The sequence below is a fragment of the Corallococcus sp. CA054B genome (genome assembly GCF_003611625.1).
GTDB lineage: Bacteria > Myxococcota > Myxococcia > Myxococcales > Myxococcaceae > Corallococcus > Corallococcus coralloides.
In genome coordinates, this window is record NZ_RAVY01000001.1 from 1 (window position 1) to 115,343 (window position 115,343).

Annotated in this window: 92 protein-coding genes and 2 tRNA genes (1 of these 94 running past the window's edge); 37 read left to right on the forward strand and 57 right to left on the reverse strand. The window is 70.1% G+C overall.

Annotated features, from left to right (window positions below):
- The coding region (locus D7V80_RS00005; protein ID WP_120586213.1) for an AAA family ATPase at positions 1–1,293 on the forward strand (1,293 nt) is incomplete at its 5' end.
- Positions 1,294–1,313: 20 nt separating this feature from the next.
- Here the strand turns inward: D7V80_RS00005 and D7V80_RS00010 are convergent.
- A complete protein-coding gene (locus tag D7V80_RS00010; protein ID WP_120586214.1) occupies positions 1,314–1,682 on the reverse strand; it encodes a hypothetical protein in 369 nt (122 codons plus the stop codon).
- A gap of 242 nt (positions 1,683–1,924) precedes the next feature.
- Here D7V80_RS00010 and D7V80_RS00015 point away from each other — a divergent pair, with 242 nt between their 5' ends.
- Positions 1,925–2,719: an alpha/beta fold hydrolase gene (locus D7V80_RS00015; RefSeq protein ID WP_014394926.1), complete on the forward strand. Its 795-nt coding sequence runs from the start codon at positions 1,925–1,927 to the stop codon at positions 2,717–2,719.
- A gap of 102 nt (positions 2,720–2,821) precedes the next feature.
- Positions 2,822–3,721, forward strand: a complete 900-nt coding sequence (locus tag D7V80_RS00020) for a DUF459 domain-containing protein (RefSeq protein WP_120586215.1) — start codon at positions 2,822–2,824, stop codon at positions 3,719–3,721.
- A gap of 13 nt (positions 3,722–3,734) precedes the next feature.
- Here the strand turns inward: D7V80_RS00020 and D7V80_RS00025 are convergent, their stop codons facing one another.
- Both D7V80_RS00025 and D7V80_RS00030 read right to left on the reverse strand, forming a co-directional pair.
- On the reverse strand, positions 3,735–4,592 hold the full coding sequence (locus D7V80_RS00025; protein WP_120586216.1) for a general secretion pathway protein GspE: 858 nt from the start codon (positions 4,590–4,592) through the stop codon (positions 3,735–3,737).
- A gap of 70 nt (positions 4,593–4,662) precedes the next feature.
- The gene (locus D7V80_RS00030) at positions 4,663–5,034 is read right to left on the reverse strand and encodes a Spx/MgsR family RNA polymerase-binding regulatory protein (RefSeq protein ID WP_120586217.1); all 372 of its coding nucleotides are present in this window, start codon (positions 5,032–5,034) and stop codon (positions 4,663–4,665) included.
- Between the two features lie 39 nt (positions 5,035–5,073).
- Between D7V80_RS00030 and D7V80_RS00035 the strand changes: the two genes are divergently transcribed.
- The 5 genes from D7V80_RS00035 to D7V80_RS00055 all read left to right on the forward strand — a co-directional run bounded on the left by D7V80_RS00035 (position 5,074) and on the right by D7V80_RS00055 (position 11,355).
- Positions 5,074–6,444: a right-handed parallel beta-helix repeat-containing protein gene (locus D7V80_RS00035; RefSeq protein ID WP_120586218.1), complete on the forward strand. Its 1,371-nt coding sequence runs from the start codon at positions 5,074–5,076 to the stop codon at positions 6,442–6,444.
- Between the two features lie 144 nt (positions 6,445–6,588).
- A complete protein-coding gene (locus D7V80_RS00040) occupies positions 6,589–7,626 on the forward strand; it encodes a lysylphosphatidylglycerol synthase transmembrane domain-containing protein (protein WP_120586219.1) in 1,038 nt (345 codons plus the stop codon).
- An 81-nt stretch (positions 7,627–7,707) separates the two neighbouring features.
- On the forward strand, positions 7,708–8,151 hold the full coding sequence (locus D7V80_RS00045) for an SET domain-containing protein-lysine N-methyltransferase (protein ID WP_233585039.1): 444 nt from the start codon (positions 7,708–7,710) through the stop codon (positions 8,149–8,151).
- A gap of 195 nt (positions 8,152–8,346) precedes the next feature.
- Positions 8,347–9,969, forward strand: coding sequence for a DUF1592 domain-containing protein (locus D7V80_RS00050; protein WP_233585040.1), 1,623 nt, complete (start codon positions 8,347–8,349; stop codon positions 9,967–9,969).
- Positions 9,970–9,981: 12 nt separating this feature from the next.
- A complete protein-coding gene (locus D7V80_RS00055) occupies positions 9,982–11,355 on the forward strand; it encodes a DUF1552 domain-containing protein (protein WP_120586222.1) in 1,374 nt (457 codons plus the stop codon).
- Positions 11,356–11,453: 98 nt separating this feature from the next.
- On the opposite strand, the gene D7V80_RS00060 is transcribed toward D7V80_RS00055, so the two are convergent.
- Complete coding sequence (locus D7V80_RS00060) at positions 11,454–12,740, reverse strand: pectin acetylesterase-family hydrolase (protein ID WP_304986792.1); 1,287 nt, start codon at positions 12,738–12,740, stop codon at positions 11,454–11,456.
- A gap of 302 nt (positions 12,741–13,042) precedes the next feature.
- On the opposite strand from D7V80_RS00060, the gene D7V80_RS00065 reads away from it, so the two are divergent.
- Positions 13,043–13,720, forward strand: a complete 678-nt coding sequence (locus tag D7V80_RS00065; RefSeq protein WP_120586224.1) for a hypothetical protein — start codon at positions 13,043–13,045, stop codon at positions 13,718–13,720.
- On the opposite strand, the gene D7V80_RS00070 is transcribed toward D7V80_RS00065, so the two are convergent.
- Positions 13,711–15,846 (reverse strand): ATP-binding domain-containing protein, encoded by a 2,136-nt coding sequence (locus D7V80_RS00070; RefSeq protein WP_120586225.1) that lies wholly within the window; start codon positions 15,844–15,846, stop codon positions 13,711–13,713. The genes D7V80_RS00065 and D7V80_RS00070 overlap by 10 nt on opposite strands.
- A 328-nt stretch (positions 15,847–16,174) precedes the next feature.
- Between D7V80_RS00070 and D7V80_RS00075 the strand changes: the two genes are divergently transcribed.
- The 3 genes from D7V80_RS00075 to D7V80_RS00085 all read left to right on the forward strand — a co-directional run bounded on the left by D7V80_RS00075 (position 16,175) and on the right by D7V80_RS00085 (position 21,215).
- A complete protein-coding gene (locus D7V80_RS00075; protein ID WP_120586226.1) occupies positions 16,175–17,023 on the forward strand; it encodes a hypothetical protein in 849 nt (282 codons plus the stop codon).
- Between the two features lie 95 nt (positions 17,024–17,118).
- Entirely contained in the window at positions 17,119–20,019 is a 2,901-nt protein-coding gene (locus D7V80_RS00080) for a carboxypeptidase regulatory-like domain-containing protein (RefSeq protein ID WP_120586227.1), read from the forward strand.
- Positions 20,020–20,069: 50 nt separating this feature from the next.
- On the forward strand, positions 20,070–21,215 hold the full coding sequence (locus D7V80_RS00085; protein WP_120586228.1) for an acyl-CoA dehydrogenase family protein: 1,146 nt from the start codon (positions 20,070–20,072) through the stop codon (positions 21,213–21,215).
- A 2-nt stretch (positions 21,216–21,217) separates the two neighbouring features.
- Here D7V80_RS00085 and D7V80_RS00090 read toward each other — a convergent pair whose 3' ends face one another.
- The 5 genes from D7V80_RS00090 to D7V80_RS00110 form a co-directional block, all read right to left on the reverse strand.
- Positions 21,218–22,789 (reverse strand): hypothetical protein, encoded by a 1,572-nt coding sequence (locus D7V80_RS00090; protein ID WP_120586229.1) that lies wholly within the window; start codon positions 22,787–22,789, stop codon positions 21,218–21,220.
- Between the two features lie 134 nt (positions 22,790–22,923).
- Positions 22,924–23,445 carry a DUF2780 domain-containing protein gene (locus tag D7V80_RS00095; RefSeq protein WP_120586230.1) on the reverse strand — a complete coding sequence of 174 codons (522 nt, stop codon included), beginning with the start codon at positions 23,443–23,445 and terminating at the stop codon, positions 22,924–22,926.
- Positions 23,446–23,561: 116 nt separating this feature from the next.
- The gene (locus tag D7V80_RS00100; RefSeq protein WP_120586231.1) at positions 23,562–24,050 is read right to left on the reverse strand and encodes an 8-oxo-dGTP diphosphatase; all 489 of its coding nucleotides are present in this window, start codon (positions 24,048–24,050) and stop codon (positions 23,562–23,564) included.
- A 53-nt stretch (positions 24,051–24,103) separates the two neighbouring features.
- A complete protein-coding gene (locus tag D7V80_RS00105) occupies positions 24,104–25,630 on the reverse strand; it encodes a pectate lyase (protein WP_120586232.1) in 1,527 nt (508 codons plus the stop codon).
- A 43-nt stretch (positions 25,631–25,673) separates the two neighbouring features.
- Positions 25,674–26,447, reverse strand: a complete 774-nt coding sequence (locus tag D7V80_RS00110; protein WP_120586233.1) for a hypothetical protein — start codon at positions 26,445–26,447, stop codon at positions 25,674–25,676.
- A gap of 228 nt (positions 26,448–26,675) precedes the next feature.
- Between D7V80_RS00110 and D7V80_RS43555 the strand changes: the two genes are divergently transcribed.
- Positions 26,676–29,903, forward strand: coding sequence for a serine/threonine-protein kinase (locus tag D7V80_RS43555; protein ID WP_120586234.1), 3,228 nt, complete (start codon positions 26,676–26,678; stop codon positions 29,901–29,903).
- 25 nt (positions 29,904–29,928) lie between these two features.
- Here D7V80_RS43555 and D7V80_RS00120 read toward each other — a convergent pair whose 3' ends face one another.
- Positions 29,929–31,026 (reverse strand): ADYC domain-containing protein, encoded by a 1,098-nt coding sequence (locus tag D7V80_RS00120; protein ID WP_147446944.1) that lies wholly within the window; start codon positions 31,024–31,026, stop codon positions 29,929–29,931.
- A 198-nt stretch (positions 31,027–31,224) separates the two neighbouring features.
- On the opposite strand from D7V80_RS00120, the gene D7V80_RS00125 reads away from it, so the two are divergent.
- Positions 31,225–32,577, forward strand: a complete 1,353-nt coding sequence (locus tag D7V80_RS00125; RefSeq protein WP_120586236.1) for a sigma 54-interacting transcriptional regulator — start codon at positions 31,225–31,227, stop codon at positions 32,575–32,577.
- A 44-nt stretch (positions 32,578–32,621) separates the two neighbouring features.
- On the opposite strand, the gene D7V80_RS00130 is transcribed toward D7V80_RS00125, so the two are convergent.
- The 12 genes from D7V80_RS00130 to D7V80_RS00185 all read right to left on the reverse strand — a co-directional run bounded on the left by D7V80_RS00130 (position 32,622) and on the right by D7V80_RS00185 (position 49,019).
- Complete coding sequence (locus D7V80_RS00130) at positions 32,622–32,831, reverse strand: hypothetical protein (protein ID WP_120586237.1); 210 nt, start codon at positions 32,829–32,831, stop codon at positions 32,622–32,624.
- Positions 32,832–32,883: 52 nt separating this feature from the next.
- Positions 32,884–34,194, reverse strand: coding sequence for a PQQ-dependent sugar dehydrogenase (locus tag D7V80_RS00135; RefSeq protein ID WP_120586238.1), 1,311 nt, complete (start codon positions 34,192–34,194; stop codon positions 32,884–32,886).
- Positions 34,195–34,225: 31 nt separating this feature from the next.
- Complete coding sequence (locus D7V80_RS00140) at positions 34,226–35,398, reverse strand: triacylglycerol lipase (RefSeq protein ID WP_120586239.1); 1,173 nt, start codon at positions 35,396–35,398, stop codon at positions 34,226–34,228.
- A gap of 89 nt (positions 35,399–35,487) precedes the next feature.
- A complete protein-coding gene (locus D7V80_RS00145; RefSeq protein WP_120586240.1) occupies positions 35,488–36,156 on the reverse strand; it encodes a DUF4476 domain-containing protein in 669 nt (222 codons plus the stop codon).
- A 219-nt stretch (positions 36,157–36,375) separates the two neighbouring features.
- Positions 36,376–37,074: a carbonic anhydrase gene (locus tag D7V80_RS00150; protein WP_120586241.1), complete on the reverse strand. Its 699-nt coding sequence runs from the start codon at positions 37,072–37,074 to the stop codon at positions 36,376–36,378.
- Positions 37,071–38,642 carry a SulP family inorganic anion transporter gene (locus D7V80_RS00155; RefSeq protein WP_120586242.1) on the reverse strand — a complete coding sequence of 524 codons (1,572 nt, stop codon included), beginning with the start codon at positions 38,640–38,642 and terminating at the stop codon, positions 37,071–37,073. Before D7V80_RS00155 ends, D7V80_RS00150 begins: the two co-directional genes overlap by 4 nt.
- Positions 38,643–38,822: 180 nt before the next feature.
- A complete protein-coding gene (locus D7V80_RS00160; RefSeq protein WP_120586243.1) occupies positions 38,823–40,175 on the reverse strand; it encodes a sigma-54 dependent transcriptional regulator in 1,353 nt (450 codons plus the stop codon).
- Positions 40,172–41,839, reverse strand: coding sequence for a sensor histidine kinase (locus tag D7V80_RS00165; RefSeq protein ID WP_120586244.1), 1,668 nt, complete (start codon positions 41,837–41,839; stop codon positions 40,172–40,174). The genes D7V80_RS00160 and D7V80_RS00165 overlap by 4 nt, the downstream gene beginning before the upstream one ends.
- Positions 41,840–41,968: 129 nt before the next feature.
- Positions 41,969–44,827 (reverse strand): FG-GAP-like repeat-containing protein, encoded by a 2,859-nt coding sequence (locus tag D7V80_RS00170; RefSeq protein ID WP_120586245.1) that lies wholly within the window; start codon positions 44,825–44,827, stop codon positions 41,969–41,971.
- Between the two features lie 163 nt (positions 44,828–44,990).
- Positions 44,991–45,563, reverse strand: a complete 573-nt coding sequence (locus tag D7V80_RS43560) for a cytochrome P450 (RefSeq protein ID WP_304986798.1) — start codon at positions 45,561–45,563, stop codon at positions 44,991–44,993.
- A gap of 111 nt (positions 45,564–45,674) precedes the next feature.
- A complete protein-coding gene (locus D7V80_RS00180; protein WP_120586246.1) occupies positions 45,675–48,110 on the reverse strand; it encodes a DNRLRE domain-containing protein in 2,436 nt (811 codons plus the stop codon).
- Between the two features lie 204 nt (positions 48,111–48,314).
- The gene (locus D7V80_RS00185; RefSeq protein WP_147446945.1) at positions 48,315–49,019 is read right to left on the reverse strand and encodes a hypothetical protein; all 705 of its coding nucleotides are present in this window, start codon (positions 49,017–49,019) and stop codon (positions 48,315–48,317) included.
- 113 nt (positions 49,020–49,132) lie between these two features.
- On the opposite strand from D7V80_RS00185, the gene D7V80_RS00190 reads away from it, so the two are divergent.
- A complete protein-coding gene (locus D7V80_RS00190) occupies positions 49,133–49,615 on the forward strand; it encodes a hypothetical protein (protein ID WP_120586248.1) in 483 nt (160 codons plus the stop codon).
- Here D7V80_RS00190 and D7V80_RS00195 read toward each other — a convergent pair.
- On the reverse strand, positions 49,602–50,468 hold the full coding sequence (locus D7V80_RS00195) for a sugar phosphate isomerase/epimerase (protein WP_158616519.1): 867 nt from the start codon (positions 50,466–50,468) through the stop codon (positions 49,602–49,604). The two genes, D7V80_RS00190 and D7V80_RS00195, sit on opposite strands and share 14 nt — an antisense overlap.
- Positions 50,469–50,636: 168 nt before the next feature.
- On the opposite strand from D7V80_RS00195, the gene D7V80_RS00200 reads away from it, so the two are divergent.
- Together D7V80_RS00200 and D7V80_RS00205 are read left to right on the forward strand one after the other, a co-directional pair.
- Positions 50,637–51,416, forward strand: coding sequence for a hypothetical protein (locus D7V80_RS00200; RefSeq protein WP_120586250.1), 780 nt, complete (start codon positions 50,637–50,639; stop codon positions 51,414–51,416).
- A 142-nt stretch (positions 51,417–51,558) separates the two neighbouring features.
- A complete protein-coding gene (locus D7V80_RS00205) occupies positions 51,559–53,604 on the forward strand; it encodes a zinc-dependent metalloprotease family protein (protein WP_120586251.1) in 2,046 nt (681 codons plus the stop codon).
- 57 nt (positions 53,605–53,661) lie between these two features.
- Here the strand turns inward: D7V80_RS00205 and D7V80_RS00210 are convergent, their stop codons facing one another.
- The 4 genes from D7V80_RS00210 to D7V80_RS00225 all read right to left on the reverse strand — a co-directional run bounded on the left by D7V80_RS00210 (position 53,662) and on the right by D7V80_RS00225 (position 56,653).
- Positions 53,662–54,420: a hypothetical protein gene (locus tag D7V80_RS00210; protein WP_120586252.1), complete on the reverse strand. Its 759-nt coding sequence runs from the start codon at positions 54,418–54,420 to the stop codon at positions 53,662–53,664.
- A 25-nt stretch (positions 54,421–54,445) separates the two neighbouring features.
- Positions 54,446–55,210, reverse strand: a complete 765-nt coding sequence (locus D7V80_RS00215; protein ID WP_233585041.1) for a hypothetical protein — start codon at positions 55,208–55,210, stop codon at positions 54,446–54,448.
- A gap of 280 nt (positions 55,211–55,490) precedes the next feature.
- On the reverse strand, positions 55,491–55,883 hold the full coding sequence (locus D7V80_RS00220; RefSeq protein ID WP_120586254.1) for a RidA family protein: 393 nt from the start codon (positions 55,881–55,883) through the stop codon (positions 55,491–55,493).
- A 44-nt stretch (positions 55,884–55,927) separates the two neighbouring features.
- Entirely contained in the window at positions 55,928–56,653 is a 726-nt protein-coding gene (locus D7V80_RS00225; protein ID WP_120586255.1) for a S9 family peptidase, read from the reverse strand.
- A 32-nt stretch (positions 56,654–56,685) separates the two neighbouring features.
- Between D7V80_RS00225 and D7V80_RS00230 the strand changes: the two genes are divergently transcribed.
- The 3 genes from D7V80_RS00230 to D7V80_RS00240 all read left to right on the forward strand — a co-directional run bounded on the left by D7V80_RS00230 (position 56,686) and on the right by D7V80_RS00240 (position 61,474).
- The gene (locus D7V80_RS00230; protein ID WP_014394965.1) at positions 56,686–57,282 is read left to right on the forward strand and encodes a macro domain-containing protein; all 597 of its coding nucleotides are present in this window, start codon (positions 56,686–56,688) and stop codon (positions 57,280–57,282) included.
- A 391-nt stretch (positions 57,283–57,673) separates the two neighbouring features.
- A complete protein-coding gene (locus D7V80_RS00235; protein WP_120586256.1) occupies positions 57,674–60,364 on the forward strand; it encodes a hypothetical protein in 2,691 nt (896 codons plus the stop codon).
- A gap of 204 nt (positions 60,365–60,568) precedes the next feature.
- A complete protein-coding gene (locus D7V80_RS00240) occupies positions 60,569–61,474 on the forward strand; it encodes a bile acid:sodium symporter family protein (RefSeq protein ID WP_120586257.1) in 906 nt (301 codons plus the stop codon).
- Between the two features lie 127 nt (positions 61,475–61,601).
- Here D7V80_RS00240 and D7V80_RS00245 read toward each other — a convergent pair whose 3' ends face one another.
- Together D7V80_RS00245 and D7V80_RS00250 are read right to left on the reverse strand one after the other, a co-directional pair.
- Entirely contained in the window at positions 61,602–61,979 is a 378-nt protein-coding gene (locus D7V80_RS00245; RefSeq protein ID WP_014394969.1) for a hypothetical protein, read from the reverse strand.
- Between the two features lie 210 nt (positions 61,980–62,189).
- Positions 62,190–63,080 (reverse strand): hypothetical protein, encoded by an 891-nt coding sequence (locus tag D7V80_RS00250; protein ID WP_147446946.1) that lies wholly within the window; start codon positions 63,078–63,080, stop codon positions 62,190–62,192.
- A 378-nt stretch (positions 63,081–63,458) separates the two neighbouring features.
- On the opposite strand from D7V80_RS00250, the gene D7V80_RS00255 reads away from it, so the two are divergent.
- Positions 63,459–65,624, forward strand: coding sequence for a DUF4082 domain-containing protein (locus D7V80_RS00255; protein WP_233585042.1), 2,166 nt, complete (start codon positions 63,459–63,461; stop codon positions 65,622–65,624).
- 14 nt (positions 65,625–65,638) lie between these two features.
- Here D7V80_RS00255 and D7V80_RS00260 read toward each other — a convergent pair whose 3' ends face one another.
- Positions 65,639–66,115: a YciI family protein gene (locus D7V80_RS00260; RefSeq protein WP_233585043.1), complete on the reverse strand. Its 477-nt coding sequence runs from the start codon at positions 66,113–66,115 to the stop codon at positions 65,639–65,641.
- 32 nt (positions 66,116–66,147) lie between these two features.
- Positions 66,148–67,908 carry a SulP family inorganic anion transporter gene (locus D7V80_RS00265; protein ID WP_120586260.1) on the reverse strand — a complete coding sequence of 587 codons (1,761 nt, stop codon included), beginning with the start codon at positions 67,906–67,908 and terminating at the stop codon, positions 66,148–66,150.
- Between the two features lie 173 nt (positions 67,909–68,081).
- On the opposite strand from D7V80_RS00265, the gene D7V80_RS00270 reads away from it, so the two are divergent.
- Positions 68,082–69,578 carry a HAMP domain-containing sensor histidine kinase gene (locus tag D7V80_RS00270; RefSeq protein ID WP_120586261.1) on the forward strand — a complete coding sequence of 499 codons (1,497 nt, stop codon included), beginning with the start codon at positions 68,082–68,084 and terminating at the stop codon, positions 69,576–69,578.
- The gene (locus D7V80_RS00275) at positions 69,568–71,013 is read left to right on the forward strand and encodes a sigma-54 dependent transcriptional regulator (RefSeq protein WP_120586309.1); all 1,446 of its coding nucleotides are present in this window, start codon (positions 69,568–69,570) and stop codon (positions 71,011–71,013) included. The genes D7V80_RS00270 and D7V80_RS00275 overlap by 11 nt, the downstream gene beginning before the upstream one ends.
- A 115-nt stretch (positions 71,014–71,128) precedes the next feature.
- Here the strand turns inward: D7V80_RS00275 and D7V80_RS00280 are convergent, their stop codons facing one another.
- A complete protein-coding gene (locus tag D7V80_RS00280; RefSeq protein WP_120586262.1) occupies positions 71,129–72,475 on the reverse strand; it encodes an amidohydrolase family protein in 1,347 nt (448 codons plus the stop codon).
- Positions 72,476–72,593: 118 nt separating this feature from the next.
- Here D7V80_RS00280 and D7V80_RS00285 point away from each other — a divergent pair, with 118 nt between their 5' ends.
- Complete coding sequence (locus D7V80_RS00285) at positions 72,594–73,655, forward strand: hypothetical protein (protein WP_120586263.1); 1,062 nt, start codon at positions 72,594–72,596, stop codon at positions 73,653–73,655.
- A gap of 34 nt (positions 73,656–73,689) precedes the next feature.
- Entirely contained in the window at positions 73,690–74,394 is a 705-nt protein-coding gene (locus D7V80_RS00290; protein ID WP_120586264.1) for a hypothetical protein, read from the forward strand.
- An 8-nt stretch (positions 74,395–74,402) separates the two neighbouring features.
- Here D7V80_RS00290 and D7V80_RS00295 read toward each other — a convergent pair whose 3' ends face one another.
- Positions 74,403–75,206, reverse strand: coding sequence for a response regulator transcription factor (locus D7V80_RS00295; protein WP_120586265.1), 804 nt, complete (start codon positions 75,204–75,206; stop codon positions 74,403–74,405).
- A 111-nt stretch (positions 75,207–75,317) separates the two neighbouring features.
- Here D7V80_RS00295 and D7V80_RS00300 point away from each other — a divergent pair, with 111 nt between their 5' ends.
- The 3 genes from D7V80_RS00300 to D7V80_RS00310 all read left to right on the forward strand — a co-directional run bounded on the left by D7V80_RS00300 (position 75,318) and on the right by D7V80_RS00310 (position 76,799).
- Complete coding sequence (locus D7V80_RS00300; protein ID WP_147446947.1) at positions 75,318–75,764, forward strand: hypothetical protein; 447 nt, start codon at positions 75,318–75,320, stop codon at positions 75,762–75,764.
- A 111-nt stretch (positions 75,765–75,875) separates the two neighbouring features.
- A complete protein-coding gene (locus D7V80_RS00305; protein ID WP_120586267.1) occupies positions 75,876–76,514 on the forward strand; it encodes a hypothetical protein in 639 nt (212 codons plus the stop codon).
- Positions 76,515–76,553: 39 nt separating this feature from the next.
- Positions 76,554–76,799 carry a helix-turn-helix domain-containing protein gene (locus tag D7V80_RS00310; RefSeq protein WP_233585044.1) on the forward strand — a complete coding sequence of 82 codons (246 nt, stop codon included), beginning with the start codon at positions 76,554–76,556 and terminating at the stop codon, positions 76,797–76,799.
- 381 nt (positions 76,800–77,180) lie between these two features.
- On the opposite strand, the gene D7V80_RS00320 is transcribed toward D7V80_RS00310, so the two are convergent.
- Positions 77,181–78,779 carry a cellulase family glycosylhydrolase gene (locus tag D7V80_RS00320; protein ID WP_120586269.1) on the reverse strand — a complete coding sequence of 533 codons (1,599 nt, stop codon included), beginning with the start codon at positions 78,777–78,779 and terminating at the stop codon, positions 77,181–77,183.
- Between the two features lie 181 nt (positions 78,780–78,960).
- On the opposite strand from D7V80_RS00320, the gene D7V80_RS00325 reads away from it, so the two are divergent.
- Entirely contained in the window at positions 78,961–80,871 is a 1,911-nt protein-coding gene (locus D7V80_RS00325) for a PA14 domain-containing protein (RefSeq protein ID WP_158616520.1), read from the forward strand.
- Here D7V80_RS00325 and D7V80_RS00330 read toward each other — a convergent pair.
- From D7V80_RS00330 to D7V80_RS00370, 10 genes are all read right to left on the reverse strand, one after another.
- Positions 80,843–81,274, reverse strand: a complete 432-nt coding sequence (locus tag D7V80_RS00330) for a hypothetical protein (RefSeq protein ID WP_120586271.1) — start codon at positions 81,272–81,274, stop codon at positions 80,843–80,845. The genes D7V80_RS00325 and D7V80_RS00330 overlap by 29 nt on opposite strands.
- 409 nt (positions 81,275–81,683) lie before the next feature.
- Positions 81,684–81,760: transfer RNA gene (locus D7V80_RS00335), tRNA-Asp, on the reverse strand.
- A 13-nt stretch (positions 81,761–81,773) separates the two neighbouring features.
- A tRNA-Val gene (locus D7V80_RS00340) sits at positions 81,774–81,845 on the reverse strand.
- 138 nt (positions 81,846–81,983) lie between these two features.
- Complete coding sequence (locus tag D7V80_RS43385; RefSeq protein WP_014394984.1) at positions 81,984–82,115, reverse strand: hypothetical protein; 132 nt, start codon at positions 82,113–82,115, stop codon at positions 81,984–81,986.
- 114 nt (positions 82,116–82,229) lie between these two features.
- A complete protein-coding gene (locus D7V80_RS00345) occupies positions 82,230–82,505 on the reverse strand; it encodes a hypothetical protein (protein WP_147446948.1) in 276 nt (91 codons plus the stop codon).
- 59 nt (positions 82,506–82,564) lie between these two features.
- Positions 82,565–86,041 (reverse strand): PD40 domain-containing protein, encoded by a 3,477-nt coding sequence (locus D7V80_RS00350; protein WP_120586273.1) that lies wholly within the window; start codon positions 86,039–86,041, stop codon positions 82,565–82,567.
- On the reverse strand, positions 86,035–86,574 hold the full coding sequence (locus D7V80_RS00355; RefSeq protein WP_120586274.1) for a DUF1318 domain-containing protein: 540 nt from the start codon (positions 86,572–86,574) through the stop codon (positions 86,035–86,037). Before D7V80_RS00355 ends, D7V80_RS00350 begins: the two co-directional genes overlap by 7 nt.
- Positions 86,571–90,242 (reverse strand): hypothetical protein, encoded by a 3,672-nt coding sequence (locus D7V80_RS00360; RefSeq protein WP_120586275.1) that lies wholly within the window; start codon positions 90,240–90,242, stop codon positions 86,571–86,573. The genes D7V80_RS00355 and D7V80_RS00360 overlap by 4 nt, the downstream gene beginning before the upstream one ends.
- A 112-nt stretch (positions 90,243–90,354) precedes the next feature.
- A complete protein-coding gene (locus D7V80_RS00365) occupies positions 90,355–91,131 on the reverse strand; it encodes a hypothetical protein (RefSeq protein ID WP_120586276.1) in 777 nt (258 codons plus the stop codon).
- A gap of 4 nt (positions 91,132–91,135) precedes the next feature.
- Positions 91,136–91,396, reverse strand: a complete 261-nt coding sequence (locus D7V80_RS00370) for a hypothetical protein (RefSeq protein WP_120586277.1) — start codon at positions 91,394–91,396, stop codon at positions 91,136–91,138.
- A 54-nt stretch (positions 91,397–91,450) separates the two neighbouring features.
- On the opposite strand from D7V80_RS00370, the gene D7V80_RS41285 reads away from it, so the two are divergent.
- Positions 91,451–92,242, forward strand: a complete 792-nt coding sequence (locus D7V80_RS41285; RefSeq protein WP_147446949.1) for a hypothetical protein — start codon at positions 91,451–91,453, stop codon at positions 92,240–92,242.
- A 20-nt stretch (positions 92,243–92,262) separates the two neighbouring features.
- Positions 92,263–93,579: an ankyrin repeat domain-containing protein gene (locus D7V80_RS00380; protein ID WP_158616521.1), complete on the forward strand. Its 1,317-nt coding sequence runs from the start codon at positions 92,263–92,265 to the stop codon at positions 93,577–93,579.
- On the opposite strand, the gene D7V80_RS00385 is transcribed toward D7V80_RS00380, so the two are convergent.
- Entirely contained in the window at positions 93,558–95,408 is a 1,851-nt protein-coding gene (locus D7V80_RS00385; protein WP_233585045.1) for a glycoside hydrolase domain-containing protein, read from the reverse strand. The genes D7V80_RS00380 and D7V80_RS00385 overlap by 22 nt on opposite strands.
- Before the next feature lie 348 nt (positions 95,409–95,756).
- Here D7V80_RS00385 and D7V80_RS43390 point away from each other — a divergent pair, with 348 nt between their 5' ends.
- A complete protein-coding gene (locus tag D7V80_RS43390) occupies positions 95,757–97,781 on the forward strand; it encodes a BTAD domain-containing putative transcriptional regulator (protein ID WP_255417603.1) in 2,025 nt (674 codons plus the stop codon).
- A 14-nt stretch (positions 97,782–97,795) separates the two neighbouring features.
- On the opposite strand, the gene D7V80_RS00395 is transcribed toward D7V80_RS43390, so the two are convergent.
- Positions 97,796–98,719, reverse strand: coding sequence for a diiron oxygenase (locus D7V80_RS00395; RefSeq protein WP_120586281.1), 924 nt, complete (start codon positions 98,717–98,719; stop codon positions 97,796–97,798).
- A 49-nt stretch (positions 98,720–98,768) separates the two neighbouring features.
- Entirely contained in the window at positions 98,769–99,116 is a 348-nt protein-coding gene (locus tag D7V80_RS00400; RefSeq protein ID WP_233585047.1) for a LytTR family DNA-binding domain-containing protein, read from the reverse strand.
- Between D7V80_RS00400 and D7V80_RS00405 the strand changes: the two genes are divergently transcribed.
- The 3 genes from D7V80_RS00405 (at position 99,115) to D7V80_RS00415 (ending at position 102,479) form a co-directional block, all read left to right on the forward strand.
- Complete coding sequence (locus D7V80_RS00405) at positions 99,115–99,570, forward strand: hypothetical protein (RefSeq protein ID WP_147446950.1); 456 nt, start codon at positions 99,115–99,117, stop codon at positions 99,568–99,570. The genes D7V80_RS00400 and D7V80_RS00405 overlap by 2 nt on opposite strands.
- Before the next feature lie 119 nt (positions 99,571–99,689).
- Complete coding sequence (locus D7V80_RS00410) at positions 99,690–100,295, forward strand: hypothetical protein (protein ID WP_147446951.1); 606 nt, start codon at positions 99,690–99,692, stop codon at positions 100,293–100,295.
- Positions 100,296–100,565: 270 nt separating this feature from the next.
- On the forward strand, positions 100,566–102,479 hold the full coding sequence (locus D7V80_RS00415; protein ID WP_304986816.1) for a hypothetical protein: 1,914 nt from the start codon (positions 100,566–100,568) through the stop codon (positions 102,477–102,479).
- A 45-nt stretch (positions 102,480–102,524) separates the two neighbouring features.
- Here the strand turns inward: D7V80_RS00415 and D7V80_RS00420 are convergent, their stop codons facing one another.
- Genes D7V80_RS00420 through D7V80_RS00460 form a run of 9 tightly spaced genes read right to left on the reverse strand, consistent with a single transcriptional unit; the run spans position 102,525 to position 113,946 of the window.
- Entirely contained in the window at positions 102,525–103,907 is a 1,383-nt protein-coding gene (locus D7V80_RS00420; RefSeq protein WP_120586286.1) for an aldehyde dehydrogenase family protein, read from the reverse strand.
- Between the two features lie 27 nt (positions 103,908–103,934).
- Complete coding sequence (locus D7V80_RS00425) at positions 103,935–106,112, reverse strand: 3-hydroxyacyl-CoA dehydrogenase NAD-binding domain-containing protein (RefSeq protein ID WP_120586287.1); 2,178 nt, start codon at positions 106,110–106,112, stop codon at positions 103,935–103,937.
- A 38-nt stretch (positions 106,113–106,150) separates the two neighbouring features.
- Entirely contained in the window at positions 106,151–107,362 is a 1,212-nt protein-coding gene (locus D7V80_RS00430) for an acetyl-CoA C-acetyltransferase (RefSeq protein ID WP_120586288.1), read from the reverse strand.
- Positions 107,363–107,390: 28 nt separating this feature from the next.
- Complete coding sequence (locus tag D7V80_RS00435) at positions 107,391–108,539, reverse strand: acyl-CoA dehydrogenase family protein (protein ID WP_120586289.1); 1,149 nt, start codon at positions 108,537–108,539, stop codon at positions 107,391–107,393.
- Between the two features lie 12 nt (positions 108,540–108,551).
- Complete coding sequence (locus tag D7V80_RS00440) at positions 108,552–109,691, reverse strand: acyl-CoA dehydrogenase family protein (protein WP_120586290.1); 1,140 nt, start codon at positions 109,689–109,691, stop codon at positions 108,552–108,554.
- Between the two features lie 20 nt (positions 109,692–109,711).
- Positions 109,712–111,550: a long-chain fatty acid--CoA ligase gene (locus D7V80_RS00445; RefSeq protein ID WP_120586291.1), complete on the reverse strand. Its 1,839-nt coding sequence runs from the start codon at positions 111,548–111,550 to the stop codon at positions 109,712–109,714.
- A 55-nt stretch (positions 111,551–111,605) separates the two neighbouring features.
- Positions 111,606–112,436, reverse strand: a complete 831-nt coding sequence (locus D7V80_RS00450) for an NAD(P)-dependent oxidoreductase (protein ID WP_120586310.1) — start codon at positions 112,434–112,436, stop codon at positions 111,606–111,608.
- Between the two features lie 8 nt (positions 112,437–112,444).
- Positions 112,445–113,107, reverse strand: coding sequence for a TetR/AcrR family transcriptional regulator (locus tag D7V80_RS00455; protein WP_120586292.1), 663 nt, complete (start codon positions 113,105–113,107; stop codon positions 112,445–112,447).
- Positions 113,104–113,946, reverse strand: a complete 843-nt coding sequence (locus tag D7V80_RS00460; RefSeq protein WP_120586293.1) for an enoyl-CoA hydratase-related protein — start codon at positions 113,944–113,946, stop codon at positions 113,104–113,106. The genes D7V80_RS00455 and D7V80_RS00460 overlap by 4 nt, the downstream gene beginning before the upstream one ends.
- Before the next feature lie 133 nt (positions 113,947–114,079).
- On the opposite strand from D7V80_RS00460, the gene D7V80_RS00465 reads away from it, so the two are divergent.
- Positions 114,080–114,853, forward strand: a complete 774-nt coding sequence (locus D7V80_RS00465) for an SDR family NAD(P)-dependent oxidoreductase (RefSeq protein WP_120586294.1) — start codon at positions 114,080–114,082, stop codon at positions 114,851–114,853.
- Between the two features lie 16 nt (positions 114,854–114,869).
- Positions 114,870–115,343, forward strand: partial view of an acyl-CoA dehydrogenase family protein gene (locus D7V80_RS00470; protein WP_120586295.1) — the 5' end (the start) only. The gene runs 729 nt beyond the window's last position; only the first 474 of its 1,203 coding nucleotides appear in the window; its start codon is at positions 114,870–114,872; the stop codon falls past the right edge of the window.

A 115,343-nucleotide genomic window follows, 5' to 3' on the forward strand; every position in this document is an offset into this window, starting at 1 on the left:
CCGCTGGTGCCCGTGGGCCTGGGCGGCGAAATCGCGGGCGGCAAGGACACCGGCCCCCTCTTCACGCAGGAGCAGGTGTCCCTCTTCGAGCGCCGCTTCGACGACGGCCACCACCTGGTGCGCGGCGTGGCCGGCAGCGGCAAGACGTACGTGCTGGCGCACTGGGCCGCGCGCTACCTGCTGGAGAACCCGCGCGCCCGGGTGCTGGTGTCCTTCTACAACCGCTCGCTCGCGCCGCTCGTGGACAAGCTGCTCATGGAGGCGCTCACCGTGCGCGCGGGCCCGGAGCAGGTGCGCCCGCTCAGGGCCCAGGTGACGGTGAAGCACGTGGGCGCGCTCCGGCGCCTGGAGCCCCACGCCTTCGACGCCGTCTTCGTGGACGAGGCGCAGGACATGGACGCCAAGGGCCTGGCGGCCCTGCACGCGCTGGTGCGCCCCATCGTGGGCGAGGACGGTCGCGAGTCCCGCTGCTTCCAGCTGTTCATGGACGACTCGCAGAACGTCTATGGCCAGGTGCCCATCGACAGCTTGAAGGAGCAGCTCCCCGAAGGGCTGTCCTTCCGCGGCCGCACCCGCGTGCTCAAGGAGACCTTCCGCGCCACGCGCGACATCCTCGACGTGGCCTTCAACGTCGTGCTGGATCCGCTGCGCCAGCACCGCGTCACCGACCCCGGCATGCGCGAATACATGAAGGCCGGAGAGCTGGCCCGCGAGCGGCTCCTGTGGCTGCCGGAGGAGACGCTGGAAGGCCTCTACCGCGTGCAGTCCACCGAGCGCGGCGGCGTGCTGCCCCAGGTGAAGGACTTCGCCTCCAGCACCAGCGAGGCGCGCTGGGTGGCGAAGGAGATCGCCCGGCTCGTGGGCGAGGAGGGCGTCCACCCCGGCGACATCCTGGTGGTGGCGCCGGTGATGCCCGCGTCGTTCACGGACGCCCTGCGCAAGGCGGGCGTGCCCGCGGAGGCCTACGGCGGCAAGGGCGGACGGGACGTGACGGACTTCCGGGTGAGCGGCGTGGACCACGTGCGCGCCACCACGGTGTTCTCCTGCAAGGGCCACGAGTGCCCCATCGTCTTCTTCGCGGGACTGGAGGCCCTGGACTCCATCGAGGCGTGGATGGCGGGCGCCCGCCAGCGCAACGACCGCGAGAACGAACGCATCCGCCGCGCGATGTTCTACGTGGGGGCCACCCGCGCGATGAAGCGCCAGTACCTCACCGGCGTGCGTGGGGGCCGCTTCCTCCGGGTGGCCGCGTCCTACGTGGAGACGCTGTCCGGCCACCGCCCGGCGCCCTGAAACACAGGGCGCGGGACTTGTTACATCCGCCAGCCGCCAGGGACGCCCGCGCTCTTGCCGAACGCCGGCTGCGCGTACACCTCACGGAAACGCGCACGCAGCAGGTCGAACGTCTGCTGGAGGTCCGGCGCCGCGGCGCGCGTGTCCGGCAGCTGTCCGCCCATCCGCGCGAAGCAGCGGCTCATGGCGCCATCCAGCCACTGCGCCACGGCGGCGGTGTCCTGGTCCTGAAGCCGCTCGAACACGGACAGGGCGCGCTCCAGCGTCTCGCCTACCAGCTCCGTGGAGTCGACCGCACTCCCAGCGCAAAGCTTCGCGGCCCGAACCTCCAGGGCCGGACGATGCTTGCGAACAAACTCCCCGAAGGCATGCAGATTCACGGTGACCATTCTTAACCCCTCGCCCCCTCGATGTCAGAACGCCGGACGCGAAAATCCTTGGCTTCCGGACACTGCGAATCGTGTCGGTGGAAAAGGGTGGTGGGATGAATCATGTATCACTCTCCGTCATGGCAAGCGAGGGACCGGGAGCACTTCCCTCGGGCCGTGGGTCGTGCGGGCCACCCGGTGGGAGCGGGCGGACCCAGGGGGCCAGCGTTGTTCTTTGGCGCGTTTCAAGGAAAGCGAGAGACATGCGGCGCACGGTGGAGCTGACGGACATGGCAGGGAATGACGAGGGACCTCGCGTCCTCTTGTTGCCCGGGCTGGGTGCGCGTGGATCGGGCTTTCGTGAACTGGCCCTGCGGCTGACGGACGTGGCGCGTCCCGTCATGGTCGAGTACCCGGAAGGCGAGCATGCCGCGTGCGGCGCGAGGGCCCTGGCGGAGCAGGTGCTGCGCGTCACGGGGAAGGTGGACGCGGTGGTGGCCAGCTCCTTTGGCGGCATGGTGGCGGCGCACCTGGCCGCGGGCGGCGCGACGCGCGGCGTGGCGTTTCTGGGGGCCTTCACCCGCACCGAGCACGTGGGGCCTCGCGGAAGGCTCATCGCGATGATGGGCCCCATCGCGGTGCTGGGGCGTCCCGGGCGCGTCGCGGCGTCGCTGGCGGCGTGGCGCCCGGTGGCCTCCCATCAGGTGGCGGACGTGGTGCCCACCACGATGCTGGAGCGGCTGACGACGCTGCGGCGCGCGTTCTCCATCCACGCGGAGCCGCCGCCGCCGGATCTGCGCCCGCTGAACGTGTCATGTCTTTGCATCCAGGGTGACCGCGATGTGCTGGTGCCGCCGTCCTCGCTGGAGCGATTGGCCGCGTCGCTGCCGGAGGGCACGCCCCGGCACCTGCTGCGCGGCGCGGGACACGTTCCCTATTTCTCACACCCGGAGGAGTGCGCGCGGCTGCTCACGCCGTGGCTCCAGGCGCTCGCGCCCGCGGGGCTCGCGGTGCTGACGGCCCGGGGGCTCGGCGCGGACGTGGGCAGCGCGGCCTGACGCCGCACGCGGCCTTGACAAGCCGCGCCCGGTACAACGGATTTACCCGCCCGGCGGGGGGGTGTACGGATGCGGGCGCGGGAAGTAGTTTCGCCTCCGCCGATGTCGACCCGTCCTCTTCGCGCGCTCCTCTTCCTGGCGTTCCTGTCCACCTCGGCACAGGCCGCCGCGGACTCCGTCCCCGGGCTGAACGCCTCGCCCGTACTGCCCACCGCTCCGGCCCAGGCCGCCGCTCCGGCGCCCGCGCCCCGCCGCACCGTGCTGTTGTTGGGTGACAGCCTCATCGCCACGGGCTTCGGCGAGTACCTCCAGAACCAGCTCTCCGCGCACCCTCGCATCCGCTGTGAGCGCCGCGCGAAGTCGTCCACGGGCCTCGCGCGCCCGGACTTCTTCGACTGGCTGGAGGTGGGCCAGCAGGAGGTGCAGCAGCACCAGCCGGACGTCGTGGTGGTCATCCTGGGCGGCAACGACGGGCAGGCCCTGCACACGCGGCAGGGGCGCGCCACCGTGGCCTGGGGCAAGCCGGACTGGCAGGGCGAATACCGCCAGCGGCTGTCGGACTTCGTCACGGCCATCTCCGCGCCGGGCCGCAAGATCGTCTGGCTGGAGCTGCCCGCCACGGGCCGCCAGCGCTTCGAGCAGAAGCTCGCGGTGATCCGCGACCTGCAGCGGGAGGTCATCGCCGCGCGCGGGGACGCCGTGCACCTGGACACGCGGCCCTACTTCACCGACGCGCGCGGCAAGGCGCTGAAGCAGGCCCGCGTGGAGGGCTTCCGCAAGCCCATGCGCCTGCGCATGACGGACGGCGTGCACTTCACCGTGGCCGGCGGGCGCTACTTCGCGAACAAGGTGTACCCGGAGGTGCTGGGCGTGCTGGGCCTGGAGCACCCGGAGCCGGAGGAGCAGCACACCACGCGCCCCGCTGGCGCTCCGGTGAAGCCGGCGATGCAGGCCCTGGCTCCGGTAGCCCCGGCGGCTCCGGAAGCTCCCACGAAGCCGTAGCGGCCCTCCCGCGTCAGGAGTGGCGCGGCCAGGAACTCTCGCTGCCCGAGTCGGGACGCAGCCTGCGCACGGCGCGCAGGAGCAGCTCCTCGTCGCGCGGGTTGGCCAGGAAGCCGCGCGCCCCCAGCTTGCGCGCCCTTTCGAAGCCCTCGTCGTCCGACGTCCCGTGGACGATGAGCGCGCCCTCGATGTGGACCTCGCCCGCGAGCAGCCCCTCCATGGCCTGGAGGGGGGCGAGCACCACGTCGTTGTCGCGCGTGTGCAGCACTTCCAGCGGCGTGGCGACGCGCGACGGGATGCCGTTGCGCGCCAGCGTGCGGGAGATGAGCACCGCGGTCACGGGCGGCCAGCCGTAGAGCATCAGCGGCGGGCTGGGCACGGCGGGGCGGGGCGGCTCCTGCGCGGCCCCGGCCGTCTCGCGGATGCCATAGAGGGCGCTGAGCGCGCGGGACAGGGCGCCGTCGGAGGCCAGGTGCGGCTCCACGCGTGCCTTGCCGGACACGGCCCGCACGTCATCCACCGCGTCCAGCGACAGGGGCGCGGGAACGGCCAGGTGCAGGACCTCCTTGTCCTCGCGCGTCTCCAGCCGCAGCGGCACGACGCCGTACTGCCGGGCGATGCGCGCGGGCACCAGTCTGGTCAGGGCGCGGTCGAGCGGATGCCGGTCCAGGTCCACGGCCTCCACGTCGAACTGGATGGCCAGCCCGCGCAGGACGTCCGCCTCCGTGCACACGCCCTCGCTCACCAGGGCGCGGCCCAGCGGGACATGGACCTCGTGGTGGTGCACCAGCCCCAGGCGGAGCTGGCCTTTGTCGACCACTCCCAGCTCCAGGAGGATCTCCCCCAACGGGCGTCTGGTTCCGATTTCCATGCCCACTCAAGGTGGCAACCGGCCCCGCACGCGACGACGGTCGGACGGGGGCTCGTCCGCCCGCCCGCCCTCAGGACCCGTGAAGGGGGAAGAGCGCCTCGTAGGCCTCCGGCTTGAATCCCACGGTGACGGCCTTCTTCGTGACGAGCACGGGCCGCTTCACCAGCTTCCCGTCCTTCGCCAGCCACTCCACCAGCTCCGTGTCGGAGGCTGCGTCTATCTTCTCCTTGCCGAGCGCGCGGTAGCTCTGCCCGCTGGTGTTGAGCCACTTGCGCACGGACAGGCCGCTTTGGGGAATCCACTGGCGCAGCTCCGCCACGGTGGGCGGCTGGTCCACGATGGGGCGCGTCGTGTAGGAGACGCCTCGCGCCTCCAGCCACTTCAGCGCCTTCTTGCAGGTGTCACATCCGGAGTACGCCAGCACGAGGATGTCATCGGACATGCGCGGGCTTCTACCAGACCGCTTCCGGGAAGAGAGACCATGAACCGCCCCGCCACGCTCCACACCGTCCTGTCCATCCTCTGCCTGCTGGGAGGCGGGGTGGGGTGCTCCGGCGAAGTCGAACCGGTTGCAGAGGTGCCGTCGGGCATCGTGCCCGACAGCGGCACCCCGGACCGCGACGCAGGCACGTCCGATGCGGGCACGGCTGACGCGGGAACAGCCGACTCGGGGACTCCGGACCGCGACGCGGGCACGGCTGACGCGGGGGCGTCCGATGCCGGTACCCCGGACGCGGGCACCGCCGACGGAGGCGTGGTCATCCCAGCGGACGGCGGCACGCAGGTGACGGGCACGCTTCCCGCGCGCCTGACGCTGGCCGGTTCTCCGTACCGCGTCGTGGGCAACGTCCAGTACGTCGTCACCATCCCCAAGGGGCAGACGACGACGGTGGAGCCGGGCGTGGTCATCGACTTCAAGGGCAACCCCGCCGTGACGGAGGCGGACGTGCGCGACGGCGCGCAGGACGTGATGAACCACCAGAACGGCCGCGTGGAGCTGCGCGTGTACGGCCGCATCCTGGTGCAGGGCACCGCCAGCGCTCCGGTGACGTTTACCTCCACCAATCCCCACGGCTGGTGGGGCATGAACTTCTTCGGAGACCAGTCCAAGGGAGACGGCGACCCCGTCTTCCGGCACATGGTCTTCGAGAAGGTGCGCAAGAACGACTACAACGGCGACCGGGACCGCACGCGCGGCGCGCTGTGGGCCTACTACCCGGGGCCGGTCACCATCGAGCACTCGCTCTTCCGTGACAACGAATCCTCCGGCAAGTGCGGCGCGCTGGACCTGATGTTCACCGACGGCTCGGTGGTGACGGACACCGTCTTCGAGAACAACCGCACCCGCGACATCGACCGGTTCGCCACCGGCGACGGGGCCACGTCCGGCGGCGGCGCGATGTGCGTCACCCACGGGCGCAACTCCATCGTGCGCGGCAACACCTTCCGGAACAACACGCTGTCCGCCTTCCGGGGCAGCCGGTCCAACGCGCTCCAGCCGCGCACCTACGAGGTGTGGCCCAACGGCACGAACCACTACGACCTGGGCGGCGGAGGAGCGCTGCACTACTTCCAGTCCGACCACGACCTCATCGAGAACAACGTCTTCGAGAACAACGCCGCCGTGCGAGGGCCCGGCGCGGCGCTCTACCTGGAGGACGTGCCCAACGCGGGCGTCACCCTGCGCGGCAACACCTTCACCGGCAACCAGGCTGGCGCCGGGGGCGTCATCGTCTGCAACCGGGGCAGCGGCGACGCCACCGAGCTCGTGCTGGGCGCCGGTAACACCTTCAGCGGCAACACCGTCAATGGCGCGGCGGCCCCGCAGGTGACGGGCGACTGCGCCCGCTGAAGAGGGCCCTCTGGAAGTCGCCGGGGCCTGGAGCCCCTGCCCGCCCGCATGGAGGGCAGGCAGGCCGCCATGCTTCAGGACCTGCCCCACGGGGCCGCGAAGCGCATCCTTCCGGAAGCCAGCCCATTCCCCGGAAGGAGACGCATGGAGGGCACTCGCGCCGGACCCATCCCCACCCTGGAAGAGCCGCTGGAGGTGCCAGCGAAGCGACGGCGGGGCTGGTGGATTCCAGGGGTGCTGGTGCTCGTCGCGCTCCTGGCGTTCATCCTCTCGCGGCACAACGAGGAGAAGCAGTTCCTGGAGCTGTTGAGGCAGGCCCGGCCCGCGTGGCTGCTGGTGGCCGCCGCGTGCCAGGTGGGCACGTACCTGTGCGTGGCGGGCATCTGGTGGATGGTCCTGCACCGGGCGCGCATCAAGACCTCGCTCTGGTCGCTGGCGCGGCTGTCGCTGATGAAGCTCGCGTTCGACCAGGTGATTCCCACCGGCGGCGTGGGCGGGTCGCTGCTCGTGGGCCGCGGGCTGCGCCGCCAGGGTGCGAACCCCGGCATCGCCGCGGGCGCGGTGCTGCTCACGGTGCTGTGCTTCTACGTCGCGCAGGCGCTGGGTGTGGGCGTGAGCCTCTACCTCCTCTGGCGCAGGTCCGAGCTGAACGATTGGATCCAATGGCTCGTCACCGGCTTCGGCGTGGTGGCGTTGATCATCCCGCTGGGCATCCTCTGGGCCACGCGGCACCGCGAGTGGAGGCCGGGCCGCTTCGCCCGGCGCATCCCGTCCCTGGGCACCCTGCTCAAGGCCATCGCGGAGGTGCCGCCCGGCATGCTGCTCAACCCCGGCCTGCTCGCGCGCGGCGTCCTCCTTCAGCTGGGCGTCTACGTGCTGGACGCGGCCACGCTGGGCGCCATGCTCCAGGCCCTGGGGCAGGAGGTGCCCCTGAGCACCGTGTTCGTCAGCTTCATGGTGGCCTCCATGGCGGAGACGGTGTCCATCATCCCCGGGGGGGTGGGCACCTATGAGGCCGCGTCCGTGGGCATGCTCAACCTCTTCGGCGTCCCGGTGGAGGCGGCGCTCGCGGGCACGCTGCTCCTGCGCGGCTTCACGCTCTGGCTGCCCCTGCTCCCCGGCCTGTACCTGCTGCGCCACACCTTCCGCCGCAGCCCCGTGGCCGGTGGGCAGGCAGGCTGACTTCTCCGGAAGTCGCGGAAGGCTCCGTGCCCTCGCCGCCGCTTCCCGTGGCTGCCCGTCTTGCGCGATGGTTCGCCTTGCGTGGACGACACTGGAAGCGAGAGCGAAGCACTCATGAACCTGGGCCCGGCGCTGTTCCTCCATCCCGGCGTGAAGGTCCGGCCGTGTGAGTGGGGCATGGGCGTCTTCACCGACACCTTCATCGCCGCGGGCGAACTCATCGAGGAGTGCCACTACCTCAAGGTCCCGCAGCGGCTGTGCCGGGGCGAACCGCTCGACGATTATGTTTTCGAGATTAGTTGGCACCGCCACGAGCAGCACCGCCATGGGAACTGGGTCGCGCTCGTGATGGGCTACGGGATGATCTACAATCACGCGAGCGATCCCAACGCGGAGTACGGCCGCGCGGAGGACCGCGATGTGTTCCGTTATCACGCACTGCGGGACATCCACCCTGGTGAGCAGATCTTCATCAGCTACGGAGACAACTGGTGGAAGGCGCGAGGTGAGGAAGTCCCTCCCTGAGTCGCTTCGCACCGTGTGCGCACCTGACCGTTGCGTTCGCACTTCCTGCTCCGTGAGCGCGGCTTCTTCGTTGGGGAAGCGTGGAAACGCGCGGAAATGAATTCGCCCCTGTCCGCGTGGGGGGCAACCAGTACAATGCAGGTCGCCTGTGCGCCGGTGCTTCAGGCCGCGCGGATGCGAGGAATGCCAGACATCATGCCATTGCGTCGTTTCTACCTGTCCTCCGCTCTCGTGCTGTCCGCCTCCGCCTGCACCGGCAACATCGGTGGGCAGGACGCGGAGCTTGAAAGCGCGGCGGCCCCCGCTCGGGTGCGCCGGCTGACGCGCGACGAGTACAACAAGTCCGCCTCCGCGGTGCTGGGCACCGAGGTGGACATCGCCCAGGGCTTCGCGGCCGAGGACACCATCCTCGGCTTCTCCACCCACGAGCGGCTCCAGGTGACGTCGCTGCTGGCGGATCAGCTCGACACCGCCGCGGTGACGCTGGCGGAGCAGGGCAAGTCACAACTCAGTGACCTCTACGCGTGCCCCAAGGGCAAGACGCAGGACGAGTGCGCGCGGTCCTTCATCCAGCGCGTGGGTGAGCGCGCCTTCCGCCGGCCGGTGACGGCGGAGGAGGAGACGGACCTGCTGGCCCTCTTCAACGAGGGCAAGAAGGGCGGCACCATGGCGACGGGCGCGGAGCTGGTGCTCCAGGCGCTCTTCTCCTCCTCGTCCTTCCTGTACCGCACGGAGCTGGGGCCGGAGACCGCCCGCAAGGGCCAGGTGGTGGAGCTGACCGCCTACGAGCTCGCCTCCGAGCTGTCCTTCATGGTGACCGGTGGTCCGCCGGACGCCACGCTGCTCGCCTCCGCCAAGGCCGGCACGCTGTCCTCGCCCGACGAGCGCGAGGCCCAGGCGCGCCGCCTGCTCAAGACGGAGGCCGCGCAGGTGAAGCTGCGCCAGTTCTTCGTGGAGTGGCTGGGGCTGGGCGGCCTGGCCAAGGTCAACAAGAACAACCTGGTGTACCCGGACTACAGCGTGGACTTCCGCGACTCCATGGTCCGCGAGCGCGACGCCTTCCTCGACTTCATCGTGAAGGAGCACTCGGGCTCCGTGGCGGAGCTTCTGGGCGCCAACTACTCGTTCGTGGACGAGACGCTGGCGAACTTCTACGGCGAGCTGGAGCGCACCAACGTGGATGACACCACGGGCCTGGGCCGCGTGACGCTGCCGCCGGAGCGCCTGGGCATCCTCACGCAGGCGGGCGTGATGTCCACGTACGCCCACTTCGACTCGTCCTCGCCCATCAAGCGCGGCAAGTTCGTGCTCACGCGCCTGCTGTGCCGCACGGTGCCCGCGCCGCCGGCCAACGTGTCCACCATTCCCCCGGCCCTGTCGGAGGACGCCACCACCCGCGAGCGCTTCGCGGCGCACACCGACAACCCCGCGTGCGCCAGCTGCCACAAGGTCATCGACCCCATGGGCTTCGGCCTGGAGGACTTCGACGGCCTGGGCCAGCACCGCACGGAGGAGAACGGCAAGAGGGTGGACGCCAGCGGCGCCGTGATTGACAGGGACGGCACCACCAACCTGGGCAACTTCACCGGTGGCGCGCAGCTGGCGCGCTACCTGACGACGAGCGAGGAACTGGCCAACTGCGTACCGCTGCAGTTCGTGCGCTACGCCATGGGGCGTGACGAGCACGCCTCGGACGCGGAGCTGCTCGCCGCCATGCGCACGGGCCCCTACCGCACGGATGGCCTGAAAATCACCGAAGCGCTGGTCAGCCTGGTGCGTTCGTCTTCCTTCACCCAGCGGCGTCTGCCCACCCGTTGAGCTTTGACTTCCATGCCCCGCGACTTCTCCCGACGCAGCATCCTGAAGCTCCTGTCCGGCACGGCCATGGCGGCGCCCTTCGCGCACCTGCTCACCAGCTCCGTCGCCGAAGCGGCGGACGCCGCGCCCCTGCGCTTCATCGCCCTGTTCACCCCCCACGGCCTCCTGCCGGAGTACTGGGTGCCCAAGGGCAATGACACGAATTTCAACATCGACTTCGAGAACTCCGTCCTCCAGCCGCTCCAGCGCCACCGGGACAAGCTCCTGGTGCTGGACGGCCTGGACTACCGCGTCCTCTACGAGCACGGCCGCACCGGCCACGAGGGCGGCCCCGTCACCTTCCTCACCGGCAGCCAGGTGGAGGTGTCCAGCGGTGACGAGCTGCCCTCCAACGCGTCCCTGGACCAGGTGATTGGCAACGCGGTGGGCGGCTCCACCCAGTTCCGCTCGCTGCAGCTGCACGCCTTCGAGCAGTTCGGCGCCCAGCACGTCTACAACAGCATCTCCTTCACGGAGAACGGCTCGCGCGTGCCGTTCGAGCTGAACCCCGCCAACGTCTACAAGCGGCTCTTCGCCAGCATGGGCGGCTCCGAGGCGGAGGCGCAGGCCATCCTGTCCAAGCGCAAGAGCCTGCTGGACTACCTCATCAAGGACGCCACCCGGCTGAAGTCGCGGCTGGCGGCCGCGGAGGGTACCAAGCTGGACACGCACCTGGCGGCGCTGCGCGACATCGAGCGGCGGCTCACCAACTCCGGCGCGCTCAGCTGCTCCGCGCCGGCGAAGCCCGCCAACACCGACCTGGGCGACATCGACAACATGCCCGCCCTCACCGAGCTGCACATGGACCTCATCGCCCGTGCGTTCGCGTGTGACTTGACGCGCGTGGTGACCATGACCATCCCCGGCCCGTCCATGCCGTGGATTGGCATCGACGAGGACATCCACAACGACATCGCCCACCGCACGGACACCCAGTCCGAGCCGGCGCGCACCGAAATCCGCCTGCGCATGGTGGCGGTGCAGCGGTGGTACTCCGAACAGGTGGCGCGGCTGATGGACACGCTCAAGTCCATCCCGGAGGGCAGCGGCACGGTGCTCGACAACACCGTCATCCTGTGGGGGAACGAGCTGGGCGACGCGGCCGGCCACATGAACGTGTCCATCCCCACGGTGCTGGCGGGCGGCGCGGGCGGGAAGTTCCGCATGGGCCGCATGCTGTCCCTGCGCGCCGGGAAGGACCCGCTGGGCTCGTGGAAGGGCCCGGGCACGCCGCTGGAGGGCGCGGTGCCGCACAACAAGCTGCTCACCTCTATTGCCCAGGCCTTCGGCGTGAACGTGGACCGCTTCGGCCACGACGACTACGCGGGCACGCTCGACCTCAGCTGAAGCCTCCTGGGCGGCCTGAAGCGGCCCTTGGAAAAGACAACGGGAGCGGACCCCTGGGGCCCGCTCCCGTTTTCATTTCAGCGAAACGACGGTGGGGACTACCCGCCGAGCGCGCCGTTGATGAGGGGCGCGAGGATGCTCATGCCCGCGTCCTCGTTGTTGTAGTTGTTGGCCGGCTCGTAGATGCGGACGCGCTGGTTGCCGTTGATGAAGCGCGACAGGAAGACGTCCATGGGGACCATCTCGCTGTGGCAGGCCCAGGACTGCCACGGGCTGTCGATGTACTCGTACCAGTACTTCTTCTCCATCCGCTGGCAGGCGTGCGCACCCACGAAGGTGATGATGGTGCTGCAGTGGCTGGCGTTGATGGCGCGGTGGTGCGGGATGAAATAGCTGAAGTTGTTGTACTTGTTCAGCTCGTTCACGAACGCATCCTGGTCCTGCTTCCAGTACGCGTGGATGGACGCCTGGTCGTTGGGCGTCTTGAAGCGCTCATACGAATAGCGCGAGTAGTTGTAGTCCAGCGTGTAGCCCGTGTACGCGAGCTGATCGTTCGGGAACTCCGTGGCCACCATCTTGTTGATGGAGCCCATGTCGTTGGTGGTGAAGCTGGCCGGCAGCTGGCTGAACACCGAGTCCAGGTTCCACGACGAGCGGATCTGGTTGTGCAGCGGGCGCGACAGGGAGTTCGCGTTCGGCGCCATGAAGATGGGGCCGGAGTCGTTGATCATGTACCCCTTGGCCGGGTTGATGGCCTTGCGGATGAAGTAGTACCCGGCGGAGGTGGACGTGCCGCCCGCGCTGTAGCCCGTCACCAGCAGCTTCTGCACGCTGGGGAAGTTCTGCTTGGCGTAGTTCGCCGCGGCCAGCGTGTTGTTGTAGCCGTTGTGGTACCAGGTCAGCGGCGCCTGGCCGCCGGTGGTGTCCACGTACGTCTTGGCGTTGTTGCCAATGTGCACGTCGCCCGTGCAGTAGGGCAGGTAGACGATGTTCCAGCCCTTGGTGACGATGTCCTTGCGGTCGCGGAAGGGCAGGCCCGGGTCCGCCCCGTTGACGATGGGGGACACGTACTTGGCCGTGAACTGCGTCATGTAGTCGTCGGCGATGCCGTTGGGGTTCGCCGCGCCCAGGATGCCCAGGCGGCCGCTACAGGAATCGTAGTCCCAGCACGCGCCACCGCCCTCCATCATGAACAGCAGGTTGGGCGAGTTCGTCTTGTGCACGAAGAACTTGTACTGCGAGCCGTTGCCACACTTCAGGCCGGGCAGCGCCACCTTCTGCCAGGGGTAGGTATTGCCGCCGTCCACCAGCACGTCGACGATGCCTTCCACCAGCACTTCGGCATGCGCGGCGCCCACGGGGGCGGAGAGGGCCAGAAGGCTCATCCAGAGAAAACTTCTCATGCGGCTTCCTCCAAAAGGGGGAGTAGTGAGTGGGGTTGCGGCCGGGGATGATACGTTTTTGTTTATCAGCCGTAAGCGGGGAAACTTCGCTTGCGGTGAAAATGGTGAATTCCATGTCGGGTGCAGCATTCCATCCGAAACGATTGGGAATGTCGTCGCGCGTCAGCTGGGATTTGAGAATTGACGCATCAGGCTATGTTTTAAATGTATCAATTGTGCGCTGCGTCGCTGGCGGGCCCTGACACGGGTTGCGGCGGATGCGGGGCGCGGGGTATGGCCTTGGCATGAGCACGCACGCGCGTTGGAAGCTGCCCCTGGGCACGGCGGGAGTCCTGGTCCTGGCGGTGGGGGCGTGGCTTGTCTTTGGCGGGCAGGCTCCGGAGGACGCCGCGCCGGCTCCGGCGCCCGCGCCCGTGACGCAGGCTCCCGCGCCGCCGCCCGTGTTCGCGTCCACGCCGGCGGTGCCCCGCGCGAAGGACGGCGGGCTGGACCTGGTGGGCGCGGCGACGGCCCAGGTGCAGGCGGCGCCGCCCGAGGAGCCCGGCCCCTATCCGGTGGACCTGGAGGCGCTGCGCGCGAAGCTGCCGGGCAACCTGTACTTCGAACTGGACGCGCCCACGAAGGACCCGGAGGAGCTGCGCCGCCGTGAGGGCGTGAAGGCGAAGTGGAACGCGCTCTACGGCAAGGTGCTGTCCAACGAGGCCTCGGAGGAGGAGGTGCACCAGTACTACGAGCACCGCCGCCAGGTGTCCGAGGACGCCATCGCCTTCGCCACCACGATGCTGCAGGACTACGGCGACAAGCTGCCGTCGGAGCACCGGGGCCTGCTGGAGCTGAGCGTGAACATGCACCGCACGCGCCTGGCGGAGATTCCCCGCCAGGAGTCGGAGGCGCTGTCTCGCCGCGAGGCCCACGCCCAGCGGCAGAAGGAGTGGCGCGCGGGCGGCGGCCGTCAGCCCTGAAGCAACGCGTCCGCGCCGGGGAAGGTGCGGATGAGCGGGGAGCGCACGGCGGAGGAGGCCACCCACAGCTGGTGGGAGGAGCGCGTGACGGCCACGTGCAGCCTGCGGCGGGCCTCGTCGTCCGCGGGGTAGGCGCGCGCGGTGACGTCCGGCAGGACGACGTAGTCGAACTCCAGGCCCTTCACGTTGTCCACGTCCGTCACGTCCACGCCGGGCTCGAAGGAGAAGTCGCCCTCCAGCACCAGCCTCGCCCAGGGCATCTCCCGGATGACGCGGTGGAAGGACTGGGCGGCCTCGCGGCTGCTGGCGATGACGCCCACCGACGCGTGCGGCTCGCGCAGCACCAGGTCGCGCAGGGCGTCTCCCAGGAAGAGCCACGCCTGGGCCTCGTCGGGGAAGTGGTGGAAGCCCACGGGGGCGCCCTCGCGGCCGGCCTTCGCGGCGGTGGCCGGGGACTGGGTGCCCAGGACGTGCTGCGCCAGTTCCACCACCGGGCGCGGGCAGCGGTAGGACACCTGGAGCCGGCAGGTGGCGGCGTCGCGGATGCCCAGCTCGTCCAGGGCGGCGTCCCAGCCGGCGAAGCCCGCCGTCGTCTGTTGCACCTCGTCCCCGGCGAGCGTGCAGCTGCGGCTGTCTCCGAGCAGCTGGCTGACGACGAAGAGCTCGAAGAGGGAGAAGTCCTCCGCCTCGTCCAGCACCACGTGGGCCAGCCGCTCCGCGCCCAGGGCGCCTCGCTGCGCCTTGAGGAACATGAGGACGGGCAGGTCGTCCGCGTCCACGGTGCCCGCGAGCGCGTCCGGCGTGTCCGCTTCAATCGCGCGCCCGTCCACGGTGACGAGCCGGTCCTCGTCGAAGCCCTTGTACTGGCGCGACAGCGGCGTGGCGGTCTGCTGCCGGGTGTGCTCCAGCACCTCCGCCACCACGGTGCGCGGCAGCTCTCCCTTCGCGTCCGCCACCACGGCCTCCAGGAAGGCGCGGTCCATGTACGCGTCCGCCAGCTTGATGCGCAGCCGGTCCAGCGTGGGGGGCAGGGCCTTGCCCTTGAAGACGGGCAGGCGGCCGGCGAGCGCGCGGCGCAGGGCGGGGTGGCGCTTGAAGCGCGAGACGAGCGCGGGCGTGTCCGGGGACAGCTTGATGCCCGGCACGCTGAAGGTGCTTCTCGCGGTGGCCAGCGACCAGGCCTCCAGCGTCTCCACGGACACCTTGCCCAGGCCCAGCGGCGCGAGCAGCCGGCGCGTGAGCCGGGCCAGGCCCTCCTCCGGGACGACGACCTTGGTGCGCGCCTGCGGGTATGTCTTCGCGTCGTCGAAGATGACCTTGGCCAGCCGGTGCAGCGCCACCGTCGTCTTGCCGCTGCCCGCGCTGCCCAGCACCAGCAGCGGCTGCTCCGGGCCGGTGCTGACGGCGGCGTACTGCTCCGCGTCCAGGAGCGCCGTCACGCCGAAGGCGTCCTCCACGTGGGTCTCGCCCCGGCCCACGCCCAGGAAGCCCGGACGCGCGGCGGTGCCGCTGCCGCCCGCGAGCACGGAGGCCGCGTCACGGCCGCGCGCGTGCCAGCGGCCCTGGGCATCGCGCTGGAGCAGGTGCGGGCCGGTGCTGATGCGGGTGAGGACGCCCTTCTCGATGATGACCAGCCGGCGCGCCTCCACTTCGCCTTCGGAGAGCCGGTCGCCGAAGTACTCCTCGAACGCGTCGCCCTCCTCGTAGTTGTAGAAGACGCGGGCGACGGGGGCGAACCTCCAGTCGATGACGCGCACGCCGGCGGAGAGGTTGGCGAAGCTGGTGCGGCCGAGCAGGTAGTCGCGCGCGCCCGTGGGCCCGGACAGGCGCAGGTGCGCGAAGTAGGGGGCGTGCGCGTCCGGCAGCGCGACGACCTCCTGCCGCTCCAGCATGGAGCGCACCTCGTTCATCTGGGTGAAGACGTGCGGCAGGTCCGCGGCGTGCGCCGTGGTGGCGTCGTCGCGCAAGACCTGGAGCTGGGCCATCAGCCCCTGCGTGTCCAGCGTGCGTTCCGCGGCCTGACGGCGCGCCTCCGCCAGCGCCTGCTGGACGCGTGACAGCAGGGCCTCTTCCTCGGCGATGAGCGCGAGCGCCTCGGGCGACAGCTCCTGCTCCTGGCCGGCCATGATGTCTTTCCTTTCCGCCCGTGGGCGTTCGTGGAGCGGGCAAGGTGAACGCTGGCCACCGCCGGGTCAACCCGTTGGATTTTCGGGCCGACTTGCTAGATTGAGGATCGCGGTGAAGGCGCCCATCCAGCGTCCCGGGTCCTCCCGCACGTGCGCTTCCCATCCACCCCGCCAGGTTGCCTCCCCGTGGGGTGGGGTGGTTGTCCGCGACTGATCGCTGAAGGGGTCTGTCTGTCGAATGGCGGCGCGCGCCGGAGGCGGGTGGCTTCTAACGGCACGCGCGGCTTGCTTCCGTCCGCATCCATCCCGAACACGGAGGATGCACCGGATGACCTCGATGAATGCGCCGTTCCGCTGGACGCTGTCACTCGCAGCCGCGCTGGGTATCGCCACGTCGGCGGGGGCGCAGGAGCCGGAGCCGCAAACGGAGACGGAGACGTCCACGTCGACCGCGACCACCACGATGAGTTCGGAGGAGATGCAGAAGTCGGGGGGACACCACCCCGAGGGGCGCGTCGGGCCGCAGTTCGCGGTGAGCGGCAACATCGGCGCCGGCCTGGGCTACGTCTACACGAACGGCCAGGCCCCGGGCGGCGGCCTGGAGGACCTGAAGATCACCGCGTCCGCGAAGGTCTCCTTCCCCATCATCGCGGAGCTGGGCTTCCGGGTGACGCCGCGGTTCTACCTGGGCGTGTGGGGCAGCTGGGAGCCGGTGCTGACCAAGAGGAACGAGCTGTCGTGCCCGGAGGGCTTCAGCTGCGACACCTTCCAGTGGCGCGTGGGGCCGGAGGTCCGCTACCACATCCGGCCGGGCTCAGGCTTTGATCCGTGGATCGGCCTGGGCGTGGGCCTGGAGATTCTCAAGAGCCACGTGGAGGGGGACACGCAGCTGCAGGTCGCGCCGAACGTGTTCGTCCCCACGCACGTGGACACGCACGTCACGGACCGGGGGCCCACCATCGCGCGCCTCACGCTGGGCGGTGACGTGCGCGTGGCGCGGTCCCTGTCGGTGGGGCCCATCATCACCGCGTCCGTGGGCCAGTACACGGTGCGCACCGGGACGCAGACGCTGGACATCACCGGCGTGGGCACCCGCGACCAGGGACTCGCCCCGGTGGATGACGGCTTCCACGCGCTGTTCACCGCGGGCATCCGAATCGCGTTCCTGCCCCTGTAGCACCGCGTGACGGTGGAAAACGAGACGCCCCCTTGGAACCTGGGGGCTGGGTGAGGTGTCTTGGGGCGCGGCTCCCCACCTCCCCCGGAGGGTGCATGTCGTCTCGCAAGGTGTTCGTCGTGGTGGCCGGGCTGGCGCTCCTGCTGGCCGGCGTCTTTGTCTGGATGCGCGCCTCCGCGCCTGCTGCGGCGGTGCGCGCTGAAGCGGTGGCGACCCCTGAGCGGCCCGCGTCCGGCCCGACGCGGGCCCCTGTGCGCAATGGGGGCGGGGCGACCGCGCCCGTGGAACAGCCCATGCGGGGCGCGGACGGGGCGTTGCGCGTGGAGACCGTCACGGCCACGGGTCCGCTCGCGGGCGCGGAGGTGACGCTGTACCTGCGAGGGCCCGCGTCCCCCGGCTCACGGCTGCCGTCGTGGCGCGTGGCGGGGCAGGGCCGGACGGATGCGGCGGGGGCGCTGGTGCTGCCCGCGCGTCCCGGGCCTTATCTCGTCACCGCGCATGCGGAAGGGCTGGCGCTGGCGCGCGCGGAGGTGACGCGTCCCCATGGAGAAGCGCTGTCCTCGGTCCGGCTCCTGCTGGAGTCCGGTGGGTCGCTGACCGGCCTGACGGTGGAGCGCGTGGGCGGAGCGCCCGTGCCGATGACGGAGCTGACGCTCACGCCGCACACCGGCTTCGAGGACGCGCTCCCCGTGTTCCTCCAGGCGGGCGCGTCGGTGCCGGACGAGGCGCGGCATGAGGCGCTCAGCGACGCACGGGGCGCGTTCGGCTTCCACGGGCTGGCGCGCGGTGAGTATCAACTGGAGGCGCGAGCCCCGGGCCACGCGCCCCGCCGCATCGCGCGTGTGCACGTGCCGGGGACGGACGTGCGCGTGGAGATGGATGGCTCCGCGTTCATCGAGGGCTTCGTCACCCGCGCGGATGGAACGCCCGCGCCGGGAGCCCGCGTGAGCGCCTGGGGCGAGGACGGCGCGGTGGAGGTGGAGGCCGGAGACACGGGGAGCTTCTCGCTGGACGTGCCGCCCGGGTCGTTCCAGGTGACGGCCCGTCACGGAGAGGCGACGGGCGCGGCCGGAGGCGCGGTCGTCGAGAGACCGGGCATGACGGTGAAGGAGGAGAGCGGCGCGGCCGAGGGGCCGATCGTCGTGGGGCCGGGCATGACGGTGAAGGGCGTGCGGATCCGCCTGGGCGGCGCGGCCTCGCTCACGGGCGTGGTGCGGCGTAGGGACTCGGGCGAGGCCATCGCGGGAGCCACGGTGGGCGTGCGCGCGCACGGCGACCGGGCGGACCTGCTCCAGGCGCGCTCGGAGGCGGATGGACGCTTCGAGGTGGGCGGACTCGCGCCGGGCGCCTACGACGTACAGGTGCGCGCTCCGGGCTTCCAGCCGCTCACGCGCACGGGGCTGGGCGTGCTCGCGGGACAGCGCTTCGAGCTGGTGCTGGAGCTCGCGGCTCCAGGGCGCATCGAGGGCACGGTGGTGGATGGCTCGGAGGCGCCGCTCCCCGGCGTGTCGGTGGTGGCGCAGCTCCGGTGGCGCCCGTTGCCGGACGCGCTGCCCTCGGTGACGGACGCGCAGGGGCGCTTCACGCTGGAGGACGTGCCGGAGGGCACCGTGTACGTCGCGGCTCGCCGCGTGGACAGCGAGGACGAAGTGCGCCAGCCCGTGCGCGTGGAGGCGGGGAAGACGGCGACAGCGCGGCTGACGCTGGTGGGCGAAGGCGTGCTGGAGGGCACCGTGCGCAAGGAGGACGGCGCACGGCCGTCCGGCGCGGTGACGGTCACCGCGCACCGGGTGGGGGCCGCGGCCTCCGAGTCCGTCGACGTGCCCGCGAAGCCGGATGGAACGTGGTCGATGCGCGTGGGCGCGGGGCGCTACCAGCTGAGCGCGTGGCTGTCCGCGCTGCGCTTCCAGAACGGCGACCAGCAGCAGGTGGTGGAGCTGGAGGCGGGCGGCCGGCGCCACGTGGACCTGGTGGTGGGTGAACCCAGGAAGCCGCTCCGCGTGACGGTGCTGGAGCCCAACGGCGCGCCGAGCGTCCACGCGACGGTGATGGCCACGGAGGCGGGTCACACGGACATCCAGGCGGAGGAGATGACGGACGCAGCCGGGCAGGCGGTGCTGGCCCTGGACGGCCTGGGCTCGGACGCGTGGCGCGTCTGGTCCACGAATGGCGGACGGCAGGGCGAAGCCGCGAGCGTGTCCGCGTCCCAGAAGGAGCTCACGCTCCAGCTGAAGCCCGCGGCCCGGCTGAGGGGCACCGTGCGTTCGGCGGGAGGCCGCGAGGTGCGGGGCTTCGCGCTGACCGTCACCGCCGCGCGCGGCGAGGACGACTTCCTCTCCTCCGTGGAGCGTCAGTTCTCCGGGGACTCGTTCCAGGTGGACGACGTCTTCCCCACGCGCGTCACCGTGACGGCCACGCTGGCGGACGGGCGCGCGGGCAAGGTGGACGTGACGCTCGCGTCCGGCGCGGAGGCCCGCGTGGAGGTGGTGGTGGACGCGGGCGGCGGCGTGTCCGGACGGCTGGTGGATGCGCGCACGAACGAACCGCTGGCGGGCGCGTACGTGGACGCGGACGGCATCGCGTCTCCCACCACGGGCGCGGACGGACGCTTCGAGCTGAAGGACCTGGCCCCGGGCGCGCACCGGCTCACCGCGTGGAGCCGGGGGCGGGAGCTGGTGGACCGGCGGGTGACGCTCGCCGCGGGGAAGACGCAGGCGTTGGGGGACTGGCGCCTGGGGCTTCAGCGCGTGGAGCCGGGGCGGCTGGGCCTGAGCTTCGGCATGACGGGGAGGGACGTCGTCATCAGCGGCATCGCGGAAGGCGCGGACGTGGCGGGCCTCCAGGTGGGGGACGTGGTGCGCTCCATCGACGGAGCGGTGGTGCTGGACACGGGTGAGGCGCGACGGCGTGAGCTGGGCGCGCCAGGCAGCCCCGCGGTGCTCGCGCTCCAGCGGAGCGGCCAGGCGCTGTCCTTCACGTTCATCCGCGCACGCTGAAGGAGGCGCGGCTTGAAAGCGCGGGGCGGGCCCTGACAGCATCCCGCGCCATGGATGAGCGCTTCACCCCGGAGCACGACGCGTTCCGCCGCACCGTGCGTCAGTTCGTCGAGAAGGAGCTGGCCCCGCACGCGCTGGAGTGGGACCAGGCCGGCGAGTTCCCCCGCGACGTGTTCCGCCGCTGCGGCGAGCTGGGCTTCTTCGGCATCAGCCATGATCCGGCCTACGGCGGCAGCGGGCTGGATTACTGGTACGTGGCCGCCTTCGCGGAGGAGCTGGCGCGAGCGCGCAACGGGGGCGTGGCGATGTCGCTCCTGGTGCAGGGGCAGATGGCCACGCCGGTCATCAACGAACTGGGCACCGACGAGCAGAAGCGCGAGTTCCTGGCCCCCGCGCTCACCGGCGAGCGCATCGCGGCGCTGGCGATGAGCGAACCGGACGCGGGCTCGGACCTGGCCCGGCTGCGCACCACCGCGCGCAAGGACGGCGACGACTACGTCATCCAGGGCGCGAAGACGTGGATCTCCAACGGCGCCCGCGCGGACTTCCTGGTGCTGGCGGTGCGCACGGGAGGGGAGGGCGCGCCGGGCATCTCGCTGGTGACGCTGCCCACGGACGTGAAGGGCTTCTCCGTGTCGAAGAAGCTCCAGAAGGTGGGCCACCGCTCGTCGGACATGGCCATCCTCTACTTCGAGGACTGCCGCATCCCCGCCCGCTACGTGCTGGGCCGGGAGAACGACGGCTTCTTCCACATCATGAACAGCTTCCACGCGGAGCGCCTGGTGACGGCGCTCTACACGGTGGCGGTGATGGACGACCTGCTCCGTGAAGCCATCCGCTACGGCCGCGAGCGTCAGGCGTTTGGAAAGCGGCTCCTGGACTTCCAGGTGTGGCGCCACACCTTCGTGGACCACGCCACCCGCGTGGAGGCGGCAAGGCAGCTCACCTATCAGGCGGTGCAGCTCTTCAATCGCAAACGCAAGCAGAAGCCGGTGAAGGAGATTGCGATGGCCAAGCTCCTCACCACGGACCTGGCCCAGCGCGTGGCCTATGACTGCCAGCAGTTCTACGGCGGCATGGGCTACGTGGAGGAGTCGCACGTCGCGCGGGCGTGGCGCGACGTGCGCATGCTCACCATTGGCGGCGGCACGTCCGAGGTGATGAAGGAGATCATCGCCGGGACGATGGCGCTGTAGCCTCAGGCGGCCTTCTGGCCCTGGGTGCCTTCCAGCCAGCGGGCCGCATCCGCGCCGTTGCCCTTCCACACCGTCGGCGTGCCGTCCACCGTGCGCCGTGCCACTTCCAGCTCCCAGCCCACCTTCACGGGGCCGACCTTGAAGCCGGGCGCCAGGGAGACGCCCCGCTGCGTATAGGACGTCTCCTTGTACTCCACGGTCGCGTCCTTCCCGGCCTTCTCGAACGCCCCCGGCACGTCGCCTTCCAGGAGCTTGCCGAACGCGCCGTTCTTCACGAGCGTGCCGGGGTTGCCCTCGATGCTGACCTCGTAGGACGTGCCCTTGCCGTTGCCCTGGACCAGGCCGGCGCCCTCCACCGTCAGCGTGACCTTGCTGCGCGAGTTCGCCGCCATGTCCTTGAGCGCGGGGCCGAGCGCGGCCTTCGGATCCTTGAGGACTTCGCCTGTCTTTGACCCGGCGGGCAGCGGGATGCGCGTCTCCACCTCCAGCTTGCCGCTGCCCTTGAGCGACGTGCCCACCTTCACGCCCGCCTTGATGGGCAGCTTCATCCGGTCCTGCCCGACGATGGACTTGTCCACCTCCAGGTTCCGGTTCGGGCCGCCGCCCACCTCCACCTGGACGGCGTCCTTGATGACGACCTCGGGCGGCTTGCCCTCCGGGAACTCGATGCGGACCGTGCGGTCCGAGCGCGCCTTGCCCCCCACGTCGAGGTTGTTCACCAGCGGGCCGCCCGGGACGGGGATGTCCGCGGCGAACTGCGCGGCGCCCGTGCCACGCAGCTCCACGGCGGCCATCTTGCTTTGCAGCCACTCGATGTCCTCCGGGGGAGGCATGTCGGCCGCGCCCGCGATGTTGGCCTGCATGCCGGTCTTCATGCGGTCCATGATGCGATTGGCGCGGGCCACCTCGGCGGGCGTCTCGAACTTGAACTCCACCTTGCCGCCACCGCCGGCGAGCAGCTTCGCGTCGAGCTTGCTGTTCTCGAAGCCCACGCCGCCCAGGACCTCCGAGTCGATGCTCAGCCGGTAGTTCGGCCCCGGCTCGCGCGCGCCCGTGGTCGGATTGGTGCGCATGCCCTCCTCGCAGCTGACTTCAATCTGCGAGCGCGTCTGGAGGCGGCCAATCTTGTAGCCGCCGTCAAAGCCGCCGGACGTGGAGAACTTGTCCCCCGGCTTCATGGATTCGAGGTCCACCTGCGAGCCCGTCACGTCGGTGCCGGCCCCCAGCACCTTGAGGGCCCCGTCCACCTTGGACTCCAGCCAGGTGAAGCCGGGCACGTTGTCGCGAGCGCTCTGCAACAGCATCTCCATCGCGCCCTGCGGCTGCGCGGTGCCGCCCACGCCGCCCGCGGCCAGGCCCTCCGGCTGCACCTGTCCCGCGACGCCGCCCGCCGCGATGCCTCCCGGACCTCCGGCCGGACCCGCGCGCCCACCGCGCACCTCGAATCCGTCTCCCGGACGTCCGACTGCGGGCCGCTGCGCCGGACGGGTCGCGGGGCCCTGCGACGGGGCCTCCGGAAGCCGGCGGGGGGCGATGGGAGCGGGGGAAGGCTGCATGCGGGACAGGAAGGTCATGACCGGGGCTCCAGGGCGGGTGGAAGCCCGCCGTTCCCCTTCAAGCCACCGCGAGCGGAATTGTTTTGCATTTCCGCCCGGTGTTTCCCGGAAGCCCCCTGGAATGACAGGGCCTTGCAGGGGCCCTGGCGCTCCTATTTCCCCAGGATGCCGCCGAGCATTCCGCCCAGTCCGCCGCCGCCCTGGGGGCCACCGCCGCCACCGGAGCCGCCCGCGAGCAGGGGCATCACGGCGAGGATCTTCCCCACCAGGCCCGGGTCCAGGCGGGACTTGAGGAAGTTGAGGAGCAGGGGAGCCACCAGGGTGGCCTTGCTCGTGTCCAGGTTGAAGCGCTGGAGGATGGCCACCACGCCGGCCACCTCTCCCGCGTGGGCCGCCGCGCCGCCCAGGGCGCCCATGAGGCCGCCACCGCCACCGCCACCACCGAGCATGCCGCCCAGGGCGCCCATGAGGCCGCCACCGTCGCCCGCCGGGGCCTGCGCCTGCTGCTGCCAGCCCTGCATCTCCGGGATGGCCTGGTCCATCTGCCGGGCCGCGTCCGGACCGACCTTCTCCTGCACCGTGCCCTGCACCAGCTTCAGGAGCGAACCCGCGAGCCCCTGTGCCTGCGTGCCATCCACTCCAAGCTGCTGCGAGAGCTGTCCGATGAGGTCCATGCGCCGCGCTCCTTCACGTGAGTCCCAATGGGGAGGCGGCGGTTGTAGCGGTCCGGGCCGGGGAACTGGCCGGAAAACCGGCGCGAGCGTTGGTCGGAGGACGCCCGGAGGGGGCCCTACAGTCGGGTGAAGGACCAGCTCAGCGCGCGGCCCCCCTCGTAGGGCATGACGCCGTGGAAGGGGCGCGGGTCCGCGTCGAACACGAGCGGCAGGAAGTGCCGGTCTCCGTCCCACAGCGACAGGGACAGGATGGAGGACACGGGGACCCAGGACAGGGAGCCCTCGGCGTTCTTCTCCAGGGGTGTGCCCTCGAAGGCGTCGATGCGGAAGATGAAGCCCAGCCAGTCCTCGCCGTGCTTGCCGAAGCCGGGCCAGGACAGGGTGCCGCGCAGGACCATGCGCGTGCACTCGATGCCGGCCTCCTCGCGAATCTCGCGGCGCATGCACGCCGCGATGTCCTCGTCGCGCTCCATCTTGCCGCCCAGGCCGTTGTACTTGCCGTAGTGGGCGTCCTCCGGCCGGGCGTTCCGGTGGATGAGCAGCACCTGCTGGCCGTCCGGCGACATCACGTAGCCCAGCGTGGCGACGATGGGAGTGTAGGGCATGGCCCCGGTTCGTCGCCTGATTCGGGCAGGGCGTCAAGCGGCGCGGAACCGCTTCAATAATTCCAGGCGGCGCAGTCGGTCGTCGTGCGTGTGACGAACTCCGCCAGCGTGCGCAGGTTCCGCGCGAACGTGCTCGTGTCCAGGTAGTCGCCCGGCGTGGCACCACTGCGCGGGCCGCCCGGGTTGTACGTGGTGATCCACCGCTCGTTGTTCACGGCGGTGTCCACGGCCTGGGCGGTGTCGGCGCGCAGTTGCTGGCACGAGCGCTTCATCACGGTCGTGTCGGTCGCCAGCCGGTCGTACTCCGCGCGGATGGCGGCGAGCTGCGACGGAACCTCCCAGGCGTAGTTCTGGTACGTCGGCGGCGCGGTGGAGAACCGGACCGGGTAGCCGCCAGCCTTCACCGTGTAGAAGCCGATGTTCGACGGTGCGGTGTCGTCGAGCTCGATGTAGCGGGAGAGCAGGGTGTCATTGGCGTAGTCAACGCTCTCCAGGTACGCGAGCGCGGTGCCGACCGCGGCGCGGTTCGCCGGGACGCCCGGGTCGAGCTGGTAGAGGCGTAAGAGCGCCCACATGACGTCCTGGCTCTCCTGGCCGGCAATCGCAGGCGCCTCCCAGCTGCGCGCCCAGCGCGGCTGCATCTGGAGGTCATATTGCTGCGCCCAGGCGGGCTGGGGCTGCGGCATCTGCGCACGGCGGAGGAAGTCACCGAACGCGGTGCGCATGGACTGATACGTCGCGGCCTGCGCGGGATAGATGTCCTTGGCCCAGGACAGCATCTCCACGAAGGACGTCGCCAGGTTGTCGTTCAGCGTCGGGTCGTCCCAGTACTCGTTCGTGTAGGAATTCGCGTAGCAATTCGCCAGACCGCACGCGGTGCCAATCGAGGGCGGATAGCTCGCAAGGAGCGCGGGTCGCGCGGCGACGGGGCCGGCGAACCCCTGGGGGAAGCCGCCGTTCGTGGGGAACTGCGAGGCCTCCACCCGCGCGCGGGCGTACGCGGAGGAACCGGAGATGTCCGCGTTCGCGAACCCGAGGAGCTGGTCGGTGCGCATCATCGCGATGAGCGCGTTCTGCGTGACCTGGTCGTCATAGGCCGTCACCGTGCAGCCGCCACAGCCACAGCTCGCGGTGGTGTTGAGGTAGCAGGCCCGGATGGTCGGAGTCGGCTTGAAGTCCGCGTAGAGGCGCCAGCCCCCGGACTTCACCTGCCCGTGGCGCAGCGCCATCGCCGCGTCCAGTGCATAGGTCTTGAGCGCCGGGGTGGCCGGGTCCGCGAGCGCCGCTTCGACGAACGCGATGGTCACGTCCGACGTCCCGGGCGACTGGATCATGATCTGATCCGCGTCGAGCTGGATGTCGCCCCAGCGCTCGTTCAGGTTGCTGGCGTTGTGGTGCCACGCATAGCCGCCATGGCGCGCGACGTTGTCATGGAAGTACTTCGCCGCGTTCCGCATGCGGCCCAGCGCCTTCTGCCTCAGCGGCGTCGTGGCCGCCTGTTCGGACTCACCGGGTTCGGTGTCCGGTGAAGCACAAGCCAACGCGGAGAGGACGAGGACGAGTGCGAGACGGTCTGGCATGGAGGTGAGACGTAACACATCCATGCCAGACCCTCGGTGGAGGCTAGAAGCAGCGCGCCCGGCCGGACACATCGACCTGGCCGGAGGCGCCGCCCAGGTACCAGTAGCCGTTGCTCTGGAAGGTGCGGACGTACTCACCGCCACCCTCGAACTTGCCCCGCACGTACGTCAGGGCGCAGGCGCGGCCCGCCACGGGGTCCATCAGCTTCGCGGCCCCGCCCTGTCCCCAGCCGAACTCGTCGGTGTAGTTCGTGGACGCGACGCAGCGCGCGCGCACCCGTACGCCGCTCTGGCTGGAGTTGCCGTTCAGGTACCAGTAGCCGTTCTCGACATAGGCGCGGACCCACTCGCCGCTGCCGTGGAACTTGCCGGCGATGCCGGTGATGAAGCACACGCGGCCCGCCGCCGTGCCCATGGACACCGGGTACGCCATCGACTGCGTCCACTCGTATTGCTGGGAGGCGGTCGCGTCCACGCAGCGCGCCGCGCCCCGGATGCCGGACTGGTTGGAGGCCCCTCCGAGGTACCAGGAGCCGCCGCTCTCCGTGATGTCGATGCGCTCACCGGCGCCCTCGAAGTCTCCGCCCACGCGGGTGAGGAAACACGCCCGGCCCGCGCTGGCGCCCAGCGGCGTGAGGGCCTGGCCCTGCGTCCAGGTGAACTCGCCGCTCGCCGCGAGCTCCCCCTCCTGCGTGGCCAGCAGCGGCGTCTCAGGGGCGGCCGGATTCGCGGTGCCGGACGGCAGGTCCTCGGGACCGCAGCCCCACAGCAGGGCGGGGAGCGACAGGGCGACCAGGGCGTGACGGAGCTTCGACATGATGGGGATGTCCTCGGTGATGGGATGGATGACGTGGGACGCCCCAGCCTCGTGCCGGGGCGCCGCCGCGCCGTGCTCCTGCCTTGAGCAATGCGTGTGCCGAGGGCCTCGCGGGGCCCTCCCACTCGGGAGGACCGGCTCGCGCGCGTCCGGGAGGCACGGTCCGCGGCGTGCCACTGGCACGAGGGCTCCGTGCCAGTGTGCCAGGGCATTTGATAGTCTTTGGCCATGTCATCCTCCGGCGGCGACGCGCCCGCCCTCCCGCCGGCCAGCGACCCGGCGACGCCCGGACCCGCGCCGGTGGACGCGCCCACGGAGGACGGCGAGCGGCTGGTCCCCACGCAGACGGCGCCCGTGTCCGGCCAGGGCCGCTACGCCTTGCTGGCGCTGCTGGGCCGCGGTGGCATGGGCGAGGTCCACCGGGCGCGCGACCTCCGGCTGGGCCGCGAGGTCGCGCTCAAGTTCCTCCGGGGCGCGTCCCCCGAGCGCGCCATGCGCCTGCTCCAGGAAGCCCGCGCCCAGGCACGCCTGGACCATCCGAACATCTGCCGGGTGCTCGAAGCCGGGGAGCTGGAAGGCCGGCCCTACATCGCGATGCAGTTGGTGGAGGGCGAGCCGCTGGACCGGGCCGCCGCGGCCCTCTCCGTGCCGGAGAAGGTCCGGGTGATGAAGGTGGCGGCGGAGGCCGTGCACGAAGCCCACCGGCTGGGCGTCATCCACCGCGACCTCAAGCCCTCCAACCTGCTGCTCTCCCGGGATGGGCAGGGCCGCCCCGTGCCCGTCGTCGTGGACTTCGGGCTGGCGTACGACACCGGCCTGGGCCACGGCCTCACCGCCACGGGCGAGGTCATGGGCACGCCCGCGTACATGGCGCCGGAGCAGGCGCGGGGGGAGCTGCGCGCCATCGACCGGCGCAGCGACGTCTACGGGCTGGGGGCCACGCTGTACGAGCTGCTCGCCGGCGTCCCGCCGTTTCGAGGGGCCACCCCGCTGGAGACGCTCCAGGCGGTGCTCCATGACGAACCCCGTCCCCTGCGCGCGACGGTGCCGCACCTGGACGCGGAGCTGGAGACGCTCTGCCTCAAGTGCCTGAACAAGGACCCGGCGCAGCGCTACGCCTCCGCCCGCGCGCTGGCCGAGGACCTGGGGCGCTACCTGGACGGAGAGCCCATCCTCGGGCGGCGGCCCGGCCCCGCCTCCCGGCTGCGGCGGCTGGCGCGCAGGCACCGGGCGCTGGTGGCCGTGTCGGGCGCGTCGCTCGCGGGCATGCTCCTGCTCTCGGGGCTCGCGGCGCGGTCGTGGTGGGCGCGGCGGGAGCTCCAGGCGGTGAGCGCGGCGCGCGAGCGGCTGGCGGAGCAGCTGGGCCAGCAGGTGCGGGAGTCCGAGTGGTTCGTGCGCGCCTACCAGGCGCTGCCCCTGCACGACACCCGGCCCGAGCAGGCCCGGGTGCGTGAACGGCTGGCCGCCATCGCCGCCCTCCCGCACGGCTTGGGCGCCCGGGGGGACGGGCTCGTGCAGCTGGCGCTCGGACGCGGGCACCTGGCGCTGCGCGAGTTCGAGCCCGCGCACCGCGCCCTGGAGCGGGCGCGCGAGCTGGGCGTCGACACGCCGGAGCTGCACTCCGCGATGGGCCAGGTGCTGGGGGAGCGCTACCGCCTGGCCCTGGAGGATGCGCGGCGGCGCGGCGGCGCGGCGTGGGTGGAGCACCAGCGCCGGGAGCTGGAGGCGCGCTTCCTCGCGCCCGCGCTGCGCTCGCTGGAGCAGGCAAGGGGGCCGGCGCTGGAGTCGCCGCGCTACCTGGAGGGGCTCATCGCCTTCCATCGCCAGGACCTGGCCGGCGCGGAGCTGGCGGCGCGCGAGGCCGTGGCGCGCACGCCCTGGCTCCCCGAGCCCCGGAAGCTGCTGGCGGACGTCACCGCCGCGCGGGCCCTGGCGCTGTTGGAGCGGGGCGACTACGCCGGGGCGCGCGCCGGCTTCGAGGCCGCGACCGGACGCTATGGCGAGGTCCTGGAGGTGGCGCGCAGCGACGCGGCGTCCCACGAGGCGCTCGCGGACGCCTGGTTGCAGGTGTCGGAGCTGGACCGGCGGGAGGGCCGCTCGCGGCTGGCGGCGCTGGAGCGGGCCGAGGCCTCGGCGGACAAGAGCCTCCTGGCGGATCCGGACCGGGCCTCGGGGCACACCCGGAAGGCCCAGGTGCTGATGAACCAGTACCGGCGGGTGACGTTCCAGGGCGAGGCCGACAGGCGCGGCGCGCCCGCGCTGCTGGACGCGTGGCTTCAGGCCGCGGCCCGGGCCGTGGCGCTGGCGCCGGAGGACGTGCTCGCGCACGACTCGCTGGGGTATGGCCACTTCATGCGAGGCCTGGGACAGGCCCGCGCCGGTGAGTCGCCGGACGCGTCCTTCGCGGAGGCCATCACGTGGCTGTCGCGTGCCATCGCGCTGCAGCCACGCTACCCCTGGGCCCTCAACGACCTGGGGCTCGTGCACCGCTGGCGCGGCAACCACCAGCGGGAACAGGGCGTGGACCCTTCCGGGGCCTACGCGGAGGCGGAGCGGTGCTTCCAGCGGGCGGCGGAGGCGGACCCCTCCTATCTCTTCGCCCTCTCCAACCTGGCGGAGCTGCACGCGGAGCAGGCCACCTGGCGGCGGTCGCGAGGCGAGGACCCCGGGGCGGAGGTCCAGCGGGCGAGGGACGCGGCGGCGAAGGCGCTGGCGGTGGACGGCCGCTTCGCCGCCGCGCGCAACCACCTGGCGGTGGCGGAGCTGGCGCGGGCGTCCTTCCTCGTCGGCACCGGAGGGGACGCGCGCCCCGCGCTCGCGAGCGCGCTGGAGCACGCGGCGCGCGCCCAGGAACTCAACCCCGCGTCGGACCGCGCGTGGCTCCACACGGCCAGTGCGCACGTGCTGGAGGCCCGGCTGGCGCTACGGGAGGGCCGCACCCCGGAGCCGGCGCTCGTCAGGGCGGGCCAGGCGCTGGCGGAGGCCCTCCGGCGGGCTCCGGTCTGCGCCGACTGCCGCGTCCAGGGCGCGGAGGTGGAGCGCCTTCGGGCGGAGCACGCGCGGCGCCAGGGCCGGGATTCCCTCCCCGCGCTGCGCCGGGCGCTGGATGAGGCGCGGCGGGCGACGGACGCCCATCCCTACGCGGAAGCGCGGCTGGAGCGCGCGCGGGTGTGCGGACAGCTCGCGTGGGCGCTGGCTCCCCGCGCGTCACGGGCAGTGGTGCGCGAGGGGCTCGACCAGGTGGAGGCGGCGTTGCGGCTTGCCCCGGGGCACGCGGAGGCCCAGGCCGTGCGGGGCGTGCTGTTGCTCGCGGGAGCCCGTGGCAGGGAGGACGGGGCCGCGGAGCGGGGCGAGGCCCGCTCCGCGCTCGCGCGCGCCGTCGCGCAGGCGCCCTGGCTGCGCGAGGAATACGCCGCGTGGCTCCAGGACGCGGCTCCATCGCCCGGCGGCTCATAGCCCCACGGCCCAAGCCGCCCCTGGCTCAGCGTTTCAGCGGCTGGGGCACGCCCGTCGCCATCACGGCGGGCGCGCTCCACTGGGGCGTGGCGCCACAGGGCGGCAGCCGGAGTCCCGGGGGCAGGGGCAGGTCGGTCCTGCGGTTCGCGGGGTTGAGGCACACGGCACCCTGGGGACTCCAGAGCGCCTCGACGTACTCGAGCTCCTCCAGCCGGTCGCTGGAGCGCACGCCGAAGCCATGGGCATCCCGCCGCAGGAAGTCCGTGCCGCTCACCGTGAAGGTCCGCGCGTCCCCGAGCCCCACGAAATACGCGGCGCGCTTGGCCTGGAGGCATGCCCCGTAGGCCGCCGCCCGGTCCGGGTCGTCCTGGAGCGACGCGGGATCCCACGGCGGATAACCCCAGTCCAGGCACACGCCGATGGCGCCCGTCTCGCAAGCGAGCGTGACCGCGTTGGCATCCGGTCGGATGGCGGCGTTCAGGCCATCCACGTGCCGTCCCGGCAGCAGCAGTGAGGGGACCGTCTCCCTCTCCGGCGCCGCGCACTGCGGCCTCCATGCCGGTGTCCCCACCTGGCGGTAGCGCACCTGGAAGCGGCTGGCGCCGAGCGGCGTCCACGTCATCTCATAGCGCGCGTGGCGCGGGTCTCCATCCGCTGGCGTCACCGGCAGCGTGAACGTGAAGGTCTGCCTCGCCAGCTCCGTTCCCCGGAGCTTCCGGAGGTCACCGTCCGGGCCGGCCACCGCGAGGAAGAGATCCGTGGGCGAGGCGTGGATGCCGTGCAGGCGAGGCGCCGCGCCAGGCGCTCCGTCCAGCTCCACCGGGACATCGAGCACCGCGCGCCGCCCCTCCCGGGAACGGACCTTCATGATCACGCCCTCGGGCGTGTTGACGAAGCCCTCCGGACACAGCGGGGCGGTCCGCTCGAACACGAAGCAATGGCTCTGCCCCTCCGCGATGTAGATACCCAGGCCGTTTGGATCCGGGTCGCACTGTCCCGTGGGGCAGCCCCCGTTGGGGTCGGCCCTCGCCTCGCCAGGCGGGATTCGCGCGGGGGCGGTCAGCCGGCAGCCGCTCCCCATCATCAATGCCAGACATCCAAGCCACGCGGGATGAAGCTTCACCAGGGGTCTCCTCGATGGGGCTCTTGCTGGGAGCCGTCCGTGCACCTTGTGCGAGTCCCATGCCAGCACCTCCCAGGGACGGGTGGGAACGCGCTCCCCTCGGGTGCGTCGCGGGCGTGAGGCTCCGGGCGGCCCTGGCTGGCACGGCGGCTGGCACACGGGCCCGTGCCACCGGTGGCACGGCTATGCTGGCGCGGCATGGAACACGACCCGTCCACCCTGCAACCGAGCGGCGCCCCCGGGCAGCCCGCATCCGCGGACGGCGCGCCGGTGCCGGGGCTCCTGCGCCTGCTGTGCGCGGGGACGCCCATGGCGGTGGCGGTGCCGCTGCCGGGGGCACTGACGCTGGGGCGCGCGAGCCCCGCGCTGGGGCCGCTCCAGGACCCGCGGATGTCGCGCAGCCACGCCCGGGTGTCCTTCGACGGCCGCCGGTTCTGGGTGACGGACCTGGGCAGCCAGAACGGGACCTCCGTGGATGGCGAGCCGTTGCCCGCGAACGCGCCGCGCGAGGCGCAGCGGCTCATCCGGCTGGGGGATTCGCTCTTCGTCCCCAGCGCGGACGTGGGGCCCCTGGTCCGCCACGGGGTCCGCGAGGTGGAGGGTTTCGTGCGCGGCCCCGCCTTCCAGCAGCTGCTGGAGGAGGTGGCGCGCTCCGCCCAGCACGGCTTCACGCTGCACATCCACGGCGAGAGCGGCACGGGCAAGGAGCAGGTGGCGCGCACCTTCCATTCGCGGAGCCACCGGAGCCGGGGCCCCTTCGTGGCGGTCAACTGCGCGGCCATCCCCGCCGCGCTCGCGGAGCGCCTGTTCTTCGGCGCCCGCCGCGGCGCCTTCTCCGGGGCCGACGACGCGGAGGGCTACCTGCAAGCCGCTGACGGGGGAACCCTGTTCCTCGACGAGGTGGCGGAGCTGGACATGGGGGTCCAGGCGAAGCTCCTGCGGGCGCTGGAGACGCGGGAGGTGCTCCCGCTGGGCGGCTCGAAGCCCCGGAAGGTCGACGTGCAGGTCTGCTCCGCGGGCAACCGGGACCTGCGCACGCAGGTGGCCCAGGGACGGCTGCGCGAGGACCTGTACTTCCGCATCGGGAGGCCGGAGGTGTCGCTGCCCCCGCTGCGGCGGCGTCCGGAGGAGCTCCCCTTCCTGGTGGCGAAGGCCGTGGAGGAACTGGCGCCGGGCCTGCCTCCGCACGTCTCGCTCTTCGAGGCCTGTCTCTTGAGGCCCTGGCCCGGCAATGTCCGGGAGCTGCGTGTCGAAGCGCGCGCGGCCGCGCAGCAGGCCCTCCTCAAGGGGGCGGCCCGGGTCGAGTCCGTCCACCTGGGCCCCAGTGCCGGGACCGCGTTTGGCGCGGCCCCCGCGCCCCTGGAGCCCCCGCCCGCCGGGCCGTCTGCCTCTCGCCTCCGCCCGCTGGACGAAGACGAGCGGGCCCGTGTCGAGCAGGCCCTGCGGCAGCACGGCGGCAACGTGTCCGCCGCCGCGCGCACGCTCGGGATGCACCGGACGCAGCTCCGGCGCCTGCTGGAGCGGCACGGGCTGTCCCCAGGCGGCTCCTGACGGCCGCTGGGGCTACCCGGGGACAATCTCGTGGGGATGGCTTGTCAGAAGCAGGTGCAGGCGGCCTTGTAACACTTGCCCAGCCGGAAGCCCTTCGCCACACAGCTGGCGTTGCACTCCTCGGCGTAACACTCCACCTGCGACGCTTGCGCGGTCGCGGGCGTGGACAGCGCCAGCGTGGCGCCAAAGGAAACGAACGCCCCTGCGCCCATCGCGAACAGCACCCGGCCCGCCTTCTTCAACGACGTCATCATGTGTGTCTCCCGGTGAGGATGTTTCGGCTTGAAGCATACCTCACCCGGGAATTCATGGAGTCCCTGGCGTGAGCTTCCACAAGCGGCCGTTTGAATCGTCCGTGAGCAGATAGAGCGCGCCGTCAGGCCCCTGGACCACCTCGCGGATCCGCGCGTTGCGCTCCGTGAGCAGGCGCTCCTCGCCGACCACGCGGTCGTCCTTCAGGACCAGCCGCACCAGCGCCTGGCTGGACAGACCGCCGATGAAGAAGTTCCCCTTCCACTCCGGAAAGAGCGCCCCCGAGTAGATGGTGAGCCCCGAGGGCGAGATGACCGGATCCCAATAATAGACAGGCTGCTCCATGCCCGCGGCCTGCGTCGTCTTGTGGATGGGCGCGCCCGAGTACTCCTCGCCATAGCCAATCGTGGGCCAGCCGTAGTCCTTGCCGGCCTCCGGGCGGTTGAGCTCATCGCCTCCGCGCGGCCCCATCTCCACAATCCAGAGGCGCTGCTGGGCGTCCAGGGCCGCGGAGAGGATGTTGCGGTGTCCGGAGGACCAGATCTCCGGCCGGGCGTCCTTCCTGCCCACGAAGGGATTGTCCTGGGGGATGGAGCCATCCGGGTTGATGCGGACGACCTTCCCGAAGTCGCTCTTGAGGTCCTGCGCCTGGACGCGGCCAGGGAGGATGGAGCGCTCGCCGAGCGTGACGAAGAGCTTGCCGTCCGGGGTGAAGACGAGCCGTCCGCCCGCGTGCATCGTGGACTCGAGCGTGGGCTGCATGCGGAAGATGACCTGGAGGCCCTCGATGCGCGGCTTCGGGCCATCCACCAGTTTCGCGCGAGCCACCGCGAGCCCGTTGCCGCCCTCGCGCGGCTCGTAATAGGTCCAGTAGATGAGCCCGCTCTTCGCGTAGTCGGGCCCCACCTCCACGTCGAGCAGCCCGCCCTGTCCCCGGCCGTCCACCTTGGGGAGGCCCGCCACCGGGGGCGACTTCTTGCCCGCGGCGGTGACGATGAAGAGCTTGCCCGTGGGCTTCTCCGTGACGAGGAAGCGGCCATCCGGCAGGAACGCGATGGCCCACGGCTTGTTGAAGCCCGAGGCGATCTCCGTCACCACGATGGGCGTGCGCGTCTTCACCGCCGGGGCGCGCGTCTGCTGCGGGAACGCGGGCTTGAACTCCGGGACGTTCGGGGGCGCGGTCTCCACGGGTGCTCCCGAAGGGATGTCTCCCTGTCGCGGCACGGACTGCTGGCTGTCACCCCCGCGCCCCGGTGCGAGGTTTCCTTCCTGTCGCGAGGGCGGCCGGGGCGTCTGGGCCCCTGCTTCCGGAATGGCGCTCAGCAGGAGGGAGGCGAGGAACGAGGTCACGAGTCCATGGCTCATGGGCCGACTCTCCGCCGGGACGGGCGGGACGTCACCCGTCGATGGACATGCGTCGCGCCTCTTCGTTGCCTGGGTGAACAGTCGCGGCGCCGCCCACCGTGAAATCAATCACCCGGTCCCACATCGCCTGGAACTGCGGCTCCTGGAAGTGGGAGCCCGACTTCAGCCAGCTGATGTAATCCGGAGGCTGGTCGAAGTGGCCCATGACGTCCAGGTGGTCCCCCTTCGCGACGTGGAGGACCTCTCCCCAGACCTGGGCGCGGCTCGGGACGATGCCGTCGCTCCTGGATTCGAACCTCCTGCCGAGGACATCCTGGAGGGCCTGGGTCTGGGCCGGCGTGCGCTCGGGAACCTGGAGCTCCCGGGACAGGGGCGCGCTCTTCGCATACAGGAAGGCGAAGAGTCCGTTCAGGAGCGCGTCCGGGGTGAGCAGCAGGTGCAGGGACAGCCTGGGCGGCGGCGCGCCCGTGACGACGCAGCCGTAGCGCACGCCCTCCCGGTCCGCAGTGTCCGCGTTGAAGCCCCGCATGCGGACCGGCATGAGGTCCTGGATGAGCGCCTGGTTCTCGCCCACCTGGCCGAAGAACCGGATGAGGTCCTCGCGCTCGGCCTCGGAGAGGTCCGCCGTCAGCCGGACGATTTGATTGAAGAGGTTGGGCGGCAGCTTCGCCTCTTCGCTCCGCAGGACGAGCCAGTAGCACGCCTGCAGCGCGGCGGTCCGCAAGGGCATGGCCTTGCGGTGCAGGGTGAGGAAGGTGAAGAGCCACAGGTAGCGCAGCAGCGTCTTCCCCACGCCGCCCTGGTCGAAGTAGCTGGCCAGCGGGGTGCCGTGATGTGGCGTGGCGATGGTCACGACCGAGCGCACGCGCTTCACGAAGTCCGGAGCCTCCCGCGCCATGCGCGGTGAGACGACGCTGCGCGCATCCAGCCCGCCCGTGGAGTGGCCGACGAGGTGGAGCTGCGCGTCGTCCTCGTTCGCGGTCCGTGCCATCTCCCGGAACACGTCGCGGGCCCGCGCCTCCAGCCCGGCGGTGGGGGCGGAGGCGATGGCGTGCACCCGCGCATCGATGCCGCGCTCCTGGAAGCGCTGCTCGAGCAGACGGGGGACGTTCTGGAAGTAGGCGATGCGCTCCGTTTCCTTGTCACCCATCTGCGTGAAGCCAAAGAAGCCGGGGACCAGATAGACGCGGTGCCGGTGGGTCATGGAGGCAATCCTAACGTGAGGACCGCCCCAGACGCCGGGGAGGGGTCAATGTGAAATCCCGAACCCCTGGCCCGGAATGTCTGTCTGGACTACTGGGTGATGATGTCCGTGTACTCGCTGCCGCTGATGGAGTTGTGCCACTTGGAGGAGAAGCCCAGCGCGTGCTGCGGATTCACCACGTGCGGCGCGGCCACGCGCGCCACGTCCAGGCGGACAATCTCATTCTTGAACAGGTCCAACACCATGCCGAACTGCGCGGCGGTCAGGTAGACGCGCTTGAGCATCTTGTCCGCCTTCTCCTGGCGGACGATCTCGTTGTTCTCGCTCTTGAGCGACTGGTAGAAGCCGCTCCAGGTGGAGGCGTCCATCGGGAACTGCCCATCCCGCCGCATCATGCAGCCCTCGTCCGAACGCGTGCCACAGTCGCGGTGAGAGGGCTCGGCGGCCATCTCCGGCCGCGAGTCCATCCGGGGCTCCCGCCGCGTCTCGGTCGTCCGGGTCTCGCGGTGCTCGCTGTGGCTCTCCGACTCCGTCGTTCCACCCGTCATCCGCACGTCCATCCGGGCGCCGCCGCCGCGCACCTTCACGGTGGTCGTCTCCTCGCCATCCACGTTCGTCGTGGTCTTCATCTTGATGCGCGCGTTGGGCATGTCCTGATCATCGATGTCCACCTGCATGTTGAACTCCGCGTCCTGCGCGAAGCTTGCGGACGAAACGAACAGGGACGAAACGAGCGCGGCACGGACGATGCGATTCATGTGAAGACTTGGTGGGAAACGGGTTCGGTGCGGTCGGTACGCTCAAGCGTTCCCGCCGCCGTGCCATCTCCACGCACTGTCCGCGTATTTATTCACAGGAAACGCACGGCGCGGCCGACCAGGCCCAGACTCATTGTCTGAGAAATGCAGAGCCCCGGCGATCCACGCTGAACGCGGGATCGCCGAGGCTCGGTGCTGCCTTGAAGGCTCGGTGCTGCCTTACTGGACGGCGCGGAGCGCGGGCGGCTCTTCCGCCAGCGACGTCAGGAGCCGATCACCCTCGGCCTCATCGATGGGCACGAAGCGGCCAAGGTCATCCCGGTAGGCGTGGACCTGCGCCGCCCCGATGTCGAACCACCAGCCGTGCAGCCGCAGCGTTCCCGCCGCGAGCCGGTCGCGCACGATGGGGTAGGTCTTCAGGTGCTCCAGCTGCTCGAGGACGTTCAGCTGGGAGAGGCGGTCCGCGTCCGGCAGCCCTTGGCCCACCAGGGAGTTGTTCTCACGCAGCTTCTTGATCGAAGGCGTTCCGTGCGCGAGCCACTGCTCAAGGTTCGGGGCGCCGTCCACGGTGCCTCCGGCCAGGATGGCCTTCATCGCGCCGCAGCTCGAGTGTCCGCAGACCACGACGTCTTCAATGGGCAGGAAGCCCAGGGAGAACTCGATGGCCGCCGCCTCCCCGCGGTCCGCCGAGGGCTGTCCGCCCGGCCTGGCCGGCGGAACGAGGTTGCCCACGTTGCGCACGGTGAAGAGGTCGCCGGGGTCCGTGGAGACGAGCAGGTTCGGCACCACGCGGCTGTCCGAGCAGCTGATGAAGAGGCAGTCAGGGGACTGACCCTTCGCGAGCCGCGCGAAGGTCGCCCGGTACGAGGGCAGGGTGTGGCGCTGGAAATCGAGCAGGCCTCGGATGAGCTTCTTCACTGCACACCTCCGGGAGAGAGAGTCGAAACGTGATGAACGGGGGAGGAAGAGGATGAGGCGGCAGGCTCCGTGGCGAGCGCCGCACGCGCGCTGCGCCGGGTCCAGACGTCCTCGAGCGGCTCCATCCTCACGGTGCCACCCGTCTTGCGATGCGTGTCAGCCCAGCTCTCGAGTGCCTCGAAGCCGGAGTGGTCGAGCGTGCTCACCGCCACGTCCACCTCAACGTTGGAGCCCGACGGAATCTTCGCGAGCGCCGTCGACAGCTTCGGCACCCCGACGAACGTCAGCGCTCCGCTGATGCAGACCTGGTGGACGCCCCTGTCGGCGTGGATCTCCACGCGCACCTGGCCCAGCTGCCACAGGAGCCGGAGGATGGCCGCGCCGAGTCCCAGCCCGATGCCCGCGAGCAGGTTGATGCCCACCACGCCGGCCACGGTGATGAGGTAGACGGGCAGCTCACCGCGGTGCCGCAGCTCCCGGATGTGGGCGAGGTTCACGAGCTTCAGGCCCACGTGCACGAGCAGGCCCGCGAGCACCGTCAGGGGCACGTAGGCCGCGAGGCTCCCCAGCAGGGTGATGAAGGCCAGCATCCACACCGCGTGCATGATCGCCGACCAGCGCGTCTTCGCGCCGGCGTTGATGTTCGCCGCGCTGCGCACGATGACGCCCGTGATGGGCAGACCGCCGAGCAGACCGGAGAAGGTGTTCGCCACACCCTGCGCGAGCAGCTCGCGATCCAGGTTCGCCCGCGGGCCGGTGTGGAGCTTGTCGGTCGCCACCGCGCTCAAGAGCGACTCGGCGCTCGCCACGAGCGCGAGGGAGAACACGGCCACGGCGAAGGCGCCCCACATGGAGCTTTCCGGAAGGGACGGCAGCTTGATGGCGGACAGCGCATCCGCCGCCAGCTGCACCCGGGCCACGTCCGCGTTCATCACCGCCGCGATCACGGTTCCGCTCATGACCGCCACCAGCGGCCCCGGGACCTTCTTCAGCCGGCCGTTCGGCAGGAAGCCCCACGCGATGAGGATTCCCAGCGTCAGCAGGCCCAGCAGCGTGGCCGCGCCATGGAGGTTGAGGATCTGTCCGGGCAGCTCCCGGATGTTGTTCCAGGCATTGCTCTGAGGAGAGCCACCCAGAACGATGTGGACCTGCCCCAGCACGATGAGAATGCCGATGCCCGCGAGCATGCCGTGGATCACGGCAGGGGAGATGGCCAGCGCGGAACGCGCGACCTTCAGCCCGCCGAGCGCCACCTGCACGAGTCCCGCCGCGGCCACCGCCGCGCACGTCACGGCGAAGCCCAGCTGCTGGATGAAACCAAAGACCATCACCGCGAGGCCCGCCGCGGGGCCGCTCACCAGAAGCGGCACGCCACCCAGGAAGCCCACCACGAGGCCTCCCACGACGCCGGCAATGAGGCCCGCCATGATGGGCGCTCCAGAGGCGAGCGCGATGCCCATACAGAGGGGCAGGGCCACCAGGAACACCACCAGCGAAGCTGGCAAATCCGAAGCGAGGATCGCCTTCAACGAAGGCCTCGCCTCTGCTGCCTTTACATCCGAAGTCATTGCTTGAGCTCCCCTGTCAGCTGTCACGCCACACCAGGGATTGGCGTGACAGGGGGGGCTACGCAATCGTTGTGCCAGCCAGTTCCAGACACCTCCCGTCGAGGGCGGGAGGCCTCAAGACGGGGCGATGAAAGAATCTTGAAGCCCGCGGTCCGAGCGATGAACGAATTTTAAAGTCCCTCACTCGGAGGGCGGATTCTCTTCCAGGCGGCGGAGGAAGGTCGGATAGGACAGGCCCAGTGCGCGTGCCGCCTCCATGCGCCTGCCTCCAAGCTGCTCGAGCACGTGCCGGACATAGAGCCGCTCCACTTCATCGAGCGGGCGGGGGGGGCCTGACACGGAGAAGGCATTGGGGTCGACCGCGGCCGGCGCGCCGCCTCCCTTGGCGAGCGACTGGAGTTCGAGCGCGGGGCCGACCTCGAGCACGAGCGCCCGTTCGAGCACGTTGCGCAGCTCCCGGACATTGCCGGGGAACGGATAGCTCACCAGGCGCTCCTCCGCGGCGGGGGAGAAGGGGACCGGGCGCCGTCCGAGTTCCGAGCAGAGCTCCTGCACGAGCGTGCGCGCGAGCGGCAGCACGTCCTCGCGACGCTCGCGCAAGGGGGGCACGTCCACCCGGAACACGCTGAGCCGGAAGAGGAGGTCCTCGCGAAAGCGCCCGGCGGCGACCTCCGCTTCCAGGTCCTTGTTGGTGGCGGCGACAATCCGGGCGGTGCTCGTGAGCTCCGTCATGCCACCGAGTCGCCGGAAGGCCCCCTTGTCTAGAAAGGTGAGCAGCTTGGCCTGGAGCGCGAGCGGCAGCTCCCCCACCTCGTCGAGGAAGAGGAGCCCGTCGCTCGCGAGCTCCACGAGCCCGCGCCTGGCCGTCTTCGCATCCGTGAAGGCGCCGCGCTCGTGACCGAAGAGCTCGCTCTCCATCATCGTGTCCGGGAGCGCGGCGCAGTTGATCTGCACGAAGGCCCCCTGCTTCTGGCGCAAGGCGTGGAGATGGCGGGCGAGCACCGCCTTCCCCGTTCCGGTCTCCCCGAGCAGCAGGACGGGACTTCGCGGCGTGGTGGCGATCCGCTCCAGCATCTGGAGGGTTCGCTGCATCGCTGGCGAGCGGGACTCCGCCAGCCGATGCCGTCCTTCGAGGACGCTCTCGGCCTGGCGCAGCCGTTCCTGGAGCTGGAGGTCGCTGGCCGCGCGGCGCGCGCGCATCACCAGGTCGTCGATCTCGACCGGCTTGCTCAGGTAGTCGCGAGCCCCCGCGCGGATGGCTTCGACGGCGCTCTCGATATCGCCGTGCGCGGTCACCATCAGCACGACGGTCGTTGGAAGCTGGGCCCGCAGCTCGGGCAGGAAGACGAGCCCGTCTCCGTCCGGCAGCCTCCGGTCCAGCACGACGAGGTCGGGGGCCTCGGCGGCGAGCGCGACGCGGGTCTCATGCAGCGAGCGCGCGACCCGGACGCGGAATCCCTCCTGGCTCAGCATGGAGGCCGCGAGCGAGGAGAAGGTCCTGTCGTCATCGACGAGCAGCAGGGAGGTGCTCATGAAGCCATTTTCTCAAGCGGAAGGCGAACCGTGAAGCGGCTGCCTCCGGGCACGCGTGTATAGGAAACGCTTCCACCATCATGCGCACGGATGGCCGTGCGCACCATCGGAAGCCCAAGCCCGATTCCCCTCGACCGGCCCACCGCGAAGGGCTCCCAGAGCCTGGGCTCGAAGGCCAGGGGCACTCCTCCCGCGTTGTCCTCCACGACGAGCACCACCTCCGCGCCTTCGCGAAGCAGCTGGACCTGGACGCGAGGTGTGGGCTGCAGCCCTGTGTCATGGGCCACGGCGCCGGCTTCGACGGCGTTGCGGATGAGGTTGTCGACAGCGGAGACCAGCAGCGTCGGGTCCCCCTTCACGAAGAGCCCCTCCTGCAGTGTGGTCTCGATGGTGACATCCGCTGCTTCCGGCAGGAGCCTCACGGCTTGAAGCGCGTCCTGGACGAGCAGGTGCATCTCGCAGCTGCGCCGCTGCGTGGACTGGGGGGAGGCAAAGCTCAGCAAGGAGCGGGCGAGGTGGCCGAGCCGGTCCGCCTGGGAACGCAGCGCCTGGACGGGCAGGGTCGTTTCGCCTCCCTTCGCGCGAATCATGCTCAGCGCGGCCTGCATGCTGTTGAGCGCGTTCTTCACCTCGTGGGCGATGAGCGAGGAGGCCGTGCCGAGCGCCGCCATCGTCTCCTGGCGCCGCAGCTGTTCCTCGGCGGCCATCAGCGAACGGTAGGAGCGGCGCAGGAGCACCGTGAAGAGCAGGAGCACGCCGCCGAGCAGCGCGGTGTGGAAGCCGAGCTGCCCGAGGTAGCGGCGCTTGAGTTGCTCGCGGTCCCTCGCCTCGTCCTCGAGCACGGCGAGCAGCATCTCGGTTCCGGGAACGAGCGCCGCCGCGCCGAGCAGCCGCGTGCCTCCGAGCGTGATGGCCCCGGGCGCTTCCACCAGCGGGCGAAGGCGCGCGGCGAGCTCCGGCTGGCGCAAGAGTGGCGGAGGCATTGCCGGAAGGAGGAGCCGGCCGCGCTCGCCGAGCAGGGCGACCAGGGACTCGTTCGCCCCGCGATGGGGCGGTAGCAGCTCGCTCGCCGTCGCGAGCTCGCCCACGAGCAGGCCCACGACACGCTCGTCGCGCACGACGGGGACCGCGACCGCGACGAGCCCTCCGCCTTCCTCGTCCAGCAGTCCGACCGAAGCGGCCCGCCGCTCCATCATCCGCCGGAACCACGGGCGCGTGGGGAGCGGTGTGCGCCCCAGCGGCATGTCCACCGGGTCGCTCCAGATGCGCTCGCCGTCCGCTGCCAGCAGCGCGACGCCCGCCGAGAAGAGGGACGTGTGGCCGAAGGCATTCTCGAGGAGCGCCACCTCGGGGGCCGCCGCACCATCCTCGGGTCTGAGCGCCGGGTGTTCCGCCAGCCGTTGCAGCTCCGCGCGCAGCAGTCCCAGGTGCGCGCCCAGTGCCTGGGCCTGGAGGCCCGCGCGGTCCGACAGGTGGACGAGGAGCTCGCCCTCCGCGGCCTTCACGTCCGCCTGGTAGGTCACGAAGGGGCTCACGAAGGCGGCGCCCCAGAGGAGCATCAGGCCGACCACGGCGGACCGGCCCGCTTTTCTCTGCGTGCGAAGCAGCTCGCCCGGTGGGGGCACGAGTGAGGTCAGTGACGGATGGGCCGGGGGCGGCGACATGCGCCCATCTTCAACACATTTCGACGCGCACGGCATTCGCTCGTGAAGGCCGCGTGGAAAAGCGCCTCGCTGAAACACGTCCGCGAGTCTCGCCCTCCCACCAGGAGGGCGAGACCCGGTTGTCCGGGACTACTGGACGAGCACCTGGATGACCTGCTCCGAGGTGTTGCCCGCGGCGTCCGTGGCCTGAAGGAGCACGGCGTTGTAGCCGGGGCTCGAGAAGGCCACCGTGTGCGCGGCAATGTTCGTCCCCGCGCCGACGTCCGCCGTGTGGATCCAGTTGGCGGTCACCCGCACCGGGGTCAGGTCCGTGACCTCCGTGAGGATGTCCACCACCCAGGGCTGGGGGACATCGAGCGCGGGGGCGAGGACCCGGAGGACTGGCGCGGTGCGGTCCACCGTCACCTCCATGCTCCGGGTCGCGGTGCCGCCGGCGGTATCAATGACGGTGAGGGTAATGGTGTGCTCGCCCTCGGGCAGCTCCAGCCAGCTCACGACGTGGCCGCCGCTGAGGTCCGGCGTGAGGCGCAGGGGAGCGCCCCCGTCGATGGTGAGCAGGACCGCGCTGATGGCCGCGCCACTGGAGCCGGGCGTGGCCCAGCCACACGCCTTGATCAATTCCGCGGACGTGTAGCGCGGCATGTTGCACATGGTGAGGTCAGGGGGCGCCGAGTCGTGGTTCACCACGTGGATGGCGGTGGTGCAGGAAGCGCTGAGGCCCGTTGCGTCCGTGGCGGTGTACGTCACCTCCGTGGTCCCCAGGGGATGGATTCCAGCGGAAGGGCCGCTGATCGTCGCGCCACACGCGTCTGAAGCGGTGGCCTCCCCGGGAATGACGAAGGCTCCCTCCGGGCCCGTGGCTTCCACGATGCGCTCGGCCGGACAGGTGATGACGGGGGCCGTGGTGTCGACGACGGTGACCGTGGCCGTGCAGGAGTCGCTCGACTGCCCATCGGAAACCGTCAACGAGACGGAGTGGCTCCCCAGGCCGAACGGACCCGAGGGGGATTGGGTGAGGGTGAGGGGGGAGGGCTGCTGATCCGGATCATGGCTTCCGTCATCCACGCTGACCTGCGCGTTACAGGTGATGGCGCTGACGGTGACGTCCTTGCAGACAGCGACAGGCGGGACGTTGGTGGAGCACTCCAGACTGACGGGTGCGCTGCCGCTGTTGTTGGTCTCCACGCATTCGGTTTCCCGGCCGACGCCCGTGCCATCGTTGTCCGCCACGGCCCAGATCTCCGCGGTCCCGCCCGGGGCGGAGGCGAGCAAGAGGGTTGCGACCGCGCCATGGCCGGCGGTGAGCACGGAGGGGAGGGTGGCCACGCCCAGCAGCGTGCCGCCCGCGGTGGGATTGCCCTGGTAGAAGGCCACGGGCAGCCCGGCGGAGACGGCGGCATCCCCCTGATTGTAGACATGCGCGTTGAGACTGAGGGCTCCGGTCGTCCGGTCGCACCCGGCGCTGACCTCCGTCACCGTGACATCCGCGGCGGCAAAGGGGTTGGTGGAGCCGGTGCCCTGGCTGTTGGAGCGGAAGGTATTGAGCCCGGGGGTCCGCCAGTTATCGATGGGGTGCGTGGGGACGGTGCCATCGTCGTTGATGTGGGTGACGGAATACGCGTGCTGGTTCCAGATGCGGCGGGTGTTCACCCAACCATCCGAGCGGTCGCGGAACACGCGGATGCCCGTGGCACCAGGGAAGCCGTAGTTGTTCGAGGCGACGACGATCTCCGCGTTGTCGTCACCATCCACGTCGACGATGAGCGGGTTCTCGTAGGTCGTCCCGGAGGCATGCTCCACGCTGAAGCGCACCGCGCCAGTCGCACCGTCATAGATGCGCAGGCGGACCTCGTCGGCGTAGACCACCTCCGCCTTCCCATCCCCTTCGAAGTCGAACGTGGACGACCCCGTCATGTTCGAGCTGCTGTCCTGGACGGGGCTGGACCACTTGACGGTGCCATTCGTCTCGAAGACGGTGTACCGCGTGGCGCCAGCCACACCGATCTCCGGCAGGCCGTCCGCGTCGAAGTCGGCGATGTTGGGCGCGCCACCGTTGCCGCCGCCGGGGAGGACCTGGGTCCAGAGCAGGGTGCAGTCGTCATCCATCAGCGAGACTCGACCGGCGGACACCACCACGACCTCTCCGTGGGGATCGCTGTCGAAGTTGGCCACGCCGGCCAGTCCATGCCCGATGTTCGTGTTCCTGCACTTGAGCGTGCCGTCATGGCGGTAGATGGCCCTGCCATTGACCACTTCCCGCAGGCCGTCACCGTCAATGTCCGCCGCGAACGAGATGGGGCCCGTGGACTGGCCACCCATGCCATCCATCCCTGACCACTTCAGCACGCCCGTATTGCTGAAGACCTGGTTGCCGTTGATGATTTCCACGGTGCCATCGCCGTCCAGGTCCGAGAACGAGACGCCTCCCCAGTTGTTCAGCGTTCCCTCCGTCCGGAACTTGAACGCGCCGGTGTTCTCGAAGCAGAGGATGCCGCCGCCGCTCGATGGCATGGCGCACAGCTCCACCAGGCCGTCACCGTCGATGTCCGCGCCAGCCACGCTCGCGGCTCCCCGCACGCGCAGGGCCGGGTCCGTCACGGTCCACAGTTCGCTGCCGTCCGCGCCGCTGATGGCACGCAAGACGCCATCCGTCGTGTAGTTGGCGCCCGCGAAGGAGCTGAAGACGACGTCTGGGATGCCATCGCCGTTCACCTCCACGACGATGGGCGTCATCATGACCTGCTTGTGCTGTGGCAGGATGGTGCTTCCACTCCAAGCCCACTCCAGTTCCGGCTCGAAGTTGGGATTGAAGGGCGGTTGGACCACGCACTCGCCATTGGCCGCTGCTTCGGCCTGTCCCAGCGGAGGCTGTGGCTGTCCCTCCTCCCGGGTCTCGCCACAGGCGGTCATCAAGAACAGAGAGACGGCTGACAGCCGGATGTCAGCCGTCAAGATGAGGGATTTCCTTCGCTGCTTCACGGGGGCCATGCTTCCTCGTTTCACGCTGCATGGGCTGGCAGCGCCAAGAGTCGGCCGGTGTATATTGAAAGCCCATAAATTCCAGCAACTGGGTCAAACCGAACGCGGTGGGTCTTGAATGGCCACGCCACGGTTTGTATGTCGTTGGAACTCGGAGGGAAGCCGCCTGGCTTCAGGCCGGGAGGAGCTCCACCGGGAGCGTCCGGGGCCCGTGGATGGTGAGCCCCGGGAGCCACTCGATGGCCGGGGAGCGGAGCCGCAGGGCGCGGATGCGCGGGACGAGCGCCTCCAGCGCGAGCCGGGCCTCCATGCGCGCGAGCTGCGCGCCCAGGCAGAAGTGGATGCCGTGGCCGAAGGAGAGGTGCTGGCTTGCCTTCTCCCGGCCGGGAGCGAAGACGTCCGGCTGCTCGAAGATGCGCTCGTCGGCCTCCAGCCGCGCCATGCCGGTGGGACCGAAGGCGCGGTTGATCATGGCGCGAAGCTGCGTGTGGCGCGGCGGATCCCGCGTGACGAGCGATTGCGCCACCGGGTTGGGCCCCAGCCAGGGCGGCTCCGCCGTCGTCGCGAGCGCTTCGGAGGAGAAGCGCTGCGCGTTCTTCTGGACGGTGCGCACGTCCTCGTACCGGGCGGCGGCATAGGCGCCGAAGGGCGCGATCCGGCAGAGCCCGGACTCCGCGCGCATGCGCGCATACAGGGCGTGGCGCTCCGACTCGGTGGTGGGAGCGAACAGGTCGTACGTCTGCAACGGCGTCTCCGTGGCGATGCCCCGGTGGCCTGGAAGGGCAGGGGCTCCACGAAGAGATACGGATGCTGCCCCCGGGACTGGCTGCGCCCAGGCCCGGGGGCAGCGCCTGCGTCAAGGCCGCAGCCGGAGGAAGAGCGCGTCGTCCGTGACGGTCGTGCCGTGCCAGGCGAAGGGCACGTAGCTCACGCCGTCCACCTGGGTCGTGTCCTGGAGGGTCGTGCCCAACAGGAGCTCCCCCGTCGTGAGCGCGGTGGGAAACCCGGTGAGTGGCAGGTGGCGTGACCAGCGGTGCGTGCCGGCCGTCGAGTAGCCCGCGTAGATGGGGCCTCCACGCAACGTGCCGCCTCCGAAGCTCACCGGGCCGCTCGTCCGCGCCCACAGCACCACCGTGCCGGTGCGGGTGACCTCGAGCCCCTGGGCGCTCTCGCCATACGGCGCGCCCACGTGCTTCAACCACACGTCGGCGCCATCCCCCGTCAACCGCCCCAGGAACAGGTCATCCGGCAAGCCGCTGTAATCCGTGGGCACCTGCGTGTACGTCGTGCCCGCGAAGCTGAAGGCGCCCGTGAAGGTGCCGCTGAAGTACACGTCGCCGCCATACGGGACCACCGCCACGGTGGCGCCGTTGGCACCGGCCCAGGCGCGCGTCCACACCCGCTCGCCCGTGGCGGTGAGCCGCGCCACGAAGGGCGTGGGCCCGCTGCCGCTCGGGGCGAGCTCCGTGCCGCCCGGCGCCGAGCCGCTGAGATAGAGATTGCCCGCGCTGTCCGCCGCCACCGTCAGCTGGGACGACGCATCGGAGGCCGCGAAGGTCCGCGACCACGCGTGCGAGCCGTCCGCCGTGAACTTCACCAGGTACAGGGCGATGGTCGCCTGCGACCCCGAAGCGTCCGAGCGCAGCGGCCCGCCGCCGAAATCCACTTCACCGGAGAACCGGCCCGCGACGATGGGCGCGCCTTCCGGGTCCGTGGTGAGGCCGGTGGGCTCGAGCACGCCCAGCAGTCCGCTGCTGCTGTCCGTGGAGGCGAAGGTCCTCACCCACTCCGTCATCCCGTCAGCGGTCAGCCGCATCACGAAGAGGCGTGTCGACATGGTCTGCGGCAGCGGGCCCGTGCCCAGGTCCGGTGCGCCGTAATAGCGGCCCACCACGAGCACCTGGCCCGTTGGCGTCACCGCGAGTTTCGCCGGGAGGTACTGGCCGACATGTCCCACGCTCCACACCACCGAGCCGTCCGCGCGGTAGCGCGTCACCGCGAGGCCCTGTGTGCCCGGCAACGGGCCCTCTCCAAACGAAGGAGGGTAGGCGCTGCCATTGGACACGTAGGAGCCGAGCGCCACCCATCCCCCGTCGGCGGCCGCCGCCGTGGAGACCACCCGCTCGTCGCCCCCCGCGGACACATGCATCACGCCCGACACGGTGCCGCCCACCCGGCTGAGCCCCCGGTACGCGCACGTCGACTCCGTGTACGAGAGGACGAGCTGCGGCCGTTGGTGCAACGGGCCCTCGTTGGAGGTGAAGGTCATTCCATCCGTGCTCTGGGGCCGCAGCGCGAAGCCGTAGCGCCCGTCTCCGGTGATGGCCGCCCCCACGTCGTACTCCACCCAGGTGCCGCTGCTCGCGCTGCCCTTGTCCGCCAGCGGCGTGGGGGCCACCACCGGGCGGCTCGTCCAGTCGAAGTCACCGCCGCTCCAGTTCGTCGTCGCGTGGACGGCCGGCGCGTTCCCCGTCCCCCCCGTCGCGAAGACGCGCAGCCGCGCGCCCGTCACCGTGCGACTCCCCGTCAACACGTCGAAGGACAGGTACGCCTCGCTCTCCGGAGCGCCGTCCGAAGTGAGCGCCGTGCTGTCGGCGTTGCGCCGCGTGGGCTCCTCCTGGGACACCCAGGTGTCGAAGCTGGAAGGGAAGACGGCCAGCCGCGGCTCGGGGCAATCCTGGACGGTGAGGACCAGGCGCGGGTTGTTGCTGCCCGGCGCGTCATTCGCCTCGATGCCGGTGCCGTCGCTCGTGGTGGAGACGAGCGTGAAGGCATAGTCGTAGAAGTTCGCCTTCACCCACGAGGACACGTCGTACTCCACCCACGTGCCCGCGGAGACCGCGCCCACGTCCGCCAGCTTCTGCGTCAGGACGGCCGGCGCCTTGTTCCAGGTGAGCGAGGAGACGCTCCAGTCCGGACGCACCCCATAGACGGCCGGACCGTCCTTGCTGCCATCCACCACGTACACGCGCAGCTTCGCGGAGGTGATGACCCCCTCCACACTTGAAAGGTTGAAGCGCAGGTACGGCTGGCGCCGTGGCGAGGCGTCCGCGTAGAGCGTCTGCGCGGAGGCGAAGCCTTTGTCCGGCTGGGTGGCGTCCGCCATCGTGTCCGCGTACGCCGTAATCGTGCGCGTGGTGGTGGTCGCCGCGAGCTCGGCGTGGCCCAGCTCGGATGCCTCGGCGGGCGCGGCCGGCTCCGGCCCGCCCTCCAACTCCGCTGGCTCCATTGGCCCGCACCCCACCACCCCCAGCGCCACCACCGCTCCCAGCCACCTGCGTCTCGTGCCCATCGGTCCCGGCTCCCGTCGAGAAACTTCCAACGGGCTCCGACTGCAGGGCCGGTGCCACCCCCGGCTGCACCTGGGCGAACAGCAGGTCCGGGGCACGGCCGCGAGGCGAGGCAACGGCTCACCCCGCTCGGGAGGTTCGCTTTCCGTCCGTGAGGCAGCGCGCTTCCCTCCCAGGGCACGAGGATGCGCTGGCCCTCGGGCGCGTCAGTAGGAGTTGTATGACTCCGAGCGCACCCAGAAGGTGGCGCTGTAGTTGAAGGGCTCGGCCGCGAAGTTGGTGACCGCGTACCAGGGCCGGCGTGCCGCGGTCGGGTTCGCGAGCGCGATGCCGCTGCTGGACACAGCGCCGAACTGCACGAACGTGACCGGATCCTCGAGCGTCGCGGACGCGCTGCACGCCGTGCCCACGCACGACACGTAGAGGCCCAGGCGCACCTTCCACACGCCGTTCAGCGCCGCCTTGTCGAATGACACACAGTGCAGGATTTGCGACCCGTAGATGTCGCTCCATGCGAACCGCTCGATGGCGAACTCCACCTTCGAGTCCGATGGGTCCGCGGGGCAGCTCGGGTGCGACGCGGTGTCGATGCGCCCCAGCGCGATGCCGATGCCGCCGTTCGGTGCGGTGGTGCTGAACGCACCGCTGGTGCCGAACGGGTGGCCGCTCGCGAAGCCGCTGATGGCGATGTGCTCGCTGCTGGACTGCAGCAACTGCGTCGCCGCCACGTCCACTTCGATGTACTGCGAATCACCCACCGCGCCCGCTGGCTTCATGGCCGCTCCACCCAGGCGCGACGCGCCACAGAGCCCCGGCGCGCAGGGTGGGGTGAGGGAGAAGCTCGTCTGCGCGGACGCGGACGCGCCCCAGGACATCCCCGCCACGAGACCGCGAATCAATGACAAGCGCATGGACGCTCCCCTGGTGAGCTGGCCCCGGGACGGGGCCATGCCTCCGGGATAGCACGGGCCCCATGCTCGAAGGAGGCACCGCGCGAGGGCAATCAGGGGTATGAGGAATGCCCATGAGCAATGAGCAAACGCCCGCCGAGCCCGAGGTCATGGAGCCTGCGTTCTGGCGGAGGAACGGCTGGTCGGCCCGGGTCATCAAGAACGAGGAGGACGACGGCTGGGCCGTGGAGATCCGCAAGCAGGGCATCCCCGAGCCCGTCCTCATCAGTCCGTGGGTGATGGGCCGCGACAAGAAGAACCCCAAGCCCTTCGATGCGACAGCGTTCGCGACCTTCGTGAAGACGGCCTCGGAGGTCCTGGACCGCTCCGCGCGACAGCGCGACCAGGCCATGACCAAGAAGCTCTCCATCGCCTGGGAGGGCCGCTGGTACGAGGTCCGGGTCGAGCTCGTGCCCGATGAGTACGACCCCCACGCGCTGCTCTCGGCCATCGACGACGCTGGTGAAACGGTCGCGAAGCATCGCGTGCCGGCGAACTACAAGTTCACCCGGGACATCGCCAACGCGTGGGTGCGCGGCGGCTTCAGCGAGCCCTGAGCGCGTCCGCCACCGAGCGCGACAGCTCACGCCACTTCCGCATCGAGCGGCGGAAGTGGTCCTCCGGTGGGGCCCCGATGCCGAAGGTGTGGAGCAGCACGGGGCCCTCGTAGCCGGCCCGGCGCAGGGGGAGCAGGTAGCCGGTCCCCACGTCCAGGTCGCCCCGGTCCAGCGGCTGGATGACCTCGGACCAGGTGGGGGCCTTCGGATCGAACTCGCGCGCTGCGCCGTGGATGCTCACCAGGGCGAGATGGGGGGCGGCGGTGGCGATGAGCTCCTCCAGCCGGTCGCGGTTCCCCGCCCTGAGCTCGTGGCAGAGGTGGAGCGAGGTCTTCAAGCGGGGACGGTCGACCGCGGCCATCAGGGCGAGCGACTCCTCGACGTTCTCGATGGCCTCGCCGTCGTGCGGGTACAGGACGACGTCCACGCCGTGCGCGGAGGCCAGGTCCACCACGTCACGGACCGAGGCGACCATGCTCGTCTTCGCGTCCGGCGGTCCGCTCAGGATGAGCCAGAGCGCCGTCCGCCTGGGGGCGAGCGCCGCCAGGATGCTGTTCAGTTCCTCGCGGTCCCAGGCCGTGTCGAAGGGCAGGGCGAAGAGGACGGCGGGAAGCCGCACCCGTCCCGCCTCCACCGCGGGCTGGCGGGCAAAGCCGTCAAAGACCTCGTGGCCCGGCCAGAACAGCGTCACCCCGGAGTAGCCGAGCGAGTCGAGCAGCTCCACCTGCGCGGCCACCGGCCGCGACTCCAGCGTGAAGTGGAACGCACCGAGCGGAGCCTCGGGTGGCTCCGAGCGCCGTGGCTCGGCGCAGCCCACGAAGGCCAGGAGCAGGACGGGCGCGAGCCACTTCATACGCAAAGGTGCCTTGCAGTGGAGCCTGTGCAACAGCTTCCCATCGTCGGCCATTTCCGGGCCGCGAACCAGGGCGGGTTGGGGCAGGATGAGCGCCGTCGCTGAAACAGTTCATTCCCCGGTGGTGTTGTTGTCCACGTGGCCGCCCGAGGTGAAGGAGAAGAAGCCATGACCGCACTGCGCCGCATCACCGTCCCCACGCTGCTCGCCCTGGCCGCGGGGCTGAGCGCCTGCAGCCAGGCCTCCGCCGAGGGGGCCAAGGCCCACGTCATCCAAGGCAAGGCAGTGGATACCCAGGGCCGCCCGCTGTCCGGGGCGAAGATCATCCTGGATGTCTACAACCACAACGACGCGCTCAACACGGACCACGCCACCGCCACCTACGACGACACCGACAAGAAGGCGCTCACGGACGGCTCCGGCAAGTACTCGGTGTCGTGCGGCCCCGGCGGATGGCGCGTCTTCGGGATGGTGGAGCGCAAGTACAACGGAGACACCTTCACCCTGCCGCTGCACCCGGACAATCCCAAGTTCGTTCCGGGCAACGACGGCGGCGTTCGCAACTTCTCCTGGAAGCTGTCGGGCGCCATCCCCAACGAGCAGGGCGGCGGCTTCTACGGCGGCACGCTGAAGGTGGTCACCACCTACGAGTCCAGCTTCCGCGACGACCAGTATCCGAACCTGGAGGTGCAGCTGGAGCCGGTGGGCCCGCTCATCGACGGCAGCGCGGGCAAGAAGCTCACCCTCAAGCCCGACAAGGACGGGGCGATGAAGGACGTGCCCATCGGCCGCTACAAGGTGCAGGTGCGCCTGGGCGGCAAGCCCGTCACCCTGCGCATCGACGACAACACCAGCCCCTTCAAGGACGTCGCGGTCGTCGACTTCAAGAGCAAGGCGGACTCCAGCTGGAGCCACTGCACCAACTGCGCCCAACTGGAGCTGCGTTAGGCGCGGGAGGGGGGCGGAGCCTCTTCAAAATCCGCGTGACATCCTCCAGTGACGAATTGCGCACGCGCGCGGCCGGGGGCACAAGGCGCGCGGCGGTCGCCAGGGGCACTCCCGCGCCGGGCCACCGCTCGCCGGAGGGGAAATGTCCCGCAAGTGGCTCATCGCCGCGGCCGTGTGGCTCGCGGCCTGTAACACGCAGGTTTCCGTCCCAGAGGAGCGCACGGCCAACGCCACCCGTGAAGAGGTGGTCCAGGGTGAGCTCGAAGTCCGGGTCGTGGACGCGCCGTCGTTCAAGGCCTCACACGAGGAGTACTTCCTCGTCGCCGGGGGGCGGCATCTGCCGCTGGCCTTCACCGGCGGAGCACCGGAGGGGTTGCGCAGCGGTCAGCGGGTGACGCTGCGCGGAACCCAGGGCGAGCACCGCTTCATGGCCCGGAGCGTGGAGGTGGACCGCCACGCCGCGGCCGTGCAGACCCCTTCGGGCGCGTGTGGCGTCACCGGGGTGCAGCGCAGCCTCGTCATCCTCGCGGCCTTCCCCGGCATGCCCCAGCCCGCCGCCACTCCGCAGGGGATCCATGCTGCGTTCTTCTCCACCACGCAGCGCTCGCTGGCGACCTACTGGAGCGAGGTGTCCGAGGGCCGCACCACCACCACGGGCACCGTGCGGGGCTGGTACACGCTGGACCGCGCCTACTCCTGCTCGGAGACGGACGCCCTGCGCGACGCGGCCGTGCGAGCGGCGGACGCGGACGTGGACTTCCGGCAGTACGACCGCATCTTCATTGTTCATCCCAATCCCACGCAGGGCTGCGCCTACGCGGGGCAGGCCACCTTGTCCTGCGGTCAGGTCGCGACGGCGGATGGCACCGTGACGGCCTCCACGGCCTGGCTCGTCGCGGACTGGATGACGAGCCACGACACCGCCGTGAAGCTGGTGACGCATGAGGCAGGTCACAACCTCTCGCTGAACCACGCGAGCTCGCGCGACTTCGGCACGCAGCCGCTGGGCATGCCGGGCACGCTGGGCGTCATCGACGAATACGGGGACCTCTTCTCGTCGATGGGCGATTGGAACCTGGGCCACTACGCGGCGCCGCACAAGGCGCGCATCGGCTGGCTGGCTCCCTCCGCGGTGGCCCAGGTGGATGGCACGGGCGGCACCTTCACGCTCGCGCCGGTGGTGGCGTCCGGTGGACTCAAGGCGCTCAAGGTGCGCCGGCGCGCTGGTGCCAATGACTGGCTGTGGGTGGAGTACCGCCGGCCCGTGGGGCTCTTCGAATCGACGTTGGCGTCCCAGGTGTTCGGCGGCGCGCTCATCCACCTGGAGGACGCGGAGGCGCGGGACGGCACCCACCTGCTCGACTTCACGCCGGGGACGTCCTCCTGGAGCGACCCGGCGCTGTTGCCGGGCACGACGTGGAACGACCCGCACAGCGACCTCTCCCTCACGGTGGAGGCGGCGACCGCCGCGGGGCTGACCGTGAGCATCCAGTACCGCACGACGACCTGTGTGCAGGCCGTGCCTGAAGTGCGGGTGACGCCCCTGGAGCCGAGCTTCTGGCCCGGAGCGCGGCCGGAGTTCGCGCTGGAGTTGATCAACCGGGACTCGGTGGGATGCGCGCCGAGCACCTTCCAGCTCTCCGCCATCGTCCCTTCGGGCTGGGGCGCTGACCCGCTGCCCGCGCAACGCACGGTCGCTGCGTCCAGCTCCGACACGCTGGGCCTCCAGACGTATGTGCCCTACAGCACGCCGCCCGGGCCCTACTCGGCGGGCGTCACCGTCACGCGGGGCAGCCAGAGCGTGCAGGGCACCGCCACGGTGGAGGTCGTCGAGCGTTGCATCGCGACGCCGCCCACGCTGTCGCTCGCGCCTGCGACCGTGACGGCGGCCCCGGGCTCGGAGGTCACGTGGACGGTGAGCGTCACCAACAACGACTCCGCTTCGTGCAATTGGGTCTGGTACGACTTTGGGTCCAACCTGCCGGAGGGCTGGGACACGTCCTGGTCCGACTGGGGCGTCAACCTGCCCCCGGGCGGCGCCTACACCTTCACGATGACGAAGTCCGTGCCTCCGGGCGCGCGTGGCGCGCACACCGTGGACCTGATCATCCACCAGGAGGACTTCGGCATCGCGGCCAGCGCCACGGCCACGGTGAACGTGGTCGGCACCACCCCGAGCGCGCGCTGACGGAAGCGGCGGCCCGCGTGCACCTCCCGACGCGGACCGCCTGCCTTTCCCCTGGGCTCAGCGCCAGTGGTACAGGAAGGTCGCTCCGGGGACGAAGGAGGGGGCGTCCTGTTGCTGCAACTGCGTTCCGGCGAGGACTCCCAGGTCCACGGACCACCGGGGCCCCATGAACCGCGCGCCCGCCGTCGCGAAGGCGAACGCGTCCGCGATGGCCTCCACCGGTGAGATGGCGATTTCCCCCGCGAAGCCCCAGTGCTCGCTGACGCGCAGGAAGCCTCCCACCATGGGCAGCACCATCACGCTCCCATTCCTGCCCCGCTCCCAGACGTAGATGGGCTGGACCGTGACGGAGAGGTTCGCGTCGGCCGTCCCATAGGTGAGGGTGCCGTAGGCGGCGACGGCGTTGTGGAGCCCCCCCGAGCCCGGGAAGTCGCTGTCATAGGAGCCGCCCTGCGCACCGAACGCCAGATGCAGCTTCTCGGTGAGCGGCGTGCTCACCTTGATGCCCCCCATGAGGCTGAAGGACGTGTCGGTGTACACCAGCTGGAACGGGGCGGCCGTGGCCAGGTGCACGGACACACGCTCGCTCACGCCCACCTCCGCGACGGTGAAGAAGAACGCCTGCTGTCCGATGAAGCCTTCTCCCGCATGCAGCGGCAGCGCCGTTGAGCCGAGCAGTCCGCGCGTGCGGGTGGGATTCTCGAACCAACCCGGGGCCGATTCCGGAGGCGGCTCGTAAGCCGGCTCCTCGGCGCTGGCGGAAGCGCCAGGCAGGGCCAGCGACAACATGAGCAAGCAGATGAAACGTGGTGCCATGATTTCCCCTCAGTGCGCTGCTGGCTCAGCGCCAGTGAAACAGGAATGAGAACCCGGGGAGCACGGAGGGTTTGTCCGTGTCCTTCCATTGCTGCTCGCCGAGGAGCCCCAGGTCCAGGGACCACTGGCGCCCCATGAACCGCGCGCCCGCCGTCGCGAAGCCGAACGTGCCGCTGATGCCCGCGACCGGTGAGAGCGCGACCTCTCCCGCGAGCCCCCACCGCTCTCCCAGCCGGATGAAGCCTCCCAGCATGGGCAGGACCATCAGGCTTCCGGAGTGGTAGGTCCCCCAGGCGAGGAAGGGCCGCACCGTGAGCGACAGGTGGGCGTCGGGCGTCCCATAGGTGAGGATGCCGTAGACCGAGACGGCGTTGAGCGTGTCCACCTGATATTGGCCGGTGTCGAAGCTGCCGCCCTCGACGCCGAACGCCAGGTGCAGCCGCTCTGACAGCGGTTGCGCGATCTTGATGCCCCCGATGAGGCTGAAGGGGACGTCGTCGAAGGCCCGGCCCATCGAATAGGCGAAGGCGGCCGTGGCCACGTTCACGGACACCCGCTCGCTCAGGCCCACCTCCGCGACGGTGGCGAGGAGCGCCTGTTGTCCGGCGAAGCCCTCTCCCTCATGCAGCGGTAGCGCCGTTGAGCCGAGCAGTCCTCGCGTGCGGGTCGGATTCTCGAACCACCCCCGAGCCGATGCCGGAGGCGGCTCGTAAGCCGGCTCCCCGGCGCTGGCGGAAGCGCCAGGGAGGACCAGCGACATCATGAGCAGACAGATGAAACGTGGCGTCATGGGTTCCCCGTCATGGAGGCACACCCCATACGCAACCACCATGCCAGGATGGCTATGCGGGGGATGCCGGGAGGCGATGCGCCACCGCGTTCAGCGGATGGCTGACAGGCGCGTCATGCCGCCACGGATTCCCAGCGAGGACTCCCGGCCCGTGAGCCAGTCGACCTGCCCGACCCTCTCCGGCCGCGGTGTCACCGGAAGCGGAAAGTCTCCCAGGACCTCCAATGCGTTCGCTCAGCGTTCGGGTGCTCGCATCCGGTGTCATCACATGTCTGGCGAATCAAGGCACGTAGGCGATGCAATCAATCTCCACGCGCAGGCCCGCGTCTGGAAGCGCGGACACCTGCACGGTGGTGCGCGCGGGCCGGTGACCGGCGAAGACGCGCTCATAGACGGCGTTCATCCGGGCGAACTCCTGCATGTCCACCAGGAAGACGCCGCAGCGCAGGACATGCTGGAGGCTGGAGCCGCCGGCCACGAGGATGCGCTCCAGGTTGCGCAGCACCTGCTCCGTCTGCGCCTCGATTCCCTCTGCCTGCACGCCGGTCGCAGGATCCCTGGCGGCCTGTCCGGAGATGAAGAGCAGCCGATCCAACTGCATGCCGGGAGAGTACGGGCCCGCGGGCTTGGGCAGTCCAGGCGCGACGATGGGTTGATGCTTCGCTGACGTCATGGGGTTGCTCCTTGAAAGGACTTATTGCCTCCGGACCCTACACTTCAGGGCAGGAGGAAGCGTGACAGCCAGTCCGCCGCGTCGCGGGTCGCCTCCTGCCAGTCCGCTTCTCGCATCATGTGGCCGGACTCCGGGAACTCGCGGTGGCGCAGCCGCTCCGGGGCCTGGGCGTAGAGGGGCTCCAGCTGTGCGTGGAGCGCCTTCGCGGGGCCGGGAGGCACCACGTCGTCCTGCCCTCCGGTCTGGCTGAGGAGGGCCGTGGGGAAGAAGCGCCGAGGGTGGCGGTGCGGGCTGGCCGGTCTGGGCAGGCCCCACTCCGGTGAGCCGAGGAACGGCACGGCGGCGCGCAGCCGCTGCTCCCGCACTAGCGCCGCGTAGGTGATGTAGCCGCCCAGGGAGACGCCGCCGATTCCCAGGCGAGCCGGGTCGGCGCCGTGCTCCCCCACCAGCGCATCGAGCAGGGCGGACACCTCGCTCGCGGTGGACTCGACCACGTCGAGGAACTCCTCCATCCAGCGGGGATTCCCCTCGGCGAAGCGCGCGTCGAAGTCCGGGAAGCGGCGCTCGCCGTGTCCCACGGCGTCCACTCCCACCGCGAAGAGCCCCTGGTCCGCGAAGAGCCGCAGCTCGCGCTCGTGGACCTCCTTGCCCCCGCCCAGGCCGTGGAAGAAGAGGACCACGCCCCGGCGGAGCGCTTCGGTCCTCGACCCGTGGTGGACGCCCAGCACGGGGGCCCGGGCCAGGACGAAGCGTGACGTGTGGAGGCTCATGGTCGGCTCCTTCCAGTGTTAAACCCCAGGCCATGCTCCTCGAGAAGCTCTACCTCATCGACCGTTCACCGCAGTTGGTGCGGGCCTGGACGGAAGCCTTCGAGCCGTTCGACTTCGTCGCCGTGCGGGAGGAGGACTTCTTCGCCATTCCGGCGGACGCCATGGTCAGTCCGGCCAACAGCTTCGGCATCATGGACGGCGGACTGGACCTGGCGATCCGCGACACCCTGGGCCTCCAGGTCCAGGAGGCCGTGCAGCGCGCCATCCTGGCGGAGCACCACGGCGAGCTTCCCGTCGGCGCCGCGGTGGTCGTCCCCTCCGGTGACACGCGCTGGCCGTTTCTCGTGGCCGCGCCGACCATGCGCATCCCGGAGAGCGTCGCGCAGACGGTCCACGCCTATCTCGCGTTCCGCGCCGTCCTGCTCGCCGTGAAGCGCCACAACCAGGCCGCGGGCGCTCCGGTCATCCGCACCCTGGTCTGCCCGGGGCTCGGCACCGGCATTGGCGGGATGGACGTCCGGCGCTGCGCCGTCCAGATGCGGATGGCGTTGATGCACGTCCTCGACCCCGCGCGCATCCCGTCCTTCCGGGACATCCACCTCGTGCACCGCGCGATGCGCTCCGTATAGACATCCGCTCAACGCCAACGCGTGAATCCATGGCTTGAGTCGCTTGAGACACCGTGAGGCCAGACGGACCGTGATTCCTGGGGCTATTGACCGTCTGTGATGGCTTGCTAGAACGCGCGCCGTGGGTGTGGGGTGAACGCGTGGCCACCGGGCCCCGTCGCCTCCGCCAGAGGGGGAACCATGCATCGTGGCATTGTACCGAAGCGCAGGGTCCGCACCCGCGTGAGCATGCTGTTCGACCCATGCAACGGGTTGGCTTGTTTCATTGACGAAAACTTCGCCTGTCTGGCTTGAAGGCTGCGCGGAACCTCCTCTTCACCTCTCCTCATCCATGTCATCTCAAATGCCATTTCAGGCTCCGCCTTCCTCATGGGGGCGGTTCCTGGTCGTCGTGTCCGCGGTGCTCACCCTGGCCGCCTGTCAGGATGCAACCGCCCCCGCCCAGCCTCCGTCCGAGGACGTGGGCGCCGCGCGCCTCGTCGTCGCCGTGCACCAGGGGGTGACCGCCTCCGACGTGCAGCGGGTGGACCTCACGGTGGATGGCCCGGGCCAGCCGGAGCTCACCGTGCAGCTGGGGCAGGACGGTTCGGTGTGGACCGTCCTCATGAGCCAGCTTCCCGCCGGCACCGGGCGCCGCTTCCGGGCCTTCGCGTATGACGCGAGCGCGCGGCTCCTCTACCGGGGCGAGGCGGCGGACGTCACCATCACCGCCAACCAGACGGTCCAGGTGAACATCCTGCTGCAGCAGGTGGACCCGCCTCCCGACTTCGAGAACGCCGGCCCCGTCATCACCTCGCTGGTGGTGTCTCGCTCGTCCGTGGAGCGGGGCGGCTTCGTGGACATGCGGGCCACCGCCGCCGACCCGAACCCCGGGGACGTGCTCACGTACGCGTGGACCGCGACGGCAGGCACCTTCAGCACCCCCTCCGCGCTGTCCTCGCGTTGGACGGCTCCCATGGTGGAGGGCTCGCAGACGGTGACGCTGACGGTGGCGGATCCGCTGGGTGCGTCCACCGCGGTGAGCTTCCCCATCCTCGTGGAGGGCGAGGACACGGGTGGGGCCGTGGTGTCCGGGCAGTTCAACTCCTGGCCGCAGGTGGTGTCACTGACCGGCTTCCCGACGCAGGTGGTTCCCCACCAGTCCCTGGGCGTGAGCGCCCAGGGACTGGACAGCGACGACGCCGCGGCGAACCTCCACTACGCCTGGACCGCGAGCTGCGCGGGCACCTGGACGGACGAGGGCACCGCGAACGCGCGCTTCACCCCCACGGCGCTGCCCGCGCAGAGCACCTGTGCCAACTGCCAGCTCACCGTGCGCGTGACGGACGGCCGAGGCGGCGAGGGCCTGGGACACCTGGGCATCTGCGTGGGCGCGCCGGTGTCACCCAACGCGCTGCCGCGCATCACCGACGCGTCCCAGTCAACCACCACCGTGGGACCGGGCAGCACGGTGCATTTCTCCGTCCGCGCCATGGACCCGGAAGGCACCGCCCTGGGCTTCGCCTGGGAGGCGCCGGTGGGCACCCTGGGCACGCCGGTCTCCACCGCCGATGGCAGCGAGGTCACCTGGACGGCCCCCGCGTGCCTCGACGCGCAGGTGACGCCGGTGGTGCGCGCCTGGGCGACGGACGCGGAAGGCCTGGAGGCGCTGCGGAGCTTCTCCTTCACCTGGACGGGCCCCGCGTGCGCCACGATGGTGCAGGGCGTGGTGAACAACCGCTACTTCACCACCGGGAACGCGTCCGTGACGCGGGGACAGGACCTGTCCGGCGTGTGGGTGGAGGCGATGGTGGAGCAGGGCGACGGCACGTTCCTCCTCCATCCCGGTACGGGCGCGGCGGATGGCACGTTCACGGTCGCGGGCGTCCCCCAGGGGGACTACACCCTGCGGCTGGGCAACACCTACGTGGTGACCTCCTCGCGCGCTCCGAACCTGGGCAGCGACATCCAGGGGCGTCCGGACGTGGTGGCCGCGAACACGAGCACGTTCCTCTCCGTGGACCTCCAGGGCCTGGCTTCGTGGCAGGGCAGTGACCTCATGGAGATCTACTCCCCGGGCACGGCGCTCTACGCCGCGGGCACGAACGGGCTCGTGCAGTCGGGGACGCCGCTCGCCGCGGGGGCCCAGCGGTGGACCCAGACGCTGAGGTATTCGGGCATGGAGAACGCGGTCCTGGTGGACGCCAGCGCGGGAGATCCGGTGACCTTCCATCAGCTCTCCGCGAAGACCGATTCGTCATATGGCGCGCCCATCACCTACAACGCGGCCACCCGTGCCTTCACGGCGCCGCTGGTGGTCACCCAGGGGGGCACGGCGAGCTTCACGGGCACGATGACCGCGCTGCAGGACCAGTCGCTCACGTTGGATCTGCGTTCCCCGGTCTTCGAGGCGCTGCGCACCGAGGTGCACCCCACCGCCACCGTGGTCCGTCACGACCTGTACTTCATCGCGGTGCCCGACGGCACGCGGGCAGGCTACGCGCTGGCGCCGGACCTGCTGACCTGCTCGCTGCCGGCGGGGAGCCCGAATCGCTTCTATTCATTCGTTTATGGCAATCCCTATCCGTCGTTCACGCAGGCGGGGATGGTCCAGACGAATTTCAACGTGGCGTTGATGGCGCCGGGCGCGACCCAGGCGCTGACCTTGCGTCTGTCGGTGGGGTTCAATGACGTCATGCCCGCGTTCGCGGTGAACGCGGTAGCGCCCCGGCTGAGCCCGCCTCGCGGGGCGACGCTGGCGGGGCAGGCCGCGTCCGGGAACCTGACGGGCGTGGGGCTGATGCCGCGCCTCTCCTGGGGGGCGCCCACCGTGGGCACCGCGACCCACTACGGGGTCTACCTGTACGAGGTCTTCGTGAACGCCCAGGGGCGCACGTCACAGGTCGCGGGCGGGCCGGTGGCGAAGCTGTACACGGCGGGCACGTCGCTGCGACTGCCCCCCGGCATCTTGGGGTCGGGCAAGTCCTACTTCGCCATCATCGAAGCCCGCTCCTCCGGTAACGCGGACTTCCAGGGTCAACCCTTCCGGTCCACCTACCCGGAGGCGAAGGCGATGACCGTGACGGGTGTCTTCACCCCGTGAGCGTCGCGTGCGGCTGAATGCCGCATCCTGGAGCCCCCATGGCGCGTTCGTGGGGGCTCCTCGTCGTCTGACATGTAAAGGCTCGCATCCGCGGGGATGACGCCCTTCGTCATGGAAGGGATTGGCCGCCACGGGATTCCGTCATCGCCGGGCCTGCGATGCGGGGTTTTCTGGCAGAGTGGGTGCCTTCACTGGGGGCCCGCCATGCAGAGCAGTGCCATCACCGAGGTGTTCCTGCCGATCGCCCTGGGGGTGATCATGCTCGGCCTTGGGCTGAGCCTCACCCTCGCGGACTTCCGCCGTGTGGCGGTGTATCCGCGCGCGGCGCTGGTGGGCCTGGGCTGTCAGACGCTGCTCATGCCTGGGGTCTGTTACGCCATCGCGACCGGCTTCGGGCTGCCTCCCCAGCTCGCGGTGGGGTTGATGCTGCTGTCCGCCACGCCGGGCGGTGCGACCGCGAACCTCTTCAGCCACCTGGCCAAGGGCGATGTCGCGCTGAACGTGAGTCTGACGGCGGTCAACAGCGTGCTGTCGCTGTTCACGCTGCCGCTCATCGTGAACTTCTCCCTGGCGCACTTCATGGGGGAGGAGCGCGCCATTCCGTTGCAGTTCGCCAAGATCGTCCAGGTGTTCGGCATCGTCCTGGTGCCCATCTCGCTGGGAATGTGGGTGCGCGCGAAGCGGCCGGCGCTCGCGAATGGCCTGGACCGGCCCGTGCGCATCATCTCGGCGCTGTTCCTGGTGCTCGTGGTGCTGGCGGCGACGCTCAAGGAGCGGGATCAGCTGGTCACGTACTTCCAGAGCGTGGGGCTCGCGGCGCTGGCCTTCAACCTGGCCAGCATGGCGGTGGGGTTCGTGGTGCCCGTCCTGCTGCGTATCGAGCGCAAGCAGGCGGTGGCGATCGCGATGGAGGTGGGCATCCACAACGGCACGCTCGCCATCGCCATCGCCTCCAGCCCCCGGTTGCTCAATGACGGCGTGATGGCCATTCCCGCGGCCATCTACAGCGTCATCATGTTCTTCACCGCCGGAGTCTTCGGCGCCCTGGTCGCCCGGAGACAGGCCGCGAGCGCGGCAGCGGAGGACCTTCAGCCGCGCCGGGCTCCGTGAAACTCTTCGGCCGTGCCCGGAGCACCATCGCGAGCGCCGGGACGCGATGTCGCCCACGCCCGACGCAAGGCTTCGCCGGACCTCCGGGGGGGCTGACCCCCGGTGCCCAGGAGCAGGTCGTGTGAACCTAGAGGTCCTTCAGGTTCCAGTCGATCTTCACGAGCCCGGTCGTCCTGCACTTCACCGTGTGGTCCTCGAGCGACGTGCTCGCGATGGTGAGCGTGACGGCCTCGCCGCTCGCCATGGTGAAGGTGAAGTCGGAGCGGTGGCCCATGCCGGTCGGGCCGCGGCCCGTGACGACGATCTTGTTGTTGTAGACGACGCCATCGTAGCTCTCGATGGAGATCTTCTGCACGTACGAGCCGCCGTCGCCCTTGATGCACTGCGAGAGGTCCGTGTTGCCGTTGATGGACACCAGGGCGGAGCCGGGGAGCATCGGGCCACCCGTGGCCGTGCCAATCGAGGAGCCGCAGTTGGTGGAGCTGAAGGCATTGGTGCTGGACATGGTCGTTCTCTCCTGCGCGTGAGGTGGGATTGGGCCGCGGCGGCTTCGTGCCGCTCGCGACGCATCCCCTCAGTACACAGGGCGTGCCAGCACGCGGACGCCTCGGGACACACGCGCGGCGCCTGGAATGGCCCTCCTTCGACGCGTCGAAAACGCCCGTTCGACGTCGATTCGGCGCGTCGAGGCCAGGTTACACCTGCCGCGGGTTGCTCAGTACGTGCAGCGCAGGACCTGGCGGTAGGTGCCGCACTGGCTGAAGTCCGTCGTGCCCGCGGGCTGTGAGTGGTAGCAGGCGGAGACGGCGGGGTCGCAGGGCGCGCTGGGCCAGACGTCGTAGGCGTCGCCGTCGGTGAGCGCGAACTCCGTCACGCGCGCCACCAGCCGGGCGGTCTTCTGCATCGTCGCGCCGTTGTCGCCGCCAGCGCTGAAGGCGAGCGGGACCGTGTGCGGGTCGATGGCCTGGTGCAGCTTCGTGTACGTCCAGTCGAGCTTGTAGTTGGGCCGGCCGTAGACGGACGGGATGCCGTCGGGCGCCGTAACGGAGAGCCAGTCGGTGTACCCGGAGACCGAGGCGCGGCCCCGGTACAGGAGGTTGTCATTGCCCTGGACGACGTAGCGGGGGGTGACCGCCTCGTCGATCCAGATGCCCGAGGAGCCGCGGAAGTCGAAGAAGCGCGGGGCCACCACGATGCGCGCGGTGTACGCGCGCGGCGTGCCCGTGTTGGTGGTGACCTTGACGAAGAGCGGCAGGCCCGACAGCACCGTGTTGAGCTCGTGCCCCTCGTGGAGGACGATCTCGAACCGGCGCTCGCTGATGACGTTCGCGTCCCCGAAGGCATCGTCCGGGACGAAGCTGAGGACGTCCGCGAGGTAGCGGTTCGCGGTGGCGCGGAGGACGAGCGCGCGGACGCCGTCACGCTGCTCGAAGGTGCCGAGCGTCTCGAAGCTCAGCTCGTTGTCACCCACCGTGGCGTAGAGGCGGGTCGCCGTCTCCGCGGCGGTGCTGACACCCAGCTCCTCTGGGGACTCGGATTCGATGGGGGTGTTGTCACAGGCCGCGAGCGCGGTGAAGCAGGTCAAGGCAAGGGCACGCAGATGCATGGGGGGCTCTCCAGGTGAGGCGTTATCTGTATCACGTGCCCCTGACACCGCTCCTGGCTGGGATTGTGTCAGCCTTGTCACGACAGGCCCACTCACTTGTCTTTCCGGTCCGGACAACGCGACCCGGTGTGGCGGCATTGGCGGGTGGTTCAGCGTGAAGAACTGACCGGCGACTCACGGCACGTCCGCCGCGTGGCAGCGCTTGAACGTGCTGGCGCTGCCACGGCTTGTTCCGTCCCGGAGGAATCCTCCAGGACCGCAAGTCATGAGGAGGACTCCTTCCAAGAAATCCTGGGGTGTGAGATTTCACCCCGGGTTTTCCCCCCAAGGAGTCCAACAGTGCTTCGACATGCATCACGATGGGTCACGACGTGCGTCGTGGGTTTCACCTGGGTCCAGCTGGGCTGTGGTCCCTCTCAGCCGGCGGCCCCGGAGACCCCGCGCACCGAGGAAGCCGCGCAGCCGCTGCTGGCGGGTGAGCGCGCTCTCTTCGCCGCCTCCGCGGTCCCGGCCGTGGCGGCCGCGGATGACAGCGCCGCGGTGGAGCTGGGCGTGCGCTTCCGCAGCGACGCGCCCGGGCAGATCAAGGGCGTGCGCTTCTACAAGGGCGCGGGCAACACGGGCACGCACACCGGCAGCCTGTGGACGGCGTCCGGCTCGCTGATGGCCACCGCCACCTTCCAGAACGAGACGGCCTCCGGCTGGCAGGAGGTGCGCTTCACCACGCCGGTGTCCATCAACGCGGACACGGACTACGTCGTCTCGTATCACGCGCCCGCGGGGCACTACGCGGTGACGAGCAATGGCTTCGCGTCCGCGCTGGATGCGCCGCCCCTGCACGCGCCCGCGAACGGGACGGGTGGCGGCAATGGCCTCTACCGCTATGGCACGAGCGGCTTTCCCACCGACAGCTACCAGGCCAGCAACTACTGGGTGGACGTGGCCTTCCAGCCCAGTGACACCACGCCTCCGACGGCGCCCACGAACGTGGTGGCGACGCCCAACTCGTCCACCGCCATTGACCTGACCTGGTACGCGTCCGTGGACGGCAACGGCGAGATGCAGGGCAACGCGCGCTGGCACCTGGTGTACCGGGGCGGCCAGCTCATCGCGGAGCTGCCCGGCACCACCACGAGCTACCGCGACACCGGCCTGACGCCCTCCACCGCGTATTCCTACACCGTGCGCGGCCGTGACGCCGCCGGCAACGTGGGGCCCGATTCCGCCATCGTCACCGCCACCACGCTCGCGAGCAGCAGTTGCAATCCCTGCAGCTTCTGGAACGTGGTGACGGGCGACCCGAACGCCATCAACGCGGACGCCACGCCGGCCGAGGTGGGACTGAAGTTCCACTCGGACGTCGCGGGCACGGTGACCAAGGTCCGCTACTACAAGAGCGGCGCGAACACCCCTCCGGCCGTGGGCCACCTGTGGAGCGCCACCGGTACGCTGCTGGGCACCACCGTCACGGCGCCCGTGGAGAGCGGCTTCGGCTGGCGCGAGCTGGCGTTCCCGACGCCGGTGAGCATCGCCGCGAACACGACCTACGTCGTGTCGTACTTCGCGCCCGGGGGCTACTACGGCATCACGGCCAGCTACTTCGCCAGCGCGGGCGTGGACATGCCGCCCCTGCACGCCCCGTCCTCGCCCGCGGCCGGTGGCAACGGCGTGCGCCATCTCAATGGCAGCGCCTTCCCCACGGACACGTATTACAACGCCAACTTCTGGGTGGACGTCGCCTTCGTGCCCGCGACGGGTGACGCGTCCCCGGTCGACGTGTCCGTGCAGCATTCCTTCCCGGCCGGGTCGGGCGTCCGGGGCGAAGCGCTCTTCTATGACATCACGTTGACGAACCACGGCACGCGGACGGCCACCAACCTCACGCTCGACGTCCCCGTTCCCACGGGACTCGCGCCCTTCGCCTTCACTCCGTCCGCGTCGGTGGGCTCGTGCGGCTACCGCGTCAGCGGCCTCATGCAGTGCGAAATCACGAGCCTGCCGGCCGGGCAGGACGCCGTGGTCCGCATGACGCTGGTGCCTTCGCTCGCCGGGACGTTCCAGTTCCAGGCGATCGTCACGGCTTCGGAGACGGACAACGTCCCGGGCAACAACACGAGCACGCTGACCATCCCCGTGGGCCCCTCGACGAACCTCGTCACCTTCGATGGCTTCGACGGCGCGGACGAGGCCATCACCGGCCCCCGCGGCCCCTTCTACTTCGTGCAGGACAAGTGGTACCTCGGGTCGCCCTGGGGCGGGTTCTCCACGAAGAGCATCTCGTTCAACGGCGGAGGGGTGAACCAGGGACAGCTGAACCTGTACGGGGCGCGGACCATCGTCGGCCTCGACGCCTTCACCTGGGACACCGGCGCGACGCTGACCCTGAGCTGCTTCAACCAGCCCACGCGCACCTTCAACCTGACGGCGGGGCAGGTGACCCATGTGGTGACGAACTGGCAGGGCTCCTGCTCGTCCGTCACCTTCGCGACGTCGAACGGCTGGGACACGAACTTCGACAACATCGAGCTGTCTCCGCTGCCCTGAGCCGTTGAGGGGGGCTACTTCCGCGGGGGCTCCGGTGCCTCCGCGGGAGGCGCCTTGGGGAAGGCGAGGTAGCCCTTCTCGGTGTACCAGGCGAGCACCTCCACCTGGAGCCGGCCCGCCTTGACCATCGGGTCCTGCTCGGCGAGCTGCCGCGCTTCCTGCTTCGTGGCCGTGCGGTAGATGCACGCGCCGCGCATGCCCACGTCGTCCTGCTCGTCGAAGGGGCCCGCGAGCACCATCTTTCCGCTCTCTCCCATGCGGGTGAGGTGCGCGAGGTGCTCGCCCTGCAGCTTCTGGAGGGCGTCGGGCTCCATCTTGGGAGCGTTGGGCGCCCGCTTGAGCAGGACGAGGTAGTGCTTGTCGAACTCGAGCTTCTTCTCGGCCGCCGCCGCGGGCTTCGGGGCCGGCGCGGCAGGGGCGGAGGAGAGGGTGAGCAGCAGCAGCGTGGTGGTGAGCATGATGTCGGGCACGCTAAGGGGCGTGCCCGACATCGCGCCAGCTTCCCACGGTGAGCGCCAGCGCTCTACGGGTGCGCGGCGTGCGTGGCGCGGGCGGCAGGCTCCAGGGCCGCGGCGTGCGCGGGGTGGACGACAGGCTCCTCGATGGGCGCGGGCTGCATGAGGCCTGCCCCCAGGAGCGCACCTTCGAGCGAGCCGTGCATCCGCTTCTCGAGCAGGTGCTGCGCGAGCGGCTCGAGCGCGGCCTCCAGATGGGGCGGCACCTTCACCAGGGCCAGGTGCGAGCCGCGCACGGCGAGGAACTCCGCCAGGTACTGGAGCGTCGCCACACCGGCGGCGTCCACGAGCGACACCCGCGCCAGGTCGATGACCACGAGCTTCGCCCAGGGCGGACCTTCGACGAGGTCGTAGAGCTTGAGGTGGTTGATGAAGAGGATGGGCCCGTCCACGCGAGCGACCTGGAGGTCCAGCGCCTCGGGTGCGTTGGGTGCTTCCGGGGCCTGCATGTGCAGACCGCGCTGCAGCTGCGACGCATCCTCTACCCGCTGCACCTCCAGCCGCAGGGCGCCATGGCGCCGCACGTAGAGGAGGCTGGCCAGCGCGAGCCCGGCCCCGATGCCGACAAACACGTTGAACATGGCGATCCCCAGCGCGGTGACGAGCACCACGCCCAACGTCGACTTGGACTGATTCCACATGGCAACAAGGCCCTCCAGATTGAGCAGGCGCACCCCCACGACCAGCAGGATGGCGGTGAGTGCGGCAATGGGGATGCGCGCCACCAGCGGCGCGAGCAGCGCCATGGCCACGAAGAGCCACAGGGCATGCAGGACAGAAGCGGCGCGGGTGCGCGCACCCGCTTGAATGGAGGCGCTGGCGCGCACGATGGCGCCCATCACCGGGAAGCCGCCAAACACACCGGCGGCGATGTTGGCCAGGCCTTGCGCAACCAGGTCCTGGTCCAGATCACTGTGGGTGGTCGCACCCGTGAGCGCATCGAGCGAGCTCGTCGCGAGCAGCGAGCCGAGCGACGCGAGCAGGGCGAGGCCGAGGGCCGCCGGCAGGAGGCTCGCGAAGTACACGCCCTCGAAGGACGGCAGCGTCGGCATGGGCAGCGAGCGCGGCAGGGCGCCCACCGCGTCGTAGCCCGCGCCGAGCGAGACCATGAGCACGGTGCCGATGGTCAGCCCCACGAGCACCGCGGGGATACGCTTGTGCACCCGGGGCAGGCCCACCATGGCCAGCGCCGTGAGGGCTCCGGCGGCGACCCCGAGCCAGCCAATGCGCTCGCCCCAGGTGCGCTCCAGCACGAGCGCCACGGCGTTCGTGTGCGTGTCCTCCACCGCGAACAGCCGCGGCAGCTGCGTGTTGAGCAGCAGGAGCCCGATGCCCACCGTGAAGCCCATCACCACCGGCCGGGGAATGAGCCGCGCGAACCGTCCGGCGCGCACGAGCCCCAACGCCACCTGCATGACGCCCGCGAGCACCGTGGCGATGGCGAGGCCCGTGGCCCCATGGACCGCCACGATGGCCGCGGCCATGGGCAGCAGCGCTGCTTCGGGGCCCGTGACCTGGTAGCGGCTGCCACTGAGCAGCCCGCCCACGATGCCCGCCACCACGCCGGAGACGAGCCCCACGCTCGCGGGCAGCCCCGCGGCGGTCGCGAGCGCGACGTTGAGAGGAAGTGCGACACACGCCACGCTCAAGCCCGCGGCCGCGTCGGCTGGCAGGCTGCTGGGCTTTACCATCTCGCGCCAGCTGTGGATGAGCTCGCCCGCACGCCGGGTCGAGAAGGGTCGCTTGGAGAGAGCGGTCGTCGAACGCATGGTCGACGGCGTCTTTCAGATGCCGTGCCAGACGCCGTGTCAGAGGGGCGGAGGCCTGCGCTGTCGGTCCACCCCAGCAGCCACCCTGTCGGCTGGAACCAACACTGTTGGGACCGACAGACGGCGTGCGAAGTGACGGGCTGTGCGCACGGACGCGCGTTAGATTGCGCGCCATGTTGGTGCTTCGACTGCGCGCCCGGCTCCTGTTGTCCTACGCGGTGGTCACCGCGCTGCTGGTGGCGGCGTTCTCACAGATGGCCGTGGGCCTCATGCGCACCCACGAGGTGGTGGCGAGCGTGGGCCAGCAGGAGCTGGCCTCCTTCGAGCGCGAGCAGCGGGTGTACGTCGCGGCCTGGGCGCTCGAGCTGGCGGTGCGGCGCGGAGTGGTGGCCTGCGAGCAGCGCGACAGCAGCGCGGCTGACGTGCACCGTGCTGTCGCCAGCGCACGCCAGGAGCTCCAGACCGCGCTCGGCGCCGGGACGGTGCAGCTCGATGCAGGCATCCGCGCGAGTGCCCAGGACTATGTGCAGTACGCCCTGCAGTTGGAGCAGGCCGGCACCTGTGAGTCGATGCTGTCGTTCCCCCTGCGTGAGCGGCGGCTACAGCTGGATGAGGTCCTCACCACCGTGTGGTCCGAGCGCACGCGGGACATGCGCCTGGCCATCCAGGCGAAGGAGGACCATGCGCGTGGCATCGGCTCGACGGCGCTGCGCACCGGCGGACTCTTCGGCCTGCTGGGCATCCTCGCCGCGGGAGCGCTCGCCTTGTCGCAGGCGCGCGCGGTGTCGAACTCGGTGGCGCTGCTCTCCACGCATGCGCGCCGCATTGGCCAGGGGGACTTCAGCCCGCTGCCCCCCTTGCGCGGGCCCGAGGAGCTGCGCGCTCTCTCGCTGGACCTGGACCGCATGCGTGGGCGCCTGGCGGAGCTGGATCAGCTCAAGAGCGCGTTCGTGGCCTCGGTGTCCCACGACCTGCGCACGCCGCTGGCCCGGGTGCGCGAGGCCCTCTCGCTCCTGGCGGATGGCAGCACGGGCCCCCTGACGCAGCAGCAGGCCCGCGTGGTGAAGCTCGCCCAGGCGGCGTGCGAGCGTGAGATTCGCATGGTGACCTCCGTGTTGGACCTGTCGCGCGTACAGTCCGGCCAGCCGCTGCAGCGCAATGCCGGCGCCTCGGTGGACCAGATCGTCCAGAGCGTCCTCCGGGACCTCGCCTTCGAAGCGGATGAGCGCAAGGTCCAGCTGGTGTACGACGCAGCCCCCAAGCCCGTGCGTGCGCCCATCGATGACCCTCTTGTCGAGCGTGCCCTGTCCAACCTGGTGAGCAACGCCATCTCCGTCTCCAGCGCGGGCAAGACGGTGCGCATCACGTGTGAGCTGGTGAGCCGCAAGCGCCCTGGCGCCGCCAGCACCGTGCCCGCGGTCCAGCTGTCCGTCGCGGACCAGGGCCCGGGCGTGCCCGCGCACGCGCGCGAGTGGATCTTCCGGCCCTTCGCGAGCCTGGAGGTGGGCGGGCGCCGCAGCACGGGGCTGGGCCTGACCATCGCGCGTGAGATGATCACCGCGCACGGAGGGGAGCTGTCGCTCGAGGAGACGTCCGGGCCTGGCGCCACCTTCACCTTCTGGATTCCCCTTGAAGACCCCGCCTCCCCTGGAGCCCGCCTTGACGCCTGAGCCCATTGCCCAGCAGCCCCATGTGCTCCTGGTGGACGATGACCTCCAGCTCGCGGAGCTCATGTCCATGCGGATGACTTCACGCGGCTACCGCGTGACCGTGGAGGGCGAGGGCAGGAGCGCCCTGCGCAGACTCGCGCAGGAGCGCGTGGACGCGATGGTGTTGGACCTGCGTCTGGAGGACATGGATGGCATGGACGTGCTCCGGGCCGCGCGGCAGCGTGCCCCCGAGCTGTCCGTCATCATGCTCACCGCGCACGGCTCCATCGAAACCGCGGTGCAGGCCATGCAGGAGGGGGCCTACGGCTTTCTCACCAAGCCGTTCCACGACCACGAGCTCATGCAGAAGCTCACGCACGCGCTCGAGCGCTCGCTGCTGCGCCAGGAGGTGGCCGAGCTGCGGCGTCGCATGGGTGAAGAGGGCGAGCCCCTGCTCCTGGGCATCAGCGACGCCATTTCGCGCGTGCGCGAGCTGATTGCCCGCATTGCCCCCACGGACGCCACCGTCCTGCTCACCGGCGAGAGTGGCACCGGCAAGGAGCTGGCGGCGCGGATGCTCCATGTGCTGTCGCGCCGCAACGCGGGGCGCTTCGTCGCCGTCAACTGCGGCGCCCTTCCGCCGGAGCTGCTGGAGAGCGAGCTGTTCGGACACGTGAAGGGCGCGTTCTCCGGGGCCGTGCGCGAGCGCGAAGGCCTGTTTGGCGCGGCCAACGGCGGCACGCTGTTCCTGGATGAGATTGGCGAGGCGTCCCCGTCCGTGCAGGTGAAGCTCTTGCGCGTGCTGCAGGAGCAGCGGCTCACTCGCGTGGGCGCGGACGTGGAGGAGTCCGTGGACGTGCGGGTGGTCGCCGCCACCAACCGGGACCTCTCGGAGGAGGTGGCCGCGAAGCGCTTCCGCCAGGACCTCTACTTCCGGCTGCACGTGGTGCCCATCGAGCTGCCGCCCCTGCGCGAGCGGCTCGAGGACATCCCGTTGCTCGCGCAGCTCTTCCTGGAGCGCACGGCGAACCGCTATGGCCTGCGTCCGCCGCGCCTCGCGCCCGCGACGGTGGAGCTCATGCAGCGCTACAGCTGGCCGGGCAACGTCCGGGAGCTCATCCATGAGATGGAGGCCGCGGTGCTCCTGGCCGGCGCGGACGAGCTTCAGCCGCGACATGTGCCTCGCCTGGGGCAGGCGCTGGAGCGGCCCCCGGCCGAGAGCTCGCAGCTGCCTGGCATTCCAGGCGGGACCGCGGACCTGCCCTCGCTGCGCGAAGCCCGTGATGCCTTCGAGCGCGCCTACCTCGCGGAGGCCATGCGCCGCTGCAACGGCAGTGTCAGTGCCGCGGCTCGAATGGCCGGGCGCAACCGGAGCGACTTCTACGACCTGCTCAAGCGGCACGGTCTGTCCGCCGCTGACTTCAAGGGAACCTCCGAGGATGGGCCCACACGCTGAGCCCACCTGTCGGACGCGGAGCTTCCGCGCGCGCTCGCGGGCACTTCGGGAAGGTCAGGGGAAGTCGAGGCGGTGGCCTACCTTGCACGCGCGGGGGTGGAGCTGGCGCCTTGACTCACTTCGTTTGAGCGCGGGCGTCCACGACCACCTGCCCGTCCTTCATCACGAACCGGACCTGCCTCAGCGCCCGGATGTCCTTCAGCGGATCCCCCTCCACCGCGAGCAGGTCCGCGAGCTTGTCCGGCCCCAGCGAGCCAAGCTGGTCCTGCATGCGCAGCAGCTCCGCCGCGTTCACGGTCGCGGCGCGCATGATGTCCACGGGTTTGAGGCCCGCTTCGGCATAGGCGACGAACACGTTCACGCTGGCCTGGCCTCGCGACTGCCCCGGCATCACGAGGTACATGTCCGAGCCGGCGGCGATCCGAACCCCCGCCGCCACCGCACGGCGGAGGCGCTCCTGGGCCCTGGCCATGGCCTTCTTGCAGCGCTCCTTCCGCTGACGCTGGCGCTCCGCATCGCCGCCCTGGGCCTCGAAGGAATCACATACGTCCATCGGGCCATCCGTCGGGACCAGGAAGATGCGCTTGCGGACCATGGGCGCCAGCACGTCATCGGGGAGGGAATACCCATGCTCGATGGAGTCGACGCCCGCCTGGACCGCGATGCGGATGCTCTCGTCGGTGGTGGTGTGCGTCGCGACCGGGCGCTTCTTGCGGTGGGCCTCCTCGACGATGACCTTCAGCTCCTCCAAGGAGAGGAGGTTGTGTCCGTTGTCGACGATGACCTTGATGCAGTCCGCGCCGTCCATGAGGGCCTGCCGCACGGCGCGCCGGGCGTCCTCCACGCCGGAGAGGGTGACGTACTCCTGCTCGATGAGGGACTGAGCCGGAGGCTGGAGCGTGGGGAACTGCCCGCCCTGGGGCGCGAGCGCGCGGGTGCAGGCGGAGATGCGCGGGCCCTGCACCCAGCCACGCTGGATGGCGTTGCGCAGCGCCACGTCGCCGTTGACCCCTGAGTTGCCGACGTCGCGCACCGTGGTGACACCCGCCTCGAGCAGCTCGCGGCCCAGCTTCGCGCCCAGGAGCGCGCGCTCGGCCGTGCTGCTCTGGGCGACGGAGGCGAGGAGGCTGTCGCCTCCGTTCTCCGGGTCTACGTCCAGCAGCAGGTGCGAGTGCGCGTCGATCAACCCGGGCAGCAGGGTGACGTCCCCCAGGTCGATGACCCGTGTTCCCGAAGGGATGGAGAGGCCGGTGCCCACGGCCTGGATGCGCACGCCTTCGATGATCACGACCGCATCCGGAAGGATGCGCTCACTCTTCCCGTCGAAGAGCCGGGCGGCACGGAGGGCGGTGCGCGTGGGCTTCGCGGAGGAGGGCGCCTGGCCCCATGACGGCAGGGAAGCGCCGCACAGGAGGAGCGCGCCAGCGACAGTCGTCAGCAGGCTTCGGGAACGGGAGGGCAAAGCGTGGCTCCTGGGTACGCTGACGTATGCCGGTGACGATAGGCGCACATTGCGCTGGTGTCGGCGTTGCAAATCCAGGGAAATGCAGGCGAGCCTTACGCAGTTCCCGGGAGAAACCATGGGCAAGATAAAGACGACCTCCTCCATCAAGCAGGCCAGGCAGTCGGTGCAGAACAATCCGATTGCCTCCAAGGCCCAGGTGCAGGCGCAGGCCAAGCCGAAGAAGGAGCCGGCCCTCAAGCCGCCTCCGGACCACAAGGTCTTCACGGACGGCTTTGGCGGCGCGGTGTACGGCTCCAAGAACCCGGGCAAGACGCTGAAGCTGGACGACGGCAAGGCCCTGACGAACGAGCACCAGCGGCTGGCGGGCATCGAGGCGAATGCGCGCACCGAGGGGGTGAAGGGGAAGACGGCGGGCGGCGCGGGCCTGAGCAAGAACACCAACTTCTTCGCCACGTCCTTCGGTGCGGTCCACACGCAGGGGGCCTACACGAAGTCGGCGGGCTCCAACGTGCCGCCGCCGGATGCGATGAAGCGCATGTACCACCCCAACGTGCACGACCTGACCAATGACGGCAAGCGCGTGTCCGTCAGCGGGATGAATGACACGACGACGAAGACGCCCGGCTACTCGTACAGCGGCTCCAAGGTCGCGGGCTCGGATGATTTCGGCCGCACCCCCCAGCGCAACGCGCTGCAGGCCGGAGCGCCCGCGGAGGCCCGGTACTCGAAGGCCGATCCGCCCAAGGTGGACTTCAACACGACCTTCGCGCACAGCGAGCAGTCCGACGCCGCGAGGCTGATGGCGCCGGGCGCGGCGAAGGACATCGCCGCGTCCTTCAAGGGCACGCTGCCGCCGGGCTCGAAGATCCACGCGGTGACGTACAGCGGCCACACCACGCGCTACACCTGCGCCAACTGCGAGTACACGACGAGCCACCTGGCGAAGAACCCGAACCTGTTCCGCAAGGACCTGAGCACGGAGCTGCAGGCGCAGGGCTTCCAGGTGCCGAAGGACGGCGTGCGCCTGTTGCCCATCATCTCCGCCCACGAGAAGACGGCCGGCGTGCGGCAGAACCCGCAGACCCCGCGCCGTCCGCTGGAAGCAGGGGAGGTCGACCTCAAGGACCTCGCCGGCAAGGGCAAGTTCATCGAGACGCCGCTCGCCAACGTGAAGTGACCCGCACGCGCCCTCCTTCCAGGACTCCCTTTCGATGATGACCTCTTCCGAAAATGAATCGCTCCGCCACCTCGCGGACTGCCAGACGCCGGAGTACGGCGCGGTGTCCGTGCATGGCGCCACCTGCACCGACGACGGCTGCCTGTGCGACACCGTGAACCTGAAGGTGACCGCGGGCGGCGAGCAGAAGGCCCTGACCCTCACCGCTGACGGCACCTTGTTGGATGACGAGCTGCGCCCCGCCGAGGATCGCTGGGGCGGCGTCGTGCGCGCGGCGTCGCAGGCGCCCGGCTTCCAGGAGGGCTTCGACACGCTGGTGACCCAGCGCCGCGCGCAGGTGCTCGAAGCGATGGGCCGGCTGGAGGGCGCCTTCGAGGTGCAGCTGCCGGAGTCGCTCCTGGGCGAGGGCGCGGACCTGGAGCGCGACATCCTGGGCCGCGTGGAGCTGGACGGGCAGCGCTACGCCTGGCGGATCGAGCTGTGCTCGGACCCCGGGTGTGAGTGCGAGAACCTCTTCCTGGTGGTGTGGCTGCCCGGAGAGCCCAAGCGCGCCGTGTTCGCCATCACCGCGGACGGCCGCTGGATGGTGGAGCAGGCGGGAAACCCGGCCCTGACCATGGACGCAGTGGAAGGAGCGCTGGTGGCCACGGAGGCGTTCCAGGCGCTGCTCGGCCAGATGCGCGTGGAGCGCATCCTCCAGAAGTACCACCGCTCCTTGCGCGGGCCCTCGGCCGTCTGAGCCGGGGCCTACTGCGCCCTCGCGCCAGGGCCCCGGCCCTGGCTGCCGAGCAGTCTTGCGATGAGCGCCGTCCGGGACTGCACGCCGAAGCGCCGGTAGAGGGTCTTCGTGTACTGATTCACGGTGAAGCGGCTGATGCCGAGCCGGGCCGCGATCTGCTTGTCCCCCAGCCCCTGCAGGAGCAGCTCCAGCGTCTGGCGTTCGCGCGGCGTGAGCCGCACGCCCGGGGCCTCCTCCCTGGTGGGCTCCGGCAGGCCTAGCAAGGCCCCGCATTCGGCGTGGAACAGGTGCAGCAGCTCGCGGTCCGCTTCATCGAAGGGGCGTTCGCTCCGCCCACGGTAGATGCCGATGCCCCGCACCGCTCCCGGCACCTCGAACCAGCGGAGCGAATACACCGAGTCGTCGAGGTGCGTCGGCCGCAGGTAGTGCTCGACGTAGGGCGCGCCGTACCAGTCCCGGTCTCCGACGAGCTCCCGCCGCAGCGCGGTGACCACGGCGCCGGGCACCGGAGGCCGCTCCATCAGCGAGTGGATGCACGGGTTGCAGGCGCTGCCCATGCTCTGGAGCGCCTCGAGCGCGGGCCGCGCGGCGCCGTCCCAGCCCTCCAGGACGGCGGCCGTGAAACCTCCGCGACCTCCCGGTCTGAAGTCACACTCCAGCACGCAGGCCCCCGCATCGGCGCCCAGGATGCGGCACATGCCGGAGAGCAGATGCCGCGTCCGCTCCCCTTGCCGCTCGGGCAGTTCGTGCGCCTCGTTGACCAGGCGGACCAGGACACGGACCTGCGAACTTCGAAGGTTGCCAGCGGCCATCTGACCTCCAGGATCGCTCCCAGGGAGCATGTTCCCTAATTTTAGCGAATTGCTGGTTGGGCTGCTTGAAGTGAGAGTTTGCGCGAATCACCCACCCCAGGAGCGAAGCTCATGACGAGGCAATTCAAGCAGGCAATTCTCACGATGCTGGTCCTCATTCCGCTCGCGGCGACGGCCCGCTCCGTGCCCGCGAGCATTGGCAGGCCCGTCACCTGGAGCGACGGCTCCTGCTTCTTCATGTCATACAGCACCATGTACAATGGCTGTTCGACCCGGAGGAGCTTCGAGATTCCCCTGACGTCCGACAGCTCCGGCAACAAGACGGTGGTGGTCACCGCCCTGGGTGCCACGTCTGCCAACAACGTGGGCTGCATGGCGATTGGGATGAATCGCGAGGCCACCCTCTACTGGGGCGGCACCCGCAAGTGGCTGCCTGCCTTCGGCACGGCGCAGTTCATCACGCTGACCGACGCCTACATTCCGGCCTATGGATACCTGTACACGAACTGCCTCGTGGACCCGGGTGGCCAGATCAACACCGTCGACCACAATGGCTAGCAGGAGCCGGATGCATCCATGATTGTCGGAGCAGGGTGCCCGCGTACTCGTGGGCACCCTGGTTCATAAGGCATGACAAGGAATTGGATAGGGGTCTGCGCGGCCCTGTTCGTGGGACTGCTTTCCTACGGCGTGTCCCGGCTTACCGGCGCGAGCGACGTGAATGCACGGGAGTCCGGTGCGCGCGAAGCCACCGAGTTGCAGCGGTTGAAGGCGCAGGTCCGCGAGCTCGAGGCCTCGGTCGCCCACACCGAGCGCCTGGCGCGAGAGGCCCAGGTGGCAAGCCGGGCCATGGGCCCGCGCGTGGGCACGCCCATGGCGCCAGGGCCGGCCTCCGTGGCCATGGGGCCGCCCGACGCGGGCCTCTCCATGGAGGGGGAGGACCTGGCAGCGGTCCCCCCGGAGCCGACGCCGGACGAGGCGGTCGCGCGGATGGACGCGCGCTTCTTCGGTGAAGGCGTGGACCCTGTCTGGAGTCATGACGCCACACGGCGCGTGGAGCGGCTTGGCGCGGTGCTGCCTCAGGGCGCGCGCATCGTGTCCCTGGAGTGCCGCAGCTCCATGTGCCGGCTCCAGATGTCCCATCCGAGCCAGGACGCCTTCCAGAAGTTCCTTCGCGAAGGCCTGATTGATGACGCGAACGCGTGGGAGGGGCCGTTCATGGCCGCGCTCACGGGCGCTCCGGGACGGCCAGGAGAAGTCGAGGCGGTGGCCTATCTTGCACGGGGGGGAGTGGACCTGGCGCCTTGACTGACGGAGGCGCTCCCGGGCATCCGGAGGCGGGCTCTCATGCTGAGCCCGCCTCCGGATTTCGTGGGGCGCTATCGGGGGGAGAAGGTGCCCTCGCTGCGCGAAGCCCGTGATGCCTTCGAGCGCGCCTACCTCGCGGAGGCCATGCGCCGCAACAGCGGCAGCGTCAGCGCCGCGGCTCGAATGGCCGGGCGCAACCGGAGCGACTTCTACGACCTGCTCAAGCGGCACGGACTGTCCGCCGCTGACTTCAAGGGATCATTCGAAGGCGGGCCCTCGCGCTGAGCCCGCCCGTTGGAGCACCGGATCGAATACACCGAGTCGTCGAGCTGGGCCGGCCGCAGGGAGTGCTCGACGTATGGCGCGCCGTCCCCGGCTCGCCGGCACGCGCGACGTGAATGCATGGGAGGCCGGTGCGCGCGAAACCACCGAGTCGCAGCGGTTGAGGGCGCAGGTCCGCGAGCTCGAGGCCTCGGTTGCCCACTCCGAGCGACTGGCGCGTGAGGCCCAGGTGGCGGCCCGGGCCACGGGCCCGCGCGTGGACACGCCCATGGCTCCAGATCCGCCCTCCGTGGCCCCTTGCACGGGCGGGCGCGGAGGGCCCCCACGCCCAAGACAGGTGACGGCGATGCCGTGGCAAAGCGCGGCTGGCAGGCCTGGGGACGCTCAGGGGCTCTCCGCCGCCGCCAGCTGCCGGAAGTGCGCCTGGACCAGAGTGCCGGCGTCGTTGCCCGGCGCCGAGCATCCCTGGGTGAGGGTGGTGGGCTGCCAGGACACCAGGTCATTCACCATGCTGCCGGGAACGTCGAAGGCGTGGCCCAGCAGGCCGATGCGGTGCTCCTTGAGCCAGGCGAAGAAGTCCGGGATGCGCGCCTCCGTGCCCGTCTTGCAGGTCGAGCTGTTGGCGTTCCATTCGGTGGCGATGACGGGGTGCGTGGCGGTGAGGTAGCCGAAACGGGTCTCCCAGTTGGCCTGATCCGCCGCGAGCGTCGCGTTGTTGGCGATGTGGAAGTAGTACGGGTGCACCGCGTACATCAGACGCGGCGGGACGAGCGTGTCCGTGAGCAGGGGCATGCCCTGGAGCTTCCCCGCGTAGTTGGCGCCATCCGCGATGAGCACCTGCGTGGAGCCCAGCGCGCGCACGTGGTTCACCAACTGCTGATAGCCCACGGCGGGCACGCCCAGGTTGGACAGCGGCGTGGTGCCGCCGTTCTTCCACTGCTCCCACGCGGCGGTGGTGACGTCGTTCTGGGGTTCGTTGAAGAGCTCCAGCATCACGTCCGGATCCGCCTTCAGCTCCGGCACCAGGGTGGACCAGGCGCGCAGCGTGGCGGCGGAGGGCAGCGGGTGCACGTCCCCGCACGAATAGAACTGGTCCTGCATGGAGACGATGACCACCAGCCCCAGTGAGCGCGCGAGCTGCACGCCCGCCTTCACCCGGTCCACGTAGGATTGGCGGAACAGCGGATCCTGCGGATCCAGGCCCGCCTGGCTCACCTGGAAGCGCACGGTGTTGGCGGCCCACGCGTCACGCGCGGCGAGCAGCTCCGCCTGACCGAAGGCGTTGCGCGCGTTGCGGGGGACGTTGCTCGGGTTGGCGCAGCCGTCGGGCGCGAGCACGCCCACCATGTTGAAGCCCCGGGGCAGGAAGGGCTTGCCGTCGCGGACGAGCTGCTTTCCGTCCACGCCCATCCCGCGCACGCCCGTGTCCAGGGCGATGTCCAGGTGGTTGAAGTTGAAGCCCGCCGTGTCCGCCACCACCTGAACGGAGTGGATGTTGGCGCCCAGCGTGAAGCTGCCCAGCGGCACCGTCATCCACGACTGCGCCCCGGTGGCCTGCGTGAAGCTCACGGCGGGACGGGTGTAGCCGTCGATGATGAGATGCAGCGTCTTGGTGCCCGTGACGCCGGACGCGACGCGCGCCTTGAAGCTGTACGTGCCCGCCTGGGTCACCTGGATCGTGTAGCCCAGCCACTCGCCCGCGGCGATAGACGTCACGTTGTATCCGCCGCCCACGTCACTGGTGGCCTCGAGGTCCACGTCGCCCGCGCGGTACACACCGCCCGAGTTGCCCGCCGTGGTGTCGTGGTAGCCCACGCCCTCGCCGCCCGTCTTGTAGTCCTCCGCCTGGATGCGCGCGGGCACGGGGACGGCCAGGGACTGGACCTGGGTGGAGGGCTGCTCGGGAGCCGGGGTGTCCTCGGGAGCGCAGCCTGCGAGGAGCAACAGGGACGCAAGGGAAGTCCACGCGGGACGATGGTTCATGGGCGTACTCGGGCACAACGGGAGAGGGGCGCGGCCGTCGCGGCTCACGCAGGGCTCCGGGAGAGCCGACCCCAGAAGGCCCTGAATGCCTTGATACAGTGTCAGATGGAAATACTGCTTTTCAATGGAAGTTCATTTATGTTCGGAGTTCTTGACTCCGCCGCTGATCAAGGTGCTTTTCATGAGCAGAGCGATGTTCCCCCTCCGGGCCCTCTCCGTCTTCTCCCTCTCCCTCCTCGCGGCCTGCCAGGGCCCCTCCACCGAGGAGGACGACGACCTCGAAGCGGGTAGGGCGGCTGCGTCGGCGCTCGTCTCGTCGAGCGTGTCTCCCAGCAGCGACGTCGCCATGAGCGGCATCTGGGCGGGTGGCGGAAGCACGCCCATCTACGGCCTGATGGATGACGGGGTCTCCTTCGCGGCGAGCGATCGTGGCGGCACGTTCGCGCGCAGCGCCCCCGCGCGGGCGTCCTCGACCCTGACGTTGGGTTATCAGGACACCGCGAAGTCCGGCGGCGCCTCGACGGTCGTCGTGAACTACGACGGGTGGGCAATCAATGGCGGTGCCGGCTCGCTCGTCGTGAAGCTCTACGACGGCGCGACCTTGCTCGCCACCGGTCCTGCCCACGCGCTCACCACCAGCCCCGCGAACTTCAGCGATACCTTCACCAACCTGGACGTCGTGGACGCCCGGCAGCTCCGCACCGAGCTCGTCTTTGAGAACAGCGCGGCAGCTGGCTCGCTGGTGTCGTCCATCATCTGGCTTGACGTCACCAGCCGCCGCGGCACCGGGCTCCAGGGGCAGTACTTCAACAGCATCGACCTCACCGGCGCCCCGGTGAACCGCGTCGATTCCACCGTTGACTTCAATTGGGGAGCGGCTGCGCCCCTCTCCGGCGTCGGCGCCGATGGCTTCAGCGCGCGCTGGACGGGCAAGGTCAGCGCCGACCACTCGGAAACCTATACCTTCTATACGACCAGCGACGATGGCGTTCGCCTGACCGTGAACGGCACGCGCCTCATCGACAACTGGACGAACCACGGCGCCGTCGAGAACTCCGGGACCCTCGCCCTCCAGGCCGGCGAGTCCTACGAGCTCGTACTCGAGTACTACGAGAACACGGGCAACTCCGTGATCAAGCTCTCGTGGTCATCGCCCTCGACGCCGAAGGGCGTCATCCCCCAGGAGAACCTCTTCCCGGGTCCCGTGAGCACACCGCCTCCGGTCACGGTGCTGGCCTGTCCCACGGGCTTCACCCGCGAGCTCTTCCGCGACGACTTCGACGGCAATGCGCTCGACGACTCGAAGTGGAACGTCATCCAAGGCAACAACAGCCCCAGCAACGGCCCGTTCACGCAGCTCACCAAGATGCTCCGCGCCAACGTGAAGGTGGAGGGCGGCAGGTTGAAGGTCTCCTCCAAGCGTCACTGCCAGGATCCGTATCCCAACATCACGGCGGAGCACCCTGCCCAGTGCGCGGGGACGAACTACTACTCGGGCGCGTGGCTGAGGGGAAAAGACACCTTCGCTCCGGGCAAGGGCGTGATGGCCTTCCACGCCAAGATACCGGCGCCCATGCCGGGCACGTTCCCTGCCCTCTGGGCCCGCAACAGCTTTGGCGATGCGCGCTATGGCGAACTCGATCTCATCGAGACCTGGTGGGACAGCCCCAAGGGCACGGTCAACAATCCCAACAAGTTCTCGATCACCACGCACCTCGGCTCGAGCCCGATGATCCACACCTCGGGTAACGAAGTGGGCCCCTTCGCCAATCTGGTGACCGCATTCCACGTCTGGGAGGTCGAGTGGGACGCCACCGTGGTTCCGGCGGTCGCCAGGTACTACTACCGGGACAGCCTGGGGTCCTCGCGCATCCTCTTGCGGACCGTGAACCACCAGACCGCCGGCTTCAACGGGAGGGTGACGGACGAGGCGTTCCGCACGGCGCTCGCCGACGGATGGCGTCCCTACATCGACTTCGCCGTGCAGCCGGACGACCTCTGGCACGTCGGGCCGGACACTGCGGTGACCTATGACCCGGATGACCTGGAAGTCAATTCGGTCATCATCTGCGCCCCTGACGCAACTCCGTAGTCAAGGCAGAGGCGTCTCCATCGGCTGGCGGCCCCCGGCGGGTTGCCAGCGCCCGGCGCAGCATCGTTTCCGTCCATTCGAGTTCTTCTCGGGACAGCCCTGCCCCCATCCACACGAAGCCCTTCTTGTGCTCGATGACGACGGCCAGACTGCGGAAGGACTCTTCATCCGTCTCACGGATGTCGATGTCCTCGATTTGCGGCGCTGGGATCCGGGTGACGTCTCCCGGCTTTCCGCTCCTGGTGCGCGAATACTCAATCCCCCGTGAAGAGGCGACGAGCGACCACCCGGTCGTGATCTCCCGGATGACACTCCACAGGAGAAGTCCTCCCAGGGAGAGGAAGACGACGAGGGCGATCAGCGGATCCCTGGAGACGAGCTGCCGGAGGCCGAACGTTCGCACCCAGAGCAGCCCGAAGATGGCGGGTCCACCTGCGGCGATGGCAAGCGCGATGCCTGCTCAAGAGGCGCGTCTCCTTGTTGAGCAGCGCCTTCCAGTTGGACGTCAGTTGGTGGGCCGCCCACGCGCCGACGGAGAGCGCCATGGCCCATGCCTGCCATGTGTTCCAGAGAAGGGGCACGAAGAGCGCAACGCCGGGGAAGGAGAGCGCCGCGACCAGTGCACCCCCGCACACCCTTTTCTTGAGGGGCGTCACGGCATGCTCAATGGTCAAGTGCGGGCCGACGGCAGCTAAACGCTTCACCGGCCACTTACGCCCCCATGCAGCCAGGCTGCGCGATGACCACGCCGAGGAGAGAGGACGGCCAGAAAAGCGAAAGGCCCGGAACCTTTCGGTTCCGGGCCTCTCTAGTGGCGAGGAGTACGGGACTTGAACCCGTGGCCTCCGGCGTGACAGGCCGGCGTTCTAACCAACTGAACTAACTCCCCACAAAAATCTATATGGGCGGAACAGGGATTGAACCTGTGACCATCGCCTTGTAAGGGCGCCGCTCTACCGCTGAGCTATCCGCCCCTGCGCGGCCCCGCCGTGACTCAGTGAGGCGGCTTGTACCGTCCTCGTTCGGCCCCGTCAAGCATCTGTTTTCGAGCCCCCTTCGACACGTTCCGCTCCCTCGGAAGGGAGCGGATCCGGCGGGCGCGGATCCGCTTGCTACCCGGCCCGCACCTTCCATCGCCGCACGCGGCGGCGGGAGCGGGGAATCATCACCACGGCGCCCACCAGCAGGGCCACCGGCACGAACACCAACATCGTCTGCATCATCGCCTCCATGCCCGACAACATACGGAGGCCCTCTGACATCCTGACGGGGAGTTCGTGACTTTCAGGAAACGACACTTCAAGCCGCCGGGTTTCCGGCCGTCCTGGCGGGCAGGGGGGCGGACTGACGGTGAGGAACTATTCGCCTCGGGGAGGACCGCCCCGGCCGCCGTGGCCCGGGCCGTGGGAGCGACGCTCCGATTCCAGGAGCGTGCGGGCCTGGGACTTCTGGGCATCCGTCAGGACCTGCTCGGCCTCCTGGTACGCCGCCAGGTCGTTGGCGCGGAGCTGCTCGAACAGACCGCGGGCCTGCTCATGGGCGGCCGGGTCCTGGGCGGACGGCATGCCCTGGGGGCGGTCCGGCGGCGCGGGCGGGTGCCGTTCAGGCCCGGGCTCCGGGCTGACACGGTGCAAGGTGCTCCCGCCATGTGCCGCGAAAATGTCCCGCGCGTTACTGAATGTGTTTGCCGCCGCTATTCGGCCGCGGTCCGGACTTCCACCGGCGCGGCGGGCTTCTGCGCCGAGGCAGGGACCTTGCCGTCGAGCGCGAGGTAGATGTTGAACCACGCGAGGTACGCGCGCCAGGCCGGGTCGCGCTGCTCGATGAGCGTCCGCCGCGCCTGTTCCATCCGCTGGGGCACGTCGAAGGGCATCCGCGTCTTGTCCTCGGATTGCAGCTGCGCCGCGAACCAGAGCACGTCCAATTGGCCCGCATCGACCGGCGCGTGCGTGCGCGCCATCAGCGAGTCGGCGTGCTCCAGCGCCTTGCCCAGCCACTGCGCCGCCTGCGCCGGGTCGCGGCGGTCCACGGCGTTCTCCGCCAGCCGCAGCTCCGCCAGCGTCACCGCGCGGATGTCCTCGTCGCGGTCCAATTCGTCGAACTGCTCCAGGAACAGGGCGCGCCGCTGCTCCAGCGCCCGGGCGGCGGCGTCCATGCGCCCCAGCCGCGTCTCCGCGTTGGCGCGCAGCCCCGCGGCGATGATGCGATACGCGCGCTGCACGAACTTGGGCGTGGCGTGCGCCTGCTTCAGCGTGGCCCGCACGGCGGGCGTCGCCAGGTCCCGGTCCACCTGGTCCAGGTCCTCCAGCGCGCGCTGGGGCTGGTCCGCGCCCAGCGCCGCGCCGCAGCGGGCCAGCCGCACCACCAGCCGGTTGCGCAGGCCCTCCTCGTCACGGGGGCCGGCTTCGATGCCGGGCAGCGCGCGGTCGTAGAGCGCCAGGGCCCGTTCGAACCGGCCCGCGGCCAGGTTGTAGAGCGCCGCGCGGTCCGTCACCAACGGGAGGAACCGCTCCATCTTCGGTGTGGCCTCCACCGTGGCCAGGGCCTTGTCCGCCGCCTGCGCGGCCTCCGCCTCGCGATTGACGTGCAGGAGCGCCCGGGCCCAGGCGAGGGAGACCGACAGTCCCGCGCCGTTGTCCGTGTAGGGCAGCTTGTCCCGCTCGTCCAGGTAGCCCAGGGCGATGTGGTAGTTGCCCACCTGCGTGTGCAGCAGCCCCAGCGCGCCGAGGATCATGGCCTTGTAGCGCGCGTTGTTGCGCACCAGGTCCAGGGCGACCAGGTAGTGCCGGTTGGCGCGCTCGGCGGCGGCGGGGTTGCGGCCTCGCAGGAAGTCCTCGTGGTGGATGGCCCCCATGAGGGCCTGCACCTCGCGCTGGTTCTTGAGCTCCTGCCACGCCGCGCGCAGCTCCGCGAGGCCGGTCTTCACCGCCTGGGCATGGGCGTCGTCATCCAGCTTGGACAGCCGGCGCGTCGTCACGTAGGCCTTCACGAAGTGCGAGAGTGATTTGGCCTTGCCCGGCACCTCCGTGGTGACCTCCTTGATCACCACCTCGGGAGCGACGCCCGCGCGCAGGCGCAGGCTCATGGACTCGACCGCGCTCTCCAGCGAGCCCGTCCTGCGCGTCACGAGGTCGAAGTCCGCGCGCGCCTCGTCCATCCGGTCCCGCGCCATGCGGCGGTAGGCGCGGCCCATCAGCGCGCGGCGGAACAGCCGCTCCGCCCGGCGCCGCTCCTCGGTGCCGGCCGGCGCGTCGTCGACGTAGAGCGTCGCCAGGGCCTCCATCACTCCGTCGGCGCCCAGGCTCGCCGCGCGCTCGGCGGCGTCCTGCACCACCATGCGGCGGCGGAGCGGATCCGTCTGCTGCTTGTAGAACGCGATCAGGGCGTCCCGGACGGGGCGGGGAGGGCGCTCCTCGTTCAACGCATTGACGTGGCGGCCCAGCTCCAGGGCGAACGCATACGGCGTCCCCGGGGGCTCCGCCGCGAGCGCCTGGGCCATGGCGGCGTCCGCCTCCGCGTAGGGGCGTCCCCGGTACAGGGCGCGGACCGCGCCGCGCGCGAAGTCGAGCTGGTCGTCCTGCTTGAAGACCTTGTTCCGGGAGAGCTTGATGCCTGCGGCGACCAGCGCCTGCCGGTCATCGAGCTCGCGGTACAGCGCGTCCGCCTGTTCGTACCAGCCCTCCAGCACCGCGCGCGGCGTGGTGTCGGTCAGCTGGGCCGCCTCCAGCTCCTGGCGGGCGAGCGTGAAGTCGCCGGACGACTGCGCCAGCTCGCTGCGCACGACGTGCAGGTAGACGGCGGCGGGCGGGCTGGGCGCGGTGGCGGGGTCCAGGGCCGCCATGCGTTGGCGTTCGGCCTCCTGCAGCTCGTCCACCATGCGGCCCCGGTCGCGCTCCTTCAGGGCCTTCCGGTGCGCGATGAGGATGCGCAACGGCTCCGACAGCCCGGCGGTGACGGGGTCGTCCACCTTCGGCATCTGGCGGGCGTAGAAGTCCGCCGCGTCGAAGTCGCCGTAGGCCAGGTGCAGCTGGCTCAGGCGCATCATCAACAACCGGCGGAGCTTGGGCCGGGTCTCGAGCAGCAGGCGCTGGCGGTAGAGGATGAGCTGATCCGCGCGCCGGCCCACCATGCCCAGCTCCTCGCTGAGGCGCTTCACGTCCCAGCCGCCGGGCACCTGGCCATCCAGCGGCAGTCGATACACGTCCAGCGACTGGCCCCGGGAACAGGTCGAGATGAGCGACACGGCGGTGGGGGCCGGGTACTCGCAGTTCCAGGCCTCGCTGGTGAGCTGGTCCGGGCTGGCGGCGGCGGCCTGGGCGGGCGCGTCGTCGCGGTCGGAGGCGAAGGGCACGCGGAACAGCACCCCGCTGTCGCTCGCGTCAATCACCCCGTCCCCGTTGGAGTCGGTGAAGAACTGCACCACGTACAGCGAGCGCCCGTCGCGCGCGAACACCGGCTGGCCCGTCTGCCCCGGGATGTCCAGCGTCAGCGGGACGGGGGCCGCGCCGGGCACATCCAACCGGACGGCCTCCAGGTGCGGCGCCGCTCGCGCGGCGAAGCCCGGCCCCACCGCCTGCACGGAGCGTTGGACCGGGACGTACACCAGCCAGCGCCCATCCGGAGAGAAGGTGGGGCTGGTCAGGTTGCGGTCGAGCAGCGGCGTCACGTGCCACCCGGCCCCGAGCGCCACCTTCGACAGCCGCAGGTCGCCCTGGATGGTCGCGCGGCTCACCAGCGCGATGTGCGTGTCGTCGATCCACTCCGCTTGCAGCGCGCTGAGCTCCTCCTCCAGACAGCGGCGCTCCTTGGCCTCGGGCAGGTCCCTCACGCAGAGCTGGCCGCCGGCCTGGGTGCGGAACGAGATGTAGAGCAGCTGCTTGCCATTGGGGCTGATGCGCGGCCACGTCACGTCCGCGCCTTCGTCGAAGAGGCGGCGCTCGCGGCCCTTCTCCAGGTCCTGGAGGAATATCTCCGTCGCGATGTCCCGGTTGGACACGAACAGCAGCGAGTTCTCGTCGGGCCCCAGCTGTCCCAGGAACTGGTCGCCCATGCCCACCGTGAGCCGCTCGGGCAGGACCATGCCTCCGTCGTTCTCGTCGTCCTGGGCCCAGGCTCCGCCCGCGACGAGCACGGCCAGGGCCAGGAGCCAGCGGCCAGGGCGCGTCAGCACTTCTTCTCTCCCCAGGTGCCGTCCTCGGCCTCCACCCAGCCGCCGCAGACGACGCCTTCCGCGTGCGCCTGGCGCCAGTTCTGGCGCAGCGTCGCCTCCGGCACGCCGGGGCGCACGGTCTTCATCCACTGCCACAGCTGGCGCCGGGCCCGGTTCACCCGCTCCACCAGGGCGGTGTCATCCGCGGACACGCGCCCGGCCGTGCACTGGCGCCGGGTGACCACCAGGAGCCCGTCCTTGCCCTCGCCCACGCAGTGGCGCCGCACCAGGTCGTCCATGCGGTCCGCCTGCGTCTTGCCCAGGTTCTCCACCAGCGGCGGAGGCTGGATGCCCAGGTCCTCCAGCTGGTTGGGCGTGAGCGGCACCGGCGTGGGGTTCATGCCCGCGCGCGCCAGCCGCTGCTCCACGTCCTTGTACGAGCCCGCGGCCTGCTCCTCGAGCGCGGTCGCCCGGTCCACCATGACGATCTCCGGTGCGCTGATGCACCCGGAAGCCGCGAGGGCGGCCACGAGCAGCAACCCACGGTGTCTCATTGCAGGGCCTCTGGAGGGGTCATGGAAGTGATGAGGCGGTCGACGATGGGGCCCAGGGGGATGCCCCGGATCTCGTTGATGCTGATCAGCCGGGCCAGGCCGCCCATGGTGATGAGCAGGCTGCCGAAGCCCTGCTTGAAGCTGACGCGCACGTGTTCCGGATACCCCACGCCCAGCGCGTAGCGGACGCGGTTGGTGGCGGGGTCCGTGTGGTGCGGATCCTCCAGGTCCAGCAGGTCCAGCAGGTGCCGGTTGCCGATGCGCAGAATCTCCGCGCGCCCGTTGATGCTGCGGTCCCTGGCGGAGATGACCATGGCGGCGTTGCCGTCGAAGGGCTCACCCCGGGAGGACTTCACGCCCGTCACCCGCACGTGGGTCTCCAGCGTGGAGTTCTTGCCCTGCCAGTCCAGCATGCACTGGCCGGTGATGCGTCCTCCTCGGACGCCCATCTCCAGCTGGCTCATGGAGAACACGTTCTGGTTGATGGCCAGGTTGCCCGCCAGCGGCGCGATGGTCACCCACGGCGTGGTGATGCGGTCCGCGGACATGAAGCCGCTGCGCGTGAGCAGCGGGTGCTGATCCGCGAAGCGCAGCATCGAGTACGGATTCACGTCCAGGTCGTTCAAGAGCCGCACGCCGTCCTGGGAGACCTCCACGTTCTCCGTCAGCGGCACGTCGCCGTTGAGGGCCTCCACCACGATGCCGGACTCGGGCATCCGCACGTTCACGTCCTGGAGCTTGAGGTTGGAGGAGGTGCGGAAGACGGCCAGGTCCGGCGACGCCACCCGGAAGTCCACCGTGACCTTGCCGCTGCCTTCGACCTGGCCGGGCCGCGCGAGGTGGGCCAGGTCCTGCTCCAGCGAGCCCCGGAGCCCCATGCGCTGCTGCTCATTGCTCAGGTCGAGCCGTCCCCGGACCTTCAGCAGCGTCTGGGTGCCGCCATTGGACAGCTTCAGGTCCGGGATGCGGATGACGCCGGTGGGCTTGCGCACGACGGAGAACGACGCCTCCACGTCCTGGACGGGGTAGGGCAGCGCCGGCTTCTGCTCCATCGAGCGGACCTTCACGAGCTGCTTCAGCTCGATGTCCCCCTTCTCCCATTGGTCGGTGAAGGTGGCGGCGCTGTCGCTGGACAGGTCCGCGAAGGTGAACCGGCGGTCGTTCATGCTGACGGTGAGCTTCTCCACCGCCAGGGTCGTGCGGACGGTGCGCTGGGAACCCTCGGCATGGGACTCGCCCTGCCAGCGCAGCGCGGGCACGTGGATGGTCTGGTCCGCCTGCTTCCAGCGCACGCCGCGCAGGTCCATGTGGGCCTTGCCCTCGAAGCTGGCGGCGCGCGGAGGCATGGGGGCCAGGCGGAAGCTGCCGTCGGAGCCCAGGTGCGTGATGAGCCCGGTCAGGGTGCCGTGCAGCTCGCCGGTCATCGCCAGCTTGGAGGGGTCTACCTCCGGGGGCACCCGCGCCTTCGCCAGCAGCGGCGACAGGGGGCCCAGCGGCGGGAAGTCGCCCTTCACGTCCATGCGGAGCGCGCGGGCCTTCGGGTTGAACGCCAGCGCCGCGTCGGCTGCGACCTTCAGGCCCTCACGGCCGTTGAGCCCCAACTTGAGCGAGAGCTTGCGGCGGTCGACGTCGAACGTCAGCGTCTGGTGCTGGGTGCCCGCGTCGGTCTCTCCAATGCGCAGCCCTTCGACCTTCAGGTCCACGTCTCCCTTGTGCTTCCACGCGTCTCCCTGGGAGCGCAGCGCGAGGGTGGTGCTGGCGGCCGAGATGTCGTCCCAGCCGGGCTTCCCCAGGCGCAGCTCCGTCTGGTGATCCACGCGCGGCGAGGGCGCGAAGAGGGCCGTCAGTCTGCCTTTGGAGGTCAGCGCCACGGCGAGCTGCTTCCAGGGGAAGCGTGCGGCGACGTCATCCGGGATGAAGGGCCGTGCCATGACGAGGTCCGGCAGCGAGGCGTCCAGCGTGTACGCCACGTCGTCGATGCCCTTCGTGGCGTCCAGCGATGCGTGCAGCGTGCCCACGTCCAGCTCCAGCCTTGCGCGGGCCTTGCTCAGCCGTGGCTCCTCCATCGTGGGGAAGGCGTCCGTCACGTGGAGCTGCACGCGCGCGGGCCCCTTCAGCACCTCGCGGCCCTCGGCGGTGACCCGCAGCGCCTCCACGGGCAGGTCCGCCTTCAGCGCGAAGGGGGGCTTCGCCGTCAGGGGTAGCTGGAGGTTGAAACCCAGGCGCTCCGCCAGCGCTCGGTATCCGGAGGCGCGGACGTCCAAGGCTTCCACCCTGGCGGACAGGGCCGCGTCCCCCGCGACCCTGAAGGGCGAGGCGAGGTCGGGCCGCAGCTGATGCCCCGTCAGCTCGCCGGAGGCCTTCGGAACGCGGAGCGGCGTGGCGCCCCCGACGTCCAGCCCCTGGAGCGCGAACGCGATCCGTGCGGCCAGTCCCTGGGGGGCATCCGGGGTCGCCGTCAGTGAGATGCGCCCCTCGCCAAGCTCCACCTTGAGCGCCTGCTGCACGAGGAGGAGCTTCGCCACGTCGACGTCCAGCCCGAGCCGGCCCTGGGCTCCCAGCTGGGGCATGTCGCTGAGCGTGACCTCCCGGGCCTCCAGGTGCACCTTGCCTCGCTCCAGGGAGAACGGGCGCAGGTCCTCGGGGATCCATCGCATCAACCGTCCGAGGTCCACGTCCGCCAGGGCCTGCGTCAGGACCGGTGCGATCTCCGCCGCGTCTGGCAGCACCACCTGGGCCTGGACCTCGGCGCTGTCGGTCAGCTGCGTGCGCGCCAGCTCGATGGTGGTGTGTTGCTTCTCCGTGTCGAACTTCGCTGTCACCGCGCCGTGCAGCAGTGAGCGGAGCGTGAAGCGCGGATCGAAGGTCTGCTTCGCGACGTCCAGGTCCACCTTCACGTGCGCGGCGCCCGTGCTGGCTTCCACGGACAGGGCCAGCTCCAGCAGGGCCTCGGCGGCGGGCGCTTCACGGTTCAGCGTCAGGGCCAGCGGCTTCCCGGGTTTGCCGAGGTCCACGAGGAGCTTCCAGCTCTTGTCCTGGGGCGTCGCTTCGATTCCGGCTTCAAGTCCGCGCAGCGACCAGCGGTCCACCACCGCGCCGCCCTGGACGCGGACATAGGTCAGCGACACGTTGGACAGCTGGATGCTCGAGACGGGGAACGAGGAGGCGAAGAGGTTCGCGACCTGCCGGGAGGTTCCGGGGGACACTTCCTCCACCGGTTCGGGCTCCGGCGGTCCGGTCAGGTTCGTGAGCGACGTGGTCCCTTTTTCATCCGCCACCAGGACCACGGTCGCGTCGCGCACCGCCACCCGCTCCACCCGCACCGGTCCGTTCACCAGGGCCCCGAACGACCACGCGGCCTCCAGCGTGCCGACGCGCACGAACTCGGGCGCGACGTCCTGGAACGGCGGCGGGGTCCACACCACCAGGCCTTCCATTCGCAGCCCGGAGAGCACGTCGATCCGCGCGGTCTGGTAGTCCAGCCGCACGCCCGAGGCCGCTTCCACCTGCGAGACGACGTGCGACTTCAGCCAGGGGTGGTCGAGGTGGTGGAGCGCGGTCACGACCGCGATGAGGAGGAGGACGAACGTCGCGAGGAGGATCAGGGCCGCGCCCGCGATGATTCGCGTCAACCGCCGACGAGGCCGCTCAGCACCGGGGGAGTCCATGATGTTCCGTCGAGGCGACCGGCCCGCCTCCTCCTACCATGCGGCGGAATCGGGCTTCAATCCGCGCGCATGCCTCGCGAGCCGGACGGCGTCGTGCACCCGGGAAAACGCTTCAACCGAAGCTGGATGGAGTCATTCCCGCCGTGCCGCCCGCGAGGGGTTTGTAGGGGAAATAGAGGTTTCGCACGAAGCGGGTGAACAGGTGCTCCTCGTTCCACCGCTGGCGGGCCATGCCGTACACGCCGGGGGCGCGCAGGTCGTGCGCGGAGACGCCGGTGACGAACTCGCGCTCGCTGTAGATGGCGAAGACCTCGTCCACCGCCGCGCGGCTGCGGTACGTGCGGAGCATCGTGCGGTAGATGAGCTCGCTCTCCTTCTGGGTGAAGGCCAGCCCCTGGATGGCGTGCGCCATCTCGTGGAAGACCAGGTACTGCTCCGACTCCAGCCGGTCCTGCCGCAGCGCGATTCGTGCCCGGGGCCAGTCGGGATGGTCCCAGAACAGGCCCGCGGCCTGGGGGGACACGGCCCGGGGATAGCCGTACTTCGCCAGCGCGTGCCCGGGGGGAATCAGCTCCAGCGTCAGGGGCCTCGCGGCCTCCATGCGGGCGATGAGCTGGAGGTTCCCGGCCAGCTGCCGGATGAGTTCCTCCTGCACCCGCTTCACCTGCGCCGCCGGAGCGCCGTAGGTCTTGAGCTCCAGCTTCGCGCTCACATAGGCGCGCGCCCGCGCGGGGCCTTCGGCGGGAGGACGGCCTCCGCGCGACTCGAAGACGTCGCCTCCCTCCAGCAGGGTGAAGGCGCTCAACGGTTGCTTGAGCCCGACCTCCGCCGCCAGCGGGGTGACGTCCGGCGTGGAGCCGTCCAGCGTCTCGTAGCGCTCCGGGGCCATGGGCTCAGGAGCAGGTCTTCGCCTGCTGCTTGCAGGATTCGGTGCAGGCCGGCGTCTGCGTATCGGGGGTGAGCCGCTCCGCGTAGCCCTGCGCGGAGTCCGGCGGCTGCCTCGATGCGGGCCGGCCGAGCGGCTGGCAACCGTCGAGACAGGCGTCGTACTGGTCGCGGCAGGAGGGCGACATGTTCGACGTGTCGAGCGTCGCGCAGCCGGACAGCAGGGACAGGGCGGTCGCGAAGAGGGCGATGCCACGGACGAGGTTCATGCGGGGAGTCTAGACTGGGAACCCCGGATGGGCATCCGGTGGAGGAGCGTGCCGATGGGAAGAACTCGAAAACGGAGCCGCGTCCCGCTCTCGCTGTTCACGGCGCTCCTGGGGCTGGCGCTGGTCGCCTGCTCTTCGAAGCCCGAGCCCTCCGCGCCGGTGCCAACACCCGACGTCTGGTGCGAGGGCCTCCCTCCAGAGCGGTGTGGTGAATCTCCCGAGCACTGCATCCGGCTGACGTACTGCGATGGTCAGCCGTTCTGCGCCTCCCGCATGAACCGCCCGAGGGACCGCACGTGTGGCTCGGTGAGTGTCCATGGCCTGGGCGAGCCGTGCTGCCCCGGGCTGGTGAGCCGCTGCGGCGAGCTGACCCCGGACGACACCTGCGAACCGCAGCGCGACCCGACCGACATGCCCAGTTGCCTGGCGTGTGGCGATGGCGTGTGTGATGTCCATGAGCAGCGCTGCAACTGCCCGGAGGACTGCGCCGTCACCGCGAAGCGGCCCGGCATCCGCTATCGCGGCAGCGAGCCTGAAGGGCCGTCCGGCCATCGCCGCACCGAAGGCGTTACGCGCCCCGGACAGTGCCTGGATGCGCTGGAGAAGCCAGACGCCGTTCGACACTGCTTGAGGCAGTGGGTGCAGGCCCTCATGGGACGCAGGTCCGCCAGGGAGCTGCGGCAGGCCGTGGACATCGAGCCCTTCACGCGCTTCGACCTGGAGTTGCTGGAGTGTCTGGACGAGGACGGGGAGCCGGCGGGAGCCCGCTCCCGTCGCGCGCTCTGCCTGGAAGCGCTCCAGCGGCGGACGAAAGACACGCGGCTGCGAAAGCTGCTGAGCCCCTAGCCATGCCACCGGAGCACTCCATGTCCCCATGTTCCGCCCGCCGTGCGACCTTCCTCTCCGTGCTTCTGGGGCTGCTGATGTGCGGGCGTACCGCGCAGGCGACCTCCCCCAGGCCTCATACGCCGCCGGTGATGCGCGCCATCTTGGATGACGATGCCGTGGCCTTGCGTGCGTTGCTGGCGAAGGGCGCGTCCATCAACAGCACGGATGAGATGATTCACCCTCGCGTGCATTCCCCGCTCATGGTGGCGTGTGAAGAAGGCAAGGAGAAGGCCGCCAACGTCCTGCTGGATGCGGGGGCGGATCCATTGCTCATCGTTCCCCGGCATCAACGGTACTGGCCACCGCCGGGATGGAGCGCGGTGTGCTTCGCTCGCTTCAAGGGCCTGAAGCGCATCGAGAAGCGTCTGGTGGACGCGGGCGCCTCCGCCCGGACCGCGTGTCTGTTGGATGCGGACTTCCTCGCCGCCGCCGTTGCGCGCAAGCCCCCCCTGGTGGAGCGCCTTGCCCGGCAGGGGCGTGGGGCCATCTCCCCCTCCGTCATCCAGTACGCCATGGGGCAGGCCCTCGCCCACAAGGACGTCGCGTTGATGCGTGCCGTGCTCGTCGCGGGGGGGCCCGACCCGTCCCGCGAAGGGGCCGCCCTCCTTCATCGTTGGCTCAGCGACTTCGACGCCGTGAGTCCCGCGATGGTGGATGCCCTGCTGGAGGGTGGGGTGCGTCCGCCACTCCAGCCGCTGGCGCAGGCGGGCCTCAGCGCGCAGGTGGCGCGAGCCCTCGAGATGGGCGCTTCACCCCGCACCCAGTCGGGTGAGTTGAACTCCTCGTTGCAACTGGCCGTGAGGAAGGGACACGCGGAGGTCGTGCGGCTCCTGCTGAAGGCGGGGGCGGACCCGAATGGGCCGGGGTTTGGGAGCCCTGTCCTGCTGTTGGAGGCGGCGCGGCGGCTTCGTGAAGACAAGGGCGACCCCACGATGATGAAGCTGTTGCTGGAGGCCGGCGCGCGCGTGGATGCCAGGCTCTACAACAGCTCTCCGCTCAACCTGGCCGCGGACGGCTGTAGCGCGGAGGTTGTCTCGCTACTGCTGGGCAAGATGTCTCGTGAGGCCATCGCGGAGGAGCCGGGCACCTATCTGTATGCCCAGGCCCTGCGCTCGGGGGACTTCTGCACGGAGGCAAAGGCCGTGCAGGTCCTTCAGGCCCTCGTCGCGGGAGGGGTCCGCGTCCGGGAGCAGCGAGGCATGCACGGGGACATCCTCGTGACGCGGGCCCGGGAGTCCCGCGCCATCAAGACCGAATTGCTGAAGGCGGGGCTTCAGCTGCCCGAGACACCGTGAGGGTGCCGCCGCCCCCGCGCCCGGCGTGTCCCGCCCAGCGCCCAGGCCGCCCATAGCAGGACTCCCGCCACGGAGACGCCAGGGGCCGCGCCGCAGCCGTCCGCGCTGCCTTGCCCACCCGGCTGCCCCGGACCGCCGGGAACCTGCGGCTCCAGGGGCATGGACACAGGCTCCCCGCCCATTCGCGGGGCGGATGGGTTGCCCGTGGTCAGTTCCTGATAGCGCTGGATGAGCCGCAGCCGCGCCGCATCGAACATGGCGCCGTCATCCGGCACCTGCCAGGCATTGGGAATCAGCTCCCGTGCCACCTGGAGCGCGAAGGCCGGGTCTCCCGCGTCGCTCACCGCCTTGAGCCATTCATGGTCCTGCATGCCCTGGCGGATGAGCTTCAGGCGCAGGGAGGCCACCGGCACGTCCGTCTTCCCGCCAATCATCGCGGGCGTGCCCGGGTAGAACAGCGTCCCGTCCCCGTTGCCACCGAAGTGGTACTGGTCCGTCCATGCGGTGGGGAGCATGGCCCCTGTCTCGTAGTACAGCTCCCCCTTGGCGCCGAAGCGGAAGGCCAGCCACTCCATCGCGCGGGCCTTCGCCGCGGGGCGGTCCACCATGTAGGACGGCCAGCCCGACCCCGGCTGGTTCTCCGGCATGATGCTTCCGGGCGCGCAGCCGTGGCTCGCGCAACTCTGATACATCCACAACTCCGTTCCAGGGCGTGAAAGGAAGCCCGCGTACGTCGGGCTCTGGTCTCCCACGAAGTCCGGAGTCGTGCCCTCCAGGTGGTTCACCAGCGGCACCGCGATGTCCACGAGGGGCCCCAGGCCGTTGAGCTTCAGCTGCATGGAGTTCACCGTCAGCATGGTGCGAAGACCGGGCGCGGCCTGCCGCACCAGGGTCCCGGTGGCTTGCACCTGCTGGAAGGTGGTCGCGTCGAACGGCTCGTCGCCAATCTTCGCATGGGCGCGAGCCAGCCAGCCGCGCTCGCTCATGTGCCCGGCGAAGTCCGCCAGGCCGCCCGCGGTGAAGGGGCCCGTGTATTCCACGCTCGTCATCCGCGCGCCGGACAGCCGCGAGGGCGCGGTGCCATCCAGGCTGGGCCCCCACGTCGCGTAGAAGTCGCTCCATGCCTGGGCCCCGGACCCGACAAGGAAGAGCCGGGGCTGCGTGAGGCGGTGCTCCAGCGACAGCTGCTGGTAGCGCACGAGCAGCGGCTGCAGCTCCGCGGGCGTGCAGTCATTCTTGCCCAGGTGCGCGCGGCACACCTGCGACGGCAACAGCGGGAACGCCGAGGCCAGCGAGGACGTGCTCGGCATCACCGCGTCCAACACCGTCAGCCTCGCGGTCACCTGCCGCTGGAAGCCGCCCTCCGCCTCCACCGTCACCGTGCCCGTGTATTCGCCCGGCGGTGCGCTCGCGGGCACGTGCACGTCCACCCAGACAGCTCGCGCCTCGTGCGCGGGCACGTCGAAGGGGAAGGCGTTGCGCGGCTCCCTGACGATCTCGTCCATGTCCGGCACCAGCCCGTCCGGCCATCGCCCCGCCGGCTGCCCGGGCCCGGAGGACTGCTGGATGGTGAGGTACGCCTGCCGGTACAGCGTCACGTCCGGCCCCGTCAGCGTCACGGGCCCCTCCAGCCCGGGCAGGCGGGCGCGCACGCCCCGCAGGCCCTGGTCGCCGCCGTGCAACGCCACCTGGAAGGAGACGAACTCATTGCGCGCGGCGGTGAGTCGTACCTCGGTGCTGCTTCCTGGCGCGGTCTCGTCGGGGCGGACCTTCACCATCATCCCTTCGCCCCACACCGCGGGGTCCGCCGCGTACACCGGCCAGGCCACGGACAACACCAGCCAACCGAGCCCACACTGTCGAAGAGCCACCATGGGGAATGGATGCGCACGGACCGTATGTGGCTCCAGCCTCCCGGCTGTCCCGCCATCCGGGCCCGCCAGCGCTCACCGGCTTGGATGCCGGAGGACGGCGCCAGGCCCGGACATGAGCTGCCACCGATAGCCTGCTTCCACGTCTGGTCGAGTAAGGTGCGCGCTTCGCATGCGGGCGTGAAACCTGGGGAGACTTCCGGTGGATGGCAGGGAATGGCGGGTGCGGGTCCTGGGGCTGGCGCAACTGTGTGGCCCCGACGGTCAACGCGTGAGGTTGGAGCGGCGCACCGCGGCGTTGCTGGCGTGGCTGGCACTGCAGGCCCCTCGCCCAAGTTCGCGCTCGCGTCCCTCCTGTGGGCGGATTCATCCCCAACGACGGTGCGAAGCAACCTGAGGCAGCTGCTGCGCCGCCTGCGGGTCGCCACGGAGGAAGCCCCCCTGGTGGAGGGCGACACCGACCGGCTGGCATTGGCCTCGCCTGTGTCCGTGGACGCCGCGTGCCTCAAGGCCGCCGCGGAGGCCCGCGCCCCCGCGGAGGCCCTGGCGTGTATCGACGCCGAAGGCTGCACGTTGCTGGCCGGCTTCGACTTCGATGACTGCCCGGAGCTCGCGCGCTGGCTGGATGGCGCCCGCGCGGGCATCGAGGGCTGGGTGCGCGAGGCGCGCGAGGCCCGCATCGCCCAGCTCACCGCGGCGGGGGACTGGACCGCCGCCCTGGGGCTCGCGCAGACGTGGGCGCGGCAGGAGCCCGAATCCGAGCAGGCCGGCCGCCACCTCATCCGGCTGCACTACCTGCGGGGCGACCGGGGCGCCGCGCTCGCGACCTTCGAGCACCTGCGTGACGTGCTGGACCGGGAGCTGGGCGTTACCCCCATGCCGGAGACGCTCGCGCTGGTGCGGGAGGTGGAGCAGGCCCCGCGGCATCGTCGCTCACCGCAGGGGGCTCGGCCCTCGCTGCCCCTGTCCGTGCTGCGTCCTCCGGTGCTGGTGGGCCGGGACGCGGCGTGGCGGCAGCTGGAAGCCGGCTGGGAGGCGGGCCAGCTGCTGTTCATCTCCGGTGAGCCCGGCAGCGGAAAGACGCGGCTCGCGGAGGAGTTCGCGGCCACGCAGGGGCGCTGGGGACGCATCGACGCGCGAGCGGGGGACCGGGACGTGCCGTTCGCGTCCCAGGCGCGCGCCTTCCGCACACAGCTGCGGCGCTGGCCGGACGTGAAGCTGCCGGACCGGGTGCGCACCGAGCTGTCGCGCATCCTGCCCGAGCTGGGAGATGCGCGGCTCCTGCCGCCCCTGGACTCCGAGGCCGGCATGCTGCGCTTCTACGACGCCATCGTGGTGGCGCTCCAACTGCTTCACGAGCACGAGGACATCAGCGTCGCGGACGACGTGCAGTACTGGGACGCGGCCAGCGCCCGGGCCTTCACCTTCGCGCTCTCCCGGCTGGCCGACGCGGCCCCTCCGGGCGCCCGCAGCCTGCGCTTCATCGACTGCTACCGCCGGGGAGAGCTGTCGCCCGAGACGCGGATGCACGTGGCGGGGCTCGTGGAGGCGGGGCTGGCGCGCGTCGTGGAGGTGGACGCGCTGACGGACGAGGACGTGAAGCGCATGGTGGCGGGCATGGGGCTGCCGGGCGCGGAGGCGCACCTGGAGGCCCTGGCCCGCTACACGGGCGGCAATCCCCTGTACGTCGTGGAGACGCTGAAGCACCTGCTGGAGACGGACTCGCTGCACCGCGAGTGGCCCCAGCGGCTGCCACCTCCGGGGCGCGTGGGCCCCCTCATCCAGCGGCGTCTGGAGGGGCTGTCCCCGCTGGCGCTCCAGTGCGCGCGGGTCGCGGCGCTGGCGGGGGCCTTCTTCCAGACCTCGCTCGTGCCTGGCGTGCTCCAGGTGAAGCCGGGAGAGGCGCACGAGGCGCTCGCGGAGCTGGAGGCGGCGCAGGTCCTCCTGGGCGAGCGCTTCAGCCACGACCTGGTGATGGAGGCGGTCCTGGCGGGGATGGGGCCGGGCGAGGAGCGCGTGCTGCATGCCCGGCTCGCCACGATGTTCGAGGAGGTCGGCGCTCCCTCCATCCTCCTGGCGCACCACTGGCTGGGCGCCGGACGGACGGAGCGGGCACTGCCGCACCTGATGGCGTCCGCGCGCTCCGACGAACAGGTCCTGCCGCCCGAGCTGGCGGCGGAGCACTACGCGCGGGCCGCTGCCCTCATGCTGTCGCTGGGACAGCACGAGGACGCCGTGCAGGCGCGGGCCGCCGAGGCGCGCTGCCGGCTCCAGGCCACCTCGGCGGGAGTCCTCACCCCCGGGCCCCCGGCAGGCCCAGGCGCTCGCTGAGCTTCAGCGGGGGCTCAGGCGCAGTAGTACGTCGGGGCCAACTCCAGCACGCGCTGCTCCGCGAGGGGAGAGAGCGCGCGCAGGCGGGAGAGGAAGAGGGGCGCCTTCATTCCCATCCCGATGAAACCCCAGACATACGAACGCTCCTGGGACTCGGACAACTGCTGGCGTTCTGTGGGCGTGAACGTGCGCCCCACCGCCTTCTCCAGCGTCTGGAGATCCAACGCGAGCTGCGCGTTCAGGGTGCCTCGCAGCGCCTGGAGCAGCTCCGCGTACTCGGTCAGGGCCGCGTCCAGGGCTTCGGGCTCCTGGGCGAGGATCTTCTGGGCCTCCAGGAAGTCCAGCCGCGTGTGCTGCGCCTCTTCCAGCCAGTGGTGCTTGAGCAGGTTGCAGAACAGCGGATCCAACGTCTCGTCTTTGTTTCCGCGAACCGTTTCCTGGTAGTGCTGCTGCGTCATCAGCTCCATGTGCAGGTTGAAGATCAGCACGCCCAGGTTCGACTTCGACATGATGGCCCGGGCCACCTCCACCTGGTTGTCGAGCAGGGCAGGGGCGACCTTGAAGCCCTTCGCGAACGCGCCGGTGAAGCGCGCGAAGAGCTGCTGGTGCTTCAGCTCCTCCTCGGTGAAGCGCAAGAGCGCCCGCATGTGCGTCCCGTTCCCGTGAAGCTCCAGGCCGGCGCGCTGGGCGGCCAGGGCGACGGCGTACTCCTCCAGGAACAGGAACAGGTGCGCGTAGCTGTTGGAGCGGATGTGATTCAACGTCAGCCGCTCCTCCGCGCTCAGGAAGGGAATGGCTTCCGTCCCGGTCAGCGCGTCTGAAAGGAACCGGTGGCTGAAGTCGAGCACGGTGTCCTTTGGCAATAGCTCATCCAGACGCCAGGACACCCGTTCGGAACTCTGGATACAGGACTGGTACTCAGGGGTTTGGTTGAGCATTGTTGAATCAAACGGGCTTTCCCTGCCTTGGGTCAATAGGTGGGAGTCTTCATCCCTGGGCCAGCAGCAGGCCCAGACGTTCGCGGTAGCCGCGGCTGAGTTTCAGCGTGGTGCGGTCGCGCAAGATGACCTGGTACTCGCCATGGGGCAGGGGGCGCAGCTCCTGGACCCGCTGGAGGTTGACGAGCGTGGAGCGGTGGATGCGCACGAAGCGCTCCGGATCCAACCGGGCCTCCAGCTGCCGCATGGGCTGACGCAGGAGGTGGCTGCGCTCGCCCACGTGCACCTGGACGTAGTTGTCCTCCGCCGCCATCCAGTCCGCCGGAGTGGTGGCCGCCCCGTGGGAAGCGCGGGCCGGTTGCCTGGCGTTTCCCTTTCGCTGTCTGGAGTCAGCCATGATGCGTCGATCCATGCCGTTCTTCGTCCCGCCGAGGGTGTCGGGCGACGCGGACTTCGCGGGGCACGGTCCCCAGATGGACATCGACTTCGAGCTGCAGATCCGCAACCTGAACGAGCTGTGGATCGCCATGCGCATCTGGGGCAGCGAGGTGCCCGGCACCACGGGCGTCCACGGCGACCGCTTCTACCACATCGCCACGACCCCGACCCGCATCACGGCCCTGTCGCCGAACCCGTGCCCCAGCATGGACTTCCCCGGGTGCGGTCCGGAGTTCAGCCACCACTACTTCGACACGGGGCACTCGCTGGACGCGTTCCAGTTCCCGCAGGTGCCTGGGAACACGCGCATCGTGAAGAGCCTCACCTGCGTGGGCGACACGGCGGGCAACGAGGCGGGGAGCAGGACGGGGTGCGAGGCGGTTTTGCATGACCTGACCATCACCTTCGAATGACAGGCGTGACCGCGGCGTGACGGGTGTCCAGACTCCCGGGTCTGGACGCACCTGCCCATTCCAGCGGCTCGTACCTGGGAGGGATTGGGCAGGACGGGGGAGTGGGCTAGGAAGGCGCCATGCCCAGAAACCTTGTTCTGCCTTTGTTCGCGCTGCTCGCGTTCGTCGGCTGTACCCACCAGGTGCGGCCGAGCCCCGCGCCCATGTCCAACGCGGGGACTCCGTTGGCGCTCCGCGCGCGCTACTTCATCTCCCCCGAGCAGAAGGCGCGCATCGACTCGGACAGCTACTTCGTCCTGGGCGCCGGGCACACCTGGAACATCACCATTGGCGAAGGGCTCACGCGCAGCTTCCCGCAGATGCTGGGCACCGTCTTCCAGTCCGTGCAGGAGGCCTCCAGCCCCGAAGACATGGGGGACGCGGACGTGCTCATCGTTCCGGAGATCAATTACTTCGACGTCAACGGCGGTGGCTTCGTTTCGCAGTTGAAGCTGACGGTGCGCTCCCGGGGGAGCCAGGACGCCGTCCAGGTGAATGATCTGATCGAGGGCGAGTCCCAGAAGAGCAAGGCGGCCTCGGCGTGGCTCGGTGGGGCGATGGCGGGGCAGGAGGCCCTGCGGCAGTCCACCGAGATGGCCTTCGAGGACGTGATGCCCAAGGTCGCCACCCGCCTGCGTGAAATCTTCGCCAGGACGCAGGCCAAGGCGTCCCCCGGCGTGCTCTGACCCAAGACGCAAACATCCACGAACACCTGAGGGCCCGGAACCAACCGTTCCGGGCCCTTTGTTTTTCCCAGACACGCTAACGCGCTGCGTATTGAGGACCTGGAATCCGGGGCCTACAAGGTTTCTTGTTGTCAAAGTGCCAATAGGCGTCGGAGGCCGTGCATGAGACTGCGATGGAGCCGTAGGTGGGCGTGTCCGAGTTCCCTGGTCCTTTTATTCGTCGGAGGCTCGGCTGCCGCCGACCCACTGCCGCTCCTAGAGACCACGGCGGTGCGGTCGCCGTTCGCGGCGGCCTGCAACGGGAAGCCGGACTCCACGCCGCTGCCGTTGGACCCGCGCACGCTGGTGGCGCCGGGCGTCAACAAGCCCGGGGCGGCGGTCCAGTTCAACGCGTACTGGGTGGACCTGCACACGCCCCCGGCGCCGTTCATCTCCAACCTGCCGCCCAACCCCCAGACGTGCGGCGAGTTCCGCGCGAGCGTCGCCCGCGGGCGCGCGAACATCGAGGGCCGCACCTACTTCCAGGCGTTCACCACCTCGCTCGCCTACTACAACCTCTTCATGCTCTGGGGCTACCCCATCCGCCCCTCGGACTTCGACGAGCAGGTCATCAAGCGTTACGGCCTGTCGAAGGCGCCGTTCCGCAACCCCTACCCGCTGCCGTGGGAGAACCCCAACCTCACCAATGGTGGCAGCGGCCAGCTCCCCCTGGGGCTCGTGCAGGAGAAGGACGCGAACGGGCGCTACACGGGCGCCATCGCCTCCACCTGCTCGGGGTGCCACGACTCGCGGCTGGGCACTGAGCAGGAGGCCGGCTTCTCGTGGGGGCGCTCGAACGACGCGGTGGACGCGGGGTTGATCCAGTCCGACTTCTTCCGCTCCACCGTCGTGGGCAACGTCTTCCAGATCGCGCCCATCCCCTGGAGCGTGGGCCGCGGCACGAGCGACGCCATCGGCATCGTGGACATGCTGCCCGCCCTCTTCGACATGGACTCGCTCGCCCTGGCGCCCAGCCTGCTCGAGTTCTTCCCGTCCCACGCGGGCGGCATGTCCCGCGCGCCCAACTGGTGGCAGCGCTCCTTCAAGACGCGGCAGTTCTGGGACGGCGCGCTGACGTCCGACAACGTCCGCTCGGAGATGGCCTTCGGCGTCGCGAACCTGGGCCGCTCGGCCGCGCAGCGCCGGGCGCTGACCGCCGAGTTCGAGGACAACGACAACTTCTTCCTCTCGCTGTCGCCCCCCGCCTACCCCAAGACGGTCAACACCGCGCTCGCCGAGCAGGGCGCGGTGCTCTTCCATGAGCGGGACCTCTGGGCGAACGGCGCCAACGCGGACATCCCCAAGGCCGAGGGCAACGGCTCCTGCGCGTCATGCCACGGCGTCTACTCGCCGCGCCACGCCGCCAACCCCGCCTACCTGCCGGATCCGCGCCTCAAGGGCATCGCGGGCGTCATCACGCCCATCGAGACCATCCGGACGGACCCGGCGCGCAAGGATTTGATGGCGGACGTGCGCAAGCGCAGGGCCTGGAACACGTCCTTCCTGGCGCACAATGATCAGCACCCCAACCACGGCCCCTTCTACGACGACATCATCACCAGCGCGGTGCGGCGCGTGCCGCGCAGCCTGTACGACAAGGGACTGGGCCCCGTGTACTCGCCGGAGGGCCCCAACGCGTGGATCAACCCGTTCGGGTACATCGCGCCGCCGCTCTACGGCGCGTGGGCCTCCGCCCCGTTCTTCCACAACGGCAGCGTGCCCACCCTCTGGGACGTGCTGAAGCCGTCGGACCGGCCCAAGGTGTGGAAGCGCCAGCAGACCTCCGCCAACGTGCTGGGGACCAACGCGGGCTATGACTCGAGCTACGCGTCCTACGACTTCGCGAAGCTGGGCTGGAAGGTGTCGGCGCTGGCGTGCGCGGACGTGCCGACGCGCGACCCGTTCATCCCCTGCAGCCAGGAGATGGCGACGCCCGACATCCTCTTCGCGAACATCGCGAACACCGTCGCCAACCACAACTCGCTGGCCTATCAGTCGCCGCCGCCCATCACCCAGAAGCAGATCCGCTCGCGCATGATCTTCAACTCCCACCTCTACGGGCTGGGCAACGGCGGACATGACTTCACCCAGTCGCTCACCGACCCCGAGCGCTGGGCCCTCATCGAGTACATGAAGACGCTGTAACCCGCGGGGAAGGGGGGCGCGGAAGGGACCGCGCTCCCCGGCCCGTCACAGGAAGCGGCGGAAGAGGTTCAGCTTGCCGGTGTAGGGCGGATAGCGCAGCTTCATGTCCAGCGCGAACGGCCGCTTCACCACGCTCTTCTTGTGGCTGAAGGCGTCGAAGCTGGCCTGGCCGTGGTAGCCGCCCAGGCCGGACTCGCCCACGCCGCCGAAGGGCAGCCCCTCCGCGGCGAAGTGGACGCACACGTCGTTGGTGACGGCGCCGCCGCTGGACGTCTCCGCGAGCACTCGCTCGTTCACCGCGGCGTCCCGCGCGAAGGTGTAGAGGGCGAGCGGCTTGGGGCGGGCGCGCACGAAGCGGATGGCGTCGTCCACGTTCTCGCAGGCGACCAGCGGGAGCAGGGGGCCGAAGATCTCCTCCTGCATCAGCGGGCTCGTCAGGGGCGCGCCGGTGATGACGGTGGGCGCGAAGTAGCGGCTCCGGGCGTCGCGCTCGCCGCCGAAGGCAATCGTTCCATGGGCCGCGAGCGCGCTGACGCGCTCGAAGTGGCGGTCATTGACGATGCGGCCGTAGTCGGCGCTCGCGCTGGCGTCGTCGCCGTAGAAGCTCCGGACGGCCTTCTGGACCAGGGCCGTGAAGCGCTCCTGGAGATCGGAAGGGATGAGCACGTAGTCCGGCGCGATGCAGGTCTGCCCGGCGTTGACGTACTTGCCCCAGGCGATGCGGCGCGCGGTGACCTCCAGGTCCGCGCTCCGGTCGACGATGCAGGGGCTCTTGCCGCCCAACTCCAGGACGGTGGGCGTCAGGTGCCGGGCCGCCGCTTCGGCGACGGTCCGCCCCACCTGCGTGCCTCCGGTGAAGAAGATGAGATCCCACCGCTCATCGAGTAGCGCGCGGCTCTCCTCCACGCCGCCCTCCACGACGGCGACGACCTCGGGCGGGAACGCCTCGCCCAGCATCCGCGCGAGCACGCGCGAGGTCGCGGGCGCGTGCTCGCTGGGCTTCAACACGGCGGTGCAGCCTGCGGCGAGCGCCCCGATGAGCGGCGCCAGCGACAGCTGATAGGGATAGTTCCAGGGCGCGATGATGAGCGTCACGCCCAGGGGCTCCGCGTACTGCCAGGCCCGCGCCGGCTGGATGACGAGCGGCGCGGAGCCCTTGCGGGGCTCCATCCAGGCCTTCACGTGCTTGAGGGCCGTCTTCAGCTCCCCGTAGATGCTGCCCACCTCCGTCAGGTAGGCCTCCTCCGGGCTCTTCGCGAGGTCGGCCTTGAGGGCGGCCAGGATGGCCTCCTCGTGCTTGCGCGCCGCTGCTTCGAGCGCCCGCAGCTGCTCCTGCCGCCATTTCAGCGGGAGCGTGACGCGGGTTTCGAAACAGGCGCGCTGCCTTGAAACGAGTGCCTTCACGTCATGCTCCCGCTGATTCCTCATGGGACGACCCTTTATGTGAGTGAGGGGTTACTCGAGCAGCTCTCCACGTTCAGCCTTGGCGACCAGGGACGCGGGCGGCAGGAAGTGCTTCCCGTAGCGCTCCGCCAGCTGGCGCGCGCGGATGACGAAGCCGCGCGGCCCCGTGCCGGACGGGCCTTCGTAGCCGTTGATGTACTGCACCACGCCGCCCGTCCACGGCGGGAAGCCGATGCCCAGGATGGAGCCCACGTTCGCGTCCGCGGCCGAGCGCAGCACGCCCTCGTCGAAGCAGCGCACCGTGTCGATGGCCTCCGCGAAGAGCATCCGCTCCTTCATGTCCTCGAAGGGGATGGTGTAGCCGGGCTTCGTGTAGTGCTGCGTCAGCCCCGGCCACAGGTTCGTCCGCTTGCCGTCCGCGTAGTCGTAGAACCCGCCGCCCGTGGAGCGGCCCTTGCGCCCGTGCTGGTCGATCATCGCGTCCATCACCGCGTAGCTGCCGTGGTCCACCCACGTCTGGCCCGCGGCCTCCACGGCCGCCTTCGTCTCCTGGCGGATCTTCCGGGGCAGCGTCAGCGTCAATTCGTCCACCAGCTGGAGCGGGGCGGCGGGGTAGCCCGCCTGGAGTCCCGCCTGCTCGATGGACGCGGGCGCGATGCCCTCGCCCACCATGGCGATGGCCTCGTTGAGGAACGTGCCGATGACGCGGCTGGTGAAGAAGCCCCGGCTGTCATTGACGACGATGGGCGTCTTGCCAATCTGCACCGCGATGTCGATGGCCTTCGCCAGCGTCGCGTCGCTGGTCTGCTTGCCGGCGATGAGCTCCAGCAGCGGCATCTTGTCCACGGGGGAGAAGAAGTGCATGCCGACGAAGTCCGGCGGCCGGTTCACGCCCTCCGCGAGCAGGGTGATGGGCAGGGTGGAGGTGTTGGACCCCAGCACCGCGTCCGGCGCCACCACGCCTTGAATCTCCTGGAAGACCTTGTGCTTGAGCTTCACGTCCTCGAACACCGCTTCGATGACCAGGTCGCAGCCCGCGAGCGCGGCCGGGTCCTCCGCGGGGGTGATGCGCGCCAGCAGCGCGTCGCCCTTCTCCTTCGTGACGGAGCCCTTGGAGACGGCCTTCTCCACCAGCTTGACGGAGTAGCCCTTGCCCTTCTCCGCCGCGGCCAGGGACACGTCCTTGAGCACCACGTCGATGCCGGCCTTGGCGCACACGTAGGCGATGCCCGCGCCCATCATGCCCGCGCCCAGCACGCCGACCTTCTTCGCGGTGTGCTGCGGGAAGCCCTTGGGACGGCCGCCGCCGGAGTTGATGTGCTGCATGTCGAAGAAGAACGCCTGAATCATGTTCTTCGCGACCTGGCCGACGACGAGCTCCGTGAAGTAGCGCGACTCGATGGTGAACGCGGTATCCACGTCCACCTGCGTGCTCTCCACCGCCACCGCCATGATGGCGCGCGGCGCGGGCATGTTCGTGCCCTTGAGCTGCTTGCGCAGGTTGGCGGGGAACGCGGGCAGGTTCGCCGCGAACGCCGGATGGGACGGCGTGCCGCCGGGAATCTTGTAGCCCTTCTGGTCCCACGGCTGCTGCGCCTTCGGGTTCGCCTTCACCCACGCCTTGGCCGCGGGCAGGAGCGCGTCCACGGACGGCACCACCTCATGCACCAGCCCCAGCTCCTTCGCCTCCTGCGGGCGGTAGCGCTGGCCCTGGAGCAGCACCTTCATCAGCGCGTCCGTGATGCCCAGCATGCGCACCGTGCGCACCACGCCGCCGCCGCCGGGCAACAGGCCCAGCGTCACCTCCGGCAGGCCCACCTGCGCGCCCTTCACGTCCGCGAGGATGCGGTGGTGACAGGCGAGCGCGATTTCAAGACCGCCGCCCAGCGCCGCGCCGTTGATGGCCGCGACCACGGGCTTGCCCAGGGTCTCCAGCGTGCGCAGCTGCGCCTTGATCTCCTGGCCCAGGTCGAAGACCTGCTTCGCTTCGCTCTTCTTCACGTTGCGCAGGTCATTCAGGTCGCCGCCCGCGAAGAAGGTCTTCTTCGCGGAGGTGATGACGACGCCGGTGATGGTGTCCTTCTCCTTCACCAGCCGGTCCACCGCCGCGCGCATGGACTTCACGTAGGCGGCGTTCATGGTGTTGGCGGACTGGGAGGGGTCGTCCATCGTCAAGACGACGATGCCGTCCGCGTCCTTTTCCCAGCGCAGGGTGTTCTGTTCGCTCATGGTGTTCGCTCGAAAGTCTTTGAAAGGGGAGGGAGGGGTCAGACGCGCTCGACGAGGGTGGCCACACCCATGCCGCCGCCGACGCACAGGGTGACGACCGCGCGGCGCGCGTTGCGCCGCTCCAGTTCATCCACCACGGTTCCAAGGATCATGGCGCCGGTGGCGCCCAGCGGGTGCCCCATGGCGATGGCGCCGCCGTTGACGTTGAGCTTCTCGTCCGGGATGTCCAGGTCCTTCTGGTACTTGAGGACCACGGAGGCGAAGGCCTCGTTGAGTTCGAAGAGGTCGATGTCCTTCACCGACAGGCCGGCGATGTCCAGCAGCTTGCGGGTGGCCGGCAGCGGACCGGTGAGCATGATGGTGGGCTCCGCGCCGGACGTGGCCACGGCGGCGATGCGCGCGCGAGGCTTGAGGCCCATCGTCTTGCCCACCTTCTCCGAGCCCACGAGCACCAGCGCCGCGCCGTCCACGATGCCGGAGGAGTTACCCGGCGTGTGCACGTGGTTGATGCGCTCCACCGCGTGGTACTTCTGGAGCGCCACCGCGTCGAAGCCGCCCATCTCGCCCATGGTCGTGAAGGACGCGCTCAGCTGGCCCAGCGAGGCCACGGTGGAGTCCGGACGCATGTGCTCGTCGCGGTCCAGGATGGTGAGCCCGTTCTGATCCACCACGGGGACGACGGACTTCTGGAAGTAGCCGTTCTTCCACGCGTGGGCCGCGCGCTCCTGCGAGCGCACGGCGTAGCGGTCCACGTCCTCGCGGGTGAAGCCCTCCATGGTCGCGATGAGGTCCGCGGAGATGCCCTGGGGCACGAAGTAGGTGTCGTAGTTGGTGGCGGGGTCCATGGCCCACGCGCCGCCGTCGGAGCCCATGGGGACGCGGGACATGCTCTCCACGCCGCCCGCGATGACCAGGTGCTCCCAGCCGGAGCGCACCTGCTGCGCGGCCATGTTCACCGCCGTCAGGCCGGAGGCGCAGAAGCGGTTGAGCTGCACGCCGCCGGTGGTCTCCGGCAGGCCCGCGGCCAGCACCAGCGTGCGCGCGATGTCCGCGCCCTGGTCGCCCACGGGGGACACGACGCCCAGCACCACGTCGTCGATGTGCTTCGGGTCCAGGTTCGGGTGGCGCTGCTTCAGCGCGTCCACCAGGCCGACGAGCAGCGACACCGGCTTGGTGCCGTGCAGGGCGCCCTTCTTGCCCTTGCCGCGAGGGGTACGGACGGCGTCGAAGATGAATGCTTCCTGGCTCACGGGGAGCCTCCTTGTGAGAAGGGAGGGGCTACAGGGACCGGGCGACGAGCTCCTTCATGACCTCGTTCGCGCCGGCGAAGATTCGCAGGACGCGGGTGTCCGCGAACAGATGGGCGATGGGGTATTCCTTCATATAACCGTACCCGCCGAACAGCTGGAGGCAGCGGTCCACTACGAGGCAGGCCTGGTCGGACACCCAGTACTTCGCCATGGCCGCCGTTGTCACATCGAGTCTGCCTTCCAGGTGGGACGCGATGCAGTCATCCACGAAAGTGCGGCAAACCCGTTGAAGGGTGGCGCACTCCGCCAGCTCGAAGCGCGTGTTCTGCAGGGCGAAGAGCGGCTTGCCGAAGACGTGGCGCTGCTTCGTGTACTCGACCGTGAGCTGGACGGCGCGCTCCAGGCTCGCCACCGCGATGATGGCGGTGGTCAGCCGCTCCTGGGGGAGCTGCTGCATGAGCTGGGCGAAGCCCCGGCCCTCCTCGCCTCCCAGCAGGTTGACGGCGGGGACGCGCAGGTCGTCGAAGAAGAGCTCGGTGGTGTCCTGACCCTTGCCTCCCAGCTTGTCGAGGATGCGGCCGCGCTGGAAGCCGGGCGTCGTGTCGGAGACCTCCGCGCACAACAGGGAGATGCCCGCGTGGCCCGGCTGCCCCGTGCGCACGACGATGATGATGAAGTCGCACACGTGGCCGTTGGAGATGAACGTCTTCGCGCCGCTCACCCGGTAGAAGTCGCCTTCACGCACCGCGCGGGTGGTGATGGCCTGGAGGTCGGAGCCCGTGCCCGGCTCCGTCATGGCGATGGCGCCCACCCATTCACCGCTGGCCAGCCGGGGTAGCCACTTCTGTTTCTGGGCCTCCGACGCGTAGGCGAGCAGGTAGTGCGCGACGATGGCGCAGTGGACGGGGAAGCCCATGGACGGGTCCCCGGCGCGGATCTGCTCCTCGATGAGGACCGCCTCGTGCGCGAACGTGCCGCCCGCGCCGCCGTAGGCCTCCGGGATGGACATGCACAGGAGGCCCAGCTCTCCGGCGCGCCGGTAGAGCGCCTTGTCCGGGTAGCCCTGCTCCACGTGCTTGGGCAGGTTGGGGAGGACCTCCTTCGTGAAGTAGGTGGCCGCGAGCGTGCGCACCTGCTCGACGTCATCCGAGCTCCAGCGGGGACGTGCCGTCGTCATGATGTCTGTCTCCTAGAGCCCGAAGGTCTTGCCGATGATGTCGCGCTGGATCTCGCTGGTGCCGCCGTAGACGGTGGAGATGACCGTGGCGCGCAGGTGCGACTCCATGTCGTATTCGGTGGCGTAGCCGTAGCCGCCCATCATCTGCATGCCCTCCAGGGCCACGCGCTTGGCGGTCTCCGTCGTCTTGAGCTTCGCCATGGACGCCTCGCGGGGGAGCATCCGGTCCGGGTGCTCATCCGCCATGGCCGCCACGCGGTAGACGAGCAGCTCGCAGCAGTCCAGCTCCGTGGCCAGGTCCGCGATGCGGTGCTTGAGCGCCTGGAAGGAGCCGACGGCGCGGCCGAACTGCTTGCGCTCCTTCACGTAGGTGACGGCGTCGTCGAACGCGCGCCGGCCCCGGCCCAGCATGGACGCCGCGAGCAGGAGCCGCTCGCTGTTGAGCCCGGACATCAGCTGGGGCCAGGCCTGATCCACGAGGCCGACCACGGAGGACTCCGGCAGGAAGCAGTCCGTGAAGAAGACGTCGTTGACCTCCTTGCCGCCCATGGTGGGGATGCCGCGGATCTCCATGCCGGGCGTGCCCGCGGGGACGCAGAACATTGTGAGGCCTTCGTGCCGCGAGCCCACGGTGTTCGTGCGCGCCACGAGCAGCACGTGGTCCGCGAAGTGCGCGTTGGAGCACCAGGTCTTCTGACCGTTGACGACGAAGCCCCCGTGCGTCCGGACCGCGCGGCAGGTGATGGCCGCGGCGTCGGAGCCGGCCCCGGGCTCGGAGATGGAGATGGCCTCCACCCGGCCTCTCGCGATGCCGCCGAGGATGGTCTCCTTCTGCGCCGGGGTCCCGAACTTCGCGTAGGGGCCCGCCGCCACCGCCGTGGTGATGTAGCCCCCCACGGGCGCGAGCCCATAGGCGGTCCGCTCCGCGAAGAGGCACATGTCGGACATGCCTCCGCCGGAGCCGCCGTACTCCGCGGGGATGCCCACGCCCAGCCAGCCCAGCTCGGCCATCTGGGTGTAGAGGCCGGGGGCGTGGGCCTCCGTGCCGTCATGGGTCAGCGCGTCCCGCTGCGCGCGCGTGCCGGTCCTGGCGCGGCAGAACGCGTCGATGGCATCCGCGAACGAGGCTTGCTCCGGGGGTCTCACATGCATGGCGGTTCTCCGAAGGGGCGTCAGGCGTTCGCGTAGAGCGCGGCGATGCGTTCGGCGTACTGCGCGAGCAGCACGCGGCGCTTGAGCTTGAGGGTGACCGTCAGCTCTCCCGTCACCGGGGACCACGCCTCCGGGACGACGTGGAAGCGTTTGATCTGCTCCGAGCGGGAGAGCCGGACGTTGGCCGCGGCGACGAGGGACTCCAGCTCCGCCTGGATGGTGGGGTCTCGTGAGAGGTCCTCGAGTGCCACGGAGGACAGGCCCCTGGCCCTGGCCCAGACGGGCGCGGCCTCTGCATCCAAGGAGATGAGCGCCGTCACGTAGGGGTGGCCGTCGCCAATCGCGAGGGCCTGGGCCACCAGTGGGTGGGCGCGCAGCATGCCTTCGAGCTTGGAGGGGGCGATGTTCTTCCCGCTCGACGTGATGATCAGCTCCTTCTTGCGGTCGGTGATGCTGAGGAAGCCGTCCGCGTCGAGCGTGCCGATGTCGCCGGTGGCGAGCCAGCCGTCCGCGTCCGTCGCGCGGACAATCTGGCCGTCCGGCGCGAGGTAGCCCATGAACACCACCGGGCCGCGCACGAAGATTTCCCCATCCTCCGCCAGCTTGAGCTGAAGCCCGGGGATGGGCCGCCCCACGGAGCCGACGCGGAAGTCGGTGGGGGTGTTGATGGTGGCGCAGCCGGTCGTCTCACTCATGCCCCAGACCTCCAGCACCTGGATGCCGAAGCCGCCCAGGAACTCGAGGATGTCCACGGGGATGGGCGCGGAGCCGCTGCTCGTCCAATGCAGCGCATCCAGCCCCATGGACTTGCGCAGCGGCTCGAGCACGTGCGCTTCGGCGTCCGCGGCCTTCTGCTGGACCTCGGGCGGCACGGGCCTGCCGGAGCCGCGCAGCCGGAAGGACTCCAGCGCGGCGGCGTGGGCGGCGAGCAGGGGCTCGCGCTGGGCGTCGGGGAGCGCGTCCACCTTCATGCGCAGGCCCGACGCGAGCTTCTCCCACAGGCGTGGCACGCCGAAGAAGGCGGGCGCGCGCGAGCGGGCCAACAGCGGCACCACGCCCGTGGGGTCCGTGCACAGGTGCATGTGCAGCGCCTTGTAGAGCGCGCGGTACAGCCCCAGCTCGCGCTCCGCCACGTGGGCCAGCGGGAGATAGGCGATGGAGGGGACCCGCATCGGCACGGGGACGCATTGGTCCACCGCGACGGCTTCATAGAAGGCGTTGCGGTGGCTCAGCACCACGCCCTTGGGGTCGCCGGTGGTGCCGGAGGTGTACATCATCGCCAGCGGATCCTCCGGGCGGAGGTCCTTCCATTCGTCCTCGAAGGCCTGGGGGTTGGCCTCGTGGAGGGCGCGGCCTTCGGCCTCCAGGTCCGCGAAGGAGATGAACCGCGAGTCCCCGCGTGGCAGGGCGGAGGCGTCCACGACGACGATGCGCTTGAGGGCGGGGAGGGATTCGAGCACCGGCCACCACCGGGCCAGCTCGTCCGCGCCCTCCAGCACCACCACCGTGGCCGCGCTGTGCCGGGCGACGTAGCCCACCTGTTCGGTGCTCAGCGTCTGGTACGCGGTACAGGAGATGGCGCCCAGGTGGGCCGCCGCGTAGTCGATGATCCAATGCTCCGGCCGGCCGGACATCATGATCATCATCCGCTCGCCCCGCTTCAGCCCCAGCACGCAGAGCCCTCGGGTCATCGCGGCGGTGCGCTGGCGCAGCTGGCCCCAGGTGAGGGTGCTGTTCCCGTAGGTGAGGGCGGGCGCGTCCTCGTACTCCGTGGCGTTGCGCCGGAGGAGGCGCGGCAGCGTCAGCTGGGCCGCGAGGGACAGGCACTGCGCTTCCAGGTTCGCGTCAAACGCACCCATGGACACACCTCCGCCAAGGTCAAAGGTCAAGCCGCTTGTCTGTCGTGCTTCCTCTTCAGGGATCGACGTACAGGTCGAGCACCACGTCCGGGCCGCCGCCGTAGCGGCTGAAATCAGTGACTCCGGCCGCGCGCAGGACGTCCTCGTCGATGAAGGTCTGTCCGGTGCACTCGCGCGGCGGCCGTTGGAGGAGGGCCACGGCCGCGTCCGCCATGATGTCCGGCGAGCGGGCCCGCTCCATCGACGCGTCCCCGCCGAGCAGGTTCTTCACGGCGGCGGTGGCGATGAGCGTGCGAGGCCAGAGCGCGTTCGCGCCAATGCCGGCGTCCGCCAGCTCCGCCGCCCAGCCGAGCGTGAGCAGCGTCATGCCGTACTTGGCCATCGTGTACGCGGGGTGCAGGCCCATCCAGTGGGGCGCCAGGTTCACCGGCGGGGACAGCGAGAGGATGTGCGCGTGGGACGAGCGCCGCAGGTGCGGCAGCGCCGTGCGCGTGAGCAGGAACGTCCCGCGCAATTGAATCTGCTGCATCAGGTCGAAGCGCTTGAGCGGGAGCTCCTCGGTCTTGAGCGGGGCCAGGGCGCTCGCGTTGTTGACGCAGAAGTCGATGCCGCCGAAGCGCGCCACCGTTTCGTCCACGGCGCGCTGCACGTCCGCTTCGTCCCGCACGTCGCCCACCACCGCGAGCGCCTTGCCGCCCGCGGCTTCAATCTCCGCGGCGGCCGTGTGGACCGTGCCCGGCAGGCGTGGATCCGGCGTGCCCGTCTTCGCCAGGAGCGCGACGTTGGCGCCCAGCCGTCCGGCCGCGACACCGATGGCCAGCCCGATGCCACGGCTCCCTCCGGACATCAGCAGCGTGCGTCCGGTGAGCGGGCCCGGACTGGCCATGGGCCGCGTCACTTCTGGGCCTTCGGCTTCGCCGGAGTGGCGCGTCCGGGCGTCGCCGTCCGGGCGAGCTGGGGGAGCAGGTCGCGCACGATGAGCAGGAGCGATTCGCTCAGGAGCAGGTGCGTCTCCTCGCGGGTGAGCGTTCCGTCGCGGAGCCACTCGCGGATGGAGGCCTTCACCAGCCCGCTGTAGGAGCGGATCATCGCCCGCTGCCGCGAATCGTTGCCGACCTCCGCCTTGAGCCCCAGGAACTCGAGCGTTCGCGACGCGGCCACGTCGTCGGCTTCGGCGATGATGCGGTCGACGTCCGGGTCCGCGCCGATGCTGCCGCTCCCGATGACGGCCAGGTACGTCTTGCCGTGGGTCGCCACGGTGTCCAGGTACCACTCGACGCTGCGCTCCACGCGCTCTCGCAGGGTTCCGGTCATGGGGACGCTCTTTTCGATGCCGGGCATGAGCAGCATTCGCTTCACGACCTTCAGGTAGAGATCCCGCTTCTGCCCGAAGTAGTGATTGAGGAGCCCCCGCGCGACGCCCGCCTCCTTGGCTATGTCGGTGGTGGAGACGTCCGCGTAGGGGCGCTCGCCGAACAGGCGCATGGCGCACTCGAGGATCTGCTGCCGGCGTTCATCCGGCTCCAGCCGCTTCCAGCGGGGGGCCAGCGCGCTCATCGGCGGGCCTCCTGCCAGGGGAGGAACGTGGGCAAATCCTGGGTCACCGTCCGGGAGAACCGCGCGGGTCGCTTCTGCATGAAGGCCATGACGCCTTCTAGCGCGTCCGCGCTCTCTCCGAGGCTCGCGATGAGCTGGCTGTCCAGGGCGAACGCAGGCTCCGGCGAGGGGAGGGCGCTCATCCGGTAGAGCGCCTGCCGGATGACGGCCACGGACACTGGCGCGGTCGACTCCACCAGCTCCCTTGCGAGTTTCTGCGCGGCGTCCGCCAGAGCCTCGGGTTCGTGGAGGGATTGGACCAGCCCCGCGCCGAGCGCTTCTTCCGCCGGCACGAGCCGCCCGCTCACCATCCAATCCATCGCGCGGCCCAGGCCCACCAGCCGGGGCAGGAACCAGCAGGAGCCCGCTTCCGGGTAGATGCCCCGCCGGCTGAAGACAAACCCGAAACGGCTGTTCCTGGCCGCGAGCCGGAAGTCCGCGGGGAGGATCATCGTGGAGCCCACGCCCACCGCCGCGCCCTGGATGGCGGCGATGACTGGCTTTCGCAGCATGAACAGCTGGCGCGCGACGCGAGTCGCGGGTTCAACCCAGGTGCCCCCGGGGATGTCTGTGTTCGTGACCTCCAGGGACTGACCGCTCAGGTCCGCCCCCACGCAGAAGTCCTTCCCCGCGCCGGAGAGGATGACCACTCGCACCGCTTCATCCGCGTCCGCGGCGGCGAGCGCGGCGGCCAGTTCATCCGCCATGAGCACGGTGAAGCCATTGCGGGCTTCGGGCCGGTGCAGTTCCACATTGGCGACCCTGTCCGCATAGGAAACGCGGATGTGTTGGTAGCTCATGGTTGGAAATCCTGGCTCATGTGATGGGTATAGTGGAGACTTGTTGGCGCGGCGTCAACAGCAAGAATCGCCAGACAATACCCGGGATTTTTCGACGGTTTGCGTCATCGATTGCCTGCCCTGGAGACCGTTCATGAGTGTGGATGCGTTTGGCCTGGAGGGACGCCGCGCGCTGGTGACGGGCGCCTCTGGAGGGTTGGGTTTGCACTTCGCGGAGGTGCTGGCCCGGGCGGGCGCGGAGGTCGTGTTGGCGGCGCGGCGAGCGGACCGGTTGGCCGAGGAGGTAGAGCGGCTGCGAGGGTTGGGGCTGCGCGCCCACGCGGTGTCCATGGACGTGACGCTCGCGGCATCCGTGCAGGACGCCGTGGCCGAGGCGGAGGCGTTGGCGGGCGGGGTGCTGGACGTGCTGGTGAACAACGCGGGCGTGTCCGGCGAGGGCTTCTTCCTCCAGGTGGAGGAGGCGGACTGGGACACCGTCATCGATACGAACCTCAAGGGTTCGTATCTCGTGTCGAGGACCGTGGCGCGGCGGCTGGTGGAGCAGGGCTCTCCGGGCAGCATCATCCACATCGCGTCCATCCTGGGGCTGCGGGTGGCCGGTGGCGTGGCTCCGTATTGTGCCTCCAAGGCCGGGTTGATCCACCTCACCAAGGCCATGGCGCTGGAGCTGGCGCGGCATCGGATCCGCGTGAACGCGCTGGCTCCCGGCTACATCGAGACGGACTTCAACCGGACCTTCTTCGCGCAGGACGCCGGCCAGAAGCTGCTTGCTCGCATTCCCTTCCGGCGGCTGGGCCACATGCGGGAACTCGATGGGCCGCTGCTGCTGCTGGCTTCGGAGGCCGGCGGTTACATGAGTGGTTCGGTCCTTGAAGTGGATGGTGGCCACCTCTGCTCGACCCTGTAGTTCCCAGGAGCCCCAGATGGACTTCTCTCTCTCCCCTGAAATCGAAGCGTACCGGCTGCGCGTGCGTGAGTTCGTGGCCACGCATGTGCTGCCGCTGGAGAAGCAGGCGGACGCGTTCGACGCGCACGAGAACCTCCGCGAAGAGGTGGTGGCTCGGGTGCGCGAGCTGGCCCGCGCGCAGGAACTCTGGGCCTTCCAGATGCCGAAGGCGCGCGGAGGGCAGGGCCTGGGCGTGGTGGGCATGGCGGCCTGTTACGAGGAGGCGGCCAGTTCGCCCTTCGGACCCGTGATGTTCAACGCCGCGCCTCCGGATGACGGCAACATGATCGTCCTGGAGAAGGTGCTCGCGACGGAGGCGCTGAAGCAGCGCTGGTTGCAGCCCATCATCGACGGCAAGGTGCGCTCCGCCTTCGCGATGACGGAGCCCGACGGCTGTGGCTCCGACCCATCCCTCACCTATACGCGGGCGGAGAAGCAGGGCGGCGAATGG

Bases quoted from the DNA above. Each gene is read 5' to 3' on its own strand.
- D7V80_RS00225 (WP_120586255.1), bottom strand. From the start codon at position 56,653: ATGAGCCTCCACACGTCACGCTTCGTCCTGGCCCGGGCCCCCGTGCTG.
- D7V80_RS00310 (WP_233585044.1), top strand. From the start codon at position 76,554: ATGCTGAGCCCGCCTCCGGATTTCGTGGGGCGCTATCGGGGGGAGAAG.
- D7V80_RS00155 (WP_120586242.1), bottom strand. From the start codon at position 38,642: ATGACTTCGGATGTAAAGGCAGCAGAGGCGAGGCCTTCGTTGAAGGCG.
- D7V80_RS00100 (WP_120586231.1), bottom strand. From the start codon at position 24,050: ATGCCCTACACTCCCATCGTCGCCACGCTGGGCTACGTGATGTCGCCG.
- D7V80_RS00370 (WP_120586277.1), bottom strand. From the start codon at position 91,396: ATGAACCTCGTCCGTGGCATCGCCCTCTTCGCGACCGCCCTGTCCCTG.
- D7V80_RS00260 (WP_233585043.1), bottom strand. From the start codon at position 66,115: ATGTCGGGCACGCCCCTTAGCGTGCCCGACATCATGCTCACCACCACG.
- D7V80_RS00360 (WP_120586275.1), bottom strand. From the start codon at position 90,242: ATGGACTCCCCCGGTGCTGAGCGGCCTCGTCGGCGGTTGACGCGAATC.
- D7V80_RS00300 (WP_147446947.1), top strand. From the start codon at position 75,318: ATGACGAGGCAATTCAAGCAGGCAATTCTCACGATGCTGGTCCTCATT.
- D7V80_RS00145 (WP_120586240.1), bottom strand. From the start codon at position 36,156: ATGAATCGCATCGTCCGTGCCGCGCTCGTTTCGTCCCTGTTCGTTTCG.
- D7V80_RS00160 (WP_120586243.1), bottom strand. From the start codon at position 40,175: ATGAGCACCTCCCTGCTGCTCGTCGATGACGACAGGACCTTCTCCTCG.
- D7V80_RS00210 (WP_120586252.1), bottom strand. From the start codon at position 54,420: ATGGCACCACGTTTCATCTGCTTGCTCATGTTGTCGCTGGCCCTGCCT.
- D7V80_RS00130 (WP_120586237.1), bottom strand. From the start codon at position 32,831: ATGATGACGTCGTTGAAGAAGGCGGGCCGGGTGCTGTTCGCGATGGGC.
- D7V80_RS00170 (WP_120586245.1), bottom strand. From the start codon at position 44,827: ATGGCCCCCGTGAAGCAGCGAAGGAAATCCCTCATCTTGACGGCTGAC.
- D7V80_RS00135 (WP_120586238.1), bottom strand. From the start codon at position 34,194: ATGAGCCATGGACTCGTGACCTCGTTCCTCGCCTCCCTCCTGCTGAGC.
- D7V80_RS00065 (WP_120586224.1), top strand. From the start codon at position 13,043: ATGAGCACGCACGCGCGTTGGAAGCTGCCCCTGGGCACGGCGGGAGTC.
- D7V80_RS00075 (WP_120586226.1), top strand. From the start codon at position 16,175: ATGACCTCGATGAATGCGCCGTTCCGCTGGACGCTGTCACTCGCAGCC.
- D7V80_RS00205 (WP_120586251.1), top strand. From the start codon at position 51,559: ATGTCCCGCAAGTGGCTCATCGCCGCGGCCGTGTGGCTCGCGGCCTGT.
- D7V80_RS00285 (WP_120586263.1), top strand. From the start codon at position 72,594: ATGGGCAAGATAAAGACGACCTCCTCCATCAAGCAGGCCAGGCAGTCG.
- D7V80_RS00070 (WP_120586225.1), bottom strand. From the start codon at position 15,846: ATGGCCGGCCAGGAGCAGGAGCTGTCGCCCGAGGCGCTCGCGCTCATC.
- D7V80_RS00245 (WP_014394969.1), bottom strand. From the start codon at position 61,979: ATGTCCAGCACCAATGCCTTCAGCTCCACCAACTGCGGCTCCTCGATT.
- D7V80_RS00325 (WP_158616520.1), top strand. From the start codon at position 78,961: ATGAGCAGAGCGATGTTCCCCCTCCGGGCCCTCTCCGTCTTCTCCCTC.
- D7V80_RS00445 (WP_120586291.1), bottom strand. From the start codon at position 111,550: ATGGGTGCGTTTGACGCGAACCTGGAAGCGCAGTGCCTGTCCCTCGCG.
- D7V80_RS00180 (WP_120586246.1), bottom strand. From the start codon at position 48,110: ATGGGCACGAGACGCAGGTGGCTGGGAGCGGTGGTGGCGCTGGGGGTG.
- D7V80_RS00105 (WP_120586232.1), bottom strand. From the start codon at position 25,630: ATGCCAGACCGTCTCGCACTCGTCCTCGTCCTCTCCGCGTTGGCTTGT.
- D7V80_RS00010 (WP_120586214.1), bottom strand. From the start codon at position 1,682: ATGGTCACCGTGAATCTGCATGCCTTCGGGGAGTTTGTTCGCAAGCAT.
- D7V80_RS00165 (WP_120586244.1), bottom strand. From the start codon at position 41,839: ATGTCGCCGCCCCCGGCCCATCCGTCACTGACCTCACTCGTGCCCCCA.
- D7V80_RS00060 (WP_304986792.1), bottom strand. From the start codon at position 12,740: ATGAGCCTTCTGGCCCTCTCCGCCCCCGTGGGCGCCGCGCATGCCGAA.
- D7V80_RS00050 (WP_233585040.1), top strand. From the start codon at position 8,347: ATGCCATTGCGTCGTTTCTACCTGTCCTCCGCTCTCGTGCTGTCCGCC.
- D7V80_RS00140 (WP_120586239.1), bottom strand. From the start codon at position 35,398: ATGACCCACCGGCACCGCGTCTATCTGGTCCCCGGCTTCTTTGGCTTC.
- D7V80_RS00250 (WP_147446946.1), bottom strand. From the start codon at position 63,080: ATGCATCTGCGTGCCCTTGCCTTGACCTGCTTCACCGCGCTCGCGGCC.
- D7V80_RS00440 (WP_120586290.1), bottom strand. From the start codon at position 109,691: ATGCATGTGAGACCCCCGGAGCAAGCCTCGTTCGCGGATGCCATCGAC.
- D7V80_RS00220 (WP_120586254.1), bottom strand. From the start codon at position 55,883: ATGACGTCAGCGAAGCATCAACCCATCGTCGCGCCTGGACTGCCCAAG.
- D7V80_RS00270 (WP_120586261.1), top strand. From the start codon at position 68,082: ATGTTGGTGCTTCGACTGCGCGCCCGGCTCCTGTTGTCCTACGCGGTG.
- D7V80_RS00015 (WP_014394926.1), top strand. From the start codon at position 1,925: ATGCGGCGCACGGTGGAGCTGACGGACATGGCAGGGAATGACGAGGGA.
- D7V80_RS00110 (WP_120586233.1), bottom strand. From the start codon at position 26,447: ATGTCGAAGCTCCGTCACGCCCTGGTCGCCCTGTCGCTCCCCGCCCTG.
- D7V80_RS00025 (WP_120586216.1), bottom strand. From the start codon at position 4,592: ATGGAAATCGGAACCAGACGCCCGTTGGGGGAGATCCTCCTGGAGCTG.
- D7V80_RS00040 (WP_120586219.1), top strand. From the start codon at position 6,589: ATGGAGGGCACTCGCGCCGGACCCATCCCCACCCTGGAAGAGCCGCTG.
- D7V80_RS00090 (WP_120586229.1), bottom strand. From the start codon at position 22,789: ATGACCTTCCTGTCCCGCATGCAGCCTTCCCCCGCTCCCATCGCCCCC.
- D7V80_RS00435 (WP_120586289.1), bottom strand. From the start codon at position 108,539: ATGACGACGGCACGTCCCCGCTGGAGCTCGGATGACGTCGAGCAGGTG.
- D7V80_RS00465 (WP_120586294.1), top strand. From the start codon at position 114,080: ATGAGTGTGGATGCGTTTGGCCTGGAGGGACGCCGCGCGCTGGTGACG.
- D7V80_RS00355 (WP_120586274.1), bottom strand. From the start codon at position 86,574: ATGAGACACCGTGGGTTGCTGCTCGTGGCCGCCCTCGCGGCTTCCGGG.
- D7V80_RS00230 (WP_014394965.1), top strand. From the start codon at position 56,686: ATGCTCCTCGAGAAGCTCTACCTCATCGACCGTTCACCGCAGTTGGTG.
- D7V80_RS00085 (WP_120586228.1), top strand. From the start codon at position 20,070: ATGGATGAGCGCTTCACCCCGGAGCACGACGCGTTCCGCCGCACCGTG.
- D7V80_RS00035 (WP_120586218.1), top strand. From the start codon at position 5,074: ATGAACCGCCCCGCCACGCTCCACACCGTCCTGTCCATCCTCTGCCTG.
- D7V80_RS00055 (WP_120586222.1), top strand. From the start codon at position 9,982: ATGCCCCGCGACTTCTCCCGACGCAGCATCCTGAAGCTCCTGTCCGGC.
- D7V80_RS00195 (WP_158616519.1), bottom strand. From the start codon at position 50,468: ATGAAGTGGCTCGCGCCCGTCCTGCTCCTGGCCTTCGTGGGCTGCGCC.
- D7V80_RS00290 (WP_120586264.1), top strand. From the start codon at position 73,690: ATGATGACCTCTTCCGAAAATGAATCGCTCCGCCACCTCGCGGACTGC.
- D7V80_RS00190 (WP_120586248.1), top strand. From the start codon at position 49,133: ATGAGCAATGAGCAAACGCCCGCCGAGCCCGAGGTCATGGAGCCTGCG.
- D7V80_RS00450 (WP_120586310.1), bottom strand. From the start codon at position 112,436: ATGGCCAGTCCGGGCCCGCTCACCGGACGCACGCTGCTGATGTCCGGA.
- D7V80_RS00380 (WP_158616521.1), top strand. From the start codon at position 92,263: ATGTCCCCATGTTCCGCCCGCCGTGCGACCTTCCTCTCCGTGCTTCTG.
- D7V80_RS00425 (WP_120586287.1), bottom strand. From the start codon at position 106,112: ATGAGCGAACAGAACACCCTGCGCTGGGAAAAGGACGCGGACGGCATC.
- D7V80_RS00460 (WP_120586293.1), bottom strand. From the start codon at position 113,946: ATGAGCTACCAACACATCCGCGTTTCCTATGCGGACAGGGTCGCCAAT.
- D7V80_RS00420 (WP_120586286.1), bottom strand. From the start codon at position 103,907: ATGAGGAATCAGCGGGAGCATGACGTGAAGGCACTCGTTTCAAGGCAG.
- D7V80_RS41285 (WP_147446949.1), top strand. From the start codon at position 91,451: ATGGGAAGAACTCGAAAACGGAGCCGCGTCCCGCTCTCGCTGTTCACG.
- D7V80_RS00320 (WP_120586269.1), bottom strand. From the start codon at position 78,779: ATGAACCATCGTCCCGCGTGGACTTCCCTTGCGTCCCTGTTGCTCCTC.
- D7V80_RS00405 (WP_147446950.1), top strand. From the start codon at position 99,115: ATGATGCGTCGATCCATGCCGTTCTTCGTCCCGCCGAGGGTGTCGGGC.
- D7V80_RS00030 (WP_120586217.1), bottom strand. From the start codon at position 5,034: ATGTCCGATGACATCCTCGTGCTGGCGTACTCCGGATGTGACACCTGC.
- D7V80_RS00215 (WP_233585041.1), bottom strand. From the start codon at position 55,210: ATGACGCCACGTTTCATCTGTCTGCTCATGATGTCGCTGGTCCTCCCT.
- D7V80_RS00200 (WP_120586250.1), top strand. From the start codon at position 50,637: ATGACCGCACTGCGCCGCATCACCGTCCCCACGCTGCTCGCCCTGGCC.
- D7V80_RS00410 (WP_147446951.1), top strand. From the start codon at position 99,690: ATGCCCAGAAACCTTGTTCTGCCTTTGTTCGCGCTGCTCGCGTTCGTC.
- D7V80_RS00365 (WP_120586276.1), bottom strand. From the start codon at position 91,131: ATGGCCCCGGAGCGCTACGAGACGCTGGACGGCTCCACGCCGGACGTC.
- D7V80_RS00125 (WP_120586236.1), top strand. From the start codon at position 31,225: ATGGAACACGACCCGTCCACCCTGCAACCGAGCGGCGCCCCCGGGCAG.
- D7V80_RS00265 (WP_120586260.1), bottom strand. From the start codon at position 67,908: ATGCGTTCGACGACCGCTCTCTCCAAGCGACCCTTCTCGACCCGGCGT.
- D7V80_RS00455 (WP_120586292.1), bottom strand. From the start codon at position 113,107: ATGAGCGCGCTGGCCCCCCGCTGGAAGCGGCTGGAGCCGGATGAACGC.
- D7V80_RS00295 (WP_120586265.1), bottom strand. From the start codon at position 75,206: ATGGCCGCTGGCAACCTTCGAAGTTCGCAGGTCCGTGTCCTGGTCCGC.
- D7V80_RS43385 (WP_014394984.1), bottom strand. From the start codon at position 82,115: ATGTTGTCGGGCATGGAGGCGATGATGCAGACGATGTTGGTGTTCGTG.
- D7V80_RS00395 (WP_120586281.1), bottom strand. From the start codon at position 98,719: ATGCTCAACCAAACCCCTGAGTACCAGTCCTGTATCCAGAGTTCCGAA.
- D7V80_RS00095 (WP_120586230.1), bottom strand. From the start codon at position 23,445: ATGGACCTCATCGGACAGCTCTCGCAGCAGCTTGGAGTGGATGGCACG.
- D7V80_RS00020 (WP_120586215.1), top strand. From the start codon at position 2,822: ATGTCGACCCGTCCTCTTCGCGCGCTCCTCTTCCTGGCGTTCCTGTCC.
- D7V80_RS00240 (WP_120586257.1), top strand. From the start codon at position 60,569: ATGCAGAGCAGTGCCATCACCGAGGTGTTCCTGCCGATCGCCCTGGGG.
- D7V80_RS00400 (WP_233585047.1), bottom strand. From the start codon at position 99,116: ATGGCTGACTCCAGACAGCGAAAGGGAAACGCCAGGCAACCGGCCCGC.
- D7V80_RS00185 (WP_147446945.1), bottom strand. From the start codon at position 49,019: ATGCGCTTGTCATTGATTCGCGGTCTCGTGGCGGGGATGTCCTGGGGC.
- D7V80_RS00080 (WP_120586227.1), top strand. From the start codon at position 17,119: ATGTCGTCTCGCAAGGTGTTCGTCGTGGTGGCCGGGCTGGCGCTCCTG.
- D7V80_RS43555 (WP_120586234.1), top strand. From the start codon at position 26,676: ATGTCATCCTCCGGCGGCGACGCGCCCGCCCTCCCGCCGGCCAGCGAC.